The sequence below is a fragment of the Streptomyces sp. NPDC034084 genome, assembly GCF_055575535.1.
Genome location: NZ_JBVISK010000001.1, coordinates 756,383 through 871,725, shown reverse-complemented (window position 1 = coordinate 871,725; position 115,343 = coordinate 756,383). Strand labels below are relative to the sequence as shown.

Genomic DNA, 115,343 nt, shown 5'->3' with positions numbered 1-115,343 from the left:
GAAGGCGAAGACGACGGCCAGCACCCCCGAGACCACCCCCGACCAGCCGTTCGGCAGGAATCCGCCCTGCCCGGTCAGGTTCGCGAGCCCCACCGGGTCCGTGTCGGGCAGCCACCCGGCGATCGCGAGCACACCGAGCACCAGGAAGAGGACGATCGCACCGACCTTGAGCGCCGCGAACCAGAACTCGAACTCGCCGAAGTTCTTCACCGCCGCCAGGTTGGCCAGGGTGAACACGACCATGAAGATCAGCACCCAGCCCCACTGCGGCACCCCCGGCACCCAGCCGTGCGCGATCCGCGCCGCGCCCGTCGCCTCCACGGCGAGGACCACGACGAGCAGGAACCAGTACAGCCAGCCCACCGAGAACCCCGCCCAGCGGCCGAGCGCCCGCTCCGCGTGCACCGAGAACGCGCCCGAGGCGGGCATCGCCGCCGACATCTCCCCGAGCATCCGCATCACCAGCATCGCGAGCGCGCCGGCGATCAGGTACGAGACCACGATGCCGGGCCCCGCGACGGCGATGCCGGCGCCCGAGCCGACGAACAGCCCGGCGCCGATCACCCCGCCGAGCCCCAGCATCGTCAGATGACGCTGCTTCAGGCCGTGGGAGAGGGGCTCCGGTTCGGGAGCGAGGGGGTCGTGCATGTGGGGGCTCGCGCTCTCTGGCGGTTTATGGAGACTCCACAGTCTCTCCAGTGAACGCCCCCTGGCGCAAAAGGGACCTCCGTGCAGGAGTTCCCAGTGACAAGCGTCACGTGGCGCGAGGTGTGATCGGCCGGGTTTGTTCGGTCTCCACGAAGCGCTCGACCGCCGCTTTGTCGGCGGCTGACGGTGATCGGGCGTTCACTCCTGGCATACCGTCAACCTGTCCCTTCCACCCTCACCCTCGCGGAGTACCGATGAGCATCGCCGCCGCCCCCGCCCGCTCCCTCCGGGCGGGCACCGTCCTCGCCGACCTCATCCCGGCGAGTCGCGCCCGCGACATCGCCCTGGTCGTCGGCGGCGCCGCCCTCACCGGCCTCGCCGCCCAGATCTCGGTCCCGGTCCCCGGCTCGCCGGTCCCGGTCTCCGGACAGACCTTCGCCGCCCTGCTCGTCGGCACCGCGTTCGGAGCCCGCCGGGGCTTCCTCGCCCTCGCCCTGTACGCCGTCGCGGGCATGGCGGGCGTCCCGTGGTTCGCCCAGGCCACCTCGGGCTACGGCATGCCGTCCTTCGGCTACATCCTCGGCATGCTCCTCGCCGCGACCGTCGTCGGCGCCCTCGCCCGCCGCGGCGCCGACCGCTCCGTGCTCCGCACCGCCGGCGCCATGGTGCTCGGTTCGGCGATCATCTACGCGGTCGGGGTGCCCTACCTGGCCCTCGCCACCGGCATGACCCTCGGCCAGGCCGTCGCCGCCGGCCTCACCCCGTTCCTCATCGGCGACGCCCTCAAGGCCGCGCTCGCCATGGGCGCCCTGCCGGCCGCCTGGAAGCTCGTCGGCCGCAAGGGCTGATCCCCGTACGCGTACGAGAGGGCCCGCCGCTCCCCGGGGAACGGCGGGCCCTCTCGCGCACGGCCTCAGGGGCTCACCGGCCTTCGAGGGCCTCCGCGGGCCGCTCGGCCTTGCCGAAGCGCTGGCGGACCAGCGAGACCGCGATGACGAACGCGGCGACGAGCAGGGACAGCACGACCTGGTCGCGGTTGCTGCCGCCGTCGTACACCATGTAGCCGAGCACGCCGACGATCATGACGATGGTCGCCCACGTCAGGTACGGGAAGAGCCACATCCGCACCACCAGCTTCTCCGGCGACTCGCGCAGGATGATGCCGCGCATCCGCAGCTGGGTCACACAGATGACCAGCCAGACGAAGAGCGCCACCGCGCCGGAGGAGTTCAGCAGGAAGGCGAAGACCGTGTCCGGCCACTTGTAGTTGAAGAAGACCGCGACGAAGCCGAAGACGACCGAGCCGAGGATCGCGGCCGTCGGCACGCCCCGCTTGTTGACCCGGGCGAACGCCTTCGGCGCCTCACCGCGGCGGCCGAGCGAGAAGGCCATGCGGGAGGCCGTGTAGAGGCCCGAGTTCAGGCAGGACAGCACGGCCGTCAGGACGATCACGTTCATGATCTGGCCGGCGTGCGCGATGCCGATGGAGTCGAGGGCGGCGACGTACGAGCCCTTGTCGACGATCGACTTGTCGTTCCACGGCAGCAGCGTCAGGACGACGAAGATCGAGCCCAGGTAGAAGACGCCGATCCGCCAGATCACGCTGTTGGTGGCCTTGGTGACCGCCTTCTGCGGGTCCTCGGACTCGCCGGCGGCGAGGGTGACGATCTCGCTGCCCATGAAGGAGAAGACGACCATCAGCACACCGGTGAGGACCGCTCCCGCGCCCATCGGGAAGAAGCCGCCGCTGTCGGTGAGGTGCGCGAACCCGGCGCCCGGGTTGTCCGAGCCCGGCAGCACGCCGAAGACCGCGAGCAGGCCGATGACGACGAAGGCGCCGATGGCGACGACCTTGATGCCGGCGAACCAGAACTCGAACTCGCCGTACGAGGCGACGGAGCCCAGGTTGGTCGCGGTCAGCACCACCATCACGATCAGGGCCCAGCCCCACTGCGGCACGGCCGGGACCCAGCTCTCCAGGATCTTGGCGCCCGCGGTCGCCTCGACGGCGAGGACGACCACCCAGAAGAACCAGTACAGCCAGCCGATGCTGAAACCGGCCCAGCGGCCCAGGGCCCGGTCCGCGTAGGCGGAGAAGGAGCCGGAGGACGGCCGGGCGGCGGCCATCTCGCCCAGCATCCGCATCACGAAGACGACCATGGCGCCGACGAGCGCGTACGAGAGAAGGATCGCGGGGCCGGCCGCGGCGATGCCGGAGCCGGAGCCGACGAAGAGACCGGCGCCGATGACGCCGCCGATCGCGATCATCGACAGGTGGCGGTTCTTGAGCCCGGCCTTGAGGCCGTCGGGGGAGTGCGAAGCCCCGGGGGTACCGGTCTCCTCGCCTTCCTTCGTCAGGGGCGGTTGCGTGTTCATCGACGCTTCCTCGTGTGTGGGGGCTGCTCGGATCGCGAGCCCGAGCATTCAACCCCGTGAACAGGGATGATCGGAAGACCTCATTCCGGATTGTTGTACGGGCGACCTCGCGAGAGCCGAAGGTCCGTACCAGGTCGGGTGAAGGTCCCGACCCCGCTGCCTGCTACCCGCGCCCTGGCGTGCCACACTCGGCGTCATGCGCGTCTACATCGGTTCCGACCACGCCGGATTTGAACTCAAGAACCACCTCGTCGAGTGGCTCACGGCACACGGCCACGAGCCCGTCGACTGCGGCCCCCACATCTACGACGCCCTCGACGACTACCCGCCGTTCTGCCTGCGTGCCGCCGAGAAGACGGCCGCGGACCCGGACAGCCTGGGCATCGTCATCGGCGGCTCCGGCAACGGTGAGCAGATCGCCGCGAACAAGGTGAAGGGGGTGCGCGCCGCCCTCGCCTGGAGCGAGCAGACCGCCGCCCTCGGCCGCGAGCACAACAACGCCAACGTGATCTCCGTCGGCGGCCGGATGCACACCCGGGAAGAGGCGACGAAGTTCGTCGAGATCTTCCTGAACACCCCGTACTCGGGTGACGAGCGTCACACCCGCCGCATCGACATGCTCACCGCGTACGAGAACACCGGCGAGCTCCCCCCGATCCCGGCGCACCACCCGCAGGAGCCGACCGCCTGATGCCCGAGGGGCACACCATCCACCGGCTGGCCGCCGACCACCGCGAGCGGTTCGGCGGCCGGCGCGTGCGCGTCTCCAGCCCCCAGGGCAAGTTCGCCGACTCGGCGGCCCTGCTCGACGGCACCGTCCTGGAGACCGCCGAGGCCCACGGCAAGCACCTCTTCCTCGCCTTCGAGGACCGGGAGTGGATCCACATCCACCTGGGCCTCTTCGGCAAGGTGAACTTCGGCGACGCCCCCGCCCCGCCGCCCACGGACACGGTCCGCCTGCGCATCGCCGACGGGGACGGCTACGTGGACCTGCGCGGCCCCACCACCTGCGCCCTGATCACGGACGCCGAGAAGCAGGCGATACACGCCCGGCTCGGCCCGGACCCGCTCCGGGACGGGGACGACCCGGACAGGGCCTGGCGCCGGATCGCGAAGTCCCGCACCACGATCGCCGCGCTCCTCATGGACCAGAAGGTCGTCGCGGGCGTCGGCAACGTCTACCGCGCCGAGGTCCTCTTCCGGCACGGCATCGACCCGTACCGCGCGGGCAAGGACCTCACCGCGCGGGAGTGGGACGCGATGTGGACCGACCTCGTGGCGCTGATGCGCGAGGGCGTCCGCCTCAACCGCATCGACACGGTCCGCCCCGAGCACACCCCGGAGGCGATGGGCCGCCCGGCCCGCGTGGACGACCACGGCGGCGAGGTCTACGTCTACCGCCGCGCGAACCAGCCCTGCCACCTCTGCGCGACGGAGATCCGCACGGCGGCCCTCGCGGCCCGCAACCTCTTCTGGTGCCCGACCTGCCAGCAGAGTCAGGCGCCCTAGAACCCGTGCGGCAGCCAGGGCGCCACCGGGGACCCGAAGGCCACGGACGCCTCCACGAGCGCCCCCTCCCTCAGCTCCCGTACCCGTCCGGCCGAGGCCAGGGACACCAGCGAGGTCCCGCCCAGATAGGCGGCCCCCAACTCCCGTACGGACAGCGCGAGGTCGGCGGGGTCGGAGGTCCGCACACAGCTCGCCCCCTTCTGGTCGCCGGTCAGCCGCCACCGCCCATCGTTCCACGGGCAGAACGCGTCCGCGACCTCCAACACCACGTCCACCGGCGCCTGGTACGTCCGCGCCTCGAGCGCCGCGCCCACCTCCACCAGCCGCACGTGCAGGGCGTCCCGCAGGGTCGGCTCGCACCGCCGCACGTCACCCACCAGGTGCTGCCAGCCGTCGTCCACGGGCCGGCTGTGGATCCGTACCCGTGAGGTCAGGTCCACCGAGCAGAGGAACCGCCACAGCGCCGCCTCGGCCACCGGGTCGAGCCCCATCAACTGGTGGACGTTCACGGACCCGTCGGCCCCCGAGTGCGTCCAGTCCGGCTTGATCGTGTAGTGCGCGAACCCCACGACCTCCCCGCCCCGCTCCGCGAGCACGCACAGCCGCGGCGAAGCCCCCGCCCGGTCGCCCGGCGGGTCGATCAGCGGCAGCCGCTCCCACCCCGGCCGCCGCGCGAGCATGCCGGGACGCGCCGGCACCAGCTTCGCGTAGACCGCCTCGCAGACGGCGGAGGACTCCCGGAGGTCCGCCATGCGCAGGGAGACCCCGTCCGTGCCCTCCGGCACCGTCAGCCGCACCCGGTCCGTGTCGATCGTCGCGCGCACCGCGTACGAGCCGATCCCGTAACCGAAGCGCCCGTAGATCTCCCCCTCCGAGGCCGTCAGCACGGCCAGCGACTCGCCCGCCGCCCGCAGGTCGTCCAGCAGCCGTCGCATCATCGAGGTCAGGACGCCGCGCCGCCGGTGCGTCCCGGCCACGCTCACCATCGTCACCCCGGCCGCCGGGACCGACGCCCCGCCCGGGACCGTGAGCCGGAAGGTGAACGCCCCCGCCGTCCCCACACACAGGTCGCCGTCCCAGGCCCCCAGGAAACGGTCGAATTCGGTCAGGTCGCGCCACAGCTGCCGTTCCTCGGGGGCCTCCGGCACGCCCCCGAACGCAAGTTCGAACACCCCGTACCAGCGGTCCCACTCCGACGGGTCGAGAACCCGCAGCTCAGTCGTCATATGCCATCGATATCAGCGACGCCCGTTCGAGGCGACCCGATTTCAGGCACATTGTCACCGGGGTACCCCTGCAGGATCTCCGGCGGGATGGATAGGGTCCAGGCCAATGGGACAGCGCGCCGGAATGAACACGTACGCGGCCCGGACACGCAGGCGCGTGCGCCGGGCCCGCGTCGCGCTGCGCAGATCCGGCGTCGACTACTTCCGCGGCGACGGCTCGGACTGGCTCGCCTTCGCCGGACTCCTCCTGATGATCCCCGCCATCGCCTGCGCGACCATCGTCGACCCCGTCTGGTTCGCGCCCCCCGCGCTCGTCCTGCCCATCGTGGCCGGCGGCCTGCTGCTGCGGCCCGCCAGCCTCCTCGCCCTGTACGCGGCGGCCGCCGGCGCCCTCATCGTCGAGTCCGTCGTCCTCGGCCCGTACACCCAGGGCCCGGCCAGGGTCACCCCCGGCACCGTCCTGGTCGTCGCCGCCTGCGGACTCTTCGGACTGCTCATCGCCCAGTTCCGCGCCCGGGTCGGCGTGCCCTGGCGGCGCGGCGGCACCATGCTCTTCGACCTGCGCGAACGCATCCGCGTCCAGAGCGCCCTGCCCCGGCTCCCCAAGGGCTGGCACCGCGAGATGGCGCTGCGGCCGGCCGGCGGCCAGTCCTTCTCGGGCGACTTCGTCGTCGCCGCACGCACCCACGGCGGGCGCACCCTGGAGGTCGTCCTCACCGACGTCTCCGGCAAGGGCATGGACGCCGCCTCCCGCTCCCTGCTGCTCTCCGGAGCCTTCGGCGGCCTCCTCGGCTCGCTCCCGCCGCACGGCTTCCTGCCGGCGGCCAACGGCTATCTGCTCCGGCAGAACTGGGACGAGGGCTTCGCCACCTCGATCCACCTCGTGCTCGACCTGGACTCCGGCGACTACGAACTCTTCTCCGCCGGCCACCTGCCCGCCCTCCAGCTCCACGCGGGCAGCGGCCGCTGGGAGGAGAAGGCCGCCGACGGACCCCTCCTCGGCGTCTACGACGGGGCCGAGTTCCACCCGGTCAAGGGCTCGCTGCGCCCCGGCGACGTCCTCATGCTCTTCACCGACGGCCTGGTCGAGGCCGCCGACCGGGACATCGCCGAGGGCATCGACCGCCTCACCGGCGAGGCCGACCGCTGCGTCCCCGAAGGCTTCGAGGGCGTCGCCTGGCACCTGATCGAAGCCGTCGCCAAGGACGTCAACGACGACCGCGCCCTGCTGCTGCTCTCCCGCCCGGTGACGTGATCTTCTCCACGACGATTCGTCACCCGGCAGCGGGGGCAGGGGGGTTGGTGGCACGATGGTGGCAGTGGGGGATGTTCCGAGACAGGGGCTCCCTGGTGGGCAAGGCGGACCGACCTAGGGTGTGATCAGTTGTGGCCATTTCACTGTCTGTCGTGTTGCTCTTGGCAATCATCCTGGTGGTACTGATCCGCGGTGGAAACCTCAAGGGCGGCCCGGCCGTCGTCGCGGTCCTCTTCGGCTTCTTCCTCGCCTCCACCGGCATGGCCGACGACATCCAGCGCTTCCTGGACTCGATAACGCAGACGGTCGCCTCCATCAAGTTCTGAGGCGGCGGCCGAAGACCGGGGGCGAAACGACCGGGGCCCGGTTCGCGTGGTGCGAACCGGGCCCCGGCCTTGTCTGGAGCGGGTGACGGGAATCGAACCCGCGTAGCTAGTTTGGAAGACTAGTGCTCTACCATTGAGCTACACCCGCACAGCATCGCGCCGCAGGTCACGAGGACCGCGGCACGAGGAGCATGGTAGCCGGTCCGGGGGCTTTCGCGCACACCCGGAAAACCGGGGCGCCGCACAGTCCCCGTCCATGTACCCTACGTGTCGCACCGACGGGGTGTGGCGCAGCTTGGTAGCGCGTCCGCTTTGGGAGCGGAAGGCCGTGGGTTCAAATCCCGCCACCCCGACCATGACGATCACGCGCCCACCTCGCCGTTCTTGATCACGTTGTGGGCGTCATCCCGCTTGCGGTTACTATGCAAGCTGCGTGCCCGTGTGTCTTTCTGACCGGGCCGACCCGCCGGTACCGCTGACCGCGGCCCCGGTGGATTCCAGGAATCAGCCACAAGGAGACCGAACCGTGAAGAGCGCCGTGGAGACCCTGAACCCGACCCGGGTTCGGCTCACTGTCGAGGTGCCCTTCGAGGAGCTCAAGGACAGCCTCGACGCGGCGTACAAGAAGATCAACCAGCAGGTCACGGTCAAGGGCTTCCGTAAGGGCAAGATCCCGGCTCGCGTGATCGACCAGCGGTTCGGCCGCGGCGCCGTGCTGGAAGAGGCCGTCAACGACGCGCTCCCGAAGTTCTACACCGAGGCCGTCAACGAGGCCGAGGTCAACCCGCTCGGCCAGCCCGAGGTCGACATCACCGAGCTGAAGGACGGCGAGCTGCTGGCCTTCACCGCCGAGGTCGACATCCGCCCGACGATCGAGATCCCGGACTACTCCGGCATCGAGGTCACCGTCGACGCGGTCGAGGTCACCGACGAGGACGTCGAGAAGTCCGTGGAGCAGCTCCGTGAGCGCTTCGCCTCGACCTCCCCGGTCGAGCGCGCCGCCCAGGAGGGTGACGTCGTCACCATCGACCTGGAGGCCAAGGTCGACGGCGAGGTCCTGCCCGACGGTGTCGCCAGCGACGTCTCGTACACCATCGGCTCCGGCGAGCTGCTCGACGGCATCGACGAGGCCGTCAAGGGCCTGGAGGCCGGCGGCGAGGCCACCTTCACCTCGCAGCTGAAGGGCGGCTCCGCCGAGGGCAAGGACGCGGAGGTCACCGTCAAGGTCACCACCGTCGCCGCCCGTGAGCTCCCCGAGCTCGACGACGAGTTCGCGCAGATGGCGTCGGAGTTCGACACCCTCGACGAGCTCAAGGCCGACAGCCGCAAGCGCCTCGAGAACATGAAGCAGTTCGACCAGGCCACCCAGGCCCAGGAGCGCGTCCTCGACGAGCTCCTCAAGCTGGTCGAGGTCCCGATGCCCGAGAAGCTTCTCGAGGACGAGATCAACACCCGCAAGCACAACCTGGAGCACCACCAGCTCGGCCAGATGGGCCTCGACCTCGCCAAGTACCTGGAGATCCAGGGCAAGACCGAGGAGGAGTTCCTGGCCGAGACCAAGGAGCAGGCCGAGAAGGGCATCAAGACGCAGTTCATCCTCGATGAGCTCGTCAACAAGGAGAAGCTCGACGTCTCCCGCGAGGAGCTCACCGAGCACCTGTTCCGCCGTGCCGCCTCCTCCGGCATGAGCCCCGACCAGTTCGCCCAGGCCGTGGCCCAGGGCGGCCAGGTGCCGATGCTCGTCGGCGAGGTCGCCCGCGGCAAGGCCCTCGCGGTCGTCGTCGAGGCCGCCAAGGTCGTCGACACCAACGGCGAGGTCGTCGACCTCTCCGACGACGAGGACGACGCCGAGACCGCCGCCGAGGCCGTCGAGGCCGCCACCGGCGAGGCCGAGGTCTCCGAGGACAAGTAAGGGCTCCCGCCCCTGGCGGACCCTGCTCCACGGGCCCGTACGCACTGCTGTGCGTACGGGCCCGTGGGCGTACCCGGACCCGCTCACACGCCCCCAACTACCTTGCGCTCCCAGCGAACAGTTCGGGAACCGGGATGGCGTTGTCCGACCTGCGCGTTAGGGTCCATGAATACGAGGGCACTGCCCTCTGAACGAGACGCTGAGACGGCCCGGGGCCGTCGGAGACGAGCAGGTGGATACGTGACGAATCTGAAGCCTTACGCCGCGGGTGAGCCGTCCATCGGTGGCGGCCTCGGCGACCATGTCTACAACCGGCTGCTCGGCGAGCGCATCATCTTCCTCGGCCAGCAGGTCGACGACGAGATCGCCAACAAGATCACCGCGCAGATGCTCCTCCTGGCCGCCGAGCCCGAGAAGGACATCTACCTCTACATCAACAGCCCCGGCGGCTCGGTGACGGCCGGCATGGCGGTCTACGACACCATGCAGTTCATCCCGAACGACGTCGTCACCATCGGCATGGGAATGGCGGCCTCCATGGGCCAGTTCCTGCTCACCGCGGGCACCCCCGGCAAGCGCTTCGCGCTGCCGAACACCGACATCCTGATGCACCAGGGCTCCGCCGGCATCGGCGGCACCGCCTCCGACATCAAGATCCAGGCCGAGTACCTCCTGCGCACCAAGAAGCGCATGGCCGAGATCACCGCGCACCACTCCGGCCAGACCGTCGAGGCGATCATCCGCGACGGCGACCGCGACCGCTGGTTCACCGCGGCGGAGGCCAAGGGGTACGGCCTCATCGACGACATCATCACGCACGCCGCGGGTGTTCCGGGCGGCGGCGGCACGGGCGCCTGACCGCCGGCAGCCCCCCGAAGAGCCCCAGCCCCCCGCCGAACGCCACCAGGACGGTGAACACCCAGATGCAGAACAACCTCTCTCCGAGCGGCCTCTACACCGGCGCGCCGATGGACAACCGGTACGTCGTGCCGCGCTTCGTCGAGCGCACCTCGCAGGGCATCCGCGAGTACGACCCGTACGCGAAGCTCTTCGAGGAGCGCGTGATCTTCCTCGGCGTGCAGATCGACGACGCCTCCGCCAACGACGTCATGGCGCAGCTCCTGTGCCTGGAGTCGATGGACCCGGACCGCGACATCTCGATCTACATCAACAGCCCGGGTGGTTCCTTCACCGCCCTCACGGCCATCTACGACACGATGCAGTTCGTGAAGCCCGACATTCAGACGGTCTGCATGGGCCAGGCGGCCTCCGCCGCGGCCGTGCTGCTCGCCGCCGGCACCCCCGGCAAGCGGATGGCCCTGCCGAACGCCCGCGTGCTGATCCACCAGCCGTCCGGCGGCACCGGCCGTGAGCAGCTCTCCGACCTGGAGATCGCGGCCAACGAGATCCTGCGGATGCGCAACCAGCTGGAAGAGATGCTGGCCAAGCACTCCTCGACCCCGATCGAGAAGATCCGCGACGACATCGAGCGCGACAAGATCCTGACGGCCGAGGACGCCCTGGCGTACGGCCTGATCGACCAGATCGTCTCGACCCGCAAGAGCACGGCCTCCTCGGAGCGCTGACGCCCGACCTTCCCTCGGCACGGTTCTCGGGGCCCTGACGGCCTGTGTGGCCGAATCGCGACCATGTGAACCGTGCCAAGGGGGGCCCGAACGGGGGGCCCGGCAAGGTACCGTCGAATATGAGGCACCAGGAGTCGCTGAACCAAGCGCTCCCAGGCGAAGGGGAAGCACCTCGTGGCACGCATCGGTGATGGCGGCGACCTGCTCAAGTGCTCGTTCTGCGGAAAGAGCCAGAAGCAGGTGAAGAAGCTCATCGCAGGACCCGGTGTGTACATCTGCGACGAGTGCATCGACCTCTGCAACGAGATCATCGAGGAAGAACTCGCGGAGACGAGCGAGGTGCGGTGGGAGGAACTCCCCAAGCCCCGCGAGATCTACGAGTTCCTCGAGGGGTACGTCGTCGGGCAGGAGCCCGCGAAGAAGGCCCTCTCGGTCGCGGTGTACAACCACTACAAGCGCGTTCAGGCCGGCGAGAACGGCGGCGCGCAGGGCCGTGACGACGCCATCGAACTGGCCAAGTCCAACATTCTGCTGCTCGGCCCAACGGGCTCCGGGAAGACGCTGCTCGCGCAGACCCTGGCCCGCATGCTCAACGTCCCCTTCGCCATCGCCGACGCGACGGCGCTGACGGAGGCCGGCTATGTCGGCGAGGACGTCGAGAACATCCTGCTCAAGCTGATCCAGGCCGCGGACTACGACGTCAAGAAGGCCGAGACCGGGATCATCTACATCGACGAGATCGACAAGGTCGCCCGTAAGAGCGAAAACCCGTCGATCACGCGAGACGTGAGCGGCGAGGGCGTGCAGCAGGCCCTCCTGAAGATCCTGGAGGGCACGACGGCCTCCGTTCCTCCGCAGGGCGGCCGGAAGCACCCGCACCAGGAGTTCATCCAGATCGACACGACGAACGTGCTCTTCATCGTGGGCGGCGCCTTCGCCGGCCTGGAGAAGATCATCGAGTCGCGGGCGGGCGCCAAGGGCATCGGCTTCGGGGCGACCATCCGCTCCAAGCGGGAGATCGAGGCGAGCGACCAGTTCCAGGAGGTCATGCCGGAGGACCTGGTGAAGTTCGGGATGATCCCCGAGTTCATCGGCCGTCTCCCCGTCCTCACCTCCGTCCACAACCTGGACCGCGAGGCGCTCCTCCAGATCCTGGTCGAGCCGCGCAACGCGCTGGTGAAGCAGTACCAGCGCCTCTTCGAACTCGACGGTGTGGAGCTGGACTTCGACCGCCCGGCCCTGGAGGCCATCGCCGACCAGGCGATCCTCCGCGGCACCGGCGCGCGCGGCCTGCGCGCCATCATGGAGGAGGTCCTCCAGTCGGTCATGTACGAGGTCCCGTCCCGCAAGGACGTGGCCCGCGTGGTCATCACGGCCGACGTCGTCCGCAACAACGTCAACCCGACGCTGGTCCCGCGGATCGTGAAGAACGACGGCAGGCACGAGAAGTCGGCCTAGCGGTACTGAGAGAACGGAGACGCCCGGGTGGTCAGCTGACCACCCGGGCGTCTCTGCGCTTTGGCTGCGTCCGGGCCATGGAAATGATTGATCAAGCCATTTCCCCGAGCGACCCTTGCTGAAGCAGCGCGCGAATCGAACACTTAAGAGCGTTAGTTCGATTGGACGAGATGTATAGGGGGCGGACGTGCTTCGCTCAAAGGTTCAGAGGGTGTTGGCCGCCGCGTGTGTGGCCGGTGCCGCGGCCATCGCGCCGGTGCTGACTGCCGCACCTGCGCAAGCCTCGATCGTCGAGTGCCAGACGTATCTCCACTACAAGGGGTATATCGTCGGCCCGAAGGTCACACGCGCCTGTGGCTACGAGAGCGATTGGCAGTGGGGCTTCTGCCTGGCGGGGCTCGTCAACGCCGGAGTCAGGCAGAGCGACGCGCACGCGGCCTGCAACCTGGCTTAGCTGAAAGACTCCGTGTGACTCACGGTGATGCCCGGGCGGTTCGTCGAAACGGCCCGGGCATCACCGTGCCCGTCCCGTGAGGGTATTAGGCCTTGGAACGCGAGGCGTTGTACTGCTGCGCGGCCAGCTCGGCGACCTGGTCGAGGGTGAAGCCCTCACCGCCGCTCATCATCGCGGCCGGCTCCATGGCGTTGACGACTCCCAACGTGCTGTAATCGGCCCAGATGCATGTGGGCACCGTGAACGACTTCGGGCCCGGCGTGGTCTCCGTCTTGGTGCTTTCCAGCGTGAGGTTCTGGCACTTCATCAGCGCGCCCTTGAAGCCGGCAGGCGTCTTGCTCTCCGGGCTACCGACCGGGGTCACCTTGATATCTGCGGCCTCGCCGACCTGGTCCTTTTGGTAGTTCGCGAAGGCAGTGTCGAGAGCCTTTTCCGGATCGGCGATCTCACCCCACATGCCGTTCAAACCCATGGATTTGCCCTTGAGGGGGTCGGTGGAGGCACCGGCCTTGTAGGAGGCCTGGACCGCCTTGGGGTTCTTGATCCCCATGGCGTCGGCGCTGGCCTTCTGCTTCGACGTCAGGTCGCCGCTCTTGTCGGAGCCCTCCTTCTTATACTCCCCGACAGTGGCCGCAGGGGTGATCTTGTACCCCTTGGTGTCGTCGGCGACGGCGCCGTTCCCACCGCCCCCGCCCAGCACGAAATACGCGCCGACGCCGATCACCGCGACGACCGCGACCGCGCCGATGATCCAGCCGGCCTTGGACTTCTTCGGGGCCGGCGGGTGGGGGACGTAGCCGCCGGGGCCCTGGGGGGCGCCGTACTGCGGCTGCTGGCCGTAGGGGGCGGGCTGCTGGGGGTAGCCGTAGGGGGGCTGCTGCGGCGGGACGCCCTGCGGGGCCTGCTGGGGGTATCCGTAACCAGGCTGCGGAGCCTGCGGCTGGCCGTAAGGGCCCGGCTGCTGCGGCTGCTGGCCGTACGGGCCCGGCTGGCCGTAAGGGCCGGGCTGCTGGCCGCCGTACGGACCCGGCTGGTTGTAGCTCATGGACAGGTTCCCCTCACAGGATGTTTATGTCTGCCGAACATCCTGGCGGAACCGCCGGCCGGCAAGTGCGGCGGGGGCCACACCGTTACCGAACCAAAGCGTTTCAGGACAGGACCGGGACACCCCTAAACTGGCCCCGTGACCGAGAACACTCAGCAGCAGACAGCGCCCACCACCGAACTGCCGACCACGTACGCGCCGGCCGAGGTAGAGGGGCCGCTGTACGAGCGCTGGGTAGAGCGCGGGTACTTCGAGGCGGACGCGAAGAGCGAGAAGCCGCCGTACACGATCGTCATCCCGCCGCCGAACGTCACGGGTTCGCTCCACCTGGGCCACGCCTTCGAGCACACGCTCATCGACGCCCTCACCCGCCGCAAGCGCATGCAGGGTTTCGAGACGCTGTGGCAGCCCGGCATGGACCACGCCGGTATCGCCACGCAGAACGTCGTCGAGCGCGAGCTCGCCAAGGAGGGCAAGTCCCGCCACGACCTGGGCCGTGAGGCCTTCGTCGAGCGCGTCTGGCAGTGGAAGGCCGAGTCCGGTGGCCAGATCTCCGGCCAGATGAAGCGTCTGGGCGACGGCGTCGCCTGGTCCCGTGAGCGCTTCACCATGGACGAGGGGCTGTCCCAGGCCGTCCAGACCATCTTCAAGAAGCTCTACGACGACGAGCTGATCTACCGCGCCGAGCGCATCATCAACTGGTGCCCGCGCTGCCTGACGGCCATTTCGGACATCGAGGTCGAGTACCAGGACGACGAGGGCGAGCTCGTCTCCATCCGGTACGGCGAGGGCGCCGACTCCCTGGTCGTCGCGACGACCCGCGCCGAGACGATGCTCGGTGACACGGCCGTCGCCGTCCACCCCGACGACGAGCGGTACAAGCACCTGGTCGGCAAGCAGATCAAGCTGCCGCTGACGGACCGTACGATCCCCGTCGTCGCCGACACCCACGTCGACCCCGAGTTCGGCACGGGCGCCGTCAAGGTGACCCCGGCGCACGACCCGAACGACTTCGAGATCGGCCAGCGCCACAACCTGCCGAACCTCGCCGTCATGGACGAGCGCGCGGTCATCACCGTCCACGGTCCCTTCCAGGGTCTGGACCGCCTGGAGGCCCGTTCCGCCATCGTCGCCGCCCTGCGCGCCGAGGGCCGGATCGTCGCCGAGAAGCGTCCGTACGTCCACTCCGTCGGCCACTGCTCGCGCTGCAAGACCACCATCGAGCCGCGCCTGTCGATGCAGTGGTGGGTCAAGGTCGGCCCGCTCGCGCAGGCCGCCGGTGACGCGGTCCGCGACGGCAAGGTCAAGATCCACCCGCAGGAGATGGAGAAGCGGTACTTCGACTGGGTCGACAACCTGCACGACTGGTGCATCTCGCGCCAGCTGTGGTGGGGCCACCGCATCCCGGTCTGGTACGGCCCGAACGGCGAGGTCGTCTGCGTCGGACCGGACGAGCAGCCGCCGGCGGGCGAGGGCTGGCACCAGGACACCGACGTCCTGGACACCTGGTTCTCCTCCGGCCTGTGGCCGTTCTCCACGCTCGGCTGGCCCGAGCGGACCGAGAGCCTCGAGAAGTTCTATCCGAACTCCGTCCTGGTCACCGGCTACGACATCCTCTTCTTCTGGGTCGCCCGGATGATGATGTTCGGTCTGTACGCGATGGACGGCACCCCGCCGTTCCACACCATCGCCCTGCACGGCATGGTCCGTGACCAGAACGGCAAGAAGATGTCGAAGTCCTTCGGCAACGTGGTCAACCCGCTGGACTGGATGGACACCTACGGCTCCGACGCGGTCCGGTTCACCCTGGCCCGCGGCGCGAACCCGGGTGTCGACGTCCCGATCGGCGAGGACTGGGTCCAGGCCTCCAGCAAGTTCGCCAACAAGATCTGGAACGCCACCCGTTTCGCGCTGATGAACGGTGCGACGGTCGAGGGCCCGCTGCCGGACGCCTCGGAGATGTCGGCGACCGACCGCTGGATCCTGTCCCGGCTCAACAAGACGGTCGCCGAGGTCGACGCCTTCTACGACGACTACCAGTTCTCCAAGCTGTCGGACGCCCTGTACCACTTCGCGTGGGACGAGGTCTTCGACTGGTACGTCGAGCTGTCGAAGACGACGTTCTTCGCCGGCGGCGAGGGCGCCCGGGTCTCCGGCCGCGTCCTCGGCGAGGTCCTCGACGTCATGCTGCGGCTGCTGCACCCCGTCGTCCCGTTCGTCACCGAGACGCTGTGGACGACGCTGACCGGCGGCGAGTCCGTGGTGATCGCCGACTGGCCGAAGGACAGTGGCTTCCGCGACGACGCCGCCGAGCGGGAGATCGCGCTGGTCCAGCGGGTCATCACCGAGGTCCGCCGCTTCCGCAAGGAGCAGGGTCTCCAGGACGCCCAGAAGGTGCCCGCCCGACTCGCGCTCGACGACACCCCGCTCGTCGCGCACGAGGCCGCCATCCGCCAGATCCTGCGCCTCCAGCCCGAGGGCGAGGGCTTCGCCGCCACCGCCTCCCTGCCGGTCGCCGGTGCCACCGTGGCGCTCGACCTCTCGGGGACGATCGACGTCGCCGCCGAGCGCAAGCGCCTCGCGAAGGACCTCGCGGCGGCCGAGAAGGAGAAGGCCCAGGCCGAGGCCAAGCTCGGCAACGAGGCCTTCCTCGCCAAGGCCCCGGACAACGTGGTCGACAAGATCCGTACTCGCCTGGCCAAGGCGGACGAGGACATCGCCCGCATCCAGGCCCAGCTGGCGACCCTGCCGCAGGCCTGACCCGTACGGAGGAAGGGGCCCGGAACCGTTCGCACGGTTCCGGGCCCCTTCGCCTTTGTCCGCTTGTGGGTGAGATCACGCGACTTGTGACCGAAGTCCAGGGGACCGGGACGAAAGACCCGGAATGATGGAGGGCATGCCCCGCCTCCCCGCCGTCCCCGCGCTCCGCCGCCGCGTGGACCGGTGGGCGGGCTCGCCCCGCGCCCTCGACGTCGTCGCCGCGCTCAGCGCCCTCGGCCTCATGGTCCTGGACGTGCCGGGCCTCGCACGCGCCGACAACTCCCTCACCGGGGTCACCGCCACCCTGGTCCTCGCGGGCGGCGCGGCCACACTCGTGCTCAGGCGGCGGCTGCCGTGGTTCCCGTACCTCGTCGCCCTCGGCATGATGGGCTGGCTGCACGAGCTGACCATGATTCAGTTCGCGCTGTACTCGATCGGCCGCTACCGGGGACGGCGCGCCGCGATCCTCGCGACCCTGCTGTACGTCGGCGTGGCGTACGGCCTCTTCCTCACGCCCGGCTGGCCCGCCCGGCACGGCGACACCCTCAGCGACTTCCTCAGCCTCGTCGTCCCGATCGGCGTCCTCGCGGCGGGCGTCGGCATCGCCGCGTACCGGCAGGACCTCGTCCGCGCCCTGGAGGTCCAGCGCCGCGAGGCCGCCGCCCGGCAGGCCGTGCAGGAGGAGCGGATCTCCGTCGGCCGGGACGTCCACGACCTGGTCGGCCGCGAGCTCACCGTCCTCGCGGTACGGGCCGAGGTCCTCGCCGTACGGGCCAGGGGCGAAGTCCACCAGAAGGACTTCGAGGAGCTCGCGGACACCGCCCGGCGCGCCCACCTCATGCTCAACGAGACGATCGTGCGCCGCGCCGACCGCGACGACGCCACCCCCGGCCTCGAAGGGCTCGCCGCCCTCGCGGGGGAGAGCGAACGGATGGGCAGCCCCGTCGAGCTGACGGTCGCCGAGGAGGCCAAGGCGCTGTCCCCGCTCCGGCAGGCCGCCGTCCACCGGGTCGTCCGGGAGTGCCTGACGAACGCCGCCAAACACGCGCCCGGCCTCCCGGTGACGGTCACGATCACCGTGGAGGGACCCGATCTGCGGATCGAGGTGCGCAACGCGCTGCCGAAGAGCCCGCCGGACCCGGCGCCCGTCTCCACCGGCACCGGCCTGTTCTCCATGGAGGAGCGGGTCACCAGCATGGGCGGCACGCTCGAGGCCCGGCGCGAGGGCGGCGCCTACCTCGTGACGGCGCTGCTCCCGACCGGCCTCCAGAGGTAGTTCAGCGGACCGTCTCGGCCTTCCCGAGGACCCGCTGGAGCCCGTCGAGGTCCTCCACGCACCGGCCCGAGCCCAGCACCACGCAGTTCAGCGGCTCGTCGGCGACGAAGACCGGGATGCCGGTCGCCGAGGCCATCCGCAGGTCCAGGCCCGGCAGCAGCGCACCGCCGCCCGTCAGGACGATGCCGTGCTCCATCACGTCGCCGGACAGCTCCGGCGGACACTCCTCCAGCGTCACCCGTACGGCCGCGATGATCGCCTCCACCGGCTCGTCGAGCGCGGCCCGCACCTCCGGCACCGTCAGCTCCACCGTCCGGGGCAGTCCGCTGACCCTCTCCCGGCCGCGGGCGCGGAACGTCCGCCGCTCGAACTCCTCCCCGCCCGGCACCGGCCAGGCCGAGCCGATCGCGACCTTCACGTCCTCGGCCGTCCGCTCGCCGATGAACAGCGAGTGCTGCTTGCGGACGTAGTCGGTGAGGGCGGAGTCGAGGCGGTCGCCGCCCACCCGCAGCGACTGGGCCGTGACGATCCCCCCGAGGGAGATCACCGCCACCTCGGTGGTGCCGCCGCCGATGTCCACGACCATCGAGCCGCGCGGCGAGGCGACGGGCAGGCCGGCGCCGATCGCCGCCGCCATCGGCTCCTCGATCAGGTGGACCGCCCGCGCCCCCGAGGAGAGGGCGGCGTGCACGATGGCCCGCCGCTCGACCTGCGTCACCCCGCTCGGCACGCACACCACCATCCGGGTGCGGGGCCGCCGGCGGCCCGGGACGGCCTTGCGCACGAAGTGCCGGATCATCTCCTCGGCCGCCTCGTAGTCGCTGATCACGCCGTCGCGCAGGGGCCGGATCGCGGTGATCGAGCCGGGCGTGCGGCCGATGGTCTCCTTCGCCTCCGTGCCGACCGCGAGTGCCTGCCGGGAGCCCTCCTGGACCGCCACCACGGACGGTTCGTCGAGCACGATGCCCTGGCCGCGGGCGTAGAGGAGCGTGTTGGCCGTGCCGAGGTCGATCCCAATGTCCATGATCGCCAAGTTTGCCGGGCCGGTCCGGCGGACGGTGGACCGAAAGTCCCGAAAGGGGTGGGTCCAAGGTCCTGTCGGTACCGCTCCGTAGACTGAGCCCGTGAGCGAGCCGAGCGACCAGCACGACGACCAGTTCGACGACATCGTCGACACCGAGACAGACCGAGACCCCGACCTCGCGGTGATCGAGGCCGGCAGCCGCACCCTGCGCACGCAGGGCGGCCCGCCCCCGGGCGACCCCGTGCCCGGCCGCCCCGAGGACCCCGAGCTCGACAAGGCGCTGCGCGAGGTCGAGACCGAGCTGTCCACCCGCTGGGGCGAGACCAAGCTGGAGCCCTCCGTCACCCGGATCGCGGCCCTGATGGACGTCCTCGGCGAGCCGCAGCGCGCGTACCCCTCGATCCACATCACCGGCACCAACGGAAAGACGTCGACGGCCCGCATGATCGAGGCCCTGCTCGGCGCCTTCGAGCTGCGCACCGGGCGCTACACCTCGCCGCACGTGCAGACCATCACCGAGCGGATCAGCCTGGACGGCGCCCCGATCTCCGCCGAGCGGTTCGTCGAGACGTACCAGGACATCAAGCCGTACGTGGAGATGGTCGACGCCCGCGAGGAGTACCGGCTCTCCTTCTTCGAGGTCCTCACCGGCATGGCGTACGCCGCCTTCGCCGACGCCCCGGTCGACGTGGCCGTCGTCGAGGTCGGCATGGGCGGCACCTGGGACGCGACGAACGTCATCGACGGCTCCGTCGCCGTCGTCACCCCCATCGACCTCGACCACACCGACCGGCTCGGCGGGACGACCGCCGAGATCGCGGCCGAGAAGTCCGGGATCATCAAGGCGGGCGCGACCGTGGTCCTGGCCCAGCAGCCGGTCGACGCGGCGCAGGTCCTGCTGAAGAAGGCCGTCGAGACGGACGCGACCGTGGCCCGCGAGGGCATGGAGTTCGGCGTCGCCTCCCGCGAGATCGCGGTCGGCGGCCAGCTCCTCACCCTGCGCGGCCTCGGCGGCGAGTACGACAACGTCTTCCTGCCCCTGCACGGCGCCTACCAGGCGCACAACGCCGCGGTGGCGCTCGCGGCGGTCGAGGCCTTCTTCGGGATCGGCGCCGAGCACGCCAGGACCCTGGACGTCGACACCGTCCGCCGGGCCTTCGCCCAGGTGGCCTCGCCGGGCCGCCTGGAGATCGTCCGCTCCTCGCCCACCGTCATCCTGGACGCCGCGCACAACCCGCACGGCGCGCGGGCGACGGCGGAGGGCGTCAGCGAGGCGTTCGGCTTCTCCCGACTCATCGGCGTGGTCTCCACGAGCGGGGACAAGGACGCCAAGGGGCTCCTGGAGGCCTTCGAGCCGATCTTCGCGGAGGTCGTGATCACGGCGAACTCCAACCCGCGGGCCACCGACGTGGACGCGCTCGCCGCGCTCGCGGTCGAGGTCTTCGGCGAGGACCGGGTCGTCGTCGAGCCGCGGCTGCCCGACGCCATCGAGGCGGCCATCACCCTCGCGGAGGAAGAGGCCGAGTACGGCGGCGCGGGTGTCCTCGTGACCGGTTCCATCTTCACGGTCGGCGACGCCCGACTGCTGCTGCGGAGGGGCTGAACCCGAATGCGTACGCTCTGTTCCTCGACGCTCATCGGCGAGTTCTTCGTGATCGGCTTCGCCGGGCTCGTCGCCATGAAGGACGACACCCTCGCGACCTCCACCGTCTGGTGGGTCTGCGGCGCGGGCATGGTCTTCTCGGTGCTGCTGTGCGGGATGATCACCCGGCCGGGCGGGGTGCAGCTCGGCTGGGCCCTGCAGATCGGGCTCATCCTCAGCGGCTTCGCGGTCCCCACCATGTTCTTCCTCGGCGCGGTCTTCGCCGGCCTGTGGTGGGCCTCGGTCCACTACGGACGGCGGATCGACGAGGTCAAGGCCCGCTGGGCCGCGGCGCAGGCCTCGGCAGGGCCTGACGCTGCGTAACCGAGGGGCGTGCGGGCCCTGTAGCCTCGGAGGTCCCGCACACCGCTTTTCCGAAGGAGTTCCCCCGTGAGCCAGCGATCGCTCGTCCTGCTCAAGCCCGACGCCGTCCGCCGTGGTCTGATCGGCGAGATCCTCGGACGCATCGAGCGCAAGGCCGGCTGGACCATCACGGCCCTGGAGCTGCGCGAGCTGGACCAGGACACGCTGGAGCAGCACTACGGCGAGCACAAGGGCAAGCCCTTCTACGAGCCGCTCATGGGCTTCATGCAGTCCGGCCCGGTCGTCGCGCTCGTCGTCGAGGGCGAGCGGGTCATCGAGGGCCTGCGCACGCTCGCCGGCCCGACCGACCCGATCGCCGCGGCGCCGGGGTCCATTCGGGGCGACTTCGGCACGATCGTCCGGGAGAACCTGATCCACGCCTCGGACTCCGAGGAGTCCGCCGCGCGCGAGCTCAAGATCTTCTTCCCGGGTCTCGCCTGAGCCGAACGCTGACTCGGCGTCAGCCGATTGCAGCCACCCTGTGGGGCGACCGAAGGAATTTCGGTCGCCCCCAGGCATATGAACGTCAAACCCGGGAACGGATCGCCGCGTCCTGCCGTCACCTGTACAGAGGTGGACCACCGCGCGCCATCCGCGCGGGCGGCACTACGATGGAAAACTCCACGCCGCACCATCCTCAGCCATGGGAAATCAAGGGGAACTCAATGTCGTTCATCGGCCGTGACATGGCTGTCGACCTCGGGACCGCCAACACGCTGGTGTACGTCAGGGGTCGAGGCATCGTTCTGAACGAGCCGTCCGTCGTCGCCATCAACACCAACACCGGAGGCATCCTCGCTGTCGGCGCAGAGGCGAAGAAGATGATCGGCCGGACCCCTGGCAACATCGTCGCCGTGCGCCCGCTCAAGGACGGTGTGATCGCCGACTTCGAGATCACCGAGCGGATGCTCCGCTACTTCATCCTCAAGATCCACAAGCGCCGCTACCTGGCCCGCCCCCGCGTCGTCGTCTGCGTCCCCTCCGGCATCACCGGGGTGGAGCGCCGCGCCGTGATCGAGGCGTCGACCCAGGCCGGCGCCCGCCAGGTGCACATCATCGAGGAGCCCATGGCGGCGGCCATCGGCTCGGGTCTCCCCGTCCACGAGGCCACCGGCAACATGGTCGTCGACATCGGCGGCGGCACCACCGAGGTCGCCGTCATCTCCCTCGGCGGAATCGTCACGGCACAGTCGATCCGGGTCGCCGGCGACGAGCTGGACAACGCGATCATCCAGCACATCAAGAAGGAGTACTCGCTCCTCCTCGGTGAGCGCACCGCCGAGCAGATCAAGATCACCATCGGCTCCGCGTACGACTTCGGCAAGGACGAGCACACCGAGATCCGCGGCCGCGACCTCGTCTCCGGTCTCCCCAAGACCGTGGTCATCTCCGCGGCCGAGGTCCGCAAGGCGATCGAGGAGCCGGTCAACGCGATCGTCGACGCCGTGAAGACCACCCTGGACAAGTGCCCGCCGGAGCTGTCCGGTGACGTCATGGACCGCGGCATCGTTCTCACGGGTGGCGGCGCCCTGCTCCGCGGACTCGACGAGCGCCTCCGCCGCGAGACCGGCATGCCGATCCACATCGCCGAGGACCCGCTGGACTCGGTGGCGCTCGGCTCCGGCAAGTGCGTGGAGGAGTTCGAGGCCCTCCAGCAGGTCCTGGACGCCCAGCCCCGCCGCTAGCCAAACCGTTTCACCCGTACAGCCGAACAACCGAACCACGAGGAAAGGCACGGCCGCCGCACGTGAGGGACACACGAGAGAGCCGGCTGCTCCTGGTGCTGCTGATCGCCATCGCGTTCGCACTGATCACGGTGGACATCCGCGGCGGTCAGGAGTCACCCGTCGACGGTGCCCGACAGGCCGCAGCGGCGGTCTTCGGGCCGGTCGAGAACGGTGTGGCGGCCGCCGTCGATCCCGTCGGCAACGCCATAGGCGCGGTACGGGACTCCGGCGAGCGGCACACCCGGATCGCCGCCCTGGAGAAGGAGAACGCCGAACTCAAGGCGAAGCTCGGCAGCGACGACCGCAACCGCAACCGGCTGCGCGAACTCGACGCCATGCTCAAGACGGCCGGCGCCGGTCAGTACGGCATCAAGGGCGCCCAGGTCATCGCCATAGGAGCGGCCCAGGGCTTCTCCTGGACCGTCACCATCGACGCAGGCGCCCGCGACGGCATCAAGCGGGACATGACCGTGCTGAACGGCGCCGGGCTCGTCGGCCGTGTCACCACGGTCGGCCCCTCCACCTCCACGGTCCTCCTCGCCAACGACCCCGACTTCACCGTCGGCACCCGCATGGAGAAGAGCGACGAACTCGGCTTCGCCACCGGCCAGGGCGACAGCCCCCTCCTCGTCCAGCTCCTCAACGGCAAGGCGAAGGTCAAGCCCGGCGACCGGCTCGTCACCTTCGGCTCCCGCGCCGACAAGCCCTTCGTGCCCGGCGTGCCGGTCGGCGAGATCGTCCGCGTCGACCCGGCGGGCGGCGGCCTGACCCGTAACGTCTACGTCCGCCCGTACGTCGGCTTCACCAAGCTCGACATCGTCGGCGTCGTCGTCCAGGCCCCCGGCTCCGACCCCCGCGACACGGTGCTGCCGCAGAAGCCCAAGCCCGCGCCGACCGTCACGGTCACGGTCACACCGCCACCACCGGACGGACAGAAGCCGGCTGACGGACAGAAACCGGCCGACGGACAGAAGCCGAACACCGACCAGCCGAACCAGCAGGACCAGGGGGGCGTGACACCGTGAAGTTCAACCGCATCCTCCTCTCCGCCGCCCTGATCGTGGTGGCCCTGGTCGTCCAGGTCTCCGTCCTCGCCCGCCTCCAGCTCCCCGGCGCCGTCCCCGACCTCGTCCTCCTGACCGTCGTCGGACTCGCCCTCGTGTACGGACCCGTCAGCGGCTGCCTCGTCGGCTTCAGCGCCGGCCTCCTCGCCGACCTCGCCCCGCCCGCCGACCACGCCGCCGGCCGCTACGCCCTCGTGCTCTGCGTCATCGGCTACCTCGTCGGCCTCGCCCGGCCGGACAACGGTCGGCTGACCTCCGCGACCGGCCCCATGGCCGTCGTCGTCGCCGCGGCCGTCGGCTCCACGCTCCTGTACGCGGGCGTGGGCGCCCTCGTCGGCGACACCGCCGCCCGCCATGTCGGCCTCGGTTTCCTGCTGTTCACCGCGGCCGTGTACGACCTGCTCCTCGCGCCCTTCACGGTGCCGCTCATCATGGCCCTCGCCCGCCGCGCCGACAACGACCCGCTCGCCGACGCCGGCGGCGGCAACGGCACCGACGTCGCCTCCGGCTGGCTCTCCTCCGGCACCGGCCTCAGGATCGGCAGCCAGCGCGGCGGCCTGCGCGTGAAGGCCGCACGGAGCCGCGCTTCACGCGCCGGACGCATCAAGGGAGTCAAGCGACTGTGACCGAGGGGGCACCGGCAGCATGAGCAACATCCCCGAGACAGGACGGACCCCCCGGGTCCAGATCCGGCTCGTCGTCATCCAGATCCTCGTCTTCTCCCTGCTCCTCACCCTGGGGGGCCGGCTCTGGTACCTCCAGATCCGCAACGGCAAGGAGTACACGGACGAGGCGAAGAACAACCACGTCCAGCAGGTCGTCCAGCCGGCCGTCCGCGGCTCCCTCCTCGACGCCCGCGGCGTCCCGCTCGCCGACAACGAGACCCGGCTCGTGGTCTCAGCGTCCCGCACCGAGCTGATGAAGATGAAGGACGACGGCAAGGCCGTCCTCGGCCGGCTCGCCGACGTCCTCGACATGAAGCCCCAGGACGTCATCAACAAGATCCGGCTCTGCGACTCCAAGACGCCCAAGCCCTGCTGGAACGGCTCGCCCTACCAGCCCATCCCCGTCACCGACGAGGCCACCACCCAGCAGGCCCTCCAGATCCGCGAGCGCGCCGAGGACTTCCCCGGCATCACCGCCGAACCCACCGCCGTCCGCCGGTACCCGGCCCCCGGCAAGGCCCGCACCTCCCAGGTCCTCGGCTACCTCTCGCCCGTCACCGACGCGGAGATCGAGAAGGCCAAGGACACCGACTCGCCGTACCTGCGCTCCGACATGGTGGGCCGCTCCGGCCTCGAGCGCACCTACGACAAGCAGCTGCGCGGCAAGGCCGGCGTCACCCGCTACGAGGTCGACAACCTCGGCCGCGTCATCGGCCAGGCCAAGAACGACCCCGCCGTGCCCGGCGCCAACGTCGTCACCTCCATCGACGCCCGCGTACAGGCGGTCGCCGAGTGGGAGCTGCACAACGCGATGGTGGAGGCCCGCAAGACCTTCGACAAGAACACCAACGAGAACTACAAGGCCGACGCCGGCGCCGTCGTCGTCATGGAGGCCAAGACCGGCCGGATCGTCGCCATGGCCTCGCAGCCCGACTACGACCCCAACGCCTGGGTCGGCGGCATCTCCGCCAAGGACTACGCGGCCCTCACCGGCAAGGGCTCCAACTTCCCGCTGCTCAACCGGGCCATCCAGGGCCAGGCGGCGCCCGGCTCCATCTTCAAGGTCATCTCGACCACCGCGGCCGTCAACGCCGGCTACGACTTCGACGGCCGCTACCCGTGCACCAGCTCGTATTCCATCGGCAACCAGGTCTTCAAGAACTTCGAGTCGCAGAACCACGGACCCATCAGTCTCGGCCGCGCCCTCGAAGTCTCTTGCGACACCGTCTTCTACGCCCTGTCCCACCAGCAGTGGATCAAGGACGGCGGCATGAAGCCGAAGAAGAACCCGGGTGACTGGTTCTACAAGACGGCCCATCAGTTCGGCCTCGGCGCCGAGACCGGCATCGACCTGCCCAACGAGGTCACCGGCCGCGTCCCCGACCGCCAGTGGAAGCAGAAGTTCTGGGAGGCCAACAAGGAGTGGTGGTGCAAGTACGGCAAGAAGGGCGGCACCTACGTCCAGCAGCTGTCGTACGAGAACTGCCTCGAAGGCAACCTGATGCGAGCCGGTGACTCCGTCAACTACTCCATCGGGCAGGGCGACACCCTCGTCACCCCCATCCAGATGGCCACCATCTACGCCGCGATCTCCAACGGCGGCACCCTGTGGAACCCCGGCGTCGGCAAGGCCGTCATCAGCGCCGACGGCAAGAAGGTCACCGAGATCAAGCCGAAGTCCCACGGCCGGCTGCCGTTCAACGCGGAGACCCGCGACTTGATAGACGAAGCCCTCGCGGGAGTCGCCACCCGCGGTACCGCCGCCTGGCGATTCGGCGGCTGGCCGCAGGACAAGATCCCGATGCACGCCAAGACGGGTACCGCCGAGGTCTACGGCAAGCAGACGACCTCCTGGTTCGCCACGTACACCAAGGACTACGCGATCGTCATGACGATCTCCCAGGGTGGTACCGGCTCCGGCGCCTCCGGCCCCGCCGTGCGCAACATCTACGACGCGCTCTACGGACTCGACGACGCCGGCAACCAGGACCTCAAGCGGGCCCTGCTGCCGCAGCCCCAGAAGGCCCTGCCGAGGATCCAGCCCGACGGCTCCATCGACGCGCCGAAGATCAAGCCGTACGACCCCGAGGCACAGAAGGTCGACCCGAACGCGCCTCCGAAGACCCCGGACGGCACGAAAAAGCCGGACGACGACGACCAGGCACTCGCGGGCCCGCCCGCCGGCCGCAACCGAGACTGAGGAGGCGCCCCATGACCGCACCCCACGGCTTCTCCGTCTCCCGGTACGCACCCGAGCGCGGCACCCTGGCCAAGCTGGCCGCCCGCGACTCGGTGCTCCGCCGGCTCGACTGGCCCATACTGCTCTCGTCGCTCGCCCTCTCCGGCATCGGCTCGCTGCTGGTGTGGTCCGCCACCCGCGGCCGCACCGAGCTCAACCAGGGCGACCCGTACTACTTCCTCCTCCGGCACCTGCTCAACACCGGCATCGGCCTCGCCCTGATGGTCGGCACGATCTGGCTCGGCCACCGCACCCTGCGCGGCGCGGTGCCGATCCTCTACGGCCTCTCGATCCTTCTGATCCTCGCCGTCCTCACCCCGCTCGGCGCCACCATCAACGGCGCCCACGCGTGGATCGTCATCGGCGGCGGCTTCTCCCTCCAGCCCAGCGAGTTCGTGAAGATCACGATCATCCTGGTCATGGCGATGCTCCTCGCCGCCAAGGTCGACGCCGGCGACCAGCTCCACCCCGACCACCGCACCGTCGCCAAGGCCCTCGCCCTGGCCGCCCTCCCCATGGGCATCGTCATGCTGATGCCCGACCTCGGCTCGGTCATGGTCATGGCCGTCATCGTGCTCGGCGTCCTGCTCGCCTCCGGCGCCTCCAACCGCTGGGTCCTCGGCCTCATCGGCGCGGGCGTCCTCGGCGCGGTCCTCGTCACCGCCCTCGGCATGCTCGACGAGTACCAGATCAACCGCTTCGCCGCCTTCGCCAACCCCGACCTCGACCCCGCCGGCGTCGGCTACAACACCAACCAGGCCCGCATCGCCATCGGCTCCGGCGGCCTCCTCGGCGCGGGACTCTTCAAGGGCTCGCAGACGACCGGCCAGTTCGTCCCCGAACAGCAGACCGACTTCGTCTTCACGGTCGCCGGCGAGGAACTCGGCTTCGTCGGCGCTGGCCTGATCCTGGTCCTCCTCGGCGTCATCCTCTGGCGCTCCTGCCGGATCGCCCGCGAGACCACCGAGCTCTACGGCACGATCGTCACGGCCGGAATCATCGCCTGGTTCGCCTTCCAGTCCTTCGAGAACATCGGCATGACCCTCGGCATCATGCCCGTCGCCGGCCTGCCCCTGCCCTTCGTCTCGTACGGAGGCTCGTCCATGTTCGCCGTCTGGGTGGCGATCGGACTCCTCCAGTCGATCCGCGTACAGCGCCCGATGACGGCCTGAGCACGGTTAGGCGCGCCATGCGCGGTTAGATTCCGGGTATGGCCGAGACGAAACGCGAGATCGAGCGGAAGTACGAAGCCGACGGCGAGACCTTGGTACCGGACCTCACACGGATCCCGGGGGTCTCGGAGGTCGCGGACCGGGGCGTCATGGAACTCGACGCCGTCTACTACGACACACCCGACCTGCGCCTCGCGGCCGACTCCCTCACCCTGCGCCGCCGCACCGGAGGCGACGACGCCGGCTGGCACCTGAAGTTCCCCGTCGCCGAGGGCGTCCGCGACGAGATCAGAGCTTCGCTCTCGGACACGCTCCCGCGGTCCCTGGCGGGGCTCCTGCGCTCCCGCGTCCGCGACGGCGAGGTCGTCCCCGCCGTCCGCCTCCGCTCCGCACGTGACGTCCGCCACCTCCTCGACGCCGACGGCACCCTCCTCGCCGAACTCTCCGTCGACACCGTCCACGCCGAACGGCTGCCCGGGGGAGCGGAGGCCGCCTGGACCGAGATCGAGGTCGAACTCGCCGACGACGCCGACCCCCGCGTCCTCGACCGGATAGAGAAGCGCCTCACGAAGGCGGGCATCCGCCCCTCGGACGCCCCGTCGAAACTCGCCCGGGCCCTGGCGGAGACCGGGGCGGAGCCCCCGGTTGTGGCCACCCCCGGCGAACCCGGCACCGCCGGAGCCGCCGTCCTCGCCTATGTACGCCGGCAGATCGAGGCGATCGTCACGCTCGACCCCGCCGTACGGCGCGACCTGCCCGACTCCGTGCACCGGATGCGCGTCGCCTGCCGGCGGCTCCGCAGCGCCTTCAAGACGTACCGCGCCGTCCTCGACCGGGACGTCACCGACCCCCTCGGCCGGGAGCTGAAGTGGCTCGCGGGAGAGCTGGGCGTGGCCCGCGACCTGGAGGTCCTCGACGAACGGCTGCGCGCGCACGTCGCCGACCTGCCCGTGACCCTCGTCCTCGGCCCGGTCAAGGCCCGGCTGCGCCGCCGGGACGCAGCCCGTGGCACGAGCGCCCGGCACCAGGTACTCGCCGCGCTCGACTCCGACCGTCACCTCTCCCTCCTGGACGGCCTCGACGCCCTCCTCGCCGACCCGCCCTTCCGCAAGCCCGCCGGACGCGGCGCGGGCAAGGTGCTCGCCCGTGCCGTCCGCAAGGACCACGAGCGGCTCGCCACCCGCGTCGAGCACGCCCTCTCCCTCGCCCCCGGCCACGACCGCGACCTCGCCCTCCACGAGGCCCGCAAGGCCGCCAAACGCGCCCGGTACGCGGCCGACGCCGCCCGTCCGACCCTCGGGAAGCCCGCCAAGCGGCTGGCGAAGCGGGTGAAGGCCGTCCAGTCCCTCCTCGGTGAACACCAGGACGCCGTCGTCGCCCGCGCGGCCCTCCGGGAGATCGGGATCCAGGCCCACGGCTCCGGCGAATCGGCCTTCACCTGGGGACTTCTCTACGGACGCGAGGAGGCCGCGGCCGAGCGGTCCGAGCGGGAGCTGCCCGCGGCCTGGGCGAGGGCCCGGCCCCGGGACTCCGCGCGGCTCTGACCCGCTGAGCACCGGGGTACGCTTGAGAGTCGCCCCCCTGCCAGCTCACGAAGGTTCGAGATGTCTGCTGCCGAGTCTGTCTTCCCGCAGCTCGAAGCTCTGCTCCCGCACGTGCAGAAGCCGATTCAGTACGTCGGTGGAGAGCTGAACTCCACGGTCAAGCCGTGGGAGTCCGCCGACGTCCGGTGGGCGCTGATGTACCCGGACGCGTACGAGGTCGGTCTGCCCAACCAGGGCGTCATGATCCTCTACGAGGTGCTGAACGAGCGCGAGGGCGTCCTCGCCGAGCGCACCTACAGCGTGTGGCCGGACCTCGAGGAGCTGATGCGCGAGCACAAGGTGCCCCAGTTCACGGTCGACAGCCACCGCCCCGTCGGCGCGTTCGACGTGTTCGGCCTGAGCTTCTCCACCGAGCTCGGCTACACCAACATGCTCACCGCCCTCGACCTGGCGGGCATCCCGCTGGAGTCGAAGGACCGGACGGTCGACCACCCGATCGTGCTCGCCGGCGGCCACGCAGCGTTCAACCCCGAGCCGATCGCGGACTTCATCGACGCGGCGATCATCGGCGACGGCGAGCAGGCCGTCCTCGACATGACCGAGATCATCCGCGCGTGGAAGGCCGAGGGCAGGCCGGGCGGCCGCGAGGAGGTCCTCTTCCGCCTCGCCAAGACCGGCGCGGTCTACATCCCGCGCTTCTACGACGTCGAGTACCTCCCGGACGGCCGCATCGGCCGCGTCGTCCCCAACCGCTCCGGCGTCCCGTGGCGCGTGTCCAAGCACACCGTCATGGACCTCGACGAGTGGCCCTACCCCAAGCAGCCGCTCGTCCCGCTCGCGGAGACCGTCCACGAGCGCATGTCCGTCGAGATCTTCCGCGGCTGCACCCGCGGCTGCCGCTTCTGCCAGGCCGGCATGATCACGCGCCCCGTGCGGGAGCGAAGCATCACCGGCATCGGCGAGATGGTCGAGAAGGGCCTCAAGGCGACGGGCTTCGAGGAGGTCGGCCTCCTCTCCCTCTCCTCCGCGGACCACAGCGAGATCGGCGACATCGCGAAGGGCCTGGCGGACCGCTACACCGACGACAAGGTCGGCCTCTCCCTCCCCTCGACCCGCGTCGACGCCTTCAACGTCGACCTGGCGAACGAGCTCACGAGGAACGGCCGCCGCTCCGGCCTCACCTTCGCCCCCGAGGGCGGCTCCGAGCGCATGCGCAAGGTCATCAACAAGATGGTCTCGGAGGAGGACCTCATCCGGACCGTCTCCACCGCGTACGGCAACGGCTGGCGCCAGGTGAAGCTGTACTTCATGTGCGGCCTGCCGACGGAGACCGACGAGGACGTCCTCCAGATCGCCGACATGGCGATGAACGTGATCGCCGAGGGCCGCAAGGTCTCCGGCCAGAACGACATCCGCTGCACCGTCTCCATCGGCGGTTTCGTCCCCAAGCCGCACACCCCCTTCCAGTGGGCCCCGCAGCTCTCGGCCGAGGAGACGGACGAGCGCCTGCGCAAGCTCCGCGACAAGATCCGCGGCGACAAGAAGTACGGCCGCTCGATCGGCTTCCGCTACCACGACGGCAAGCCCGGCATCGTCGAGGGCCTCCTCTCCCGCGGCGACCGCCGCCTCGGCGCGGTCATCCGCGCGGTGTACGAGGACGGCGGCCGCTTCGACGGCTGGCGCGAGCACTTCTCGTACGACCGCTGGATGGCCTGCGCCGAGAAGACCCTCCCCGACTTCGGCGTGGACGTCGCCTGGTACACCACCCGCGAGCGCACCTACGAGGAGGTCCTGCCCTGGGACCACCTGGACTCGGGCCTCGACAAGGACTGGCTCTGGGAGGACTGGCAGGACGCCCTCGACGAGACCGAGGTCGAGGACTGCCGCTGGACCCCGTGCTTCGACTGCGGCGTCTGCCCGCAGATGGACACGCACATCCAGATCGGCCCCACCGGCAAGAAGCTGCTGCCGCTGACGGTCGTGAAGTAGCGCACGCGCGTACGAAGAGGCGCCCCGGACCACATGGTCCGGGGCGCCTCTCGGTGTGTCGGGCTCAGTGGTCCGAGCGGGCCTCGGCCAGGTCGTCGCGGGGGAGGAGCGGGGCGCCCTCGGCGACCTCGGGGGTGGGGGCCGTGGTGCGCTCCTGGACGGGGACGACCGGGGGGCGGAGGCGGTCCTCGCCGAGGAAGACGCGGCGGACGACCCGCTCGGCCGCGAAGCCGTCGTCCCAGGCGCAGAACCGCTCGCGGAAGGCCTGGCGCAGGGAGGCGGCCCGCTCGCCCTGCCAGGCGCCGCTGCGGAAGGCGTCGATCAGCTGGTCCTCGGTGGTCGCGATGACGCCGGGGGTGTCGCCGGGCTCGCCGGAGAGCAGGTCGAAGGTCACACCGCGGCAGGTGCGGTACATCTCCCAGTCGTCCGCGTACGTCACGATCGGCCGGTCGAGGTTGGCGTAGTCGAACATGATCGAGGAGTAGTCCGTGATCAGGGCGTCCGCCGCCAGGCAGAGCTCCTCGACCGAGGGGTGGCGGGACACGTCGACGAGCGCGCCCCGCTCGGCGAGGATCTCCAGCTCCGGGTCGCCGCCGTAGAAGTAGTGGGCGCGGACCAGGAGGACGTAGTCGGGGCCGAGCTCGCGGGCGAAGCGGGCGAGGTCGAGGCGGGAGACGAAGGCGTCCTTCTGGTGGTCGCGCACGGTGGGGGCGTACAGGAGCGCCTTCTTGCCGGGGGCGATGCCGAGCTCGCCGCGGATCCGGCGCACGTCCGCGGCGGTGGCGCGGTAGTAGACGTCGTTGCGGGGATAGCCGGTGTTCAGGGACTGGAAGGCGGCCGGGTAGACCCGCTCCCACTGCTCGGTGGAGTGCTGGTTCGACGAGACGCTGTAGTCCCAGCGGTCGACGCGCTCCAGGAGCTTGTCGAAGTCCATGCTGCGGGCGACGGCCGGGTAGTGCTGCTGGTCGAGGCCCATCCGCTTGAGCGGGGTGCCGTGGTGGGTCTGCAGGTGGATCTGGCCGGGGCGCTTGATCACGGCGTCGGGGAAGTTGACGTTGTTGACCAGGTACTTGGCCCGGGCCATCGCCTTCCAGTAGCCGAACGTGGCCGGGGCGATCCGGGTGAGGCCGGACGGGAGGTCGCGGGCGTACGCCTGGTTCACGACCCAGACGCCGCGGATGCCGGGCGCGAGCTTCTTGGCGGCCTCGTGCACGGCGAGCGGGTTGCAGCCGGGGGTGCGGCCCCAGTACGCCGAGTACACGGCGAGGTTCTCGTCGACGGGGAGCCGGCGCTGCACGGCGTAGTAGGCGCGCAGGGCCTTGCGGCCGCCCCAGCGCTTGGACTTCCCGAGGGCGCCGAAGGCCGTCTCGCGGGTGCCGTTGACCGTCTTGAGGGCCTCGAAGGCGGTGTACGAGCCGGTCCGCAGGACCTTGAACTTCAGGCCGATCATGCCGGGCGGCGGGGTGAAGCCCGCGGGCTCGTTGCGGCGGTAGACCTGGCCGGCCCGCTTCAGGTAGGCGCGACGGTGGCTGCGGGGTATTCGGAAGCCCCGGGCGAAGGTGTACAGGAAGTGGGAGACCATCCGCTCGAAGACGATCTTGCGGTACTCGTCGAGGCCGGGGCGGCCTTCGAGGTAGTCGAAGACCCGCTGGTACTGGTCGAAGATCACGAAGTGCTTGCGCGGGGAGCTGCTGCGCATCGAGCTGCCCTGGCGGCGCTGGCGGTACTCGACGACCACGTACTCCAGGCCGGCGACGCGCTGGGCGGCGGCCATGGTCGTGTAGACCATGAGCGCGTCCTCGTACAGGCCGTCGGTGAAGGCGTAGCCCTCGCCGGTGAAGAAGTCCCGGCGGTAGACGCGGTTCCAGACGACGGCGAAGATCCGGAGCAGTTCGAGGTGGTCGACGGGGCGGACCACCTGGTCGCGGATGGCGGCCAGGTAGGGGCCGGTCTTGCTGGTCTCGACGCTGCCGTCCACGTGGGTGCGGACGTGGTCGAAGATCAGGATCTCGGGGTCCCGGGCCGTGGCGAGCCGGTCGGCCATGGCCTGGAGGGAGCCGGGGCGGATCGAGTCGTCGCCGTCGAGGAAGAGCAGGTAGTCGCCGCGGGCGTGCTCGACGCCGGTGTTGCGGGCGGCGCCGATGCCGCCGTTCTCGGCGCGGTGGACGGCGCGGACCCGCGGGTCGCGGGCGGCGAACTCGTCGATGATGGCACCGCTGCTGTCGAGGGAGCAGTCGTCGACCGCGATGACCTCGAAGTCCCGGTAACTCTGCGAGGTCACCGATTCGAGGCACTCGCGGATGTAGCCCTCGACCCCGTACACAGGGATGATCACGCTGAATCGGGGGTTAGCTGCAGCCGGCATGCCGTGTTTCTCCTCAGTCGAACCGCTCGAACGCAGTATGACAGGAGGCCCAACGGCGATCGAACGCCAGTGGCGCGGATCGTCTATCCTGGAGAGCTGCGGTGGCCGGGGGCCACCGCAGAGTCATGTAGCCAGGTCCCCGTGCTCCGGAGCCGGGGCGGATGAGCCGACAGCTAAGCTGCGGACCGGGTACCGGGAGAAGTACTGCAGTTCGACGGCGGGCGTGCGGCCGTCAGGCGGGTCTTCCTCGGGGGGTGGAGACGTCCTCTGTCGGTCCGCTGGAAAACCGAAAGCACGCCCCGTCACCCTCTCAGGCGCTCGAGCTTGTCGAGCGGGTCTGAAACGGAAAGGAACGCAGAACTTCATGGCACCCCGGCTCAGCGTCATAGTCCCGATCTACAACGTGGAGCAGTACCTTCCGGCCTGCCTCAACTCGCTCGCCGTGCAGACCTTCCAGGACCTGGAAGTGCTGATGATCGACGACGGGTCCACCGACGGGTCCAACGCCATCGCGGCGGAGTTCGCGGCGAAGGACGACCGCTTCCGGCTGATCCGCAAGGAGAACGCCGGCCTGGGTGCCGCCCGCAACACGGGTCTCGACAGCCTGGCGCCGGAGAGCGAGTTCCTGGCCTTCGTCGACAGTGACGACATGATCCCGCCGGACGCCTACCGGCTGATGATCGAGACGCTGGAGGAGACGGGCTCCTCCTTCGCCACGGGCAACGTGGAGCACATCAACTCGACCAAGGTGTGGCAGTCCCCGATGCACCGCTTCCTCTCGCGGGGCGCGGTCAAGAAGACGCACGTCTCCAGGAAGCGGATGCTCCTGACGGACCGGATCGCCTGCAACAAGGTCTTCCGCCGTGACTTCTGGGAGGCGAACTCCCTGCGCTTCCCCGAGGGCGTGCTGTACGAGGACACCCCGGTCATCGTGCCGGCCCAGTACCTCGCCGAGTCCGTCGACATCATCAGCCAGACCACGTACTACTGGCGGCTGCGCGAGGGCGAGGCGAGCCCCTCGATCACGCAGCGCCGCAACGAGCCCAAGGCGGCCCGGGACCGCGCCTCCGCGGTGGAGTCCGTGAGCCGGTTCCTCGCCTCCCGCAAGGAGCCGCTCGCCGACGAGCTGAAGCGCGAGTACGACAGGACCGTCCTCACCGGCGACCTGCGGATCTTCCTCAACGTGCTGCCCGACGGCAACGACGAGTACCGCACCGAGTTCCTCCGCGTGGCCAACAAGTACCTCGACCAGGTCGACCTGAAGACGGTCAAGGCGCTGCCGACGGCGCTGCGCGTCAAGTGGCTGCTCGTCCGCAAGCACGCCCTCAACGAGCTGCTGGACTTCATCGAGGCGGAGCGGCTCGGCGAGCCGGTCGAGCTCGACGGCGCCATCCGCAAGTACGCGAAGTTCCCGGCGCTGGAAGCCGCCGGGGACCTGCTGCCCAAGAAGGTCCTGCGCATGGACCAGGACCTGCAGCTCCGCTCCCCGCTGACGGAGCTGGAGTGGCAGGACGGCAAGCTGCGGCTGGCCGGCAACGCCTGGGTCGACCGGGTCGACCAGAACAGCAAGCGCAGCGTCGTCAAGGTGCTGCAGCTGAAGAAGGACGGCACCCAGCGCCGGATGCTGATCCCGCTCGCCAACATCTTCAACCCCGAGGCCACCACGGCCTCCGGCTACGCGGGCCGCGGCCACAGCTTCGACTGGGCGGGCTGGGAGACGGTCATCGACCCAGCCCGCTTCCGCAAGGGCGGCCAGTGGCAGGAGGGCCTCTGGCACGTGGGCATGCGCGTCATGTCCGGCGGCCTCGTGCGCTCCCGCTCCGTGCACTCGTACGGTTCGGACCGCAAGGCCTACCCTCCGTACCACTGGCTGGACGAGGACTACCGGATGGTCCCGGAGCTCCGCCGGGCGGCGCTGAAGCTGCGCATCGAGAAGGTGCCGTTCGTGGTCACCGGCTTCGAGTCCGAGGGTGACGGGATCGTCATCGACGGCGTGTTCCGCGAGGCGGCCGAGGCGGGCACCGGTTTCACCCTGCGCGTCGTCAACCAGAGCAGCGGCGAGGTGCTCGAGTACCCGGCGGAGGTCACCGGGACCGCCGGTGGCCGGACCTCGCTGCGGGTCCGTGTCCCGCTGCGTGACATAGCCCTGCTGCCGGAGCACCTGGACACCACGGAGACCGGCGGCGCCGACCCGGCGAAGGCGATGCGCCGCAACTGGAGCACGCAGCTCCAGGTCGAGGAGCCGGGCAGGGAGAACCCGCGGAAGGTCCGCGTCGTCGTCAAGGACGGCGTGGCCGACCACCAGGTCGGTCTGCCCGCGTCCTTCGGCGAGGGCGCCGAGCTGAACGAGGTGGCGGTCCTCTCCGGCACCAACGGCTATCTGAAGTTCTCCGGGCGCCCCCTCCGCGCCAAGATCGTGGACATCGCCGTCGAGGACGGGACCTTCACGATCCGGGGCACCGCTCCGGTGACGCTCTCCGGCCACCACCTGGTCGTCAGCGCCAAGAACCGCTTCGACGAGCGGACCGTCCCGCTGACCACCGGCCCGGACGGGACCTTCGAGGCGTCCTTCCGCCCCTCCACCATGTCGGGGACCGGCGGTCGGCTGCCGCTCAAGACCGGCCGCTGGGTGTTCCGCCTGGACGCCGACGGCGACGGCCCGTCGATGCCGCTCGTCGTGGACCGGCTCGCCGTGTCCCAGTTCCCGCTGGAGGGGAAGCACAACGGCCGCGAGTACCAGCTCGAGGTCCACTGGCAGGACCACCCGCAGCTGAACTGCCTGAGCGACCTCACGCCGATGGAGCGGGGCGACAACCGCCAGTACCAGCTGCGGCAGGAGGTGTACGAGGCGGGCCGCGAGCTGCCGCTGCGCGACCAGGTGCTGTACGTCAGCTACAACGGCAAGCAGTACTCCGACAGCCCGCGCGCGGTCCACGAGGAGCTGCTGCGCCGCGGCTCGGACGTGGAGCACCTGTGGGCCGTCAGGGACGGTCAGGTCGAGCTCCCCGACACGGTCAAGGCGGTCCGGTTCCAGGGCACCGAGTGGTACGAGGCGCTGGCGCGGTCGCGCTACATCGTCACCAACGGCCACCTCCCGCACTGGATCAAGCGCCGGGCGGGCCAGGTGATCGTGCAGGCCTGGCACGGCACGATGCTGAAGAAGATCGGCCTGGACATCGACGCGCCGAAGTTCGACCCGAACTACCACGAGCGTCTGGTCCAGGAGGCGGCGAACTGGAACATCCTCGTCTCGTCCAACCGGTTCAGCACGCCCATCCTGAAGCGGGCGATGGGATACGACGGGCTGATCGCCGAGACGGGCTACCCGCGTAACGACTACCTCTACGCCGAGGACCGCGAGGAGCGGGCCAAGGCCGTGCGGGAGCGGCTCGGGCTGCCCGAGGGCAAGAAGGTCGTGCTGTACGCGCCGACCTGGCGGGACGACCTGTCGCACAGCCGCGGCCAGTTCAAGTTCGACCTCCGGGTCGACCTCGAGGACGCGCGCCGCCGGCTGGGGGACGACCACGTCTTCCTCATCCGCCGCCACTCCAACATCGTGGACAGCATCCCCGGTGCCGGTAACGGCTTCGTCTTCGACGCCTCCGACTACCCGGACATCGCGGACCTCTACGTGGCCGCCGACATCATGATCACGGACTACTCCTCGGTCATGTTCGACTACGCCCACCTGCGCCGCCCGATGCTGTTCTTCACGTACGACCTGGAGCACTACCGCGACAAGCTGCGCGGCTTCTACTTCGACTTCGAGAACGACGCCCCGGGGCCGCTGATCAGCACGTCCGACGAGCTGATCACGGCCATCCGTGAGGTGGACGAGGTCGCGGGCGAGTACCAGGAGAAGTACGACAAGTTCCACCACCTGTTCTGCGACCTCGACGACGGCCACGCGTCGGCGAGGCTGGCCGACCTGATGTTCAAGATGGCCGAGGAGGGCGCGCCGCTGTAGGCGACGCCTCCACGCGAGGGAGCCCCGGTCCGCCGCTGCGGACCGGGGCTCCCTCGTTCGTCGTACCGGTTACTTCTTGTCGATGATCTTCAGCGAGAGCTGCCCGTTGCTGGAGAAGTACGGGCGGAGCTCGTGCTTGGGCGGGGCGACGGCGGCGGGCACGGAGGACAGGCGGCCGCGCCAGCCGCTCTTCGGCTTGGGGGCCGCGGCGGCCTGGGCCGGGGCGCCGGACGGCTTGACCACCGGGTACGGGTAGGTGAAGACGTCCATGGGGACGAGCACGTCGGTGGCCAGCTTGCAGACGCGGACGCGGGCGGATTCCTGGTCCGGCAGCAGCCAGAGGTCCCAGACGTCCTCGGCGCCGGCCTGGTGGAGGCGGGCCGCGGAGGCGTTGTCCAGGGTGGCCGTGAAGCGTCCGTCGGCGCCGGGCTTCACCGGGAAGGAGAAGTTCTTGTCGGTCTCCTTGCGGTGGACGGCCTCGATCTTGCTGCCCGTGCCGGGCTCGACGCCCCAGGCCGCGGCCTCGATGACGATCGAGGTGGCGCCGGCCTTCAGGGCCGCGACCTCCACGTGCTGGGCGCGGACCCGGCTCTGCACGCGCAGCGTGCCGTCCGTGTGGGCGTGGGGCAGCAGCAGCGAGAGGGCGGGGCCGTCGGTGCGGGGGAGCTTCAGCGACAGGATCTGGAGGGTGTCGCAGCCGGCCGACCGCAGCGGCATGTCGAAGCCGGCGGAGCGGATCTGCAGCTCCCAGTCGCCCTCGACGAGCGTGCCGAGCGCGGGGATCAGCGTCTCGCCGTCGGTGAAGGGGAGGACGACCTCGTCGGCCTTCTTGCGGGTGTTCTTGCAGACCAGTTCGGCGTCGCCGTCGGCGGGCAGTCCGTCGATCCGCACCCGGACGTCGCCCTGCGGGGTGACCACGGCGGTGGCCGTGCGGGGGATGGCCCGGCGGGCCCGCATGGTCTCCACGAGCCGCTCGAAGCGGGCGACGGTCTCGGCCTCCTGGAAGCGGACCACGTTGGCCACCGCGGCGGCCGCCATCTTCCGGCGCAGGTCCTCGTCGGAGATCAGCTTCTCGATGTGCTCGGCGAGCGCCTTCTTGTCGCCGAGCGGCACGACGTAGCCGTCCTCGCCCTGCGTGATGATGTTGCGCGGGCCGTGCGGGGCGTCGTAGCAGACCGCCGGCAGGCCGGCCGCCATCGCCTCGACGGTGACGTTGCCGAACGCCTCCAGGTGGGAGGGGAGGACGAACACGGAGGCCTTGGCGAACTCCGGGGTGACCGGGGTGGCCGGGCCCATCAGGAAGATCTGGTTGTTGCTGTCCGTCTCGTTGATCTTCTTGCGCAGGTTGGCGCGCTCGGGACCGGAGCCGTAGATCCGCAGGCTCCAGTCCGGGTGGCGCGGCGCCACGGTGGAGAACGCCTCGATGAGGTCGGCGAAGCCCTTGTGGGACTTGAGCAGGCCGGCGGTGACGACGATCTTGTTGTCGCCGGTGGACATCTGGCCCTGGTGGGCGGGGATGCAATTGGGCATCGGGGAGAGCAGGTGGCTCACGGCGGGGACGACCCCGGCGATGGTCCGGCACTCGTCCGGCGTCGGCGCGGTGATCGCGTCCATCTTCGGGTACGCGTCCCGGAAGAGGGCCTCCCGGATGTGCGCGCCGTACCGCGCGGGCCGCGAGTGCTCCATGGCGACCTTCAGGAAGTCGCGGTCCGCGTAGGCCAGCATGATGGTGATCTTGGGGTTGTTGCTGACCACGACGTCCGCGTCGGTCGTGGCCAGGTACTCCATCAGCCGCTTCTCGGCCAGGCGGCTGATCCACGGCTTCTTGTCCGTGGGCTCGTTCGGGTAGATGTGCGGGAAGACCTCGATCTGCGGGTCGTCGCCGTCGTACGTGTGGGAGTGCTTCCGGTAGTCGGAGAGGGCGAGGGTCTTCACCCGGGGGTCGAGCGGGAAGAACGCCTGGTCGCGGTTGCGGCGGAGGGAGACAAGCTCGACCTCGTGGTGGTCCGCGAGTGCCCCGGCCAGGTTGTGGATCGCGCTCACCACGCCGCCGATGTGACAGCGGTCTACCAGGATGAAGGATATTTTCACGCCGAGCCTCGTTGTCTGCGGATTGAGGGGGAACCCCCGAGCTGCGGGGGCGTGCGGGACGTGCGCACGGAAGTGACGCACCTTAGGTTACGGGGCGGGGTCCGGGAAGCGGGGCGGTCCGTACGGCCTCGGGCGGGGCCCGGCGCGTAACGCCTTGGTCTCGGCCGGCCCGGGGGGAAACCCAGCCGGGCGCCCGGCACGTCGTTCCGGGCATGAACACGGAAAACCCGGGCTGCCTCACGGGCGTGGCGCGCGCCGTCGTCCTCGTCGTGGTCCTGCCCGTACGGCTGGTCTGGGACGCTCTGGCCTGGTGCCTGCGCCAGCTGTGGCGCTGGATCCTCGCCCCGGTCGGCCGAGCTGTCGGATGGCTGCTCCACCACCTCCTGGTCGTTCCTCTGCGCTGGTTGTGGCGCTGGATCCTCGCCCCGGTCGGCCGAGCCCTCGGATGGCTGCTCCACCACCTCCTGGTCGTCCCCCTCCTGTGGCTCTGGGAATGGGTCCTCGTCCCGGTCGGCAAGGCCCTCTGGTGGGTCGTCGACCTTCTCCTCGTCACCCCGCTGACCTGGCTCTGGCGGTACGTGCTCGGCCCCGTCTGCCGCTTCGCCGGCGAGGTCCTCGCCTGGGCCTGGCGGATCGCCGGACAGGTCACGCGGGCCCTCGGCCGGGCGCTCCGCTGGGTGCTGTGGAACGCGGTGGGCCGTCCCCTCGCCTGGGTGTACCGCGTGATCCTCACCCCGGTCGGCCACTGGCTGCGCACCTGGGTGTGGGAGCCTCTCGCCGTCGTCGGCCGAGCCGTCCGCACCGCCGCCCGGGAGATGCGGACCGCCCTCTTCGGCGGCCCCCGCTGACCCGCCCGCCGGCCTCCCCGGCACATCTCCGGGGAACCCGAGGTGGCCCGGGCGCGTACTCTGGGTAGTACAAGGAGTGTCCCCGGCGCGGCGCCCGCCCCCGAGATCTCCCCGCGGAAGCGGGGGTGAACCGGGCGGGAGCCCACGGGACGCCCAAGAGCTTCCGGGCGGAGCGCCACCCGCGTCCGCCCCGCACCGAGGAGAAGAACCACTGGGCAAGCGACAGCCCGAAGGCCCGCCGCCCGCACCGGCGGTGCAGCGCATCCGACTGCGCTACACCAAGCGCGGCCGCCTCCGGTTCACCAGCCACCGTGACTTCCAGCGCGCCTTCGAGCGTGCCCTGCGCCGTGCCGAGGTGCCCATGGCGTATTCGGCCGGCTTCACCCCGCACCCCAAGGTGTCGTACGCCAACGCCGCCCCGACGGGTACGGGCTCCGAGGCCGAGTACCTGGAGATCGCGCTCACCGAGGCACGCGACCCGGAGACCCTGCGGGCCCTGCTCGACGAGTCCCTCCCGGCCGGTCTCGACATCACCGACGCCGTCGAGGCCCGCACCTCGGGTCTCGCCGACCGGCTCACCGCCTCCGTGTGGGAGCTGCGCCTGGAGGGCGTCGCCGTCGAGGACGCCGAGAAGGCCGTCGAGGCGTTTCTCGCGGCCGAGACGGTGGAAGTACAGCGCAAGACCAAGAACGGAGTCCGCACCTTCGACGCCCGTTCCGCTGTGACCGAGCTGACGGCCGCCCGTCCCCAGGGCGATCCCCAGGGTGATAGGCCGCTGGACAGCGCCTGTGCGATACTGCGGCTGGTTGTTCGGCACGTGACACCTGCCGTGCGACCCGACGACGTCCTGTCCGGTCTCCGAGCTGTGGCCGACCTGGCGCCGCCGGTCCCCGCTGCGGTGACCAGGCTGGCGCAGGGGCTCTTCGACGAGGAGTCCGGCACGGTGACCGACCCGCTCGCGCCCGACCGCGAGGCAGTCACGGCCGCTTCACCCACGGCCGCCGCGACCGCCTCAGCGACGGCGCCGGGTGCCGGTACCGCGTAGGGAGCGGTCGTCGTAGCGCCGCCCTGGCACTCGGGAGCCACCTGGGTCGGGCAGCGCACTGACCAGAAGACTTTCGCCAGGCCGTCCGCACAGGGCGTACGGAACCGGCGAGCCAGACATAGAGCTCCCGTGCGGCGCCCGCGCCCCGGACGGCGGCACCGCGCCACAGGCGCGACCGTGCCGCCGGACCGGAACCAGGCGCGGCGCCCGGGAGCGTGACGGGAGAACCCCGCATGCTCGAGTCCAACGAAGACACCAACGCCCCCGGTGACAAGCTGCCGCCGCGCCGCAGGCGCCGCGCCGCTTCCCGCCCCGCCGGTCCGCCGGTGACGGGCGCGGCCGCCGAGACCTCCCCCGTGGAGGCCCCGGCCGCCGAGGCCCCCGCCGTGGAGGCCGCCCCGGCCGAGACCGAGGCCGCCCCCGCGCCCCGGACGCGCCGCAGGGCCACCCGCAAGGCCACCGCGCCCGCGGCGGAGACCGTGGCGGAGCCGGTCGCCGAGCCGGTCGCCGAGCCGGTCGTGGAGACCGCCGCGGCCGAGGCCGTCGAGGAGGCCCCCGAGGCCGCCCCCGCCCGCCCGCGCCGCCGTGCCACCCGTAAGGCCACCTCGCCGGTGACCTCCCCGGCCGCCGCCGAGCCGGTCGCGGAGACCGCCGCCCCCGAGCCTGCCGCCGCCGCGTCGGCCGCCGAGGCCGCCGAGGAGGCCGCGCCGCCGGCCCGTACCCGCCGCCGCGCCACCCGCAAGGCCACCGCCCCGGCCGGCGCGCCCGCCGCCGAGGAGAGCGCGGAGACCGTGGTCGCCGCTCCCGCCGCCGAGCCGGTCGCCGAGGCCGTCGAGGCCGTGGAAGAGGCCGCCGCGCCCGCCCCCCGTGCGCGCCGCCGTGCCACCCGTAAGGTCACCTCGCCCGAGGCGACCGCGGAGACGGCCGCCACCGGCGAGTCGCTGCCCCAGGCCGCCGTCGAGCAGATCGCCGCCGACGAGGCCGAGGTCGCCGCCGCCGAGACCGCCGCCACCCGTGGCCGCGGCCGCCGCCGCGCCACCTCCCCGCAGTTCACCTCCGAGCCGGCCCCGATCAGGGAGACGCGCCGCGCCGCGCGCCCCGCCGTCGCCGTCTTCCAGGCCCCGGTCTTCGCGGAGCCCATGTTCCAGACCCCGGAGACCGCCGCCGCGGCCGCCGCCGTCACGGTGGAGCCGGAGGACGAGGAGGAGACGGTCGAGGAGATCGAGGCCGTCGAGCCCGAGGTCGTCGAGACCCCCGAGCCCGCCGAGCGCGCCGAGTCCGGCTCCCGCCGTCGCCGTCGCCGCCGTGGCGAGCCCGTCGCCGTCGAGCCCGTCCCGGTCACCGTCGCCGACGAGCCCGAGGTCGAGACCGTCGCCGACGAGATCGACGAGGCCGAGGAGGCCGAGGAGACGGACGAGTACGAGGACCGCCCGTCCCGTCGCCGCCGCCGTGGCGGCCGCCGTCGCCGTCGCGGCGAGCTCACCGAGGTCGAGGAGACCGAGGAGGGCGAGGAGCCGCACGCCGAGGACGAGACCACCGACGAGGCCGAGGAGGGCGAGGAGGAGCAGGACGAGGCCGAGGGCTACGCCGGCGGCTCCAGCAGCTCCCGTCGCCGTCGCCGTCGCCGCCGTCGCAGCGGGGACGCCTCCGGCGACGTCGAGGCGGGCGAGGAGGACGGCGTCCGTACGGTCGTCAAGGTCCGCGAGCCCCGCCCGGCCCGCGAGAAGGCCGAGCCCGGCACCGGCGCGGACGAGGTCCAGTCCATCAAGGGCTCGACCCGTCTGGAGGCCAAGAAGCAGCGCCGCCGCGAAGGCCGCGAGCAGGGCCGCCGCCGCGTCCCGATCATCACCGAGGCCGAGTTCCTCGCCCGCCGTGAGGCCGTCGAGCGCGTCATGGTCGTCCGCCAGAACGGCGAGCGCACCCAGATCGGCGTCCTCGAGGACAACGTGCTCGTCGAGCACTACGTCAACAAGGAGCAGGCCACCTCGTACGTCGGCAACGTCTACCTGGGCAAGGTCCAGAACGTGCTGCCGTCCATGGAGGCCGCCTTCGTCGACATCGGCAAGGGCCGCAACGCCGTCCTGTACGCCGGCGAGGTCAACTTCGAGTCGCTCGGCATGGGCCACGGCCCGCGCCGCATCGAGTCCGCCCTCAAGTCCGGCCAGTCGGTCCTCGTACAGGTCACGAAGGACCCGATCGGCCACAAGGGCGCCCGTCTGACCAGCCAGGTCTCTCTGCCCGGCCGCTACCTCGTGTACGTCCCCGAGGGCTCGATGACCGGCATCAGCCGCAAGCTCCCGGACACCGAGCGCGCCCGCCTGAAGACCATCCTCAAGAAGATCGTCCCCGAGGACGCGGGCGTCATCGTGCGCACCGCCGCCGAGGGCGCGAGCGAGGACGAGCTGCGCCGTGACGTCGAGCGGCTGCAGGCGCAGTGGGCCGACATCCAGAAGAAGGCCGCCCAGCTCTCGACGTCCGCGCCGAGCCTCCTCTACGGCGAGCCGGACATGACCGTCCGGGTCGTCCGCGACATCTTCAACGAGGACTTCTCCAAGGTCATCGTGAGCGGCGACGACGCGTGGGAGACCATCCACGGGTACGTCTCGCACGTCGCGCCCGACCTGGCCGACCGCCTGTCCAAGTGGACCAGCGAGGTCGACGTCTTCGCGACGTACCGGATCGACGAGCAGCTCATGAAGGCGCTGGACCGCAAGGTCTGGCTGCCGAGCGGCGGCTCGCTGGTGATCGACAAGACCGAGGCGATGATCGTCGTCGACGTCAACACCGGCAAGTTCACCGGCCAGGGCGGCAACCTCGAGGAGACCGTGACGAGGAACAACCTCGAAGCGGCCGAGGAGATCGTGCGCCAGCTGCGCCTGCGCGACCTGGGCGGCATCGTCGTCATCGACTTCATCGACATGGTCCTGGAGTCCAACCGCGACCTGGTCCTCCGCCGCCTCCTGGAGTGCCTGGGCCGGGACCGGACCAAGCACCAGGTGGCCGAGGTCACCTCGCTCGGCCTGGTCCAGATGACCCGCAAGCGGGTCGGCCAGGGCCTCCTGGAGTCCTTCTCCGAGACCTGCGTCCACTGCAACGGCCGCGGTGTCATCGTGCACATGGAGCAGCCGGCCACGGCCGGTGGCGGTGGCGGCGGCAAGCGCTCGAAGAAGCGCGGCCGCGGCGGCGCCGAGCACGCCCACGAGCACGAGCACGAGGCCGTGGAGCCGGAGACCGAGGAGACCGAGACCGAGGCCGAGGTCGCCGCGGAGCTGGCAGCCCCGGTGGCCCTGCCGGAGCCGATCGCCCCGGACGAGGAGCTGTACGGTTCCGTCGCCGAGGCGGAGGCCGCCGCCACGCGCGGCCGTGGCCGCCGTCGCGCCACCCGCCGGGTGTCCGCGCCGGTCGTCTCGACTCCGGCACCGGTCGTGGAGACCGAGGCCGTCGACTTCGAGCCGGCGCCCGCCGCCGAGCCGGTCGCCGAGGCGCAGCCCGTCGTGGAGCCCGAGCCGGTGGTCGAGGAGACCGCGGCCCCGGCCCCGCGCGGCCGTCGCCGTGCCACCCGCCGGGTGACGTCCCCGGTCGTCTCGACCACGGACGAGGCCGCCGAGGTCGTCACCGAGCCGGCCGCCGCGCCCGCTCCGGCGCCGGAGCCGGCCGTGGCGCCGGAGCCGGTGGCCGAGCCCGCCGCCGAGGCCGTCGTGGAGCCCGCCGCCGAGGATGCCCCCGTGGCAGCCCCGCCGCGCGCCCGCCGCCGGGTGGTCCGCAAGGCCACCGCTCCCGCCGGTTCGCCCTCGGGCGCCGAGGAGGCGGCCGTCGTCGTGGTGACCACGGCCCCGGCCGGGACCGCCGAGACCGCCGAGGCGCCCGCCGAGGCCGAGTCCGAGGCGGAGGCCGCGCCGGCGAAGAAGACGGCCGCGCGCAAGACCGCGAAGAAGGCCACGGCCAAGAAGGCCGCCACCAAGAAGACGGCGGCGACCAAGAAGACGGCGGCGAAGAAGACCACCGCCAAGAAGGCCACGGCCAAGAAGGCGGCGGAGAAGACCGCCGCCCCGGCTCAGGACTGACCTGTCAGTGCGGGCCGCCTCCCCCGAGCGGAGGGGCGGCCCGCGCCGGACGGGCGAATTTGACCCCCTGTGGCAGCCGCCCGTAACCTAGACCGTCGGCGTGTCTATCGATGCGCCGCGCCTCTGAGCACCTCCCTCCCGCTCGTCGGGAGAGGCCGCTCGTCCGATTCCGGAACGCCGCGGGCCCCCGGGCCCGTGTGAGCGGCTGGCTTCAGAGGTTCCACCCCGAGTGAGAGAGAGATCCGCGTGTACGCCATCGTGCGCAGCGGTGGTCGCCAGCACAAGGTTGCTGTCGGCGACATCGTTGAGGTTGACAAGATTTCCACTGCCAAGGTTGGCGACACGGTCGAGCTCTCGACCCTGCTCGTTGTCGACGGCGACGCCGTGACCAGCGACCCGTGGGTCCTGGCCGGTATCAAGGTCACGGCCGAGGTCGTGGACCACCACAAGGGCGCCAAGATCGACATCCTGCGCTACAAGAACAAGACCGGCTACCGCCGTCGCCAGGGTCACCGTCAGCAGTACACGGCGATCAAGGTCACCGGTATCCCCGCGGCTGCGAAGTAAGAGGGACTGAGACATGGCACACAAGAAGGGCGCATCGTCCACCCGGAACGGGCGCGACTCCAATGCCCAGCGGCTCGGCGTGAAGCGCTTCGGCGGTCAGGTCGTCAACGCGGGTGAGATCCTGGTCCGCCAGCGTGGCACGCACTTCCACCCGGGCGCGGGCGTCGGCCGTGGCGGCGACGACACGCTGTTCGCCCTGCAGGCCGGTTCGGTGCAGTTCGGCACCCACCGTGGCCGCAAGGTCGTGAACATCGTTCCGGTCGCCTGATCGGATCTTTGCGGAGGCGGACCTCACTTCCCGGAAGGGAAGAGGGTCCGCCTTTCGCGTGTTACTAGATAGACATTCCACCCGTAATTCTCTGGAGGCACAGAACCATGACCACCTTCGTGGACCGCGTCGAGCTGCACGTCGCCGCGGGTAACGGAGGCCACGGCTGCGCCTCCGTTCACCGGGAGAAGTTCAAGCCGCTCGGCGGCCCCGACGGCGGCAACGGCGGCCGTGGCGGCGATGTGACCCTGGTCGTCGACCAGTCCGTCACCACCCTCCTCGAGTACCACCACTCGCCGCACCGCAAGGCGACCAACGGTCAGCCCGGTGCCGGCGACAACCGCTCCGGCAAGGACGGCCAGGACCTGGTCCTGACCGTGCCCGACGGCACCGTCGTCCTCGACAAGCAGGGCAACGTCCTCGCCGACCTGGTCGGCCAGGGCACCACCTTCGTCGCCGGCCAGGGCGGCCGCGGCGGGCTCGGCAACGCCGCACTGTCCTCGGCCCGCCGCAAGGCCCCCGGCTTCGCGCTCCTCGGCGAGCCCGGCGAGGCGCGGGACATCGTCCTGGAGCTCAAGACCGTCGCCGACGTGGCGCTCGTGGGCTACCCGAGCGCGGGCAAGTCCTCGCTCATCTCCGTCCTGTCGGCCGCCAAGCCGAAGATCGCGGACTACCCCTTCACCACGCTCGTCCCGAACCTCGGCGTGGTCACGGCCGGCTCGACCGTCTACACGATCGCCGACGTGCCGGGCCTGATCCCGGGCGCCAGCCAGGGCCGCGGCCTCGGTCTGGAGTTCCTCCGCCACGTGGAGCGCTGCTCCGTCCTCGTCCACGTCCTCGACACGGCGACGCTGGAGTCCGAGCGCGACCCGGTCACCGACCTCGACGTGATCGAGGAGGAGCTCAAGCAGTACGGCGGCCTGGAGGACCGGCCCCGGATCGTCGTCCTCAACAAGATCGACATCCCTGACGGCAAGGACCTCGCCGACATGATCCGCCCGGACCTGGAGGAGCGCGGATACCAGGTGTTCGAGGTCTCCGCCGTCGCCCGTACGGGTCTGAAGGAGCTCTCCTTCGCCCTCGCCGGCATCGTCGCCGAGGCACGCGCGGCCAAGCCGAAGGAGGAGGCGACCCGGATCGTCATCCGCCCGAAGGCCGTCGACGACGCGGGCTTCACCGTCACGTACGACGAGCAGGAAGACGTCTACCGGGTGCGCGGCGAGAAGCCGGAGCGCTGGGTCCGCCAGACCGACTTCAGCAACGACGAGGCCGTGGGCTACCTGGCCGACCGCCTCAACCGCCTCGGCGTCGAGGACGCGCTGATGAAGGCCGGTGCCCGTGCGGGCGACGGTGTCGCGATCGGTTCCGAGGACAACGCGGTCGTCTTCGACTGGGAGCCCACCATGATGGCCGGTGCCGAGATGCTCGGCCGCCGCGGTGAGGACCACCGTCTGGAGGCCCCGCGGCCGGCGGCCCAGCGCCGTCGTGACCGGGAGGCCGAGCGCGACGACCCGCAGCGCGAGTACGACGAGTTCGACCCGTTCTAGGAGGTCTCCTCCCCGGGTGAGGGAAGGCGGGGCGGCCCTGGGCCGTCCCGCCTTCCGTGCTTTCGGCGGCGGGCCGGAAGGGGGCCGATCGGGTGGCCGGGTCCCGTACCATCCTCGGCGTGACTAGTATCACTTCCCCTCAGGTGGCAGGAAAGCTCGGCGTTGTGGTAATCGCACACAATGACGAGGGCTTGGTCGGTGAGGCGATCCGGTCCGTGCTCGACCAGGGCCCCGTGGTCGCGGAGGTCGTCGCCGTCGACGACGGATCGAGCGACGGCACGGCCCGGGTCCTGGACGAACTGGCCGCCGTCCACCCCCGGCTGCGCGTCGTGCACCGCGCGGAGAACAGCGGTGGCTGCGGCACCCCCCGCAACGACGGCGTGCGGGCCGTCACCGCCCCCATCGTGATATTCCTCGACAGCGACGACGTCCTGCCCGAGGGCGCGGCCGAGGCCCTGGTGGCGGCGGCCGAGCGGCACGGAGCCCCCGTCGCGGTCGGCGCCTGCGTCCGGCGGGAGCTGCCCGAGGGCCGCGATGTGCGCTGGCAGCCCGCGCTCTACCACGAGCCGGCCCTCCTGGAGACGGCGTCCGACCTCGTGCCGCTGGTGCACGACACCCTCTGCGTCAACAAGGTGTACGACCGGGCCTTCCTCTCCGAGAACGGCATCCGGTTCCCCGACGGCCGCTGCGTCTACGAGGACTTCCTCTTCACCGCCCGCGTCCTGGCCGCCGCGCCGCGCGTCGCGGTCGTCCCCGACACCGTCTACATCTGGCACGTGCGCCGGGACACGGCGCGGCCCTCGATCTCCCTGGACCGCGACGGCATCGCCAACTGGCGGGCGCGGATCGCCGCCCACCGCATGGCCGTGGAGACCTTCGAGGAGGCCGGCCGCAAGGAACTGGCCGCCGCCTGCCGCACCAAGTTCCTCGAACACGACCTGCGCCTGTACGCCCGCGAGCTGAGGCTCCGTGACGCCGCGTACCGGACGGAATGGTGGGCGCTGGCCCGGGAGCACATCGGCACCTTCGGCGAGAGCGCGATCGCCGCCGCGGCCGCGCCCGCCCGCTGGGCCGCCCGGCTCGTCCTCGCCGCCGAGGAGCCCCGGGACCTGGAGCGGCTCGCCCGGCTCGCCGCCGAGCCCGCCCGGCTGCTCCCGCCCTTCGCCCGCAGCGGGGGAGCGGCCGTCTGGTCCGAGGACCTTCCCGTGGAGCTGGACGGCGTGGAGGGCCTGCCGCTCGCCGGGCTTCCGCTGCTCGTCGACGGCGAGCTGCGCGCCGGGGTGGCCGGCGGGGAACTGCGGTTCACGGTCCGGGACCTGTACGGACGGCTGCGCGCCGCCCTTCCCCGTACCGCCACGATCGATTTCCTGCCCAGAGGCGCCGACACGCCCGTCCTCACCGAGCGGGCCGAACTCTCGGAGGTGACCGGCGGCTGGTCCGGCCGCGTCCGGGCCGAACTCACGGGCCTGGCCCGGGAGGGCCGCCGCCGCGGGCTCCGGGGCGTGCAGCTCTGGGACGTCCGGGCGACGGTGACCTGCGCCGACGGCGGCACCTTCACGACGGCGCTGCGGTTGCCGGAGGAGCGGCAGCGACGTTCGGTCGTGCCGAGCAGCCGGTACGGTGTACTGCTGGTGCGGCAGTACACGACGGCGAACGGCTCGCTGGCGGTACGGCTCGCACCCGGTGCCCGCGACGGGCTCCAGGCGGTCGGAGCCAAGCTCCACAGGCTCGCCCGTAGATCACAGCGAAAGGGGTTTGGGGCATGACTTACCTGATCACCGGTGGTGCCGGTTACATCGGCTCCCATGTGGTCCGTGCCATGACGCAGGCGGGCGAGCGGGTCGTCGTCCTCGACGACCTGTCCACGGGGTACGAGGCGCGGGTGCCCGAGGGCGTGCCCCTGGTCGTCGGCTCCACCCTCGACCGCGAGGTCCTGGACCGGACGATCGCCGAGCACGGTGTGACGGGCGTCGTCCACCTCGCGGCGAAGAAGCAGGTCGGCGAGTCCGTCGAGCTGCCGCTGCACTACTACCGCGAGAACATCGTCGGCCTCACCGTCCTCCTGGAGGCCGTCGCCGCCGCCGGTGTGCGCAACTTCCTCTTCTCCTCCTCCGCCGCCGTCTACGGCATGCCGGACGTCGACCTCGTCACCGAGGAGACCCCCTGCCTGCCGCTGAGCCCGTACGGCGAGACCAAGCTGGCGGGCGAGTGGCTGGTGCGCGCCGCCGGCGCCGCGCACGGCATCTCGACGGCCTGCCTGCGCTACTTCAACGTGGCCGGCGCGGCCACCCCCGAGCTGGCCGACACCGGGGTCTTCAACCTGGTCCCGATGGTCTTCGAGCGCCTCGACGCCGGCGAGTCCCCGCGGATCTTCGGCGACGACTACGACACGCCCGACGGCACCTGCATCCGTGACTACATCCACGTCGAGGACCTGGCCGACGCGCACCTCGTCGCCGCCCGGAAGCTCGCGGAGTGGGCCGCGGCGGGCGAGCCGCGTGACCTGACCGTCAACATCGGCCGTGGCGAGGGCGTCTCCGTCACCGAGATGGTCCGGCTGATCAACGAGATCACCGGCCACTCCGCCGAGCCCCTGGTCACCCCGCGCCGCCCCGGCGACCCCGCCCGGGTCGTCGCCGCCGCCGACCGCATCGCCTCGGAGCTGGGCTGGAAGGCCCGTCACGACGTCCGCGACATGATCGAGTCGGCCTGGGCCGGCTGGGTCTCCCGCCGCGGCGCGACCGTCTGACCGCGGAGCATGTGGGGAAGGGCCGGGGAGTGCGAGACTCCCCGGCCCTTCCGTCGTCCCGGTGAACCCTCAGCGCTCCAGGAAGGCGAAGAGCGCCTCCCAGCGGTCGGTGATCTCGTCGGCGGCGTACCGCTTCACGTTCACGAAGGCGGCGTCGCCCATCCGGTCCCGCAGCTCTTTGTCGGTGATGAGCGTGCTGATGTGGCCGCCGAGCTCGGTGGTGTTCCCGAGCCGGGCGAGCAGCCCGTCCTCGCCGTCCCGGATGATCTCCCTGACCCCCGGCGCGCAGTCGAACGCGGCGCAGGGCAGTCCGGTGGCCATCGCTTCGAGCAGGGTGATCGGGAAGCCTTCGGCGCGCGAGGCCTGGGCGAAGACCGAGGCCTCGGAGAGCGCCCCGAGGACGTCGTTGGTGCGGCCCTTCCACTCCACGGACCCGTCGAGGCCCAGCTCGGTCGTCCGGGCGCGCAGCCGCTGTTCCTCGTCCCCGGTGCCATAGATCCGCAGCGTCCAGTCGGGGTGGCGGGGGGCGATCTCGGCCCAGCTGTCGAGCAGCATGTCCACGCCCTTCTCGTGCGAGAGGCGGCCGATGGAGACGACGACCTTCTCGCTGCGGGGGGCGGGGACCGCGGGCATGAAGGGCAGGGCGTTGGGCATGTGGCCGACGTTGTCCATGCCGGCCCGGATCCAGTGGTCCGCGTCGCCCGGGGTGAGGATGAGCAGCCGGTCGACGTCCCTGTAGTGCCGCTTCACCCGGGTGAGGCGGGAGGTGGCGGCGCTGGCGGCGTACGACTCGTGGCTCATGCCGATGACGAGGAGCCCCTTGGTGTCGGCGAGGGACACCCACTCCATCGCCCACACCTGGGTCACGATCAGGACGGCGCCGGGCCGGGCGCGGGCGAACAGCGCGGTCATCCGGTCGGCCCGCTCGCGCATGCCGGCGGCGCGGGCCGCGTGCCGCCGGCGCTCGACGGCGTTGAGCCTGCCCTTGACGCCGCGCAGCGGCCGCAGCTGCGGTGGATGCGCGTCGTACAGGGTGGTCGTGGCGTACGGGAGCGGTTCGGGGAACTCGTGCTCCCGTCCCGCGGGGGCGGGCTTGATCCCGATGACGTGGACCCGGTGGCCCCGGTCGGTGAACTCCCGGGCCATCTGGTGCGTCCAGGTGGTCACGCCGCCCATCTCGTCCACGCTGTTGGAGACGATGAAGATGTCACGGCCACCGGAGACGGTGCTCTGCTCGGTCACTTCCCGCTCCTCGTGAAGCAGCTCGGTCACTTCCCGCCCCCGGTCTTTCCGCCCGCGGTGAAGAACGTGGTGACGATCCGGCGGGCGGCGTCGCCCCGGTCGTACTCGCTGAACTCGGCGTTGAACCGCTGGCGGGCAGCCGCGTACTTGATGTCGGCCTCGTCCCCGAAGTTGGCGATCACTCCGAAGAACTCCTCCTCCGTGGTCACGACGGGACCGGGGGCACGCTCCTTCAGGTCGAAGTAGGTGCCCCTGTTCTCCTTCGCGTACTCCTCGTAGTCGTACGTGAGGAAGACCATCGGGCGGTCGAGGAGCCCGTAGTCGAACATTACGGAGGAGTAGTCGGTGATCAGCCCGTCCGCGAGGGCGAGGAGCGGGGTGACGTCGTGGCGGCGGGAGACGTCGACGACCCGGCCCTGGACCGACGGCGGGAGCGACACGCTGTTCAGATAGTGCGTCCTGATCAGCAGTGTGTGGGTGTCGCCGAAGCGCTCGGCGAACTCCTCGACGTCGAAGGGGAGCTGGAAGGAGCGCACCTTGCCGCCGGGGGTGGCGCGGAAGGTCGGCGCGTACAGCAGCACGGTCTTCCCCGGGTCGAGGCCCAGCTCGTCCGCGAGCGGACCGCGCTCCCGCCTGCCGGTCTCGGCCTCCCGCCGGTGCGCCGCGACGAGTTCGTCGTTGCGCGGGTAGCCGACGGGCAGCAGCACCTCGTCGCGGAGCCGGAAGGCCTTGGCGAGGGTGCGCCGGTCGTGCTCGCCGCGGATCAGGAAGTGGTCGAAGCGGTCCAGCGCCTTCTGGAAGGTCTCCTGGGCCGCCAGACCCCGGGACTTGGTGTGCGGCTCGTCGAAGCCCATGCGCTTGAGTGCCGTGCCGTGCCAGGTCTGGATGTAGGTGGTGCCGGGACGTTTGGCGAGGCGCAGCGGGAAGCCCTGGTTGTCGATCCAGAACTCGGCCTGGGCCAGCGCCCGGAGGTACTGCCGGCTCCAGCGCTTCACGAGGACGGCGTCCTCCGGGAACCCGGTGGGCCGGGCGCCCGCGTAGGACCAGACGCCCTCGAAGGCGATGCCCCGGCGGCGCATCTCCTCGTAGATCGCCTTGGGGCTGTCGCTGTACTGCTTGCCGAGGTGGCTCTCGAAGACGACGAGCCCCTTGCGGATCGGCAGCTTGCTGTAGAGCCGGTGGTAGAGGCGGAGTTTGGTCTCGCCCGAGTTCAGGTTGCGCTTCGCGTGGAGCAGTCGCTTCAGGCCGGTCTTCGCGAGGCGCGCCGCCCGCCCGTGCATGGCGCCCTCGATCAACGCCGAGGTGCGCACGGCCGCCCTGCCCTCGGCCGCGAGGACGTACGACAGGTTGCCCTTCCTCGTGACCTCGGGGACGAAGCGGTCGGAGACCAGCTGGGTCAGCCGGGGGCGGATACGGACGGCGGCGGCTTCGTCGATGGGGGTGCCGCCGACGGAGACCCGGGTCCTGAGCTTCCGGCCGTCGACCGTGAGGATCAGGCGGACGTCCCAGACGGCGTCGATGATGCCGAGCGGACGGACCGTACGGGCGATGTCCACCCGGGCGTCCCACTCGATCCGGTCGCCGGCGTGGCGGACCGAGGTGACGGGGACGTGCGCGGCCCTGCCGCTGACGCCGCGGCGGGCCGAGATCTCCAGGACGGCGCCGAGGTCCGCGTCCGGGGTGATCCGGCCCAGCGGATTGACGACGCGTCCGGCGAGTTCGACGACACCGCCGGAGCCCGCGTACGAGGTCAGCCGGTTGCCGAGGGCGAGCGAGGTCAGCGGGCGGGTGTCGTAGCCGGCGGCGGTGACGTCCAGGATGCGGCGGCCCTGCTCGGTGTCCAGGTGCTCGGCGCACCAGTAGACGCGTCCGTCCCGCTCGGCGAGCGCGGTGGTGAGGCGGCCGGGGTTGGCGAGCGCCTCGGTGGCGCGCAGGAGGTTGTCCCAGTCCTCCTTGCTCAGGAGATAGGCGCAGATGGCGTGCAGCGGCTGCACCTCCTCGTACGCCCGGGGGTCGATCTCGGCGAGGTAGCCGTTGGCCAGCTCGGCGAACTCGCGCCGGTAGTCCTCGTCGAGCAGTGCCAGGTCACGGAAGTGGAGGACGAGGTCGTGCTTGAGGAACTTGATGTCCTTGCGGTACTTGAGCTCGTCGTAGCCCTTGCTCTCCAGGAGCGCGTCCACGCGGCGGTGGATCTCCATGCGGTGGACGAAGTTGGCGATCTCGTGGCGCCGGTTGCTGATCGACTTGGCGGAGGCTCTCTCCTGCACGTTCCAGTAGTAGACGCGGTTCGGGATGAGGGTGATGCGGCTCGCGGCGACATAGGCCTGGGCCGAGAAGAGCAGGTCCTCGTAGTGGATGCCGACGGGGAACTCCAGCCCCTGATCCAGGAGGAACGCGCGCCGGTAGCACTTGTTCGTCGACAGCGTGTCGAAGACCAGCAGGTCGGACAGTTCGGTGATCGAGTCGATCGTCCGGGTCCGGGAGTAGAGCCAGGGGTACCACTCGGTGGTCTTCCGGTTGCGGGTGTCCAGGTGGACGCGGACGCAGAGGCCGGAGACGAGGTCGGCGCCGGTGCTCTCGGCGGCGCCGAGCATGTTGCGGCAGGCGTTGCGCTCCAGGACGTCGTCGCTGTCGAGGAACATGACGTACGTGCCGGCGGCCTGCTGGATGCCGAAGTTGCGCGGCGCGCCGCAGCCGCCGCTGTTGCGCGGCAGCTGGAAGGCCCTGACCCGGTCCGGGTGTTCGGCGGCCAGGGCCTGGGCGACCGCGAAGGTGTCGTCCTTGCTGCAGTCGTCGACGATCACCACTTCGACGCCGTGCAGTGTCTGCTCCAGGACCGACCGTACGGCCGTCGGCAGACGCTCTGCGTCGTTGTAGGCGATGACGACCACGGAGACGTCAGGCACGTGCACCTCGATTCACTTGTCTTTGCTGCACCCGCAACTCAAACTCCCTGGCGTTCACCATCCGTTACGGCCTGTCACCCTTCGCAGGAATGTGCGAATCAGGGGCGGGTCAGGCGCTCCACCCCGTAGTACGTGGCGGCGCACTGCGCGGCCCAGTCCCGCGCGTACACCGTCGTGAAGAAGGGCTCCGCGAGGCCGCCGACGAGCAGGGGGCGGTACGCCACCTCCCTGCGGCCAGCCGCCGCCTCCGCGCGGATCCTGGCGTCCTGCCGGTCCCAGGCCAGGCCGCGCGCCACCGTGTTGGTGGTCAGGGTCCGCGTCGGCAGCACCAGGGCGGCCGTACCCGCCAGGGCGACGGCTCCCGCGACGCCCGCGGCGGCCGCGGCCAGGGCGGGCCGGGCGCCGAGCCCGCGCCCGATCCGGTGGCCGAGCCAGACGCCGTAACCGCAGAGCGCGATGAGGAAGGGCACGAGGAAGCTGGTCCACGCGCGCGCGTACGTCCAGCCGGTCGCCCCGTAACCGCCGCGCAGACCGTACGTGGCGACAAGGCTGCCGAGCGCGATCAGGGGCACCGGCAGGACGGCGACGACGAGCACCGTGCCGCGCGCAGCCCGGGGGCCCCGCTCCGCGCCGTCCTGGGAGGTCCCGGGGGTGCGGCGGCGGCCCGGGAGCGCCAGGGCCAGGCCGAGGAGCATCCCCGCGGCGAGGGCGCCCGTGTACGCCCACTGGCCGCCGATCGTCTCCCAGACGCGCCCCCAGTCCTGGAGGGTCGCCCCGAGCTCCGACAGGGACAGCGGTCGCTCCGGCTGCTGGGCGCGCCGCCAGCGGGCGCCGGGGGACGTCGAGAGCAGCACCGTGCCGATCAGCAGACCCAGGCACCAGGCGGCGCACCACATCGACGCGAACCGGTCGTGGGTGAGACGCAGCCGGGGGAGGCAGAGCACGCCGGCCGTCACGGCGATCAGCCCGGACATGGCGACGAAGGGTTCGCTGAGGGTGCCGATCGCCGTGCCGAGCAGGACCGCCGAGCCGACGGCGACGGGCCGGGCCCAGGGCCGCCGGCCGCGGGCCGCCCACACCGCGGAGAGCGCCGCCCAGACGCCGATGACGCTCGGGAGCGTGTGGGAGAGGGTGGCCGGCGCCCAGAGCAGCACCTGGTACGAGCGGGTCCCCGCCAGGAACAGCAGCGCTTCGAGCACCAGGACCGCCGTCGCTGTCGCCACCGGCGGGAACGGCAGGCGCAGCACCCGCAGCACCTCCCGGGCGAGGAGGAACAGGCCCACGCCCAGCGTGAGAATCAGGAAGGCGGGCAGCAGCTTCGGCCCGCGCATGCCGTCGGAGTAGAGGAGGCCGGTCAGGAAGGCGTTGGTGACGCGCCCGTTCTGGGTGCGGTAGAAGTCCGAGGTGATGCCCAGGACGCCCATGTCGCGGGCCTTCCAGAGGGCGCACCAGTCGTCCGACGTGGGGCGGACGTAGACGCCGAGGAAGGCGCCGACCGAGAGCAGCGCCCCTGCGCCTGCGGCGACGACGAGCGCGACCCAGGACAGTACCCGGGCGGGGCCCTCCGGGCCTCCGGCCGCCTCTCCCTTCTTCCCGGCGCCGGTGTCCTCGCCGAGGTCCGGTCCGTCGTTCGGCATCGGTGCGTCACCGTGCTCCGAGATGGTCGTCCTGCTCAACGGTCATCGCTCCCGTAACCCAAGTCCGTGGCATGTCGCTCCTACGAGTGACAAATGGGTGAAATGCCACGTACACCAATATCTTTCCCCGCATGCTTTGCTCCATGGACGACATGCCGACCAGGGGCGGTCACGCTGACGACGCCCGGCGGTCACCGCCGCGCCGTACCGTGGCCGCCCTGCTCGAAGGAGAGTCCGGTGGCGGTCCTTCCAGCCCTGTCGGTGCTGCCAGACCTGCCAGATCTGCCAGTCCTTTCGGACGTCCTCTCGCCCATCCCTCTGGAGTGACCGTTCCATGACCAGGCTTTCCGTCGTCGTCCCCTGCTTCAACGAGGAAGACGTCATTGAGCGGTTCGATACGCGGATGCGACATGTGCTCGACGCGCTCCCCGTGGGATACGAGATCTGTTACGTCGACGACGGGAGCTCCGACGGAACGCTGGGCAAGCTGCGCGAGATCGCCGCCCGGCACCCGCAGCGCACCCAGTACGCCTCCTTCAGCCGCAACTTCGGCAAGGAGGCCGCGATGCTCGCCGGCCTGCGCAAATCCACCGGCGACGCCGTGGTCATCATGGACGCCGACCTCCAGCACCCGCCCGAGCTGCTCGCACGCATGCTCGACCTCTATCACCAGGGTCACGACCAGGTGATGGCGCGGCGCACCCGCGAGGGGGACAAGAAGGTCCGTACGGCGCTCAGTCGTGTGTACTACCGGGCCGTCAACCGCTGGGTCGACGTCGAACTCACCGACGGCGTCGGCGACTTCCGTCTGCTCTCCCGGCCCGCCGTCGACGCCCTGCTGTCGCTCCCCGAGTACAACCGCTTCTCCAAGGGCCTCTTCTCCTGGATCGGCTTCGACGCCGTCACCTTCGACTACCAGAACGCCGCGCGCGAGGGCGGCGAGACGAAGTGGAAGTTCAGCTCCCTGCTCAACTACGGCATGGACGGGCTGATCTCCTTCAACAACCGTCCGCTGCGCATCGCCCTCTGGCTCGGCATGATGCTCACCGGCCTCGCCGCTCTCTACGCCCTCTGGGTGACCGTCACCGCGATCACCCAGGGCGTCACCGCCCCCGGCTACGTCACGCTGGTCGCGATCATCGTGGGGCTCGGGGGAGTGCAGATGGTGATGCTGGGGCTGATCGGCGAGTACATCGGACGCATCTACTACGAGACCAAGCGGCGGCCCCACTTCCTCGTGAAGGAGACCCACCGCTCCTTCGGCCGCGCGGCCGCCGAGCGCGCCGCAGCCGAGCGCATCCGCGTCGTGACCGCCGAGCGGGAGCGCTGATGGAGGCCGGCGCCGCTTCCGGGGGGCGCCGGGCGCGGCTCGCGGAGATCTTCCGCTTCGCCCTGGTCGGCGGCGTCAACACGGGGACCTTCTTCGGCTGTTACCTGCTCCTGCACCCCTGGATGCCGTACTTCGCCGCGTACTCCCTCGCCTTCCTCCTCAGCATGATCGGCTCCTTCTTCCTCAACACCTACTTCACCTACCGCACCCGGCCGACGTGGAAGAAGTTCGCCCTCTTCCCGCTCACCAACGTCACCAACTACCTCGTGCAGAGCGTCGGCCTCTACGCCCTCGTCACCTGGGCCGGAATGGACGACAGGATCGCGCCACTCGTGGCGGCCGTCGTCGCGATCCCCTTCACCTACCTGATCTCCCAGCGGATCCTGGTGCCCCGCGGCACCGGCCGGCCCCCCGCCTCCGGTCCAGGGAGCGAAACGGACGAGCGGCGGCCCTCCCGGCTCGCGTAGATTGCCAGGCAGCCGCGGCGGGGAGTGCGCGGCGCGTGGGACAGCCGAGTGAGGACGACGCAGGTGGCGACGCAGGTGACGGGACAGACGGACGTGACGAGGCAGTACGTGACGGAGGCCCGCAGGATCGTCGTCAAGGTCGGCTCCTCCTCGCTCACCACCGCCTCCGGAGGCCTCGACGCCGACCGCGTCGACGCCCTCGTCGACGTCCTCTCCAAGGTCCGCAGCGGCGGCGAGAAGGAGATCGTCCTCGTCTCCTCCGGCGCCATCGCCGCGGGACTCGCACCGCTCGGCCTCACCCGCCGCCCCAAGGACCTCGCCCGCCAGCAGGCCGCGGCCAGCGTCGGCCAGGGCCTCCTCGTCGCCCGCTACACCGCCTCCTTCGCCCGCTACGGCGTCCGCGTCGGCCAGGTCCTCCTCACCACCGACGACACCAGCCGGCGCGCCCACTACCGCAACGCGTACCGCACCCTGGACCAGCTCCTCGCCATGGGCGCGCTGCCCGTCGTCAACGAGAACGACACCGTCGCCACGGACGAGATCCGCTTCGGCGACAACGACCGGCTCGCCGCCCTCGTCGCCCACCTCGTCCGCGCCGACCTGCTCGTGCTGCTCTCCGACGTCGACGGGCTCTACGACGGAGACCCGTCCAAGCCCGGCACGTCGAGGATCGCGCAGGTCGCCGCCCCCTCGGACATCGCGCACGTCGAGATCGGCTCGGCCGGCAAGGCGGGCGTCGGCACCGGAGGCATGGTCACCAAGGTCGAGGCGGCCCGGATCGCCGCAGCCGCCGGCATCCCCGTCGTCCTCACCTCCGCGAGCCGCGCCGCCGACGCCCTCGCCGGCCGGGACACCGGCACGTACTTCCACCGCACCGGCCGCCGCTCCGCCGACCGGCTGCTCTGGCTCGCTCACGCCTCCACCCCGCAGGGCTCCCTCAGCCTCGACGACGGAGCCGTACAGGCCGTCGTCGAGGGCAAGAAGTCCCTGCTCGCCGCCGGTGTCGCGGCCGTCGAGGGCGACTTCGTGGCCGGTGACCCCGTCGAACTCCGCGACTCCTCCGGCCGGGCCGTCGCCCGCGGCCTCGTCAACTTCGACGCCAAGGAGCTGCCCCGGATGCTCGGCCGCTCCACCCGCGAGCTCGCCAAGGACCTCGGACCCGAGTACGAGCGAGAGGTCGTCCACCGCGACGACCTGGTCGTCATCCGCTGACGCGGCCGACGCCGAAACGGCTGAAAGTCTGGCCATCCGGAAGGGACGTTTACCAAAACCGCCCCATGTGCCGCCGCGGGCTGGTCAACTTTGTCCCGGGGGTAAGACAAGGCGGGGTACAGCACCACACGCATCACACAGGAGGCCGCCGGTGAGACGAGCGCGCCCAGGGGCACCGCCCCGTGGGACTGCCGAACGCGCCCTGACCAGTGTCGAGGCCGGAGCCGACTTCGACGAGGCACGGGACAGGTCCACGGACAGGAAGACCGAGACCACCACCGAGACACGGGAGGAACGGCCGGTGTCCAGGCTCTGGCACATCACTCTCAGTGTGTCGGGCGTGGAGTCACCGCTGAAGGAGGTCCGACGCGGGCTCGAACAGCTGGCCCACGACCACCCCTTCCTGCTGACCAGCCGCTACGCCAACGACCACGCCGAGATCCGGTACTGGGAGGAGGCCCGCGACCTGCACGACGCGGCGGCCGTCGCCCTGCGCCTGTGGGGCGAGCACCGGCAGACCGCCAAGCTGCCGCCCTGGGAGATCGTGGGGCTCGAGGTCATCGACCGCGAGACCTACCACCAGCGGATCGCGGAGGGCTACGGCCCGCCGCCCGCCGCCCCGGTCGGCGTCCACCCCTACTGAGCGGCGGGATGACGTCTCGGAGTGCGGGATACGTGAGGGATGTCCGCAGAGGTGCCAGTACCCTGCGGACATGACCTCGCTCACGCCCCTCGACAACCTCTCCCCGGTCACCCGGGCCGCCTACCGGGCCCGTGGCGCCGCCGCCGAAATCGCGCCACTCCCGCGCGCGGCCAAGGACGACGCGCTCCTCGCGATCGCGGACGCCCTGGAAGTCCGCACCGCCGAGATCGTCGAAGCCAACGCCGTGGACATCGCCAAGGCCCGCGAAGCCGGGACCAGCGAGGCCATCATCGACCGTCTGACCCTCACCCCGGAGCGCGTCCGGGCCATCGCCGCCGACGTCCGGGACGTCGCCGCGCTGCCCGACCCCGTCGGCGAGGTCGTCCGCGGCTCGACCCTCCCCAACGGCATCGACCTGCGCCAGGTGCGTGTCCCGCTCGGCGTCGTCGGCATCATCTACGAGGCCCGCCCCAACGTCACGGTCGACGCCGCCGCCCTCTGCCTCAAGTCCGGCAACGCCGTCCTGCTCCGCGGCTCCTCCTCCGCGTACGCCTCCAACACCGCCCTGGTGACCGTCCTGCGCGACGCCGTCGGCGGCGCCGGACTGCCCGCCGACGCGATCCAGCTCGTCCCCGGCGAGTCCCGCGAGTCGGTCCGCGAGCTGATGCGCGCCCGCGGCCTCGTCGACGTCCTCATCCCGCGCGGCGGCGCCTCCCTCATCCGCACCGTCGTCGAGGAGTCCACCGTCCCGGTCATCGAGACCGGCACCGGCAACTGCCACGTCTACGTGGACGCCCAGACCGACCTCGACATGGCCGTCGACATCCTGATCAACTCCAAGGCCCACCGGGTCAGCGTCTGCAACGCCGCCGAGACCCTCCTGGTCCACCAGGACATCGCCGAGGCCTTCCTCCCCAAGGCCCTCGCCGCCCTCGCCGAGGCCGGCGTCACCGTCCACGCCGACGAGCGGGTCCTCGCCCTCGCCGAGGGCTCCAAGGCCACCGTCGTCCCGGCCACGCCGGAGGACTGGGAGACCGAGTACCTCTCGTACGACATCGCCGCCGCCGTCGTCTCCTCCCTCGACAAGGCGGTCGAGCACATCCGGATGTGGTCCTCCGGTCACACCGAGGCGATCGTCACCACCTCGCAGGCCGCGGCCCGCCGCTTCACCCAGCTGGTCGACTCCACCACGGTCGCCGTGAACGCCTCCACCCGGTTCACGGACGGCGGCCAGTTCGGCTTCGGCGCGGAGATCGGCATCTCCACCCAGAAGCTGCACGCCCGGGGCCCCATGGGCCTTCCCGAGCTGACCTCGACCAAGTACATCGTCACCGGTGACGGTCACGTGCGGTAACACCTCCTTTCGGTACGGGCGGGAAGGGCCGGGAGGGTTCGCCCTCTCCCTGCCCAAAACCACCTCGCGGGTCTACTCTGAATCCGTGCCGGACGACGTGGGGGGCAAGCCGTTCCAGGACGGCGGGGACCCCGAGGACTCTGTCGACCGCGGAGGCGCCGACGAGGTCTACGCCGACGTGGTGTTCGACGAGGACTTCGTACGGGCCGCCACCATCCACGAGCCCACCGCGGTCGAGCGGCTCCTCGCCGCCGCCCAGGCCCGAGCCGAGGCAGAGGCCGCACGCGCCCTCGCCGGCGTCGGATCGGCAGAGGACGACCCCTACGACGACGGCCCCGACGTCTTCGGCCTCACCTACGAGCCCGACGACATCGGCGACGACGCCAGCCCCTACGGCCGCCACGGCGGAGCCCTGCGCCCCTACCGGGGCCGGGCCCGCTGGTACCGGCCCGTCGCCTGGATCCTCGCCCTCGTCATGGGCGTCGGCATGGTCGCCCTCGCCTTCAGCGCCGTCTACCGGGGCGCGGCCGCCAACCACGACGACCAGGTCCCGCCGCCGGCCACCACCGGCGTCGACACACCGAAACCGAACCCGGCCCCACCGGCGGCCCACGCTCCCGCCCCCGCGGCCCGGTCGGCGTCACCCCGCTAGGGCCTGTCCGGCGGACAGGGCCGGACAGGCCCCGCCGCGCCGCGCGCCCCGGTCCACCCAGACGGCGGAATTCTTCCGAACTTGTCGTGTACCTGGGCGTTTACCGAAGCCCCCGCGGACCTACCCTGAAGGTATGGCAGGGCGTGGCGACCCGCCTGAGGGGACACCCGAGGGATTCCCCGGCGGTGGTGAGGACGAGTACCGATCCGTCGTCTTCGACGAGGCGTTCATCCGTGCTGCCCACCTCCAGGAGTTCTCGGCCCAGGAGCGGATGGGCGAGCACGCCCAGGCCGTCCGCAGCCGCTCCTCCTGGGAGGCCCGGACCGGCTCCCGCCAGGCCGTCCTGCTGGTGCTGCTGATCCTCCTCGCCTTCGGCACCGCCATCTACCTCGGTGTCCGCAACCCGTACCTGCCCCCCGTCGACCAGCGGGCCGAACCCCTGCGGACCACCGTCGTCCCGCTCGCCCCCCTGAACCCTGTCCCGGGCGGCACACCCGCTCAGCTCTTCGCCCACAGCCCGGCCGCCGAGTACCGCACCGGGGCCGCCGGCATCAACCTGCCCGTCGCCGGCCGCACCTCCCACTTCGCCGAGAGCCAGGTCGTCACCGGCCTCAGCATCGCCAAGGAGTACCTGGTGGCCTCCGCCCTGGAGCCCGACGTCCTGTCCGGGGCGACCGTCCGGCCCGCGCGCCTGCTGCTCGATCCGGACCAGCTCGGACAGTTCGACCGGAGCGTCGAGTCCCCCTCCGACGACGGCCGGCACGCCCTCGCGGGCTGGCTCGTCCGCTTCGACCCCCGGCAGGTGGCCCTCGCGGACCCCGCCGTCCGCGTGCAGGGCACCCTCCGCTTCGAGGAGACCGGACCCGACACCCTGGACGTCACCGCGGACCACACGTACACCTACGCCCTCCGTCCGGCCGTCCACGGCACGGGGCCGGCCGCCGCGGCCTCCCTCTTCACGGTCCACCGCGTGGTGCATTTCCGCTTCGACCGCGAGGACCTGCGCATGCACCGAGCCGAGCTGCTGACCAGCACCGTTGAGGCCGGTCCGCAGGCATGCGGCGTCGATGCCACGGGCTCCCTGAAGCCGCTCCTGGCGGGAGCGCGGGCCTCCGACGCGGGCGGCGGCCCGGCGGTCACCGACCCCTACGCCACCGCCCGGCCCGCCGCCCCCGCACTCTGCGGGACGCTGGCGCCGAGCGCTCAGCCGTCGCTCTGACCGTCCCCGGCGCCGTCGGCCTTCCGGTTCCCGGCCTCGCCTCCGGCGCCCGTGCCGTCCCCGGCCGGCCCGCCGTCGGCCTTCGGGCCGCCCTGGCCGCCGCCGAACCGGTTGCGCAGCCGTCCGCCGAGGTCGCCCGCCAGGTCACCGGCGCCGCCGGCTATGTCCCCGACCAGCTTCATCAGCGGATCCTTGCTGGTCCGCACCGTGTCGGCGTAGTGCCCGGCCGACTCGCGGAAGGAGTCCGTGACCGAGGTGTCCTTGTCCTCCGAGCGCTTCGGGTAGTGACCGTCCATGATCCGCTGGAAGTCGCGGCTCTCCGCCCACTTCTTCAGCTCCCCCGCCCGGACGGTGGTGAAGGGGTGCGAACGCGGCAGTACGTTGAGGATCTTCAGGACCGAGTCCCGCAGGTCCCCGGCCTTCTCGTACTCGTCGGCCTGGGCGAGGAACGCGTCCACGTTCATCTCGTGCAGGTGGTTGCCGCCGGCGATCTTCATCAGCCCGCGCATCGACGCCTGCACGTCCTGGCCGACGAGGAGCCCCGCCCGGTCGGCGGAGAGCTCCGACTTGCGGAACCACTCGCGCAGCGCCATCACGATGGCCGTGATCGCGACCGTCCCCAGCGGGATCCAGGCGATCTTGAGCGCGAGGCTGGTGAGGAAGAGCAGGACCGTGCGGTACACGGAGTGTCCGGAGAGCGCGTGCCCGACCTCGTGGCCGACGACCGCCCGCATCTCCTCGTCGTCGAGGAGCTCCACCAGACCGGTGGTGACCACGATGATCGGCTCGTCCATGCCGATGCACATGGCGTTGGGCCTCGGGTCCTGCGTGACGTACATCGGCGGGACCTTCTCCAGGTCCAGGATGTAACAGGCGTCCCTCAACATGTCGTTGAGGTGGACGAACTGCGCGTCGCTCACCCGGACGGAGTCCGAGAGGTAGAGGAGCCGCAGGCTGCGCTCCGGCAGCAGTCCGCTGAGCGCCTTGAAGGCCGTGTCGAAGCCGCTGAGCTTCCGCAGCGCCACGAGGGCGGAGCGGTCGGCCGGATGTTCGTAGGCGCGCGAGGAGATGCCGGGGAACCGCTTCCGCTGCCTGCTCGGCACGTTCCCCAGGTCGTTCTCGGTCATGGATGCCCCCTGTTCGTACGAGTCGATGCTCGTCCCCCTGACTGAGCCCAGCGTAGGCGCTGGCGCTACCGTGTGGGCGGGGCCTGTGGATAACTGGGGCACCGAGGACGACCGAAGGACACGACCGACATGCCGGACACCGCAGACGCCGCAGCCGTCCTGCTCGCGGCCGCCGCACAGCAGGGGCCGGGTGGCACGCTCCGCATCGTGCTGCTCGTCTCGATCGTGGGCGTGGCCCTGCTCGCCTGGTTCCTGCTGCGCGGATACCGCACCGACGGCACGACGGAAGCGGCCGACACCCGCGACACGGCCGGCAGCAGCGACGCGGCGGCCATCCGCGACCAGGAAGGCACCCGCGCGGGCGCCGGCACCCCCGACGGCGGCGGCACGGACCGTGACGCCAACGCCTGAGTCGGCGTGAGCACGCCGGGACCGCCCGCATACGATGTGCGCGAAGTCTCCGCTCCCATCCCCGATCGATAGGTCTGCCGAAGATGAGCCTCCACAGCACCGCCGCCAACCTGGTCACCCTCGCCGAGGGTGCCGAGCACGGCGGCAACCACGAAAGCCTCAGCCCCTACCTCACCGGCTTCGGCGCCTTCGGTGCCCTGCTTCTGCTGCTGTGGATCACCACCCGCTTCAACCGCGACCGCTGAACCGGAGACCGCTGATCCGGCGTCTGCCGCCGTGCCAGTAGGCTCTGCACGCATGGGAGAGCAGGAAGTGCCTACTGGCGGGCGCGGCAAGCGCCGACTCGGCGTGATGGGTGGAACCTTCGACCCGATCCACCACGGACACCTGGTGGCGGCCAGCGAGGTCGCCGCCCTGTTCCACCTCGACGAGGTGGTGTTCGTGCCGACCGGGGAGCCGTGGCAGAAGAACCACAAGGTCGTCTCGGCGGCCGAGGACCGCTACCTGATGACGGTCATCGCCACGGCGTCCAATCCGCAGTTCTCGGTGAGCCGGATCGACATCGACCGCGGCGGCGCGACCTACACCATCGACACCCTGCGGGACCTGCGGTCTCTCAACAGCGACGCGGACCTCTTCTTCATCACCGGAGCCGACGCGCTGGCGCAGATCCTCACCTGGCGCGACGCCGAGGAGCTCTTCTCGCTCGCCCACTTCATCGGCGTCACCCGGCCGGGCCACGACCTCACCGACGACGGACTGCCCAAGGGCGGGGTCTCGCTCGTCGAGATCCCCGCGCTCGCCATCTCCTCCACCGACTGCAGGGCGAGGGTCGCGAAGGGCGACCCCGTCTGGTATCTGGTCCCGGACGGCGTGGTGCGCTACATCGACAAGCGCCAGTTGTACCGCGGCGAGTGAGCTTCGGGGAGGGCCACCGGTGAACGATCAGCAGCACCCGTACGACCCGTACTATCCGCAGCCGCAGCTCATCGGCTACGACGAGTACGGGCAGCCGGTGTACCAGCAGCCGCAGGCACAGCAGCCGCAGGCACAGCACTACGACCCGTACGACGGGCAGCAGCAGCCCCCGCAGACGTACGGCTACGACCCGTACGCCCAGGAGCCTCCCGCGCAGCAGTCGTACGCCCAGCAGCCACCCGCCCAGGAGCCGGGGCCGTCCCCGCAGTACGACCCCTACGCGCACCAGGGCTACGCCTACCCGTCCTACGACACCGGACAGCAGTGGGCCGCCCAGGCCGAGCCCGCGCCCGCACCCGTACAGGCCCCCGTGCAGCCGGCGCCGGCCGCCCCGGTCGCGGCGCCCGCCGGCGTCCCCGGCCAGCGTCCCGCGTCCGAGCGGTCCGCCCCGGCGCGGCAGGACGAGGACGACCGCGCGTACCGCACCGAACAGTTCTCGTTCATCGAGGAGCCCGACGAGGACTCCGAGGACGTCATCGACTGGCTCAAGTTCACCGAGAGCCGTTCGGAGCGGCGCGAGGAGGCCAGACGGCGCGGCCGCAACCGGGTCGTCGCGCTCGTCGTCGTCCTCGTCCTCGCCGTCGCGGGCGGCCTCGGCTACCTCTGGTCGGCAGGCCTGCTGCCCGGTTCGTCCGACCCGGACGGCAAGGGCGGGAGCACCGCGTCGGGCCCGCAGCAGCGCGACACGATCGTCGTCCACCTCCACGACCTCAAGAACGGCACCACCTCCACCGCCCTGCTCGTGGACAACACGACCACCCGCCAGGGCACCACGGTCCTCCTCCCCAACTCCGTCGTCGTCGCCGACGCAGAGGGCGCCGGGACCACCCTCGGGAAGTCCGTCGAGGACGACGGTTCCAGTGGCACCCGGGAGGCCATCGGCAACCTGCTCGGGACGGAGATCACCGGCACCTGGCGGCTGGACACCCCGTACCTGGAGAACCTCGTCGAGTCCGTCAGCGGCATCGAGATCGACACCGACACGACCGTCCCCGACACCAAGAAGGGCGCCGAACCGCTGGTCAGGCAGGGCGAGAAGCAGACCCTGAACGGCCGCGCCGCCGTCGCCTACGCCACGTACAGGGCGCCCGGCGAGGCCGAGGCCAAGCAGCTCCAGCGTTTCGGCCAGGTCATGTACGGAGTGCTGCGGAAGTTCTCCAGCGACCCCGAGGCGGCCACGGTCACCATCGAGACCCTCCAGCAGATCCTCGACCCCTCGCTCCCCGAGAAGGACCTCGCCGCCTCCCTGGCCAAGCTCGCCGAGCACGCCAAGATCGGCGACTACAAGACGGCCCTGCTGCCCGTGGGGCAGGACGGCGCGCTGACCGAGAGCGCGAGCGACAGTGTGGTGAAGGACATCCTGGGCGGCAAGGTCACCGCGCCCGAGGCGGGCGAGGTGCCCCGGGTCTCGGTGCGGGACGGTTCCGGCAAGAAGGCGGCTGAGGCGGCCCGGATCGTCCTGATCAACGGCGGCTTCACGTTCGTGGGCGGCGCCGAGGCGCCGACCCGGGAGGAATCGCAGGTCCTCTACGGCGACGACGCCCAGAAGGCCACGGCGGCCGAGGTGGCCAAGACGCTGGGGCTGCCCGCCGGCTCGGTCGAGAAGGGCAAGCCCTCGGGAACGATCGCGGTCACCGTGATCCTGGGGCAGGACTACAAGGTCCCGGCGGCCCGGTAAGGGGCACCCCCGAAAAGGCCGACGGGACCGTCGGCGGTCCGTGAGACCCTGGAGGGGTACTGGACCGCCGACGAAAGCCTGCTTGTGACCGCTACGGACCGTTCCATCGAGCTCGTCAAGACCGCCGCCCAGGCGGCAGCCGACCGGCTCGCGCACGACATCATCGCGTACGACGTCAGCGACGTGCTGTCGATCACCGACGCCTTCCTGCTCGCCTCCGCGCCCAACGACCGCCAGGTCAAGTCGATCGTCGACGAGATCGAGGAGCGGCTGCTCAAGGAGCTCGGCGCCAAGCCGGTCCGCCGTGAGGGCGACCGCGACGCGCGCTGGATCCTGCTGGACTACGTCGACATCGTCGTCCACGTCCAGCACAGCGAGGAGCGGGTCTTCTACGCCCTGGAGCGGCTGTGGAAGGACTGCCCCGAGCTCGACCTGCCCGAGGACGCCCTGAAGACCCGCGGCAAGGCCGCCGAGCACGCCGCTCTGACCGGCGCCGACATCGAGGCCGGGTCCGGCCTTCCCGAGGGACCGGACGGTGAGCTGAGCTGAGCACCACCAAGGGCGGCAGCGGCCGCCGCATCGTCCTCTGGCGTCACGGCCAGACCTCGTGGAACCTGGAGCGCCGCTTCCAGGGCTCGACGGACATCGAGCTGACGGAGACCGGCGTCTCCCAGGCGCGCCGCGCCGCACGTCTGCTCGCCGCGCTCAAGCCGGACGCCATCGTGGCCTCCGACCTGAAGCGGGCGGCGGCCACCGCCGCCGAGCTGGCCGCGCTCACCGGCCACACCGTCGCCCACGACTCCGCCCTGCGCGAGACGTACGCGGGGGAGTGGCAGGGACTGACCCACGAGGAGATCGTGGGGCGGTACGGCGAGCAGTACGCCGCGTGGAAGCGCGGCGAGCCCGTGCGCCGGGGCGGCGGTGAGCTCGAGACCGAGGTGGCCGACCGGGCCGCCCCGGTGGTCCTGGAGCACGCCGACAAGCTCCCCGAGGACGGCACGCTCGTCGTGGTCAGCCACGGCGGCACCATCCGCACCACCATCGGCCGGCTCCTGGGCCTGGAGGCCCGGCACTGGGAGAGCCTGGGCGGGCTCTCCAACTGCTGCTGGTCGGTGCTCGGTGAGGGCGCCCGCGGCTGGCGTCTGATGGAGCACAACGCGGGCACGCTGCCCGAGCCGGTCCTCGGCGACGACGACTGAGCCCCACGACCGGGCCTGCCGGACCCGGATTTCACTTTCCGGCAGGTCACAGGCTAGAGTTCTTCTTGTTCGCAGCGCGGAGCGCGAAGAACACGAGGGGCTATAGCTCAGTTGGTAGAGCGCCTGCATGGCATGCAGGAGGTCAGGAGTTCAATTCTCCTTAGCTCCACAGTCACCGAATCCCGCCCCCATCAGGGGGCGGGATTCGTCGTTTTCGTCATATGGTCCGAAGGATCTCGATCCCCCGGCGGCTCTCCTCGTCGCTCGGCGTGTACGTCACGATCCGGCACTCCGGCATCCCGTTGACCGACAGGGAGACCGAGGTCAACCGGACCTCGCCCACCTGCTCGTGCCGGAAGGTCTTCACCCTCGTCCCCGGCGGTACCACGTCACCGCTGCGCCAGAGCCGGGCGAACTCCGGGCTGGCCTCCGCGAGACGGCGTACGAACTCCTCCCAGCCGGGCTCGCCCACGTGGCGGCCGTACGCACCGCGCAGCTGGGCCACCATCAGCGGCAGCTCCCGCTTCCTGTCGACCACCGGGCACGTTGGCCCCGGCACGCTGAAGAGCGCCCAGAGCACGTTGCGTATGCCGAACGGGCCGGTGTCCAGGCCCTGTCCGTTCTGCATCAGGAGCCGCTCGTACAGGACGTTGGTCGCGAGCACGTCGTACCGGGCGTTGTAGAGCACTGCCGGGAGCGGGTCCAGAGCGTCGAGGATGCCCTGGATCTCCGGGCTGACCTCCTCGGCGTCCGAGGCCGACCGGTCCGGTGCGTACGGCACCTCGGCCAGGTGGTAGAGGTGCTCGCGTTCCGGCCGGTCGAGGCGGAGGGTGCGGGCCACCGCGTCGAGGACCTGCCCGGAGGCGTTGATCGGCCGACCCTGCTCCAGCCAGGTGTACCAGGTCACGCCCACGCCGGAGAGCTGGGCGACCTCCTCGCGGCGCAGCCCTGGCGTGCGCCGGCGGAGTCCCGGCGGCATGCCCACGTCCTCCGGGGTCACCCTGGCCCGGCGGCTGCGCAGGAACGCGGCCAGTTCCGGTCGTCGCCGTCGCTGCGTCGGTACCGCTGCCACAATCGTCACACCCCCATGGTCGAGGCCCCCTGCCGCCGCTGCCAGGTGGTGTCAGTACCAGCATCGGCGGGCTCTCGTCACCCGTATCCGATCGCGGTCACGCTCGTCGCATGACCTCGACCACGACACGTCCCGTACTCAGTAAAGACGGTGCCACCGACAGCCGCCCCGGACTGCTGCTCGCAGTGGTGCTCGCCGCCCAGTTCATGGCACTCCTCGACGTCTTCATCGTCAACGTCGCCGCCCCCACCCTCCGGACCGAACTCTCCGCGTCCGGAGGCGCGCTCCAGCTCGTCATCGCCGGATACACCATCACCTACGCGGTGTTGCTGATCACCGGGGCCCGCCTCGGTGACCTGGTCGGCCACCGCCGCGCGTACCTCGGCGGACTCGCCCTCTTCACCGCGGCCTCGCTCGCCTGCGGACTCGCCGCGGACGCGAACCAGTTGATCGCCTTCCGGCTGGTGCAGGGCGCGGGATCCGCCCTGATGATCCCTCAGGTCCTGAGTCTCATCCAGCGCAACTTCTCGGGCGCGCCCCGGGCCCGGGCCCTCAGCGCGTACTCCGCGGTCCTGGCCACCGGCGCGGCCGCCGGGCAGGTCGCCGGCGGTGTCCTGGTGAGCGCCGACCTCTTCGGCACCGGCTGGCGACCGGTCTTCCTGGTCAACGTCCCCATCGGGATCGCCCTGCTCGTCCTCGGCGCCCGGATGCTGCCCCGGGACGCACACGCGGGGCCCACGCGCGCGCGTGCCCTCGACCTGCCGGGTCTGCTCCTGCTCGCCGCCGCCGTGTCCCTCCTGACCGTCCCCCTGGTCCTCGGCCAGGAGCAGGACTGGCCACTGTGGTCCTGGCTCTCTCTCGGCGGCTCCCTGGTGCTCGCCACTGTCTTCGGCGTGTACGAGTCCCGGCTCGCCCGGCGGGGCGGCGCCCCGCTGATCGCCCCCCGCGTGCTGCGCGTCCCCGGGATGGGGCGGGCCGTGGTCTCGATCGCCGTGGCGATGAGCGTCAACGCCGGCTTCCTGTTCACCCTCACCCTGCACCTGCAGGGCGGCCTCGGCCACAGCGCCCTGCGCGCCGGACTCACCTTCGGCCCCGCTGCCGTCGTCTTCGGCACCGTCGGCCTGACCTGGCGGCGCCGGCCGGCCCGGCTGCACCGCGCTCTGGTCCCCGCCGGATTCCTGCTCGCGGCCGCGGGGGCCCTCGGTGTCGGAGGACTGCTCGGGGACGGCGGCACCGGAGGCTGGGGGCTGTACCCGGCCCTGGGCGCGTTCGGCGCGGGGATCTCACTGGCCTTCAGCCCCGCCCTGACCGGGGCGCTGGCCACCGTACGCCCCGAGGACGCGGCCGACGCCAGCGGACTGCTCGCCACCGTCACCCAGCTCGGACAGCTCGTCGGCGTCGCCGCCTTCGGCACGCTCTTCCTCGGCCGGTACGCGGATTCCGGAGCCCTGGAGTCAGCCGACGCCCTGTGGACGACCGCCCTGGCCCTGGCCGCCGCCTGCTTCCTGGGCGCCACGGCGGGACTGCCGCGACGATCACGCTGACCCTCTTGCGGTGCCATGGCAGAATCGGACGGCCGGAGGGGGACGACGATCCGGACGGGAGGGTGACCCAAGTGCTCGGCGACAACGGCAGGGTGTCCTATGGGTGCACGGCCTGCGGCCACAGCTGGAGCTGACTGATGGGTGCACACAGGCGGAAGTGCGACTGGTGCGGCAGCGGCACGCCCATCGTGCGTGACATGGACCCCGTCAACCCCGGATTCCAGTACTGGTGCGAGGAGTGCGCGCGGGCGCTGATCATAAAAGGCGACCCCATCGAGACCTACCGCGAGCTGGAGGGGGAGCCGATCTACGGCCGGCTCCTCGACGAGCACTGCACCCTCAAGCGGTTCTACTCCTTCGCCACGGCCTGACGCCGCAGCGTCAGCGCGTAGCCCACGAGCAGCGCCGTCGCCGTCAGCGGATAGACCGCGGACAGCAGCATCTGCCCGGCGTTCTGGTCCAGTTCCGGGCGGCCCGGGTCGTGCGGCACCCACCACAGCGCGAACGAGGCGAAGACCAGCGCCACCGCCCCCGTCACCGGCCACGCGCGCGTGGCGCGGTCCGCGAGCAGGATCAGCAGGGGCACGCACCAGACCCAGTGATGGGACCACGAGATGGGGCTGATCATCAGCGCCGTGAACGCGCAGACGACCACGGCCACCGCCTTGTCGCCGCGCACCGCCGCCCGTACCGCGAGCAGCATCGCCGCGCCGCCCAGGACGGCCGCGGTCACCGCCCACCACATACCCGGGTCGTCCGTGTGCATCAGCCGGGCCAGGACCCCGCGGATCGACTGGTTGGCGGTCTCCTCGGCGAAGCCGACCCGGCCCGTCTCGAACAGGGTCCGTGTCCAGAACCGCTTCGAGTCCGCCGGCAGGGCGAGTGCCACGGCCAGCGTCGTCCCGAGGAACACCCCGGTCGCCGTCAGCGCCGTGCGCAGCCACTGGTTCATGCCCCGGTCCCGGCGCCACAGCAGCAGACCCGCCGCGAGCAGCAGCACCACGAAGAGCCCCGGAGTGAGCTTCACCGCGGTCGCCAGGCCGATGCCCAGGCCGGCCCAGCGGCTGCCCTCGCGGCGGGTGAGGTCCCAGAGCACCGCCACCGCTATGAGCAGGTTGATCTGGCCGTACCGCAGGGTCGTCCACACCGGCTCGCACCAGACCGCGACGGCGGCGACCCACAGCGCCGTGCGCCACAGGTCCGTACGGGAGAGGGAGGGCCGGACCAGCTGGAGGGACAGCCGTACCAGGGCGATCACCAGGAGCAGGTTCCCCGCCGTGGTCAGCGTCCGCATCAGCGGGACGCCCACCAGGGTCAGCGGGACGAACAGCAGCGCCGCGAACGGCGGATAGGTCATCCCGAGGTTCGCCGAGGTCGCGCGCATCGCGTACAGGTCCCCGCCGGCCCGGACCGTCTCGCCCTCGGCCCGGTAGACCATCACGTCGAGCATGTTCACGTGGGCGAGGCGTTGCGCCACCCAGAAGGCCGCGAACGAGAGCAGGCAGACCGCCGCGGCGGTGGCCATGGGCCACGGCCGGGCGCGGGCTTTGGAGAGCACGGAGACGGACACAGTCGGCGACCCTACCCGGCAGGTCAGAGGGGCTCCGAGAATCGATTTGGAGATCTGCCGGGGAGCCGGTTAATGTTCTGTCTGTCGCCGCGAGGGAAACCGAAACGGAGACGGAAAACAGCAAGGGGCTATAGCTCAGTTGGTAGAGCGCCTGCATGGCATGCAGGAGGTCAGGAGTTCAATTCTCCTTAGCTCCACAGAAAAGAAGCGGGCCACCCGGATCGGGTGGCCCGCTTCTTCATTGGCACCCGTCGTCGCCGCTCCGTGGAACGCCGGTGCGGCCCGCTCGGGCCCTGCGGTACCCTGGCGCCATGCGTGCCGTACGCCTCCTGCTTACCGAGCCGCGCTGACCAGTCCCGACGGGTGACAGACATCCCCTCGGAGTCGGCGCGGCATCCCCTCCTGTGCGAGGGGATTTTTCATTTCGGGCAGTTCGTGGCAGTGGGCAGAGACGATCGATGGAGCATCAAGGACCATGACCGAGATCACTTCGGCCGCCGAGACGGCGGCCCCTCATCGCTACACGGCAGCCATGGCCGCCGACATCGAGGCACGCTGGCAGGACTTCTGGGACGCCGAGGGAACCTACGAGGCGCCGAACCCCACCGGTGACCTGGCGGGCGACCCCGCCGTCGCCGCCCTGCCCAAGAAGTTCATCATGGACATGTTCCCGTACCCCTCGGGTGCGGGCCTGCACGTCGGCCACCCGCTGGGCTACATCGCCACGGACGTCTTCGCCCGCCACGCGCGCATGACCGGCCACAACGTGCTGCACACCCTGGGCTTCGACGCCTTCGGCCTGCCGGCCGAGCAGTACGCCGTGCAGACGGGCACGCACCCGCGCGTGTCCACCGAGGCCAACATGGAGAACATGAAGGTCCAGCTGCGCCGGCTGGGCCTGGGCCACGACAAGCGCCGGTCGTTCGCCACGATCGACCCGGAGTACTACAAGTGGACCCAGTGGATCTTCCTGCAGATCTTCAACTCCTGGTACGACGACGAGGCCAAGAAGGCCCGGCCCATCGCCGAGCTGATCGAGCAGTTCGAGAACGGCACGCGTGAGGTCCCCGGCACGCGCGCGTGGAGCGAGCTGAGCGCCGCCGAGCGCTCCGACCTCCTGGGCGAGTACCGCCTGGCGTACGCCTCCGACGCGCCCGTCAACTGGTGTCCCGGCCTGGGCACCGTCCTGGCCAACGAGGAGGTCACCGCCGACGGCCGCTCCGAGCGCGGCAACTTCCCCGTCTTCAAGGCCAAGCTCCGCCAGTGGAACATGCGGATCACCGCCTACGCGGACCGCCTGCTGGACGACCTGGACGCGCTGGACTGGCCCGAGGCCATCAAGCTGCAGCAGCGGAACTGGATCGGCCGCTCCGAGGGCGCCCGCGTCGACTTCCAGGTCGGCGGCACCGGAGCCATCACCGTCTTCACCACCCGCCAGGACACCCTGTTCGGCGCCACCTACATGGTCCTGGCCCCCGAGCACGACCTGGTCGAGAAGATCGTCCCGGCCGCCTGGCCCGAGGGCACCCACGAGGTGTGGACCGGCGGTCACGCCACCCCCTCCGAGGCCGTCGACGCCTACCGCAAGCAGGCCGCCTCGAAGTCCGACGTCGAGCGCCAGGCCGAGGCCAAGGACAAGACCGGCGTCTTCACCGGCGCGTACGCGACCAACCCGGTCAGCGGTCAGCAGGTCCCGGTCTTCATCGCCGACTACGTCCTGATGGGCTACGGCACCGGCGCGATCATGGCCGTCCCGGCGCACGACAGCCGAGACTTCGCCTTCGCGCGCGCCTTCGAGCTGCCGATGCGCTGCGTCGTCGAGCCCTCGGACGACCGCGGCACCGACCCCTCGACCTGGGACGACGCCTTCTCCTCGTACGAGGCGAAGCTGGTCAACTCCGCCAACGACGAGATCTCCCTGGACGGCCTGGGCGTCGTCGACGCCAAGGCGAAGATCACCGCCTGGCTGGCCGACCGCGGCATCGGCGAGGGCACCGTCAACTTCCGTCTCCGCGACTGGCTGTTCAGCCGCCAGCGGTACTGGGGCGAGCCCTTCCCGATCGTCTACGACGAGGACGGCGTCGCCCACGCGCTGCCCGAGTCGATGCTGCCCCTGGAGCTGCCGGAGGTCGAGGACTACTCGCCGCGCACCTTCGACCCCGACGACGCCGACACCCAGCCGGAGACCCCGCTCTCCCGCAACGAGGACTGGGTCAACGTCACCCTGGACCTGGGCGACGGCTCCGGCCCGCGCCGCTACCGGCGCGAGACCAACACCATGCCGAACTGGGCCGGATCCTGCTGGTACGAGATGCGCTACCTCGACCCGCACAACTCCGAGAAGCTGGTCGACCCCGCCGTCGAGCAGTACTGGATGGGTCCCCGCGAGGGCATGCCCACCGGCGGCGTCGACCTGTACGTCGGCGGCGCCGAGCACGCCGTGCTGCACCTGCTGTACGCGCGCTTCTGGTCCAAGGTGCTGTTCGACCTGGGCCACGTCTCCTCGGCCGAGCCGTTCCACAAGCTGTACAACCAGGGCATGATCCAGGCCTTCGTCTACAGGGACGCGCGGGGCATCGCCGTTCCGGCGGCCGAGGTCGAGGAGCGGGACGGCGGCTTCTGGTACCAGGGCGAGAAGGTCAGCCGCGTCCTGGGCAAGATGGGCAAGTCCCTGAAGAACGCCGTCACGCCGGACGAGATCTGCTCCGAGTACGGCGCCGACACCCTGCGCCTGTACGAGATGGCGATGGGCCCGCTGGACGTGTCCCGCCCGTGGGACACGCGCGCGGTGGTCGGCCAGTACCGGCTGCTGCAGCGGCTTTGGCGCAACATCGTCGACGAGGCGACCGGTGAGGTCACCGTCGTCGACACCGCGCCCGACGAGGACACGCTGCGCGCCCTGCACAAGGCGATCGACGGCGTCGCGCAGGACATGGCCGCGATGCGCTTCAACACCGCCATCGCCAAGATCACCGAGCTGAACAACCACCTGACCAAGTCCGGTGGCGCGGTCTCCCGGCCGGTCGCCGAGCAGCTGGTGCTGCTGGTCGCCCCGCTGGCCCCGCACATCGCCGAGGAGCTGTGGCGCAAGCTGGGCCACACCGACTCGGTCGTCCACCAGGACTTCCCGGTCGCCGACCCGGCGTACGTCGTCGACGAGACCGTGACCTGCGTCGTGCAGATCAAGGGCAAGGTCAAGGCCCGCCTGGAGGTCTCCCCGTCGATCACGGACGCGGAGCTGGAGACGCTGGCGCTCGCCGACCCGCACGTGGTCGCGGCGCTGGGCGGCGCGCAGATCCGCAAGGTGATCGTCCGCGCGCCGAAGCTGGTCAACATCGTCGCCGGCTAGAGACACGGCTAGCGACACATAGGGGTTTCCCCTACGGGCAGGTTGGGGGTTCCGATGGAACCCCTGGCCTGCCCCTTCCGTTTACGGTGGAGGAACCACAGCCGTGGGGATTCGACGGACGCCGGAGGGGCGCACATGGAAGCCACGATTATCACGATCATGGCGCTGCTCTTCTTGTCCTTCGTGGCGCTCGGGGTGTACGTCACCGTGAAGGCCGCGAAGGCAGCCAAGCGAGGGGTGGACCGCACCATCGACCAGGCCCGGCGCACGGTCGAGGACACCACACTGCGGGCCAAGAGCTTCGGCGCGGCCGGGACGGCGAGCGAGCTGGCCCGGCTTCGGCTCTCGCTGCGCACCTCGATGCGCGCCACCCAGGAGGCACTGCGGGCGGGGGTCGGCGAGGACGCCTCGCTGAAGGAGTCCCTCGACCTGTTCCACCGGCTCAGCACCCACGGGCTCGAACTCGACACGGACCTCAAGCGTCTGGAGCGGGAGCCCGACAAGGCGTGGGTGGCCGGCCAGCTCCCCGAACTCGCCGCGCGGACCGAGCGGATCACCGGCTCGGCAGACGCGCTGCGGCGCGCCGCCCGGGAGCGGGCGCTGAAGTTCGCGGAGGACGACCTGTCGACGCTCAGCGCGCAGATCGACATCGAGGCGGGTGCCCTGCGCCACTGGGCGGCTCCCGAGACCGGGCGGGGGGCGGCCGGGGCAGCCGGTCCCGGGGCGGCGACCGGGGCCGCGGACGCGGAGGCGGCCGACGGATGGGGACAGCCCGCCCACCCCGCAGACCGGACGGGTCCGGGGGCCGACGGAGAGCGGTCCGCGATCACGGCGCCCGATCCCCGACGGGCGGCCTACCCCTGGGAGAAGTCGGCCCGCCCGGAGACCACCACCTGACGGAACGGCCCTGGAGCCGGCCGGGACGGGGCGGCGGACGGCGTCCGGTGGGGGGCGGGCTGCCGCGCGACAGCTTCGGCGGGTAACCTCCCGCTCATGTCCCGGCATGTCGCGATCGTCACCGATTCCACGGCCTACCTGCCACGCCAGACGAGGGAGCGGCACGCCATCACCACGGTCCCGCTGACCGTCGTCATCGGCGACCGTGCCCACGAGGAGGGCACCGAGATCTCGGCGAAAGCCCTTGTCGAGGCCTTGCAGAAGCGCCGGTCCGTCACCACGTCCCGGCCGAGCCCCGAGGTCTTCGCCGAGGCCTACCGCCAGGCCGCCGAGGCGGGGGCGCAGGGCGTCCTCTCCCTCCATCTGTCCGCGGAGGTCTCCGGGACCTACGACGCCGCCGTGCTCGCGGCCAAGGACGCCCCCGTGCCCGTACGGGTGGTGGACACCCGCATGGTCGGCATGGCGCTGGGCTTCTGCGCCCTCGCCGCGGCGCAGGTCGTGGAGACCGGTGGTTCCCTCGACGAGGCGGCCGCGGCGGCCGAGAAGTGTGCCGCGGAGACCTCCGCCTACTTCTACGTCGACACCCTGGACTATCTGCGCAGGGGCGGGCGCATCGGCGCCGCTCAGGCGCTGCTCGGCTCGGCGCTGGCGGTGAAGCCGCTCCTCGAACTCGACGGCGGGCGGATCGAACTGAGGGAGAAGGTGAGGACGGCCTCGAAGGCCATCGCGCGCCTGGAGGAGATCGCCGTGGAGCGGGCCGGCTCCGGCTCCGTCGACATCGCCGTGCACCACCTCTCCGCACCGGAGCGAGCCGCCGTGCTCGCGGACCGGCTCCGAGAGCGGGTCCCCGGAATCGAGGACCTCCATGTCAGCGAGGTGGGTGCGGTCATCGGCGCCCACACGGGCCCCGGCCTCCTCGCGGTCGTCGTCTCGCCGCGCTGAGACCGTCCGTCCTTGGCGACGGTCTCGTTCCGGGCGTCCTCGGGGGTCTTCGGGCGTCCTCGGGTGTCCCTCACCAGGGGGACGGAGTTTTCCACAGTGGAGTGCCTGTCCACGGAAGACGGCTGAGCTCCGCACGGGTCGTCCGTGATCTCTACCGTCACGGACATGACTCTTCGTACACGTATCGCATCGACCACCTCCTCCAGGATCTCCCCTTCGGGAGGTGCTCCGACGAGCGGGCCCGGACGGGCGCCCGGTTCGGACGGACGCAGCCGCCCCGGAGGGCGCGGCTCGCCCGCTGGGCCGGCCCGGAGGCGCGTCCGGGCCGGCCGGGCCCCCGCCGTGCCAGGAGGGGTGGTGCGGCGGCGGGGGGACGCGCTGTTCTTGACCGTGACACCGCCGGTGCCGGTGGCTGGACCGCCACCGCCTCCCCTGCGTGCTCCGGAGGTGCCGGAGGCGCCGGAGCGTGGTTCCCCGCCAGGGGTACGCGAGCGGGTGGCCGCGCTCCTCCGCGACCGGACCCCGGTGTGGGTGCAGACCAGGTGCGGGCTCGAGCCGAGGGCGCTGGGCGCGCTGACGGTGGTTCTGCTGGTGGCCGCGGGCCTCGCGGGCGGGTACTTCTGGACCGGGCGGCCCGAGCCGGTGCGCGCTCCCGAACTCGTCCGCGCCGCGTCCCCCGTGGCCGCCGCGCCCGCGCCGAAGGTGAGTGCGGGAGAGGGGATGGGGGAGGCGCCGGGAGCCGGATCGGGGCCCGGGGCGGGATCGGGTCCGGGAGCGGTGCCGGGGGCTGTGGCTTCCGGGGGGCGGGTCGTCGTCGACGTCGGCGGCAAGGTGCGCAGGCCCGGGGTGCTGACCCTGCCGGCCGGCTCGCGTGTGGCGGATGCCCTGCGGGCGGCGGGGGGTGCGGAGCCCGGCGCGGACCTCACGGGGGTCAATCGGGCCCGCGTCCTGTTCGACGGCGAGCAGGTCCTGGTCGGTCTGCCCGGGGCCCCGGGGGCCGGGCCGGGGCCGGGCGGCGGCTCCGGTCGCGGGGCCGGTGCGCCGGCGGGGGTGCCGCTGAGCCTCAACACGGCCACGGCGGAACAGCTCGACGGCCTTCCGGGTGTGGGGCCCGTGCTCGCCCAGCACATCGTCGACCACCGGACGGAACACGGTGGCTTCCAGTCGGTCGCGGAACTGCGGGAGGTCAACGGCATCGGTGAGCGCCGTTTCGCCGACCTCGAACCGCTGGTCCGGCCATGAGTCGCGACGAGGTGAGCGGTGAGGAGCGCGGCGGGCGGGAGCCGTCGTGGCGCGAGGGGCCGACCGATCTCCGGCTCGTTCCCCTCGCGCTGGCGGCCTGGGCGGCGGCGGCCTGGGCCGTGGGCACCACCGGGTGGTGGACGGTGGCCGGCGTCATGGTCTGTCTGGCGGGCGCGCTGGTCCTGCTGATGCGGGGCCTTGTGAGGCGGCGCGGGGGTCCGAAAGGTGGCCGTCGAGCCGTCGTACCGGGGACCACGCCCGGGTGGCGCCTACGGGCGACCGCCTGGGCCGGCGTTCTGCTCTGCGCGGCGGCCGGAGCCACCTCCGCGGGGCTGCACACGGCGGATCTCCACCGGGGTCCGGTGCCGGAGCTGGCGCGGGAGTACGCACGGGCCCGGCTGGAGGTGGCGGTGACCTCCGATCCGCGGCTCACCCGGCCCAAGGTCCGGGGCAACGCGATGGCGCCGGTCTCGATCGTCCTGGACGGCGAGGTGACCCGGGTCGAGCGGCCGGACGGTTCGGTCCACCGGACACGGACGCCGGTTCTGCTGATCGTGCCGTCGGGGAAGGGACGCGAGGAGTGGCTGCGGCTCCTTCCCACCACCCGGCTGCGGGTCGGTGCACGGCTCGCGGCACCGCTGCGGTCCGGGGAGCCCTTCGCGGCGGTGCTCAAGGTCGACGGAGCCGGGCCACCGCTGATCGTCGGGCCGCCGAGCGCCCTGCAACGGACGGCGGGGGACCTGCGCGCCGGGCTGCGGAGGGCGACCGAGAAGCTGGACCCGGACGCGAGGGCCCTGCTGCCCGGACTGGTCGTCGGGGACACCTCCAGGATCGGCCAGGAGCTGCGGGACGCGTTCGAGGCGACCGATCTCACCCACCTCCTGGCGGTGTCCGGCAGCAATCTCACCGTCGTGCTGCTCCTGCTCATCGGGCGGCCCGGGCGGGCGCACCAGGTGGAGCGGGGCGGGCTCGCGCCACGGATCGGGTTGTCGCTGCGGGTCACGGCGCTGGGCGGGGGAGGGCTGACGCTCGCCTTCGTGATCGTCTGCCGTCCGGACCCGAGCGTGCTGCGTGCCGCGGCCTGCGGGCTCGTCGCGTTGCTGGCGATCGGTACCGGGCGCCGGAGATCGCTGATTCCCGCGCTGGCCGCGGCTGTCCTGATCCTGGTGCTCTACGACCCCTGGCTCGCGCGGAGTTACGGCTTCCTGCTCTCGGTCCTGGCGACCGGGGCGCTGTTGACGATCGCGCCGCGCTGGAGCGAGGCGCTGCGGCGGCGCCGGGTGCCGGGGCGGTTGGCGGAGGCGCTGGGTGCGGCCCTGGCGGCGCAGGCGGTGTGTGCGCCGGTCGTGGTGGTGTTCGCCGCGCGGGTGAGTCTGGTCGCCATCCCGGCGAACCTCTTCGCGGAATTCGCGGTGGCGCCTGCGACGGTGTGCGGGTTCGCCACGCTCGCCCTGGCGGCGGTCTGGATGCCGGCCGCGGAGGGCGTGGCATGGGTGGCGGGATGGCCGGCCGGATGGATCGCGCGGGTGGCCCGTACGGGCGCCGCACTCCCGGGGGCCGAGCTGGCCTGGCCCGGCGGGTGGTGGGGCGGCCTCGGCCTCGCGATGCTCACGGCGCTGGTGGTCCTGGGGGCGCGGAGACTGCCGTACCGGGGGGTGGTCGGCGCGACGGTCGCCGCGCTGCTGTTGCTCGTGGTGGTGCGGCCGGCGCCGCTGGCCCGTTGGGTGACGGGGTGGCCGCCGCCGGGCTGGGTGTTCGCGATGTGCCAGGTGGGACAGGGGGACGCGACGGTGCTCGCGGCGGGTGGGGACTCCGCCGTCGTGGTGGACGCGGGTCCCGACCCCGTACCGGTGGATCGCTGTCTGCGCCAACTCGGTGTGCGGAGAGTGCCGTTGCTGGTGCTCACCCACTTCCACGCCGACCACGTGGCCGGACTTCCCGGGGTGCTGCGGGGGAGGGCGGTGGGCGCGATCCAGACCACGGAGCTCGAAGAGCCACCGGGTCAGGCGGCGTTCGTGCGGAGGACGGCGGCCGCCGCCGGGGTGCCGCTGATCCGTGCGGGGCCGGGCGAGCGGCGGAGGCTCGGGTCCCTGGAGTGGCGGGTGCTGTGGCCGGGGGCCGGTGCCGGGAAGGCCGGGGCGTCCGAGGGAGGGCCCAACGATGCCAGTGTCACGCTGCTCGTCCGTACCGCCGGAGGGCTGAGCCTGCTGCTCCTCGGTGACCTCGAACCGCCGGCCCAGCGGGCGCTGACGCGGGCTCATCCGGATCTGGGGCCGGTGGACGTGCTCAAGGTCGCCCACCACGGTTCCGCGCACCAGGACCCCGGTCTGATGCGAGCGGTGCGGCCGCGGCTCGCGCTCGTGTCCACGGGGAGCGACAACCCGTACGGCCACCCTTCGCCCCGGACGCTGGAGGCGTTGCGGGCGGGCGGGGCGCGAGTGCTGCGGACCGATCGGGACGGGGCCATCGCGGTGGTGGGGGCCGGGCGCGGGCTTGTGGCGGTACCGGGAGGGGGGTGAGACGTGGAATGCGCTGCGAACCCCAGATTGTAAAGGAACGCTTGTAAAGAAGTCTTTCTAAGGATACCTTTTCATCATGCCGGAGATCGCTGAACAGCAGCCCGGGGACGAGCAGCCCCGCAGTATCCGACTCACCGACCCGCGCGCCCTGCGGGCCTACGCCCACCCGCTGCGGCTGTCGCTGGTGGGACTGCTGCGCACCAGTGGGCCCTTCACCGCCACCCGGGCGGCCGAGCTGACCGGCGAATCCGTGGCCAACTGCTCCTATCACCTGCGGATACTCGCCAAGTACGGGCTCGTCGAGGAAGCACCCGGCGGGCGGGGCCGGGAGAAGCCCTGGCGGGCCACGGCCCGGTACACGGAGTGGCCGGGGCACAGCGAGGACGCCACGGTCGCCGAGGCGGCCGACGCGCTGAGCGCCGCCGTCGCGGAGAACTACTTCGCGCGGGTCACCCGGGCCGTGGAGAACCGGCACCGGCTGCCGAGGAAGTGGCGGGAGGCCGAGCAGTTCGGCGACTCCGTGCTCCACCTCACCGCCGAGGAGCTGACCGGCCTCGGAGAGCGGATCGAGGAGCTGCTCCGCCCCTACGAGGAGCGCGCGTCCGATCCGTCCCTCAGGCCCGAGGGTGCCCGGCCCGTCAGCATCCTGCGCATCGCGTACCTGGACCAGTCCGTCCCCGGCAGCGAAGAGGAGTGACGAGATGGCCCTCGTGAAACGCGTGCCGGCGCTGCTGCGCGAGCGGACCTTCCGCCGCTACTGGACGGGGCAGACCGTCTCCCTCGTCGGAGACCAGGTCTCGCTCATCGCCATCCCGCTCGCGGCCGTCCTGATCCTGGGCGCCGACGCCACCGCGATGGGCCTGCTCAAGACCGCCGAACTTCTCCCCGCCCTCCTGCTCAACCTGCCGCTCGGCGCCTGGGCCGACCGGCAGGCCCGCCGCAGGCGCGCCATGATCGCGGCCGACCTGGGGCGGGCGGCGCTGGTCCTGACCCTCCCCGTGGCCTACGCGCTCGACGCGCTGACGCTCGGCCAGCTGTACGCGGTGGCCTTCGGGATCGGTGCGCTCACCGTGCTCTTCGAGGTCTGCAACGTCACGCTGTTCGTCGCACTCGTCCCCACCGAGCGGTACGTCCAGGCGAACTCGCTGGTCAACGGCAGCCGTTCGATGGCCTGGCTCGCCGGGCCCGGGATCGGAGGACTGCTCGTGCAGTTCCTCACCGCTCCCTTCGCCCTTGTCGCGGACGCCCTCACCTACCTGCTGTCGGCCGGGTACCTGGCCCGGATCAAGCCGGTCGAACCCGCGCCGGCGCCCGTGGCCAAGGGACACTTCACCGAGGGGCTGCGCTGGGTGGTACGGGAGCCCTCCATGCGCGCGCTGTTCGCGGCGTCCGGCACGATCCAGTTCTTCAACTACATGTTCCACACCCTCTTCGTGCTCTACGCCTCCACCGAACTCGGCATCGGGGCGGGCCTGCTCGGCCTCGTGCTCGCCGCCGGAGCCGTGGGCGGACTTCTCGGGGCGGTGTGGAGCGGTGCCGTCGTCCGGCGGATCGGCCTCGGCGCCTCACTCGTCGCCGGCTTCCTCGGATTCACCCTGCCCCTGCTCCTGATACCCCTGGCGGACGGGCCGCTGCCCGTGGTGGCGGGCCTGGTGTTCGTCGCGGAGTTCCTCTCCTGCCTGGGGGTGATGCTCGCCGACATCGCCGCGGGATCGTTCCAGATGGCGCTGATACCCGACGCCGTACGGGCCAGGGTCATGGGCGCGTATCGGACGCTCAACCACGGCTTCCGTCCGCTCGGCGCACTCGTCGGCGGCCTGCTCGGCGCCGCGATCGGGCTGCGCCCCACGCTGTGGATCGCCACCGCCGGGGCCGTCCTCGCCGTGCTCTGGCTGCTGCCCTCGCCGCTGCCGCGGATGCGCGAACTGCCCCTGCGGGAAGGGGAATCACTGCCCGTCGGCTAGCGGGGTGGATCATGGGGCGGGCAGACTGCCGGTATGCCGACACACGAACCAGCCCTGATCGCCGCCTACCTGCGCCGCATCGGCGCGGAGCGGCCGCGGCGCGCGGACGCAGCCGCCCTGCGCGAGCTGCATCTGTACCACCTGCGGACCGTGCCCTTCGAGAACCTCTCGATCCACCTCGGCGAGCCCGTCGTCCTGGACGAGAAGGCACTCCTCGACAAGGTGGTCGGAGCCCGCAGGGGCGGGTTCTGCTACGAGGTCAACACGGCGTTCGCCGTCCTGCTGCGGGAGCTCGGATACGAGGTCGCGCTGCTCCAGGGACGGGTCATCGGGCCGGACGGGGCGCCGGGCATCCCGTACGACCACATGGCGCTGCTGGTGGAGACGGCGGAGGGCGAGCGCTGGCTGGCCGATGTCGGCTTCGGCGACCACAGCCACTTCCCGCTGGCCTTCGACGCCCGCGACGACCAGCGGGACCCGGGCGGGACCTTCCGGATCGTGGAGACCGCGGACGGCGACCTGGATGTGCTGCGGGACGGGAAGCCGCAGTACCGGCTGGAGCGGCGACCGCGGGAGCTCGTCGACTTCATGGCCGGCGCCTGGTACCACCAGACCTCGCCCGACTCGCACTTTCCCCGGTCCCTCATCTGCTCCCGCCTCACCGAGGACGGCCGGATCACGCTCAGCGCGCCGAAGCTGATCACCAGAGTCGGAGGGGAGCGCGAGGAGCGGATCCTCGACGGCGACGAGGAGGTGAGGAGCGCGTACCGGGAGCTGTTCGGCATCGAGCTCGACGTGCTGCCGACCGTACGTAGCGAAACCCTCAATTCGGACCCTCGGTAACACTTGCCCCGGGCGGCGGGAGCCGCGCGCGGCTCCCGTTCGCGGGTGTCGTTGTCCCCTCCTCGGCAGCGCCGTCGTCACCCAGGGCGAGCACCACGGCCTCGGCGACGTCCTGCTCCAGGTCGCGCCCCGGCCCCAGCTCCCTGAGCCGGGTGACTGGGAGATCGACCCCGCCCACTCGCAGATCGGCTTCACGGCGCGCATCGGCCTCGCCCCCGGATCCACGGACGGTTCAACAGCTTCGTGGGCGCGGTGCGGATCGCCGAGCGCATGGAGCACTCGGCGATGCACGTCGTCATCGACGCGGCCTCCATCGACACCGGGGTCCAGATGCGCGACGACCACCTGCGCTCCGGTGACTTCCTCGACGTCGGCGTCCACACGACGCTGGAGTTCTTCAGCGAGCGCTTCGTCCACCGGGGCGGCAGCCGCCGGGCCGTCACCGGAGCGCCCACCCTCCACGGGGTGAGCCGCACGGTGACCCTGGACGCCCGGTACCTGGGCCTCGGGAGCGGACTGGAAGGTGAGGCGCGGGGCGCCTGCCGGGCCACCACCGAGCTGCACCGGGAGGACTTCACCCTCATCTGGCAGACGCTGCTCGCGCGGGGATCGCGGCCGTCGGATCGAGTATCGGCATCGGCCTCGACATCCAGATCGTTCCCAGAAGGGCTGACGGATGGCGGGGCGCCGCCGGCCGTACGGAGGCGCGGCGGGCCCCTGCCCTACGGGGCCTCCAGCCAGCCCTCGTACTCGGCGGCCAGGGCGTCCAGGGCCGCCGGGTCGAGGCGGGCGTCCGGGTCCTCGACGACCACCAGCCACTGCGCGTCCTCGGCGTCGTCCTCCCCGGCCAGGGCGTCCCGCACGAGCTGCGGTTCCTCGGCCACGCCGAAACGGTCGGGGAGTTCCCCGGCGACCTCCTCGGCGGCGTCGCGGTCGGGGAGTACCAGTACGTGTCGTTCGCTCACCCCGCCATTCTCGTCCTCTTCCCGGGCGGGGCTGTCAGTGGCCCGTGCGATGCTGGACGGCGATGGCCACCAGAAAGACTTCCCCCGACGACCTCCTCGGCCCCGTGACGCTCGCCGTGGGTCAGGAGGACCTGCTCCTCGACCGCGTCGTCCAGGAGGTGGTGGCGGCCGCGCGGGCCGCCGACGCCGACACGGACGTGCGCGACCTCGCCCCCGACCAGCTCCAGCCCGGGGCGCTGGCGGAGCTCACCAGCCCCTCGCTCTTCGCCGAGCGGAAGGTGCTGGTCGTGCGGAACGCGCAGGACCTCTCCGCCGACACGATCAAGGACGTCAAGGCGTATCTGGACGACCCGATCGAGGACATCTCGCTCGTCCTGCTCCACGCCGGCGGCGCCAAGGGCAAGGGGCTGCTCGACGCGGCGCGCAAGGCGGGCGCCCGGGAGGTCGCCTGCCCCAAGACGACGAAGCCGGCGGAGCGGCTGACGTTCGTCCGGCAGGAGTTCCGGAGACTCGGGCGGTCGGCCACGCCCGAGGCCTGCCAGGCGCTGGTCGACTCGATCGGCAGTGATCTGCGGGAACTCGCGTCCGCGGTCGCGCAGCTCACGTCCGATGTGGACGGGACGATCGACGAGGCCGTCGTCGGGCGGTACTACACGGGCCGAGCCGAGGCCTCCTCCTTCAACGTCGCCGACCGCGCCGTCGAGGGGCGGGCGGCCGAGGCGCTGGAGGCCCTGCGCTGGTCGCTCTCGACCGGGGTCGCGCCGGTGCTCATCACCAGCGCGCTGGCCCAGGGGGTACGGGCGATCGGCAAGCTCTCCTCGGCGCGGGGCGGCCGGCCGGCCGACCTGGCGCGGGAGCTGGGCATGCCGCCCTGGAAGATCGACCGCGTGCGGCAGCAGATGCGCGGCTGGACCCCGGACGGGGTGTCCCTGGCCCTGCGGGCGATCGCGGACGCGGACGCGGGGGTGAAGGGCGGGGGCGACGACCCGGGCTACGCGCTGGAGAAGGCGGTCGTGGCGGTGGCGCGGGCGGCGAGGATGCGGCGGGGGTGAGCCGGGGGCCGCGGGCCGTGCGGTCTGCCGTGCGGCGCGGGCGGCTCGTCGTCGATGCGGAGTCGGGCGGTGCCGTCCGGGAGGTCCCCCACCCCGCCCCTTCCCGAAACCCCGCCGGGGGCTGGTGGTGGGGGGGAGGTGCGTTTCTCCGGGGGCTCCGCCCCCGGCCCCCTGGTAGGGCGGGGGCTTCGCCCCGCCCGTCCTGCGCCCCGTAGCTCGGCGGGGGCTCGCCCGTCTTGCGCCCCCGTAGCTCGGCGGGGGCTCGCCCGGCCTGCGGCCGGTCCAAGGGGCGGTCCGTCCGGGCCCGCCACTGGGTCCCGAGGCTGCGTCGTGCGCGCCGCTCGTTCCGGGCCCCCTACGTTGCCCCCGCCCCGCGCCACCCCCTTCGGCTCCGCGTACGGCGAAGGCCCCCCTGCTCCTGGGGAAGGAGGCAGGGGGGCCTTCGGCGTTGTAGATGGTGGGCTCGCGCCCGCGTGGCGAACGCGTCCGCGCGCGAGTCCGGGGTGGCCGGGTGGGAGCGGGAGAGAGGGCCCGCTGGGTCCCGTACGGCCGGTTACATCAGAGCTCAGCCCTGGAGAGCGGCAACCTTGATCGCCAGCGCCGACTTCTTGTTGGCGGCGGCGTTCTTGTGGATGACACCCTTCGAGACAGCCTTGTCGAGCTGACGCGAGGCGGCACGAGTGGCGACGGTGGCCTTCTCGAGGTCGCCGGCGGCGACAGCCTCACGGGCCTTGCGGATCGCGGTCTTGAGCGAGGACTTGACGGCCTTGTTGCGCAGGCGCGCCTTCTCGTTCGTCTTGTTCCGCTTGATCTGGGACTTGATGTTCGCCACGAAAAGAGCCTTTACAGGTTCGGTGTTCCTTCTGGATGCGCCTCGCAGCTGAGAGGGCATACGAGACACAGCTGTCCACAGTATCAGTCACCTTCTGGGCCGCCCAAACCGGGCGCCGGGCGACGGGCATGGGACCATGGTGTCGACGTATCCGTTCTGAACATCGCCCGAGACGAGATCCCTGCGTGCCCGCGACTCCTACCAACGTGCCCGAGCCGAGCCGTACCGACCCGGCTCTGATCCGCAACTTCTGCATCATCGCGCACATCGACCACGGCAAGTCCACGCTCGCCGACCGGATGCTCCAGCTGACCGGTGTGGTCGACCAGCGGCAGATGCGTGCTCAGTACCTCGACCGGATGGACATCGAGCGGGAGCGCGGCATCACGATCAAGTCCCAGGCGGTGCGGCTGCCCTGGGCGCCGACCGAGGGGCCGGCTCAGGGCAGTACGCACATCCTGAACATGATCGACACTCCCGGGCACGTCGACTTCACCTACGAGGTCTCGCGCTCGCTGGCCGCCTGTGAGGGCACGATTCTGCTCGTGGATGCCGCGCAGGGCATCGAGGCGCAGACTCTCGCGAACCTCTATCTCGCGATGGAGAACGACCTCACGATCGTTCCCGTGCTCAACAAGATCGACCTGCCCGCCGCCCAGCCGGAGAAGTTCTCCGAGGAGCTCGCCAACCTCATCGGCTGCCAGCCGGAGGACGTCCTCAAGGTCTCCGCGAAGACCGGCATGGGCGTCGAGGCGCTGCTCGACCGTGTCGTACGGGACGTCCCGGCCCCGGTCGGTGTCGCCGACGCCCCCGCCCGCGCGATGATCTTCGACTCCGTGTACGACTCCTACCGGGGCGTCGTCACGTACGTCCGTGTCGTCGACGGGCAGCTCAACAAGCGCGAGCGCATCCGGATGATGTCCACCGGCGCCACGCACGAGCTGCTGGAGATCGGCGTCTCGTCCCCCGAGATGACGTCCTCGGACGGTCTCGGCGTCGGCGAGGTCGGTTACATCATCACCGGTGTGAAGGACGTCCGTCAGTCCAAGGTCGGTGACACGATCACCTCCCTGCACCAGGGCGCCACCGAGGCGCTCGGCGGTTACAAGGACCCGAAGCCGATGGTCTTCTCGGGCCTCTACCCGCTGGACGGCTCCGAGTACCCGGACCTCCGCGAGGCCCTCGACAAGCTGCAGCTCAACGACGCCGCGCTCGTCTACGAGCCGGAGACCTCCGCCGCGCTCGGCTTCGGCTTCCGCGTCGGTTTCCTCGGTCTCCTCCACCTCGACGTGATCCGTGAGCGGCTGGAGCGCGAGTTCGGGCTCGACCTGATCGCCACCGCGCCGAACGTGGTCTACCGCGTCGTGATGGAGGACGGCAGCGAGCACACCGTCACCAACCCGAGCGAGTTCCCCGAGGGCAAGATCAACGACGTGTACGAGCCCGTCGTGCGCGCCACGATCCTCGCCCCGAGCGAGTTCATCGGCGCGATCATGGAGCTCTGCCAGACCCGTCGCGGCACCCTGATCGGCATGGACTACCTCTCCGAGGACCGGGTCGAGATCCGCTACACCCTGCCCCTCGCCGAGATCGTCTTCGACTTCTTCGACCAGCTGAAGTCCAAGACGCGCGGTTACGCCTCCCTCGACTACGAGCCCACCGGCGAGCAGGCCTCCAGCCTCGTCAAGGTCGACATCCTGCTGCACGGCGACAAGGTGGACGCCTTCTCGGCCGTCACCCACAAGGACGCCGCGTACGCCTACGGTGTCCGGCTCGTCGCCAAGCTGCGCGAGCTCATCCCGCGGCAGGCCTTCGAGGTGCCCATCCAGGCGGCCATCGGCTCCCGGGTCATCGCCCGCGAGACCATCCGTGCCATCCGGAAGGACGTCCTCGCCAAGTGCTACGGCGGTGACATCTCCCGTAAGCGGAAGCTGCTGGAGAAGCAGAAGGAAGGCAAGAAGCGCATGAAGATGGTCGGCTCGGTGGAGGTGCCCCAGGAGGCCTTCATCGCCGTCCTCTCCAGCGACGAGTCCTCCGGCAAGAAGAAGTAGCCGGGCGGGCGAGGAAATAGCTGTCCTGTGCAGCCAACGGGTCCACGTGCCGCGTGCGCGTGGGCCCGTTCGTTATGAAGCGACGCCCTGTAAGGCCTTACGCGCCGGTCCTCGGGCCCTTACTCTGATCCCGGCTCGAAGGTTACTCGCCAGTTAGTTACGAACCACCAGAAGGCACCGCCGCCGCCCGGAGGACGTCGTGAGCGACACACAGACCCAGATCGAGAACCGGCCGCCCTCCGTGGCGAGCCTCTTCCTTGAGCGCGTCGAGCGGACCCCGGACGCGGAGGCCTACCGCTACCCGGTCCCCGCCGCCTCCGGCGCCGGCCCGGACGAATGGAAGTCGCTCAGCTGGGGTCAGGCCGCCGAGCGGGTCTACGCGATCGCCGCCGGTCTCGTCGACCTCGGTGTCCAGGCCGAGGAGCGCGTCGCCCTCGCCTCCTCCACCCGGGTCGAGTGGATCCTCGCCGACCTCGGTGTCATGTGCGCCGGCGCCGCGACCACCACGGTCTACCCGCAGACCAACGCCGAGGAGTCGGCGTTCATCCTCTCCGACTCCGAGTCGAGGGTCCTCATCGCCGAGGACGCGGCCCAGCTGGCCAAGGCCGTCGAGCGCCGCGCCGACCTGCCGGAACTCCACCACGTGGTCGTCATCGACGCCACCGGCGTCGAGAGCGACGGCGAGTTCGTCCTCTCCCTCGCCGAGCTGGAGGCGCGCGGCAGGGCGTACCTGGAGAAGCACCCCGAGGCCGTCAAGGAGCGGGTCGCCGCGATCACCCCCACGCAGCTCGCCACCCTCATCTACACCTCCGGCACCACCGGCCGCCCCAAGGGCGTCCGCCTCCCGCACGACAACTGGTCGTACATGGCCAAGGCCATCGCCGCCACCGGCCTCGTCACCCACGACGACGTCCAGTACCTCTGGCTGCCGCTCGCCCACGTCTTCGGCAAGGTCCTCACCTCCGGCCACATCGAGGTCGGTCACGTCACCGCCGTCGACGGCCGTGTCGACAAGATCATCGAGAACCTGCCGGTGGTCCAGCCGACCTACATGGCGGCCGTGCCCCGCATCTTCGAGAAGGTCTACAACGGGGTCGCCGCCAAGGCCCGCGCCGGTGGCGGCGCCAAGTACAAGATCTTCCAGTGGGCGGCCGAGGTCGCACGCGAGTACGCCAAGGCCACCCAGGACAACTTCCGCCGCACCGGCACCGCCTCCGCGCCCTTCGGCCTCTCGGCGAAGCACAAGGTCGCCGACGCCCTCGTCTACGGCAAGATCCGCGAGGCCTTCGGCGGCAACCTGCGCGCCTGCGTCTCCGGCTCCGCCGCGCTCGCCCCCGAGATCGGCTACTTCTTCGCCGGCGCCGGCATCCACATCCTGGAGGGGTACGGCCTCACGGAGTCCTCCGCCGCCTCCTTCGTCAACCCGGGCGAGGCCTACCGCACCGGCACCGTCGGCAAGCCGCTCCCCGGCACCGAGGTCCGGATCGCCGACGACGGCGAGATCCTGCTGCGCGGCCCCGGCATCATGGAGGGCTACCACGGCCTGCCCGAGAAGACCGCCGAGGTCCTCGAGTCCGACGGCTGGTTCCACACCGGCGACATCGGTGAGCTGTCCGCCGACGGCTACCTCAAGATCACCGACCGGAAGAAGGACCTGATCAAGACGTCCGGCGGCAAGTACATCGCGCCGGCCGAGGTCGAGGGCCAGTTCAAGGCCGTCTGCCCGTTCGTCTCGAACATCCTGGTCCACGGCGCCGACCGGAACTTCTGCACCGCTCTCATCGCCCTCGACGAGCCCTCCCTCCTCGGCTGGGCGGCCGAGCACGGGCTCGGCGGCAAGTCGTACGCGGAGGTCGTCGCCGCCCCGGAGACCGTCAAGCTCATCCAGGGCTACGTCGACCGCCTCAACGAGGGCCTCCAGCGCTGGCAGACGATCAAGAAGTTCCGCCTGCTGCCGCGCGACCTCGACATCGAGCACGGCGAGCTCACCCCGTCCCTGAAGCTGAAGCGTCCGGTGGTCGAGCGCGAGTACAAGAACCTCATCGAGGAGATGTACGCGGGCTCCCGCGAGTCCTGATCCCGCGCGGACCCCGCTCACCCGGGCAGTACGGGACAATGGGGCTCATGCCTTCCGTACTGCCCGATGGTGAGACCGTTCCCGACGACGGGGCGCTGCCCCCGCGCGCCCTCGAAGGGGCCGGGGAGCGGCCGCTCGGGTTCTACCTGCACGTGCCGTACTGCGCGACGCGCTGCGGCTACTGCGACTTCAACACGTACACGGCGAGCGAGCTGCGCGGTACGGGCGGGGTGCTCGCCTCCCGTGACAACTACGCCGAGCAGGTCGTCGAGGAGATCCGGCTCGCCCGGAAGGTCCTCGGGGACGACCCGCGGCCCGTGCGGACCGTCTTCGTCGGCGGCGGCACGCCGACGCTCCTCGCCGCCGGGGACCTCGTACGGATGCTGGGGGCCGTCCGGGACGAGTTCGGGCTCGCGGACGACGCCGAGGTGACGACGGAGGCCAATCCGGACTCCGTGAACCCGGCCTACCTCGCCGAGCTGCGCGCCGGCGGCTTCAACCGGATCTCCTTCGGGATGCAGAGCGCCCGGCAGCACGTCCTGAAGATCCTCGACCGCACGCACACGCCGGGGCGGCCCGAGGCCTGCGTGGGCGAGGCGCGTGCCGCCGGGTTCGACCACGTCAACCTCGACCTCATCTACGGCACGCCCGGCGAGTCCGACGACGACTGGCGGGCCTCCCTGGAGGCGGCCATCGGGGCCGGGCCGGACCACGTCAGCGCCTACGCCCTGATCGTCGAGGAGGGCACGCAGCTCGCCCGGCGCATCCGGCGGGGTGAGGTGCCCATGACCGACGACGACGTGCACGCCGACCGCTATCTGATCGCGGACTCCGTCCTCGCCGAGGCCGGTTTCGAGTGGTACGAGGTGTCCAACTGGGCCACCTCCGAGGCCGGGCGCTGCCTCCACAACGAGCTGTACTGGCGCGGGGCCGACTGGTGGGGGGCCGGGCCCGGCGCCCACTCGCACGTCGGTGGCGTCCGCTGGTGGAACGTGAAGCATCCCGGCGCGTACGCCGCGGCGCTCGCGGGGGGCCGGTCGCCCGGCGCCGGGCGGGAGCTGCTGTCGGACGAGGACCGGCGGGTGGAGCGGGTCCTCCTCGAGCTGCGGCTGCGGGAGGGGTGCCCGCTGGACATCCTGCGTCCGCGGGGCCTCGCGGCGGCGGAGCGCGCCCTGGCCGACGGACTCCTCGCGGCGGAGCCGTACGCGTCGGGGCGGGCGGTCCTCACGCTGCGGGGACGGCTGCTGGCCGACGCGGTGGTGCGGGACCTGGTGGACTGAGGCGGGCCCGCTCGCGCGGGGCGGTTCGGCCGGGCCGGCGCGCCCGGTGCGGGCAGTCGGTCCGCTGTCGACGACACACCCGGACCAACGAACGACAGTTTCCGACGAACTCGTCCGACCTTTCGCCGTGGGGCAGTTGGGCTACCCTCCTTCCTCGTGGACCAGTTGACCGCTGAAGACCCGCACCACATAGGCCCCTACCGTCTCATCGCCCGCCTGGGCGCCGGCGGCATGGGCCGGGTCTACCTCGCCCGCTCCGAAGGCGGGCGCACTGTCGCGGTCAAGATGGTGCAGACCGAGTTCGCCCGACACGCCGAGTTCCGCTCACGGTTCGCACGCGAGGTCACCGCGGCGAAGCGGGTCGGTGGGGGCTGGACCGCGGCCGTGCTCGACGCGGACACGGACGCGGAGAGACCCTGGGTCGCGACGCAGTACATTCCCGGGCCCGATCTGCACGCCGTCGTGGCCGAGCAGCACGGGCCGTTGCCCGAGCGGTCGGTGCGCGTCCTGGCCAACCGGCTCGCGCTCGCCCTGCGGGCCATCCACGAGGCGGGCCTCGTCCACCGCGACCTCAAGCCGTCCAACGTCCTGGTCACCGTGGACGGGCCCCGGGTCATCGACTTCGGTATCGCCCGCGCGCTGGACAGCATCAGCGGCGACAGTCTGCAGACCCGTACGGGCATGGTGATCGGCTCGCCCGGTTTCATGTCCCCGGAGCAGGTGCGGGGGGTCCACGTCACCCCCGCCTCCGATGTGTTCTGCCTGGGTTCGGTCCTCGCCTACGCCGCCACGGGGCGCCAGCCCTTCGGGGCGACCGGCAACGGGCTGCACGCCCAGTTGTTCCGGGTCGCCGAGGAGGAGCCGGACCTGGACGGGCTGCCGGAGGCGCTCCTCGGACTCGTACGGGAATGCCTGCAGAAGGACCCGGCACGACGCCCCACGCCGGAACAGGTCGCCGCCCGCACCGCCACAGAAGACGCCGACGAATGGCTGCCAGGCGCGTTGCTCGGCCGACTGGGGCGACACGCCGCACAGTTGCTGGACTTCGACCCGCTGCGCCCGCACACGGCCCTCGTGCCGGCCCAGGGCCCCGTTCCGCCGGTATTGGCCCGGCCCGCGCCCGCGCCCCGGCCCGTTCAAGCGCCCGCATCACCCCAGCCCGTCCGAGCGCCTGAGGCATCCCCGCCGGACGCGCTCGCGTACGCGCCCACGGTCGGGCCGGGACACGACGAAACGGCAGGCTCCCACGGCCCGACGCAGCCCCCGGACCCGCCGGGTCGCCCGGCCGTCGTGGCGGGGGTGGCAGTCGTCGTGGTACTCGTCGCCATCGGCGGACTGCTCGCGCTCCGCCCGTGGCTGGACGGCCGGCGCGGGACGGGGGAATCACCGTCGCTGAGCGCTCCGAAGACGTTGCAGGGGAGCTGGGAGGCGACCCTCGACAGGGAAAGCGGCGGCCTCCCCATAGAGGGGCTGACCGCACGCCTGCTCGTCGACGCGAAGGGCACCGTCGAGTACTCCCTGCTGAGCAGGGACCGGCTGTGTGTCTGGGACAGCACCATCACCGACTCCAGAAGCGACGCGATCAAGCTCGGCACGAGTCGGCTGAAGAGCGCGAGCCCCAAGTCGGAGGCGGATCGTTGCGAGGACAACAGCGAGGACTACGGTTCTTCCACCCAGGACGGCACGGGGGCGTTCGTGGCCTCGTGGAACGGGACGTACGAGTGGGAGGACGACCCGGGGTACTACGACTACGGCAACGACGGGAAGACCTCCTACCAACCTGACACGTTCACGAAGGCATCGTCCGCCAAGGGCGCGCTGCCGGAGAACTATCGGGGTTCGTGGGGCGGCCGGGGGCAGGACGGCACCTACCGCTTCGAAGTCACGATCGGCGAAGGGGCGACGAAACGCGACATCCGCCTCGTGTCCACCAGCGTGATGGGGGAGAGGTGCGCGTACAAGGCGCAGGTGTTCTCCCAGGAGTCGGCCCGGCTCCGCACCGCGCCCGCGGAGCTCGCGGACAGCAAGCAACCGACCGGCTGCGCCGATAGCGCCCCCTCGTTGACCTTCTGGGAGAGCGAGGAGAAGGGGAAACGGAAGCTGTCGTACGAGCCCATCGGCGGCGCGGACACCCCCCTCTTCGAAGCCGGGCACTGGGTGGGACAGCTGACCCCCCGGGGCACCTAGGGGCTGCCGCCGCGCCGCTCCCGGGGCGTGCGTGCCCACGCGCGGGCGGCTCAGGGGGCCGTGACGAAGTCGATCAGTTCCTCCACTCGGCCCAGGAGCTCCGGTTCCAGGTCCTTGTAGGACGTCACGCGTTCGAGGATCGCCTGCCAGACCGCGCCCGTGTTGTCCGGCGGCCAGCCCAGGGCGCGGCAGACGCCCGTTTTCCAGTCCTGGCCGCGCGGGACCGCCGGCCAGGCCGGGATGCCCAGGGCGGAGGGCTTCACGGCCTCCCAGACGTCGATGTACGGGTGGCCGACGACCAGGACGTCCGGGGAGGTCACCTGCGCGGCGATCCGCGACTCCTTGGAGCCCGGGACCAGGTGGTCCACCAGGACGCCGAGGCGGGCGTCCGGCGCCGGGCCGAACTCCGCGACGATCGCCGGCAGGTCGTCGACGCCGTCCAGGTACTCCACGACCACGCCCTCGACGCGCAGGTCGTCGCCCCAGACCCGTTCCACGAGCTCCGCGTCGTGGCGGCCCTCGACGTAGATGCGGCCCGCCCGCGCCACGCGCGCGCGTGCGCCCGGGACGGCGACCGAGCCGGAGGCCGTACGGGTGGGGCGCGCCGGACCGCCCGACACCGGCCGTACCAGGGTCACGACCTTGCCCTCCAGGAGGAAGCCGCGCGGTTCCAGCGGGAAGACCCGGTGCTTGCCGAAGCGGTCCTCCAGGGTCACCGTGCCCGCCTCGCAGCGGATCACCGCCCCGCAGAAGCCCGTGGTGACCTCCTCGACGACCAGGTCGGGGTCCGCCGGGACCTGCGGGACGGGCGCCGACTTCTTCCAAGGGGGCGTCAGATCCGGGTTGTAGCTGCGCATTCGGGCGACGTTATGACACCGAGAAGCGGCGTGCCAGTTCATCGCGCTGTGCCCGTACGAACGTGGCGTCCACCACCGCCCCGTGCCCCGGCACGTACGCCGCGTCCTCGCCGCCCAGGGCGAGCAGCCGGTCCAGGGCGTCCGGCCAGCGCGACGGGATCGCGTCCGGGCCCGCCTGCGGTTCGCCCGACTCCTCCACCAGGTCCCCGCAGAAGACGACCTCGCGCGTGCCCGGGACGCAGAGCGCCAGGTCGTGGCCCGAGTGTCCGGGGCCCACGTTCGCCAGGAGCACCTGGCGGTCGCCCAGGTCGAGCGTCCACTCGCCCGAGACCACGTGCCCCGGCGCCACCAGGACGTCGGCCGCCGCCTCCGCCTCCGCCGCGTCCAGACCCTGCCGTACCGCGTCCCCGCGCAGCTCCTCCCGGGCCCGGGCGCCGCCCAGGAGGTCGTCCGAGCCCACCGCGCCGAAGACCTCCGCGCCCGCGAAGACCGCCGTGCCGAGGACGTGGTCGAAGTGGGGGTGGCTGAGTGCGATGTGTGTCACCTTCCGGCCGCCCGTGAGCTCCGCCACCTGCGCCCGCAGCGCGGCGCCCTCCGCGAGCGAGGACCCCGTGTCGTACAGCAGCACCGCCCGTGTGCCCAGGACCAGGCCCACCGTGGCGTCCCACCGGGGCAGCCGTCGCCGGCCCACTCCGTCCGCGAGCCGCTCCCACCCGTACGCTTCCCAATCGATGTCCATGGGGCGACGCTAACCGGTGGGGACGCCGCCTCCTTGCCAGGAGCGACGCCCGCCGCCGTACACTGGCCGGGGATCGCTGGCACTCGGACTGGGCGAGTGCCAAAAGCGGAGCAACCGGAACGTCGACGACAGCTGGAGGTGCGCACGATGCTCAGCGAACGCAGACTCGAGGTTCTGCGCGCCATCGTCCAGGACTACGTCGGTACGGAGGAGCCCGTCGGCTCCAAGGCGCTCACGGAGCGCCACAAGCTCGGCGTGTCGCCCGCCACCGTGCGCAACGACATGGCCGTGCTCGAGGAGGAGGGGTACATCGCCCAGCCTCATACGAGCGCCGGGCGCATCCCCACCGACAAGGGCTACCGGCTCTTCGTCGACCGGCTCGCCGGCGTCAAGCCGCTGTCGACGCCGGAGCGCCGCGCGATCCACAACTTCCTCGACGGAGCCGTCGACCTCGACGACGTCGTCGGGCGTACGGTACGGCTGCTGGCCCAGCTGACCCGCCAGGTCGCCGTCGTGCAGTACCCCTCGCTGACCCGCTCGACCGTCCGGCACGTGGAGCTGCTCTCGCTGGCCCCCGCCCGCCTGATGCTCGTCCTCATCACGGACACCGGCCGGGTGGAGCAGCGCGTCGTCGACTGCCCCGCGCCCTTCGGCGAGACCTCGCTCGCCGACCTCCGGGCCCGGCTCAACAGCCGGGTCGTCGGCCGCCGGTTCGCCGACGTGCCGCAGCTGGTGCAGGACCTTCCCGAGTCCTTCGAGGAGGCCGAGGACCGCGCCACGGTCTCGACCGTGCTCGCGACCCTCCTCGAAACGCTCGTCGAGGAGCACGAGGAGCGGCTGATGATCGGCGGCACCGCCAATCTCGCCCGCTTCGGACAAGACTTCCCCCTGATGATCAGGCCCGTCCTGGAGGCTCTGGAGGAGCAGGTCGTGCTCCTCAAGCTGCTCGGCGAGGCCAAGGAATCGGGCATGACCGTACGAATCGGGCATGAGAACGCCCACGAGGGGCTGAGCTCCACGTCCGTCGTCTCGGTCGGCTACGGTTCGGGCGGCGAGGCAGTCGCCAAACTCGGCGTGGTCGGACCGACCCGCATGGACTACCCCGGAACGATGGGAGCGGTACGCGCAGTGGCACGTTACGTCGGACAGATCCTGGCGGAGTCGTAAGTGGCCACGGACTACTACGCCGTACTCGGCGTGCGCCGCGACGCTTCCCAGGACGAGATCAAGAAGGCGTTCCGGAGGCTCGCGCGCGAGCTGCACCCGGACGTCAATCCCGATCCGAAGACGCAGGAACGCTTCAAGGAGATCAACGCCGCCTACGAGGTCCTGTCGGACCCGCAGAAGAAGCAGGTCTACGACCTCGGCGGCGACCCGCTGTCGGCCTCCGGCGGCGGTGGCGCGGGCGGCGGCTTCGGAGCCGGTGGCTTCGGCAACTTCTCCGACATCATGGACGCCTTCTTCGGCACGGCCTCGCAGCGCGGCCCGCGCTCGCGCACCCGCCGGGGCCAGGACGCCATGATCCGCCTGGAGATCGACCTCAACGAGGCGGCCTTCGGCACGACCAAGGACATCCAGGTCGACACGGCGGTCGTCTGTACGACCTGCTCGGGCGAGGGCGCCGCACCCGGCACCTCCGCGCAGACCTGTGACATGTGCCGCGGCCGCGGCGAGGTCTCGCAGGTCACCCGGTCCTTCCTGGGCCAGGTCATGACCTCCCGCCCCTGCCCGCAGTGCCAGGGCTTCGGCACCGTCGTCCCGACCCCGTGCCCCGAGTGCGCGGGCGACGGCCGGGTCCGCTCCCGCCGCACGCTCACGGTCAAGATCCCGGCCGGTGTCGACAACGGCACCCGGATCCAGCTCGCGGGCGAGGGCGAGGTCGGCCCCGGCGGCGGCCCCGCCGGCGACCTGTACGTCGAGATCCACGAGACCCCGCACGAGACCTTCCAGCGGCGCGGCGACGACCTGCACTGCACGGTCACCATCCCGATGACGGCGGGCGCGCTCGGCACCAAGGTGCCGCTGCAGACCCTCGACGGCGTCGAGGAGATCGACATCCGGCCGGGCACGCAGTCCGGCCAGTCGATCCCGCTGCACGGGCGCGGCGTCACGCACCTGCGGGGCAACGGCCGGGGCGACCTGATCGTGCACGTCGAGGTGACCACCCCGAGCAAGCTCGACGCCGAGCAGGAACGGCTCGTGCGCGAGCTGGCCAAGCTGCGCGGCGAGGAACGGCCCACGGGGCAGTTCCAGCCGGGGCAGCAGGGGTTGTTCTCGCGGCTCAAGGACGCGTTCAACGGGCGGTAGGCGCTCGGCTGGGGGTCCGGGGGTCGTCCCCCCGGGTCATCAGCACGGTCGGCCGGGGCAGCAGGGGTTGTTCTCGCGGTTCAAGGACGCGTTCAACAGGTGCTGATGTACGGGACCGGAAAAGGGGCGGCGCTTCGGCGCCGCCCCTTTTCCGTGCCCTCCCGGCGGCATGACACGATGCCCATATGTCCACCACCGCACTGAACGATCTCTCTCGTTTTCCGATCGTGCAGGCCCCCATGGCGGGTGGCGCCTCCTCTCCCGAGCTCGTCGGAGCCGTCTGCGAGGCCGGGGCGCTCGGCTTCCTCGCCGGGGGGTACAAGACGGCCGGCGGCCTCTACCAGGAGATCAAGCGGGTGCGCGGGCTCACCGCACGCCCCTTCGGTGTCAACCTCTTCCTGCCGCAGGACGGGCGGCCCGCCGACCCCGCCGCCGTCGAGGTCTACCGTCACCAGCTCGCGGGCGAGGCCACCTGGTACGACACCCCGCTCGGCGAGACCGACGACTCCCGTGACGACGCCTACGACGCCAAGCTGGCGATCCTCCTGGAGGACCCGGTCCCCGTCGTCTCCTTCACCTTCGGCTGCCCCCCGCGCGAGACGTTCTACGCCTTCGACCGCGTCGGCACGTACACGATCGTCACCGTCACCTCCGCCGACGAGGCCCTCGCCGCGCAGCGGGCCGGCGCCGACGCCGTCTGCGTCCAGGGCGTCGAGGCCGGCGGCCACCAGGGCACGTTCCGCGACGACCCGGCCGAGGACGGCGCCCCCGGCACCGGGCTCCTCGCCCTCGTCACCCAGGTCCGTGAGGCCGTCGCGCTGCCGATCGTCGCCGCCGGAGGGATCATGCGCGGCGCCCAGATCGCCGCGGTCCTCGCCGCCGGCGCCGAGGCCGCCCAGCTCGGCACCGCCTTCCTGTGCTGCCCCGAGTCGGGCGCCCACCCGCTGCACAAGCGGGCCCTGACGGACCCGCTGTTCACCCGGACCGCCCTCACCCGGGCCTTCTCCGGGCGCCCGGCGCGCGGCCTCGTCAACCGCTTCATGCGCGAGCACGGGCCGTACGCCCCCGCCGCGTACCCCGAGATCCACCACCTCACCGCCCCGCTCCGCAAGGCCGCCGCCACCGCCGGCGACGCCCAGGGCATGGCCCTGTGGGCCGGCCAGGGCCACCGTCTCGCCCGCGAACTCCCCGCCGGGCAGCTGGTCGAGGTGCTGGCCGCCGAACTCGACACCGCCCTCTCCGGGCTCGCCCACAGGAGCGCCTCATGACCGCACCCGTCTTCGTCGTCGCCACCGTCCCCGGGGCCGGGAGTTTCCTCCTGGACGGGCCCGAGGGGCGGCACGCCGTCTCCGTGAAGCGGCTGCGGGCCGGGGAGGCGCTCGTGCTCGCCGACGGGCGGGGCCGCTGGGCCGAGTGCGTGGTGGTCTCCGCCGAGGGCAAGGACGAGCTGACCGTGCGCGTCGACGAGGTCCACGAGGACCCCGAGGAGGAGCCGCGGATCACCGTGGTCCAGGCGCTCCCCAAGGGCGACCGGGGCGAACTCGCCGTCGAGACCATGACGGAGACCGGCGCGGACGCGATCGTGCCCTGGGCGGCCTCCCGCTGCATCACCCAGTGGAAGGGCGACCGGGGCCTCAAGGCGCTCGCCAAGTGGCGGTCCACCGCGCGCGAGGCCGGCAAGCAGTCGCGCCGCACCCGCTTCCCCGAGGTGACCGACCTCATGACGACCAAGCAGGTCGCCGCCCTCCTCGCGGGCGCCGACTTCGCCGCCGTCCTCCACGAGGACCGCGGCCACCCCAGCGGGGCGCTCGCCACCGCCGAACTCCCCGCCAAGGGCTCGATCGTCCTCGTCGTCGGCCCCGAGGGCGGGGTCTCCCCGGACGAGCTCGCCGCCTTCGAGGCCGCCGGCGCGAAGCCGTACCGCCTCGGCCGCAGCGTCCTGCGCACCTCGACGGCCGGGACGGCGGCGACGGCCCTGGTCCTGGGACGCACGGGCCGCTGGAGCTAAGCCGTCCCCGTCCCCGTCAGGGTGTCGTAGAGGGGCCAGGCGTCCTCCTCGCGGACGCCGTGGGCGGTGGGAAGGAGGCCGCGGGCCCCGGCCTCCTCCAGGAACCGGCGTACGACACCGGGCTCGTTCAGGTTCAGGATGTCGCCGCCGGCCGAGGCCACGTCGCCCAGGCCGAAGGGATACCCGGCCACGATGCGGCCTGGGCCGCCCCGGAAGACCAGCCGGAGCTGCGCGTGGCGGTGCTCCGCGCGGCGCAGCGAGAGCACCGTCCGGCAGTCGGGGTGACGGTGCCGGACGTTCCACAGCCACACCGTGCCGTCCACGCTCAGCCTGCGCGGCGCGCCTTCCCGTCTCATGCCGCGCACCCTACGCCCCGCGCCCTGCCGCACCCGGTGGACAGCGGCCCCCAGGTGCTCCTTAGGCTGACCGCATGGCCGACGAGTCCCCTCTGATCCGCAGTCTGCGCGCCGCCGTGGCCGCCGCCCCGGGTGACGTACCCCTGCGCCTCCACTTCGCCGAACTCCTCCTCGCCGAGGGGCTGGGCGAGCAGGCCGTCGCGGAGGCGGCCGTCGCGCTCCAGCACGCGCCCGGCGACGCGGACGCCCGCGCGCTGATGGTCCGCGCGATGGGCCTGCCCCCGGCCGCCGCGCCGGCTCCGGAGCCCCCGGCCGCTCCCCGGCCCGCGGAGACGGAGAGGCCGGCACCGGTTGCCGAGGAGCCCGCCGAACCCGTCCCGGCTCCTGAAGAGCCCGCCGCGCCTTCCCCCTCCTTCGACTGGGACGCCGCCGAACAGCAGGTCCAGGACCTCGTCGGGCCCCGGTTCCTGGAGGAACCGCAGGCCGACGGCGGGGAGGGCACCGCAGGGGACGCCGACGCCTGGGACGTCGACGCCCCCGGCACCGTACGCCTCGCCGACGTCGGCGGCATGGACGAGGTCAAGGAACGCCTGGAAGCCGCCTTCCTCGCCCCCATGCGCAACCCCGAACTGCGCAGGCTCTACGGCAAGTCGCTCCGCGGCGGCCTGCTCCTCTACGGCCCGCCCGGCTGCGGCAAGACCTTCATCGCGCGGGCCGTCGCGGGCGAACTCGGCGCCAACTTCCTCACCGTCTCGCTCTCCGACGTCCTCGACATGTGGATCGGCGCCTCCGAGAAGAACATCCACGACATCTTCGAGACCGCCCGCCGCCAGGCGCCCTGCGTCGTCTTCCTCGACGAGCTGGACGCCCTCGGCGCCAAGCGCTCGCGCACCCACCACAGCGGACTGCGCAACGTCGTCAACCAGCTCCTCACCGAGCTCGACGGCATCGCGAGCGGCGCCGGCAACGAGGGCGTCTTCGTGCTCGCCGCGACCAACGTGCCCTGGGACGTGGACATCGCGCTGCGCCGCCCGGGACGCCTCGACCGCACCCTGCTCGTGCTGCCGCCGGACGCCGCCGCCCGCGAGTCGATCCTCCGCTACCACCTGCGGGAACGCCCCATCGAGGCCGTCGACCTCGGCAAGCTCGTCAAGGCCACCGAGGACTTCTCCGGCGCGGACCTCGCCCACGTCTGCGAGACGGCCGCCGAGGCCGCGCTCCTCGACTCCGCCCGCACCGGCTCCGTACGTCTGATCACCACCAAGGACCTGCTCGGGGCGGCCAAGCAGATCAAACCGTCCACGGAGCCGTGGTTCGCCGCCGCCCGGAACGTCGCCATGTTCGCCAACGAGGGCGGCCTGTACGACGACCTCCTCGCCCACCTCAAGCGGAAGCGCAAGCTGTGAGCCCGGCCGGCCCGTCCAGCTCGTCCACCGCGCTCGCCCGCGCCGAAGCGCTCTACGAGACCGGCCGTTACGCGCAGGCCGGCGAACTCGTCGCCCGGCACCTGGCGACCGACCCCGAGGACGCCGAGGCGCTCGTCCTGCTCGCCCGCTGCCATCACCGGGCCGGCGACCGGGCCGCCGCACTGGCCGCCGCCGACCAGGCGCTGCGGGCCGAACCCGAGCTGCTCGGCGGCTGGCTGATGCGCGTCCACATCCTCCTCGCCGACCGGCGGTTCCAGGAGGCGGAGGCCACCGCCCGGCACGCCGTCGCACTCGCCCCGAACCACTGGGGCACCCACTACGCGCTCGGCACCGTCCTCGCCGAGCACGCCGAACACACCCGCACGCGCGCGCGGACCGTCGAGGCGTACGAAGCGGCGCGGACCGCCGTCAGCCTCGCCCCCGAGGAGGACGCCGCCCACTTCCTGGTCGGCCTCACCGCCCAGCGGCGCGGCGACCACGCCACCGCGCAGCGGGCGTACGAGACGACCCTGCGCCTCAACCCGCAGAGCAGCGAGGCCCACAACAACCTCTCGCTGCTGCGGCTGCGCCGCCGCTGGTTCCGGCGCGGGGCCTGGACCCAGGCCGCCGAGGGCTTCGTCGCCTCCGCCGCGCTCGACCTCCAGGACCGCAAGGCCCGCTACAACCTGGAGGCCATGGCCTGGAACACCGCCGCGGGGGCACGCTGGGTCGCCCTCCTCGGCTTCCTCGCCTCCGCCGTCGCCATCGCCGCGATCCCCGGCCGCGCGACCTGGGCCGACGCGGCCGTCCCGCTCCTGGTCGGCGCCGCCGTGCTCCTCGGCGCCTGGACCGGATGGGCGGTGTGGATGGCCCGCCGGGTGCCGCCCCGGCTGCGCCGGCCCCTGCTCCTCGTGGCGCGGGGCTGCCGGCCCGTGCTGTTCATGGCGGGGGCCGTCGGGCTCCTCGGCCTCTACTCGCTCGCCTCGCTCGCCCTGTGGTCCTTCGACCCCGGGGTGGTGAGCGGATTCGGCACGCCCCTGTTCTGGGGCGTGGTCGTCACGTACTGGGTGAGCCGCTCGGCGCTCAACCGCCGCGCGCCGAAGGACTGAGGCGTGCCGGTCCCCTGTCGGAGGCGGCGGATAGCATGAGCGCGTAGTGATCGTCAGTGATCGGCATCAGACCGAGGAGGTCCGGGACATGGCCGGAGAGCCGCAGAGCGACTGCCTGTTCTGCAAGATCGCGGAAGGGGACGTGCCCGCGACGATCGTGCGCGAGACGGAGACCACCGTCGCCTTCCGCGACATCAACCCGCAGGCACCCACACACGTCCTCGTGATCCCGCGCGTCCACTACCCCGACGCCGCCTCCCTGGCCGCCGCCGCGCCGACCGTCGCCGCCGACATACTGCGCGAGGCGGGCGAGGTCGCCGCGCAGGAGAAGATCGACGGCAGCGGCTTCCGGATCGTCTTCAACACCGGCGCGGGCGCCGGCCAGACCGTCTTCCACGCCCACGCGCACGTGCTGGGCGGCCGCGGTCTCAACTGGCCCCCCGGATAGCCCGTGTCCGTCCGCGAACTGGTCGTCCTCGGAACCGCCAGCCAGGTCCCCACCCGGCACCGCAACCACAACGGCTACGTGCTGCGCTGGGACGGCCGGGGCATCCTCTTCGACCCCGGCGAGGGCACCCAGCGGCAGATGCTGCGGGCCGGGGTCGCCGCGCACGACCTCGACCGGATCTGCGTCACGCACTTCCACGGCGACCACTCGCTCGGCCTCGCAGGGGTGATCCAGCGGATCAACCTCGACCAGGTCCCGCACCCGGTCACCGCCCACTACCCGGCGAGCGGGCAGCACTTCTTCGAGCGGCTGCGGTACGCCACGGCCTACCGCGAGACCGTCCGGCTGACCGAGTCGCCCGTCGCCGCCGACGGGCCGCTCGCCGTCACCGACGACTTCACCCTGGACGCCCGCCGGCTCTCCCACCCCGTCGAGTCCTACGGCTACCGGATCACCGAGCCCGACGGGCGCCGCCTGCTGCCCGAGAGGCTCGCCGCGCACGGCATCGAGGGCCCCGACGTCGGCCGGATCCAGCGCGAGGGCAGCCTGAACGGCGTCACCCTCGACGACGTCAGCGAGGTCCGGCGCGGGCAGCGGTTCGCCTTCGTCATGGACACCCGGCTCTGCGAGGGAGTGCACGCCCTCGCCGAAGGCGCCGACATGCTCGTCATCGAGTCGACCTTCCTCGACGAGGACGTCCGGCTCGCCACCGACCACGGCCATCTGACGGCCGGCCAGGCCGCCGCCGTCGCACGCGACGCGGGCGTACGGCACCTGGTCCTCACCCACTTCTCGCAGCGCTACTCCGACCCCGCCGCATTCGAACGCCAGGCGCGGACCGCCGGGTTCGACGGCGAGCTGAGCATCGCCCAGGACCTCATGAGGGTCCCCGTACCGAAACGAACGTGACCATGCCCGTACCCAAGGCCGAACTGCACCTCCACATCGAAGGCACCCTCGAACCCGAGCTGGCCTTCGCGCTCGCCGCCCGCAACGGCGTCACCCTGCCGTACGCGGACACCGCCGCCCTCCGCGAGGCCTACCGCTTCAGCGACCTCCAGTCCTTCCTGGACCTCTACTACGGCCTGATGGCCGTCCTGCGCACCGCCGAGGACTTCACCGAGCTCGCCGACGCCTACCTGGCGCGGGCCGCGGCCCAGGGCGTCCGGCACGCCGAGATCTTCTTCGACCCGCAGGCGCACACCGCCCGCGGCGTACCGATCGGCACGGTGATCGAGGGCCTCGGCGCCTCCCTCGACCGCGCCGAGGAGCGGTACGGGATCTCCACCCGGCTCATCCTGTGCTTCCTGCGCGACGAGTCGGCCGAGTCCGCGCTCGCGACCCTGGAGGCCGCGAAGCCGTACCTGCACCGGATCACCGGAGTCGGCCTGGACTCCGCGGAGGTCGGCCACCCGCCGGCCAAGTTCCGCGAGGTGTACGAGGAAGCCGCCCGGCTCGGCCTCCGCCGCGTCGCCCACGCGGGCGAGGAGGGCCCCGCCGCCTATGTGCGCGAAGCCCTGGACGTGCTCGGCGTGGAGCGGATCGACCACGGCCTCCGCTGCATGGAGGACCCGGAGCTCGTCGACCGGCTGGCCCGCGAGCGGGTGCCGCTCACGGTCTGCCCCCTGTCGAACGTCCGGCTCCGCGTCATCGACACCCTCGCCGACCATCCGCTCCGGGCCATGATGTCGTCGGGTCTGCTCGTGACCGTCAACTCGGACGACCCGGCGTACTTCGGGGGGTACGCGGGGGACAACTTCGACGGGGTGCGGGACGCGCTGGGCCTGACGCCGGACCAGCTCCGCGAGCTGGCGCGGAACTCGTTCGAGGCGTCGTTCCTGGAGGACGACGAGCCGCGCAGGACGCGGTACCTGGCCGAGGTGGAGGCGTACGAGTTCGGCGCGGAGTAGCCGGGTCCGGGTCACGGGAGGGGACGGGGGAGGACCCTCACCCCCGGTCCGACGGCCTCGCCAGACCGAACGCCGACCGTGTCGGCCGGCGGCCGGACGACCGGACCCGGATCGGCGTCACCGTGAAGCCCGCCGCGGGGGCGTTCGCCTGGCGGGCGACCGCCGTCATGGGGGCCGCGACGAGCAGGAGCAGGGCGCAGAGGACCAGGCCCATGCCCGGGTAGCCCGCGTGCTCGGAGAGCAGGGAGCCGGTCACCGGGCCGCAGGCCACGCCGAGGGAGGAGGCCGAGCCGACCATGACCGCCCAGCGGCCGCGCGGATCCAAGGAGGCGGCCAGGCCCAGGAGGTAGGACAGGACGACCGGGTAGACGGCGTTCCACAGGATCTCGCCGGTCGCGAAGGTGGTGAGGTTCCCGGCGGACGAGCTCAGCCACACGCAGCCCGCGATGATCACCGTGCCCATGCCGATGGGGACCGCCCGGCCCAGTCGTGAACCGAGCGCGCCCGCCGCCGTGACACCGGCGAGGCCCGCGCCGAGCGCCGCCGCGAAGACCGCGCCGACGGTGACCTCGGAGAGGCCGGCCTGGGTGAGGCCGATCCGGCCGCTGACGCCCCAGAGGGCGTTCTGCGCGAGGGACCAGCACAGGATGCCCCCGGCGAGCACGGCACCGGTCCGCCGGTGCGGCAGGGGGCCGGAGGCGCCCGTGGCCTCCCGGACGGGGTGCGCCGTGGCGGGCAGCCGGCCCGTGACCGGCCACACCAGGACCGCCGCGCAGGCGATCGCCACGAGCGGCGGAGCATGGCCGGAGCCCAGGCGCGGAAGGGTCAGGTAGAGGGCGCCGGCCACCGCCGAGACCGTGAGCAGACCGAGGGTGGACGCGCGGTGCGGGTCGCGCCGCCCGGCGATCCCGGTCACGGCCACGGCCGTCGCCGTCCCCGAGCCGAGGCCCCCGAGGACCGCGCCCGCGACCACCAGCGGCACGAGGCCGGTCGCGGCGGCGGAGCCGTACCCGACGGCCATCGCGAGCAGGCCCGCGCGGGCGGCCCGGCGCGGCCCGGTCCGCCCCCCGCGCGCGGCGAGCGTGAAACCGGCGGCCGAGGAGCCGAGGAGGAGGGCGGAGCCGACCAGGCCCGCCTGGGCGGGGGTGAGGCCGAGTCCGGCGGAGAGGCGGCCGACGACGGTCGGCAGCAGGTACGGCGCGAGGTAGCCGGCCGCGAAGAGCGAGACGAGGGCGACGAGGGCGGCGGGGGCGACAGGGCCCCCCGCGCCACGAGTCCGCGAGGACATGGGCGTTCCCGGGAACAGAAGGGGAGGGGTGGAGCGCCCGGTGGTGTGCGCGGGGACACGGGGTCGCGGGATCATGTGTATCAAGCGGGAGACCGGCACGAGAAGACGGTTTCCACCGGTGGGAGCCGTGATCTGAGTCACTATGGGTTTGCCGGATGGTTTCGCGGGTATGCAAGGCGCCTTCTTGTGCGCCCCGCCCGTCACTCCACCCCCATCGGGCACACTGATCTGATCCGCACACGACCGGGGAGCCTGCCGTGACCACAGCAAGGGGAGAGCAGCCGCAACACGACGCCGGGGTCGACCCGTTGGTGTGCCTGCGCGAGCCCACCGACCCGGCGTGCGACGTCTTCCTGACCGGCACCGTCTTCCTCGACATCATCTTCACCGGACTCGACTCCGCACCCGTGCGCGGCACCGAGTCCTGGGCCCGGGGGATGGGGTCGAGCCCCGGCGGGGTCGCCAACATGGCCACCGCCCTCGCCCGGCTGGGCCTGCGGACCTCACTCGCCGCCGCGTTCGGCGACGACCACTACGGCGAGTACTGCTGGGACGCCCTGGAGCAGGGCGAGGGCATCGACCTGTCGCTCTCCCGCACCGTCCCCGGCTGGCACTCCCCGGTCACCGTCTCCATGGCCTACGAGGGCGAACGCACGATGGTCTCCCACGGCCACGAGGCCCCGCCGCTCGACGGCGCCCTGCCCGCCTACCCGCCGCACGCGCGCGCGGCCGTCGCCTCCCTCGTGCCCGGCCGCTCCGAGGCGTGGGTCGCCCAGGCCGCCCGCGGCGGCGCCAAGGTCTTCGCCGACGTCGGCTGGGACGACACCGGCCGCTGGGACCTGGCCGGTCTCACAGACCTCCAGCACTGCGAGGCCTTCCTGCCCAACGCCGCCGAGGCGATGCGCTACACCCGCACCGACTGCCCCAGGGCCGCCGCCCGAGCCCTCGCCGACAAGGTGCGCTACGCCGTCGTCACGCTCGGTTCCGAGGGCGCCTACGCCGTCGACGGTGCCACCGGCGAGACCGCCGAGGTCCCCGCGATCCAGGTCTCCGCCCTCGACCCCACCGGCGCCGGGGACGTCTTCGTCGCCGGCTTCGTCACCGGCACCCTCGCCGACTGGCCGCTCGCCGACCGGCTCGCCTTCGCCGGCCTGACCGCCGCGCTGTCCGTGCAGGAGTTCGGGGGGTCGCTCTCCGCCCCGACCTGGGGTGAGATCGCCGCCTGGTGGCAGCACGTCCAGGGCCACGCCCGGCAGGACCCCGAGGCGCTGCGCGGCCGCTACGCCTTCCTGGAACGGCTCCTGCCCGCCCCCGCCCGCGCCTGGCCGCTGCGCAGGGCGGTGCCGACCATCGGCTTCCGCGCGGGCGCCTCGTAAACCGCTACGGCCTTGTCCGACCCGAGTCGTAGGCTTGGTAACCCAGAGGCCGTCGAGCGGCGACGGCCCTGCAACGGGAGGTGTGTGCAGGCCACAGTGCCGGCCCATGACTCAGACACCCACATCCCAGAACGGCGCGCCCGGCGAAGCCCGAGCCCACTTCACCGTCCCGGCCAAACACCCGATGGTGACCCTGCTCGGTTCCGGCGACGCGCTGCTCCGCGTGATCGAGCGGTCCTTCCCGCAGACGGACATCCACGTCCGGGGCAACCAGGTCAGCGCGGTCGGCGACGCGGTGGAAGTCGCCCTGATCCAGCGACTGTTCGACGAGATGATGCTGGTGCTCCGCACCGGTCAGCCGATGACGGAGGACGCAGTGGAACGCTCGATCGCCATGCTCAGGGCGAGCGAGAACGGAACGGCGGAGGGCGGCGACGAGACCCCCGCCGAGGTGCTCACACAGAACATCCTCTCCAGCCGGGGACGCACCATCCGTCCCAAGACGCTCAACCAGAAGCGGTACGTCGACGCGATCGACAAGCACACGATCGTCTTCGGCATCGGCCCCGCCGGCACCGGCAAGACGTATCTCGCCATGGCGAAGGCGGTCCAGGCCCTGCAGTCCAAGCAGGTCAACCGGATCATCCTGACCCGGCCCGCCGTCGAGGCGGGCGAGCGGCTCGGCTTCCTGCCCGGCACGCTCTACGAGAAGATCGACCCGTACCTGCGGCCGCTCTACGACGCCCTGCACGACATGCTCGACCCCGACTCGATCCCCAAGCTCATGGCGAGCGGAACGATCGAGGTCGCGCCGCTGGCGTACATGAGGGGTCGCACCCTTAATGACGCCTTCATCATCCTCGACGAGGCGCAGAACACGAACCCCGAGCAGATGAAGATGTTCCTCACCCGCCTCGGCTTCGACTCGAAGATCGTCATCACCGGTGACGTGACCCAGGTCGACCTGCCGAACGGGACGAAGAGCGGTCTGCGGCAGGTCCGGGACATCCTGGACGGCGTCCAGGACGTGCACTTCTCGACGCTCACGTCGCAGGATGTCGTCCGGCACAAGCTCGTCGGCCGTATCGTCGACGCGTACGAGCAGTACGACAGCCGCAACGGGAAGTAGTACAAAAGCACCATGTCGATCGACGTCAACAACGAGTCCGGTACCGAGGTCGACGAGCAGGCGATCCTCGACATCGCCCGCTACGCGCTCGCGCGTATGCGCATCCACCCGCTCTCCGAGCTCTCGGTGATCGTCGTGGACGCGGAGGCGATGGAGCAGCTCCACATCCAGTGGATGGACCTGCCCGGACCCACGGACGTGATGTCCTTCCCCATGGACGAGCTGCGCCCGCCGGCGAAGGACGACGAAGAGCCCCCGCAGGGGCTCCTCGGCGACATCGTGCTCTGCCCCGAGGTCGCCACCCAGCAGGGCAAGGACGCGCCGACGCAGCACTCCATGGACGAGGAGCTCCAGCTCCTCACCGTCCACGGGGTGCTGCACCTGCTCGGGTACGACCACGAGGAGCCGGACGAGAAGGCCGAGATGTTCGGGCTCCAGGCGGCGATCGTCGACGGCTGGCGCGCGGAGAGGGGCCTCACCGGCCCGTCCCCGGCGCCCACCGTCTCCTGATCGCCGATGGACCCCTCGCTGATCTTCGGCGCGGTCGCGCTGGTCGTCGTCGCCTGGCTCGCCGCCTGCGCCGAGGCCGGTCTCGCCCGCGTCACCAGCTTCCGCGCCGCCGAGGCCGTCCGGTCCGGGCGGCGCGGGGCGGAGAAGCTCGCCCAGATCGCCTCCGACCCGACCCGCTATCTCAACGTGGCGCTGCTCGTCCGCGTCGCCTGTGAGATGGCGGCCGGCGTCCTCGTCACGTACGCCTGCCTGGAGGCGTTCCCGCAGACCTGGGAGGCCCTCCTCGTCGCGATGGCCGTCATGGTCCTCGTCTCGTACGTGGCCGTCGGCGTCTCGCCGCGCACCATCGGCCGCCAGCACCCGCTGAACACGGCGACCGCCGCCGCGTACGTGCTGCTGCCGCTGGCCCGGATCATGGGCCCGATCCCGCAGCTGCTCATCCTCATCGGCAACGCGCTGACCCCGGGCAAGGGCTTCCGCAAGGGCCCCTTCGCCTCCGAGGCCGAGCTGCGGGCCATGGTCGACCTGGCCGAGCAGGAGTCGCTGATCGAGGACGAGGAGCGCCGGATGGTGCACTCCGTCTTCGAGCTGGGCGACACCCTCGTCCGCGAGGTGATGGTGCCCCGGACCGACCTGGTCTGCATCGAGCGGTACAAGACGATCCGTCAGGCCCTCACCCTCGCGCTGCGCTCCGGCTTCTCCCGGATCCCGGTCACCGGGGAGAACGAGGACGACATCGTCGGCATCGTCTACCTGAAGGACCTGGTCCGCAGGACCCACGTCAACCGGGACTCCGAGGCCGACCTGGTGTCCACCGCGATGCGGCCCGCCGCCTTCGTGCCCGACACCAAGAACGCCGGTGACCTCCTGCGCGAGATGCAGCAGGAGCGCAACCACGTCGCCGTCGTCATCGACGAGTACGGCGGCACGGCCGGCATCGTCACCATCGAGGACATCCTCGAGGAGATCGTCGGCGAGATCACCGACGAGTACGACCGGGAGCTGCCGCCCGTCGAGAAGCTCGGCGACGACCGCTACCGGGTGACCGCCCGCCTCGACATCGGCGACCTCGGCGAGCTGTACGGCTTCGGCCCCGACGAGTACGACGACGAGGACGTCGAGACCGTCGGCGGTCTCCTCGCCAAGGCGCTCGGCCGGGTCCCGATCTCGGGCGCCAAGGCGGTCGTGGAGCTGCCGGACGGGCGCTCGCTGCGGCTGACCGCCGAATCGTCCGCCGGCCGGCGGAACAAGATCGTCACCGTGCTCGTGGAACCGCTGGAACCCGAGGAGTAGCCGGAATGACCCCCGACGAGCTGCGCGCCTTCTGCCTGGACTTCAACGACGCGGCGGAGGATTTCCCCTTCGGCCCGGACACCTCCGTCTTCAAGGTCGCCGGGAAGATGTTCGCGCTGTCGTGGCTCGGCGGCGACCCGCTGCGGGTCAACCTCAAGTGCGACCCGGACGAGGCGGTACGGCTCCGCGAGGAGCACCCGGCGATCGCCCCGGGGTATCACATGAACAAGCGGCACTGGAACACCGTGACCGTCGGAGAGCTCCCGGACCGGCTGGTCCGGGAGCTCGTCGAGGACTCGTACGACCTGGTGGTCGCGGGTCTGCCGAAGGCCGTACGGCTCCGCCTCGACCGGCCGTAGTCCAGGACCGGCGCCGCAGGCCGAGGGCGACAGTTCAGGACCGGCGCCGCAGGCCGAGGGCGACCACGACCGCCGCGCCCACCACGATCGCCGCGTCGAGGGCGATGACCGTACGCACCCCGGCGAACAGGTCGGAGCCGGTGGTGGCGAGGACGCCGAGCAGCGGGATCCCGACGGTGAGACCGACCTGCTGGGTGGTGGTGACCAGACCGGTCGTGAGCCCCTGCTCCTCGTCGCGTACGCCGGAGGTGACGGTCACGCCGTAGGCGATGATCGCGCCGAGGTGCAGCATCGACGCCAGGGAGACGACCACGGTCGCCAGGACCGCGCCGGACTCCCGGCCGATGCCGAGCAGCGCGGCGGTGAGCAGGCCCTGTCCCGCGAGCGAGACCACCAGGGTGCGGTGGGCGCCGAACCGGCCGATCACCTTCGGGGTGACCATGCCGGCGAGGACCGAGAACGCCCCCTGGACGCCGAAGACGATGCCGGAGGCGAAGGCCGAGAGGCCGAGGGTCTCCTGCAGGTACAGGGTCAGCACGAAGACGATCGTCGACATCATCGAGAAGGTGACCAGACCGCCCACGTTGCCGAAGGCGACGGTACGGCGGCGCAGCACCGGCAGCGAGACCAGCGGGGCCGGGTGCCGGGACTCGATCACGCCGAAGGCCACGAGCAGCAGCACACCGAGGGCGAGGGCGACCGGGACGTCCACGCCGCCGAAGCCGCGCTCGGCCGCCGTCGTGAGGGCGTAGATCAGCGCGAGCAGGCCGCCGGTGACGGTCAGCGCGCCGGGCACGTCGAGGCGGGGCCGCTCGGGGGTGCGGGACTCGGGCAGCAGGCCCGGGGCGAGCGGCAGCACGATCAGGGTGAAGACGGCGAGCAGGCCCATCGTGGAGCGCCAGCCGAGGGTGTCGGTCATGACACCGCCGAGCACCATGCCGATGGTGAAGCCGAGGGACATCAGGGTGCCGGAGATGCCGAGCGCCCGGGCCCGCAGCGGGCCCTCGGGGAAGGCGGTGGTGAGCAGCGCCATGCCGGTCGGCACGATCGCCGCCGCGCCGAGGCCCTGGAGGGCGCGGCCGGCGAGGAAGGCGCCGGGGCTCCAGGCGAACGTGGCGAGCAGGGAGGCCGCGCCGAAGAGCGCCAGGCCGGAGAGGAAGAGCTTCTTGCGGCCGAAGAGGTCGCCGATCCGGCCGAAGAGGAGGAGGAAACCGCCGGAGGGCAGTGCGAAGGCGGTGACCGCCCACTGGAGGGCGGACGGGTCGAAGCGGAGGTCGGCGCCGAGGACGGGCAGGGCGACGTTCAGGACGGAGAAGTCGAGCGCCACCATGAACTGGGCGGCGCACAGCACGAAGAGGACGAGCCGGTCGCGGCCGGTGAGGGCCGGGGGAGCGGCCGGGGTGGCGGCGGGGGCGGTGGGGAGAGTGGTCGTCGTTGCCATGCGTCCACCTTCGGCGGGCGGGAACAAGGCTGGGGAGCGGGAACTTATCCTGTTGGTCGCACCACCAGGCACCGCACCAGGCGCCAGCAGGCACCGCACCAGGCGCCAGCAGGCACCGCGCCAGGTGCCGCACCCGGCATCCACCATGCGTCCAGGGGGAGGAAGCACACGTGGCCACCGCTCTCGAGAGCACCAGCGCGAAGCAGCACCGACTCGGCGAACTGCGCGAGTTCCTGATGAGCCGTCGGGCCCGGGTGAGCCCGGCCGAGGCGGGGCTCCCGGACGGCGGCGCGCGCCGCCGCACCCCGGGCCTGCGCCGGGAGGAGGTCGCCGTCCTCGCGGGCGTCGGGGTCTCCTGGTACCAGTGGCTGGAGCAGGGCCGGGACATCACGGTCTCCCCGCAGGTCCTCGACTCGGTCGCGCGGGTGCTGCGGCTGAGCCCGGCAGAGCGGCGCCATCTGTACGTCCTGGCGGCGCTGAACCCGCCGGCGCTCGAACCGGCCCCCGAGGACCGGGACATGTGCGACGGGCTGCGGCGGCTCATCGACGCGTGGATGCCGTTCCCGGCGCACATCATGGACCAGTACTGGAACACGGTGATGTGGAACGACGCGGCGGCGATCGTGCTCGGCATGCGCCAGGAGATCGTGCAGAACTGCCTGATCGCCTTCTTCACGGACCCGCTGTACCGCTCGCGGTCGACCCGCTGGGAGGAGCTGGCGCCGAAGGTCGTCGCGCAGTTCCGCTCGGCGTGCTCGGAGTGCCCGGACGACGAGGGTTTCCAGGCGGTGGTCGAGGCGGCCACGGAGGCGAGCCCGGAGTTCGCGGAGCTGTGGAGGCGGCGGGACATCCTGCCGGGCGGCCAGAACCGCAAGGAGATGGAGCACCCGCTGGTCGGCACGCTGGTCGTGGAGGCCACCCAGCTCAGGGTCCCGGCCCGCCCGGACCTGGTCATCGTGATGCACACGCCGCTCCCGGAGGCGGACACGGCCGAGAAGCTGGAGTGGCTGGTGTCGCCGGAGGGGCGCCGCGGGGCGATGTACCCGGTCGCGGGCTGATCATCCTCACGGATCTATGCTCGGCCCATGACACTCAGCAGCGAGCACGGCGACCTCGGCGCCGAGGACCTCAAGATCATCACCCTTGCGCGGAGCGCCCGCGCCCGGAACGGCGTGCCCGAGGGCGCGGCCGTCCGTGACGAGACGGGCCGCACCTATGTGGCCGGCACCGTGGAGCTGGAGTCGCTCAAGCTGAGCGCGCTGCGGACCGCGGTCGCGATGGCGGTGGCCAGCGGGGCCCAGTCGCTGGAGGCGGCGGCCGTGGTGTCGAACGCCGAGGCCGCCTCGGACGAGGACCGCGCGGCCGTACGGGACCTGGGCGGGCCGGAGACCCCGGTGCTGCTCGCGGGTCCGGACGGGCAGCTGCGGGCGGCCGTCACCGCGGGCTGATGAACGGATCAGGGCGGCGGGGGGGGGAGAGGGGGGCGGGGACACCCCACCCCGATCCCCTTTCGCCTCCCTTCTTTCTTTTTGGCCCTCCCCCCACCCCCTCTCTCCCTTCCCCCCAGGTTCCCCTTCCCGGAAAGCATGGCTCCC

General features: G+C 71.6%; 94 protein-coding genes, 4 tRNA genes and 2 pseudogenes (1 of these 100 cut by a window edge). 79 read left to right on the top strand and 21 right to left on the bottom strand.

All coding sequences use genetic code 11. The features are described 5' to 3' along the window. Positions 1-648 carry the start of an amino acid permease gene (locus tag ACZ51I_RS04020; protein ID WP_468871324.1) on the bottom strand. It extends 726 nt beyond the left edge of the window, so 648 of the gene's 1,374 nt are visible here — the first part of the coding sequence; the start codon lies at positions 646-648; the stop codon falls past the left edge of the window. Positions 649-902: 254 nt separating this feature from the next. Between ACZ51I_RS04020 and ACZ51I_RS04015 the strand changes: the two genes are divergently transcribed. Then, the gene (locus tag ACZ51I_RS04015; protein ID WP_468871322.1) at positions 903-1,496 is read left to right on the top strand and encodes a biotin transporter BioY; all 594 of its coding nucleotides are present in this window, start codon (positions 903-905) and stop codon (positions 1,494-1,496) included. 73 nt (positions 1,497-1,569) lie between these two features. On the opposite strand, the gene ACZ51I_RS04010 is transcribed toward ACZ51I_RS04015, so the two are convergent. Continuing rightward, entirely contained in the window at positions 1,570-3,024 is a 1,455-nt protein-coding gene (locus ACZ51I_RS04010; RefSeq protein WP_468871321.1) for an amino acid permease, read from the bottom strand. Between the two features lie 196 nt (positions 3,025-3,220). Between ACZ51I_RS04010 and ACZ51I_RS04005 the strand changes: the two genes are divergently transcribed. Next, positions 3,221-3,715: a ribose-5-phosphate isomerase gene (locus ACZ51I_RS04005; protein WP_015033614.1), complete on the top strand. Its 495-nt coding sequence runs from the start codon at positions 3,221-3,223 to the stop codon at positions 3,713-3,715. Beyond that, positions 3,715-4,533 carry an Fpg/Nei family DNA glycosylase gene (locus tag ACZ51I_RS04000; RefSeq protein ID WP_468871319.1) on the top strand — a complete coding sequence of 273 codons (819 nt, stop codon included), beginning with the start codon at positions 3,715-3,717 and terminating at the stop codon, positions 4,531-4,533. The genes ACZ51I_RS04005 and ACZ51I_RS04000 overlap by 1 nt, the downstream gene beginning before the upstream one ends. On the opposite strand, the gene ACZ51I_RS03995 is transcribed toward ACZ51I_RS04000, so the two are convergent. Continuing rightward, entirely contained in the window at positions 4,530-5,759 is a 1,230-nt protein-coding gene (locus ACZ51I_RS03995) for a GNAT family N-acetyltransferase (protein WP_468871317.1), read from the bottom strand. The genes ACZ51I_RS04000 and ACZ51I_RS03995 overlap by 4 nt on opposite strands. Positions 5,760-5,865: 106 nt before the next feature. On the opposite strand from ACZ51I_RS03995, the gene ACZ51I_RS03990 reads away from it, so the two are divergent. Beyond that, entirely contained in the window at positions 5,866-7,014 is a 1,149-nt protein-coding gene (locus ACZ51I_RS03990; RefSeq protein ID WP_468871316.1) for a PP2C family protein-serine/threonine phosphatase, read from the top strand. A 131-nt stretch (positions 7,015-7,145) separates the two neighbouring features. Then, a complete protein-coding gene (locus ACZ51I_RS03985) occupies positions 7,146-7,340 on the top strand; it encodes a hypothetical protein (RefSeq protein WP_015033610.1) in 195 nt (64 codons plus the stop codon). Between the two features lie 74 nt (positions 7,341-7,414). Here the strand turns inward: ACZ51I_RS03985 and ACZ51I_RS03980 are convergent. Then, positions 7,415-7,488, bottom strand: a tRNA-Gly gene (locus tag ACZ51I_RS03980). Positions 7,489-7,619: 131 nt separating this feature from the next. Between ACZ51I_RS03980 and ACZ51I_RS03975 the strand changes: the two genes are divergently transcribed. The 6 genes from ACZ51I_RS03975 to ACZ51I_RS03950 all read left to right on the top strand — a co-directional run bounded on the left by ACZ51I_RS03975 (position 7,620) and on the right by ACZ51I_RS03950 (position 12,750). After that, positions 7,620-7,696 (top strand) — tRNA-Pro (locus ACZ51I_RS03975). A gap of 170 nt (positions 7,697-7,866) precedes the next feature. Further along, positions 7,867-9,252 (top strand): trigger factor, encoded by a 1,386-nt coding sequence (gene tig, locus ACZ51I_RS03970; protein ID WP_468871314.1) that lies wholly within the window; start codon positions 7,867-7,869, stop codon positions 9,250-9,252. Between the two features lie 240 nt (positions 9,253-9,492). Further along, positions 9,493-10,110 carry an ATP-dependent Clp protease proteolytic subunit gene (locus ACZ51I_RS03965; protein WP_468871313.1) on the top strand — a complete coding sequence of 206 codons (618 nt, stop codon included), beginning with the start codon at positions 9,493-9,495 and terminating at the stop codon, positions 10,108-10,110. A 65-nt stretch (positions 10,111-10,175) separates the two neighbouring features. Beyond that, the gene (locus ACZ51I_RS03960; RefSeq protein ID WP_468871312.1) at positions 10,176-10,838 is read left to right on the top strand and encodes an ATP-dependent Clp protease proteolytic subunit; all 663 of its coding nucleotides are present in this window, start codon (positions 10,176-10,178) and stop codon (positions 10,836-10,838) included. A gap of 174 nt (positions 10,839-11,012) precedes the next feature. Beyond that, a complete protein-coding gene (clpX, locus tag ACZ51I_RS03955; protein ID WP_015033605.1) occupies positions 11,013-12,296 on the top strand; it encodes an ATP-dependent Clp protease ATP-binding subunit ClpX in 1,284 nt (427 codons plus the stop codon). A 211-nt stretch (positions 12,297-12,507) separates the two neighbouring features. Beyond that, positions 12,508-12,750: a hypothetical protein gene (locus ACZ51I_RS03950; protein ID WP_468871310.1), complete on the top strand. Its 243-nt coding sequence runs from the start codon at positions 12,508-12,510 to the stop codon at positions 12,748-12,750. 85 nt (positions 12,751-12,835) lie between these two features. Here the strand turns inward: ACZ51I_RS03950 and ACZ51I_RS03945 are convergent, their stop codons facing one another. Continuing rightward, on the bottom strand, positions 12,836-13,795 hold the full coding sequence (locus tag ACZ51I_RS03945; protein WP_468871308.1) for a hypothetical protein: 960 nt from the start codon (positions 13,793-13,795) through the stop codon (positions 12,836-12,838). 138 nt (positions 13,796-13,933) lie between these two features. Between ACZ51I_RS03945 and ACZ51I_RS03940 the strand changes: the two genes are divergently transcribed. Then, on the top strand, positions 13,934-16,555 hold the full coding sequence (locus tag ACZ51I_RS03940; RefSeq protein ID WP_468871307.1) for a valine--tRNA ligase: 2,622 nt from the start codon (positions 13,934-13,936) through the stop codon (positions 16,553-16,555). Positions 16,556-16,691: 136 nt separating this feature from the next. Next, positions 16,692-17,831: a sensor histidine kinase gene (locus ACZ51I_RS03935; protein WP_468871305.1), complete on the top strand. Its 1,140-nt coding sequence runs from the start codon at positions 16,692-16,694 to the stop codon at positions 17,829-17,831. Between the two features lies 1 nt (position 17,832). Here the strand turns inward: ACZ51I_RS03935 and ACZ51I_RS03930 are convergent, their stop codons facing one another. Next, positions 17,833-18,855, bottom strand: a complete 1,023-nt coding sequence (locus tag ACZ51I_RS03930; protein WP_468871304.1) for a rod shape-determining protein — start codon at positions 18,853-18,855, stop codon at positions 17,833-17,835. Between the two features lie 100 nt (positions 18,856-18,955). Here ACZ51I_RS03930 and folC point away from each other — a divergent pair, with 100 nt between their 5' ends. The 10 genes and pseudogenes from folC to ACZ51I_RS03880 all read left to right on the top strand — a co-directional run bounded on the left by folC (position 18,956) and on the right by ACZ51I_RS03880 (position 31,260). Further along, the gene (gene folC, locus ACZ51I_RS03925) at positions 18,956-20,458 is read left to right on the top strand and encodes a bifunctional tetrahydrofolate synthase/dihydrofolate synthase (protein WP_468871302.1); all 1,503 of its coding nucleotides are present in this window, start codon (positions 18,956-18,958) and stop codon (positions 20,456-20,458) included. A 6-nt stretch (positions 20,459-20,464) separates the two neighbouring features. Next, entirely contained in the window at positions 20,465-20,821 is a 357-nt protein-coding gene (locus tag ACZ51I_RS03920; protein ID WP_468871301.1) for a DUF4233 domain-containing protein, read from the top strand. 66 nt (positions 20,822-20,887) lie between these two features. Further along, positions 20,888-21,301, top strand: a complete 414-nt coding sequence (gene ndk / locus ACZ51I_RS03915) for a nucleoside-diphosphate kinase (RefSeq protein WP_468871300.1) — start codon at positions 20,888-20,890, stop codon at positions 21,299-21,301. 224 nt (positions 21,302-21,525) lie between these two features. Continuing rightward, positions 21,526-22,545, top strand: coding sequence for a rod shape-determining protein (locus tag ACZ51I_RS03910; protein WP_468871299.1), 1,020 nt, complete (start codon positions 21,526-21,528; stop codon positions 22,543-22,545). A 62-nt stretch (positions 22,546-22,607) separates the two neighbouring features. Then, positions 22,608-23,612 (top strand): rod shape-determining protein MreC, encoded by a 1,005-nt coding sequence (mreC, locus tag ACZ51I_RS03905; protein WP_468871298.1) that lies wholly within the window; start codon positions 22,608-22,610, stop codon positions 23,610-23,612. Beyond that, positions 23,609-24,277 (top strand): rod shape-determining protein MreD, encoded by a 669-nt coding sequence (gene mreD / locus ACZ51I_RS03900; RefSeq protein WP_468871296.1) that lies wholly within the window; start codon positions 23,609-23,611, stop codon positions 24,275-24,277. The genes mreC and mreD overlap by 4 nt, the downstream gene beginning before the upstream one ends. Before the next feature lie 19 nt (positions 24,278-24,296). After that, positions 24,297-26,516 carry a penicillin-binding protein 2 gene (mrdA, locus tag ACZ51I_RS03895; protein WP_468871295.1) on the top strand — a complete coding sequence of 740 codons (2,220 nt, stop codon included), beginning with the start codon at positions 24,297-24,299 and terminating at the stop codon, positions 26,514-26,516. Between the two features lie 11 nt (positions 26,517-26,527). Beyond that, complete coding sequence (gene rodA / locus ACZ51I_RS03890) at positions 26,528-27,727, top strand: rod shape-determining protein RodA (protein WP_468871294.1); 1,200 nt, start codon at positions 26,528-26,530, stop codon at positions 27,725-27,727. 38 nt (positions 27,728-27,765) lie between these two features. Further along, positions 27,766-29,279, top strand: a pseudogene (locus ACZ51I_RS03885) (CYTH and CHAD domain-containing protein). A gap of 52 nt (positions 29,280-29,331) precedes the next feature. Next, on the top strand, positions 29,332-31,260 hold the full coding sequence (locus ACZ51I_RS03880) for a TIGR03960 family B12-binding radical SAM protein (RefSeq protein WP_468871293.1): 1,929 nt from the start codon (positions 29,332-29,334) through the stop codon (positions 31,258-31,260). Positions 31,261-31,324: 64 nt separating this feature from the next. On the opposite strand, the gene ACZ51I_RS03875 is transcribed toward ACZ51I_RS03880, so the two are convergent. After that, positions 31,325-33,625: a bifunctional glycosyltransferase/CDP-glycerol:glycerophosphate glycerophosphotransferase gene (locus tag ACZ51I_RS03875; RefSeq protein ID WP_468871292.1), complete on the bottom strand. Its 2,301-nt coding sequence runs from the start codon at positions 33,623-33,625 to the stop codon at positions 31,325-31,327. Between the two features lie 364 nt (positions 33,626-33,989). Between ACZ51I_RS03875 and ACZ51I_RS03870 the strand changes: the two genes are divergently transcribed. After that, complete coding sequence (locus ACZ51I_RS03870; RefSeq protein ID WP_468871291.1) at positions 33,990-37,592, top strand: bifunctional glycosyltransferase/CDP-glycerol:glycerophosphate glycerophosphotransferase; 3,603 nt, start codon at positions 33,990-33,992, stop codon at positions 37,590-37,592. A 69-nt stretch (positions 37,593-37,661) separates the two neighbouring features. Here the strand turns inward: ACZ51I_RS03870 and ACZ51I_RS03865 are convergent, their stop codons facing one another. Continuing rightward, positions 37,662-39,638 (bottom strand): glycosyltransferase, encoded by a 1,977-nt coding sequence (locus ACZ51I_RS03865; protein WP_468871290.1) that lies wholly within the window; start codon positions 39,636-39,638, stop codon positions 37,662-37,664. A 257-nt stretch (positions 39,639-39,895) separates the two neighbouring features. On the opposite strand from ACZ51I_RS03865, the gene ACZ51I_RS03860 reads away from it, so the two are divergent. The 8 genes from ACZ51I_RS03860 (at position 39,896) to galE (ending at position 50,771) form a co-directional block, all read left to right on the top strand. Then, positions 39,896-40,531: a hypothetical protein gene (locus ACZ51I_RS03860; RefSeq protein WP_468871288.1), complete on the top strand. Its 636-nt coding sequence runs from the start codon at positions 39,896-39,898 to the stop codon at positions 40,529-40,531. A 253-nt stretch (positions 40,532-40,784) separates the two neighbouring features. Next, the gene (locus ACZ51I_RS03855; RefSeq protein WP_468871287.1) at positions 40,785-41,576 is read left to right on the top strand and encodes a TIGR03936 family radical SAM-associated protein; all 792 of its coding nucleotides are present in this window, start codon (positions 40,785-40,787) and stop codon (positions 41,574-41,576) included. A gap of 233 nt (positions 41,577-41,809) precedes the next feature. After that, entirely contained in the window at positions 41,810-45,640 is a 3,831-nt protein-coding gene (locus ACZ51I_RS03850; RefSeq protein ID WP_468871286.1) for an Rne/Rng family ribonuclease, read from the top strand. A 246-nt stretch (positions 45,641-45,886) separates the two neighbouring features. Next, positions 45,887-46,207: a 50S ribosomal protein L21 gene (gene rplU, locus ACZ51I_RS03845; protein ID WP_015033583.1), complete on the top strand. Its 321-nt coding sequence runs from the start codon at positions 45,887-45,889 to the stop codon at positions 46,205-46,207. A gap of 13 nt (positions 46,208-46,220) precedes the next feature. After that, entirely contained in the window at positions 46,221-46,475 is a 255-nt protein-coding gene (rpmA, locus tag ACZ51I_RS03840; protein ID WP_010041940.1) for a 50S ribosomal protein L27, read from the top strand. Between the two features lie 107 nt (positions 46,476-46,582). Further along, positions 46,583-48,022: a GTPase ObgE gene (gene obgE, locus ACZ51I_RS03835; RefSeq protein ID WP_468871285.1), complete on the top strand. Its 1,440-nt coding sequence runs from the start codon at positions 46,583-46,585 to the stop codon at positions 48,020-48,022. Between the two features lie 92 nt (positions 48,023-48,114). Continuing rightward, positions 48,115-49,788: a glycosyltransferase family 2 protein gene (locus tag ACZ51I_RS03830; protein ID WP_468871284.1), complete on the top strand. Its 1,674-nt coding sequence runs from the start codon at positions 48,115-48,117 to the stop codon at positions 49,786-49,788. Further along, a complete protein-coding gene (galE, locus tag ACZ51I_RS03825; RefSeq protein ID WP_468871283.1) occupies positions 49,785-50,771 on the top strand; it encodes a UDP-glucose 4-epimerase GalE in 987 nt (328 codons plus the stop codon). The genes ACZ51I_RS03830 and galE overlap by 4 nt, the downstream gene beginning before the upstream one ends. Before the next feature lie 69 nt (positions 50,772-50,840). Here galE and ACZ51I_RS03820 read toward each other — a convergent pair whose 3' ends face one another. The 3 genes from ACZ51I_RS03820 to ACZ51I_RS03810 form a co-directional block, all read right to left on the bottom strand. Further along, entirely contained in the window at positions 50,841-51,947 is a 1,107-nt protein-coding gene (locus tag ACZ51I_RS03820) for a glycosyltransferase (protein ID WP_468871689.1), read from the bottom strand. A 92-nt stretch (positions 51,948-52,039) separates the two neighbouring features. Next, positions 52,040-54,925 (bottom strand): bifunctional glycosyltransferase/CDP-glycerol:glycerophosphate glycerophosphotransferase, encoded by a 2,886-nt coding sequence (locus ACZ51I_RS03815; protein ID WP_468871282.1) that lies wholly within the window; start codon positions 54,923-54,925, stop codon positions 52,040-52,042. Between the two features lie 92 nt (positions 54,926-55,017). Beyond that, on the bottom strand, positions 55,018-56,556 hold the full coding sequence (locus ACZ51I_RS03810; protein WP_468871281.1) for a hypothetical protein: 1,539 nt from the start codon (positions 56,554-56,556) through the stop codon (positions 55,018-55,020). A gap of 334 nt (positions 56,557-56,890) precedes the next feature. Here ACZ51I_RS03810 and ACZ51I_RS03805 point away from each other — a divergent pair, with 334 nt between their 5' ends. From ACZ51I_RS03805 to ACZ51I_RS03775, 7 genes are all read left to right on the top strand, one after another. Next, a complete protein-coding gene (locus ACZ51I_RS03805; RefSeq protein ID WP_468871280.1) occupies positions 56,891-57,886 on the top strand; it encodes a glycosyltransferase family 2 protein in 996 nt (331 codons plus the stop codon). After that, positions 57,886-58,353: a GtrA family protein gene (locus ACZ51I_RS03800; protein WP_468871279.1), complete on the top strand. Its 468-nt coding sequence runs from the start codon at positions 57,886-57,888 to the stop codon at positions 58,351-58,353. Before ACZ51I_RS03805 ends, ACZ51I_RS03800 begins: the two co-directional genes overlap by 1 nt. A gap of 108 nt (positions 58,354-58,461) precedes the next feature. Then, the gene (gene proB, locus ACZ51I_RS03795; RefSeq protein ID WP_468871687.1) at positions 58,462-59,565 is read left to right on the top strand and encodes a glutamate 5-kinase; all 1,104 of its coding nucleotides are present in this window, start codon (positions 58,462-58,464) and stop codon (positions 59,563-59,565) included. 151 nt (positions 59,566-59,716) lie between these two features. Then, entirely contained in the window at positions 59,717-60,208 is a 492-nt protein-coding gene (locus tag ACZ51I_RS03790) for a hypothetical protein (protein ID WP_468871278.1), read from the top strand. A gap of 70 nt (positions 60,209-60,278) precedes the next feature. Further along, positions 60,279-61,562, top strand: a complete 1,284-nt coding sequence (locus ACZ51I_RS03785) for a glutamate-5-semialdehyde dehydrogenase (protein ID WP_468871276.1) — start codon at positions 60,279-60,281, stop codon at positions 61,560-61,562. A gap of 85 nt (positions 61,563-61,647) precedes the next feature. Then, positions 61,648-62,214: an SCO2584 family spore wall biosynthesis protein gene (locus ACZ51I_RS03780; protein WP_468871275.1), complete on the top strand. Its 567-nt coding sequence runs from the start codon at positions 61,648-61,650 to the stop codon at positions 62,212-62,214. Between the two features lie 133 nt (positions 62,215-62,347). Next, entirely contained in the window at positions 62,348-63,433 is a 1,086-nt protein-coding gene (locus ACZ51I_RS03775) for an SCO2583 family membrane protein (protein ID WP_468871273.1), read from the top strand. Here ACZ51I_RS03775 and ACZ51I_RS03770 read toward each other — a convergent pair. Beyond that, on the bottom strand, positions 63,418-64,560 hold the full coding sequence (locus ACZ51I_RS03770; RefSeq protein WP_468871272.1) for a M48 family metallopeptidase: 1,143 nt from the start codon (positions 64,558-64,560) through the stop codon (positions 63,418-63,420). The genes ACZ51I_RS03775 and ACZ51I_RS03770 overlap by 16 nt on opposite strands. A 129-nt stretch (positions 64,561-64,689) precedes the next feature. On the opposite strand from ACZ51I_RS03770, the gene ACZ51I_RS03765 reads away from it, so the two are divergent. The 7 genes from ACZ51I_RS03765 to ACZ51I_RS03735 all read left to right on the top strand — a co-directional run bounded on the left by ACZ51I_RS03765 (position 64,690) and on the right by ACZ51I_RS03735 (position 68,995). Next, positions 64,690-64,971 (top strand): hypothetical protein, encoded by a 282-nt coding sequence (locus ACZ51I_RS03765; RefSeq protein ID WP_468871705.1) that lies wholly within the window; start codon positions 64,690-64,692, stop codon positions 64,969-64,971. An 83-nt stretch (positions 64,972-65,054) separates the two neighbouring features. Continuing rightward, entirely contained in the window at positions 65,055-65,216 is a 162-nt protein-coding gene (locus tag ACZ51I_RS03760; RefSeq protein ID WP_187282665.1) for a hypothetical protein, read from the top strand. A 52-nt stretch (positions 65,217-65,268) separates the two neighbouring features. Beyond that, positions 65,269-65,889 (top strand): nicotinate-nucleotide adenylyltransferase, encoded by a 621-nt coding sequence (gene nadD / locus ACZ51I_RS03755; protein WP_468871271.1) that lies wholly within the window; start codon positions 65,269-65,271, stop codon positions 65,887-65,889. A 19-nt stretch (positions 65,890-65,908) separates the two neighbouring features. Beyond that, a complete protein-coding gene (locus ACZ51I_RS03750) occupies positions 65,909-67,627 on the top strand; it encodes an LCP family protein (protein ID WP_468871269.1) in 1,719 nt (572 codons plus the stop codon). Positions 67,628-67,711: 84 nt separating this feature from the next. Then, positions 67,712-68,176 carry a ribosome silencing factor gene (gene rsfS / locus ACZ51I_RS03745; RefSeq protein WP_366035795.1) on the top strand — a complete coding sequence of 155 codons (465 nt, stop codon included), beginning with the start codon at positions 67,712-67,714 and terminating at the stop codon, positions 68,174-68,176. Continuing rightward, positions 68,173-68,826, top strand: a complete 654-nt coding sequence (locus ACZ51I_RS03740) for a histidine phosphatase family protein (protein ID WP_468871686.1) — start codon at positions 68,173-68,175, stop codon at positions 68,824-68,826. Before rsfS ends, ACZ51I_RS03740 begins: the two co-directional genes overlap by 4 nt. A gap of 96 nt (positions 68,827-68,922) precedes the next feature. After that, positions 68,923-68,995: transfer RNA gene (locus ACZ51I_RS03735), tRNA-Ala, on the top strand. Positions 68,996-69,043: 48 nt separating this feature from the next. On the opposite strand, the gene ACZ51I_RS03730 is transcribed toward ACZ51I_RS03735, so the two are convergent. After that, positions 69,044-69,907: a helix-turn-helix transcriptional regulator gene (locus tag ACZ51I_RS03730; protein WP_468871268.1), complete on the bottom strand. Its 864-nt coding sequence runs from the start codon at positions 69,905-69,907 to the stop codon at positions 69,044-69,046. A gap of 101 nt (positions 69,908-70,008) precedes the next feature. Here ACZ51I_RS03730 and ACZ51I_RS03725 point away from each other — a divergent pair, with 101 nt between their 5' ends. Together ACZ51I_RS03725 and ACZ51I_RS03720 are read left to right on the top strand one after the other, a co-directional pair. Beyond that, the gene (locus ACZ51I_RS03725; protein ID WP_468871267.1) at positions 70,009-71,442 is read left to right on the top strand and encodes an MFS transporter; all 1,434 of its coding nucleotides are present in this window, start codon (positions 70,009-70,011) and stop codon (positions 71,440-71,442) included. Between the two features lie 137 nt (positions 71,443-71,579). Then, positions 71,580-71,813, top strand: coding sequence for a hypothetical protein (locus ACZ51I_RS03720; protein WP_015033559.1), 234 nt, complete (start codon positions 71,580-71,582; stop codon positions 71,811-71,813). Here the strand turns inward: ACZ51I_RS03720 and ACZ51I_RS03715 are convergent. Beyond that, on the bottom strand, positions 71,792-73,012 hold the full coding sequence (locus ACZ51I_RS03715) for a glycosyltransferase 87 family protein (RefSeq protein ID WP_468871266.1): 1,221 nt from the start codon (positions 73,010-73,012) through the stop codon (positions 71,792-71,794). The genes ACZ51I_RS03720 and ACZ51I_RS03715 overlap by 22 nt on opposite strands. Positions 73,013-73,136: 124 nt before the next feature. Here ACZ51I_RS03715 and ACZ51I_RS03710 point away from each other — a divergent pair. From ACZ51I_RS03710 to ACZ51I_RS03665, 10 genes and pseudogenes are all read left to right on the top strand, one after another. Then, positions 73,137-73,209, top strand: a tRNA-Ala gene (locus ACZ51I_RS03710). A 278-nt stretch (positions 73,210-73,487) separates the two neighbouring features. Further along, entirely contained in the window at positions 73,488-76,361 is a 2,874-nt protein-coding gene (gene leuS, locus ACZ51I_RS03705; RefSeq protein ID WP_468871265.1) for a leucine--tRNA ligase, read from the top strand. A gap of 135 nt (positions 76,362-76,496) precedes the next feature. Then, a complete protein-coding gene (locus ACZ51I_RS03700; protein ID WP_468871264.1) occupies positions 76,497-77,258 on the top strand; it encodes a hypothetical protein in 762 nt (253 codons plus the stop codon). A 96-nt stretch (positions 77,259-77,354) separates the two neighbouring features. After that, positions 77,355-78,200, top strand: a complete 846-nt coding sequence (locus ACZ51I_RS03695) for a DegV family protein (protein WP_468871263.1) — start codon at positions 77,355-77,357, stop codon at positions 78,198-78,200. A gap of 495 nt (positions 78,201-78,695) precedes the next feature. Next, positions 78,696-79,442, top strand: a complete 747-nt coding sequence (locus ACZ51I_RS03690) for a ComEA family DNA-binding protein (RefSeq protein ID WP_468871262.1) — start codon at positions 78,696-78,698, stop codon at positions 79,440-79,442. Further along, positions 79,439-81,961: a ComEC/Rec2 family competence protein gene (locus tag ACZ51I_RS03685; RefSeq protein WP_468871261.1), complete on the top strand. Its 2,523-nt coding sequence runs from the start codon at positions 79,439-79,441 to the stop codon at positions 81,959-81,961. The genes ACZ51I_RS03690 and ACZ51I_RS03685 overlap by 4 nt, the downstream gene beginning before the upstream one ends. A 76-nt stretch (positions 81,962-82,037) precedes the next feature. Continuing rightward, positions 82,038-82,658 carry a winged helix-turn-helix domain-containing protein gene (locus tag ACZ51I_RS03680; protein ID WP_468871260.1) on the top strand — a complete coding sequence of 207 codons (621 nt, stop codon included), beginning with the start codon at positions 82,038-82,040 and terminating at the stop codon, positions 82,656-82,658. 4 nt (positions 82,659-82,662) lie between these two features. Then, positions 82,663-83,925: an MFS transporter gene (locus tag ACZ51I_RS03675; protein WP_468871259.1), complete on the top strand. Its 1,263-nt coding sequence runs from the start codon at positions 82,663-82,665 to the stop codon at positions 83,923-83,925. 33 nt (positions 83,926-83,958) lie between these two features. After that, the gene (locus ACZ51I_RS03670; protein WP_468871258.1) at positions 83,959-84,768 is read left to right on the top strand and encodes an arylamine N-acetyltransferase family protein; all 810 of its coding nucleotides are present in this window, start codon (positions 83,959-83,961) and stop codon (positions 84,766-84,768) included. 55 nt (positions 84,769-84,823) lie between these two features. After that, positions 84,824-85,436 (top strand): annotated as a pseudogene (locus ACZ51I_RS03665) (YceI family protein); the annotation flags it as partial. A 54-nt stretch (positions 85,437-85,490) separates the two neighbouring features. On the opposite strand, the gene ACZ51I_RS03660 reads toward ACZ51I_RS03665, so the two are convergent. Then, positions 85,491-85,733 (bottom strand): hypothetical protein, encoded by a 243-nt coding sequence (locus ACZ51I_RS03660; protein WP_030684879.1) that lies wholly within the window; start codon positions 85,731-85,733, stop codon positions 85,491-85,493. A 62-nt stretch (positions 85,734-85,795) separates the two neighbouring features. Here ACZ51I_RS03660 and holA point away from each other — a divergent pair, with 62 nt between their 5' ends. Beyond that, complete coding sequence (holA, locus tag ACZ51I_RS03655; RefSeq protein ID WP_468871257.1) at positions 85,796-86,785, top strand: DNA polymerase III subunit delta; 990 nt, start codon at positions 85,796-85,798, stop codon at positions 86,783-86,785. 565 nt (positions 86,786-87,350) lie between these two features. On the opposite strand, the gene rpsT is transcribed toward holA, so the two are convergent. After that, complete coding sequence (gene rpsT / locus ACZ51I_RS03650) at positions 87,351-87,617, bottom strand: 30S ribosomal protein S20 (RefSeq protein ID WP_468871256.1); 267 nt, start codon at positions 87,615-87,617, stop codon at positions 87,351-87,353. 185 nt (positions 87,618-87,802) lie between these two features. On the opposite strand from rpsT, the gene lepA reads away from it, so the two are divergent. The 4 genes from lepA to ACZ51I_RS03630 all read left to right on the top strand — a co-directional run bounded on the left by lepA (position 87,803) and on the right by ACZ51I_RS03630 (position 95,212). Then, on the top strand, positions 87,803-89,668 hold the full coding sequence (gene lepA / locus ACZ51I_RS03645; RefSeq protein ID WP_030684875.1) for a translation elongation factor 4: 1,866 nt from the start codon (positions 87,803-87,805) through the stop codon (positions 89,666-89,668). Between the two features lie 199 nt (positions 89,669-89,867). Further along, positions 89,868-91,745, top strand: coding sequence for an AMP-dependent synthetase/ligase (locus ACZ51I_RS03640; RefSeq protein ID WP_468871254.1), 1,878 nt, complete (start codon positions 89,868-89,870; stop codon positions 91,743-91,745). A 38-nt stretch (positions 91,746-91,783) separates the two neighbouring features. Further along, entirely contained in the window at positions 91,784-93,025 is a 1,242-nt protein-coding gene (gene hemW, locus ACZ51I_RS03635) for a radical SAM family heme chaperone HemW (protein WP_468871253.1), read from the top strand. 156 nt (positions 93,026-93,181) lie between these two features. Continuing rightward, positions 93,182-95,212 carry a serine/threonine-protein kinase gene (locus ACZ51I_RS03630; RefSeq protein ID WP_468871252.1) on the top strand — a complete coding sequence of 677 codons (2,031 nt, stop codon included), beginning with the start codon at positions 93,182-93,184 and terminating at the stop codon, positions 95,210-95,212. A 50-nt stretch (positions 95,213-95,262) separates the two neighbouring features. Here ACZ51I_RS03630 and ACZ51I_RS03625 read toward each other — a convergent pair whose 3' ends face one another. Together ACZ51I_RS03625 and ACZ51I_RS03620 are read right to left on the bottom strand one after the other, a co-directional pair. Beyond that, positions 95,263-96,069: a DUF3097 domain-containing protein gene (locus tag ACZ51I_RS03625; RefSeq protein WP_468871251.1), complete on the bottom strand. Its 807-nt coding sequence runs from the start codon at positions 96,067-96,069 to the stop codon at positions 95,263-95,265. Between the two features lie 10 nt (positions 96,070-96,079). Then, on the bottom strand, positions 96,080-96,808 hold the full coding sequence (locus ACZ51I_RS03620; protein ID WP_468871249.1) for an MBL fold metallo-hydrolase: 729 nt from the start codon (positions 96,806-96,808) through the stop codon (positions 96,080-96,082). Between the two features lie 147 nt (positions 96,809-96,955). On the opposite strand from ACZ51I_RS03620, the gene hrcA reads away from it, so the two are divergent. The 4 genes from hrcA (at position 96,956) to ACZ51I_RS03600 (ending at position 101,123) form a co-directional block, all read left to right on the top strand. Continuing rightward, positions 96,956-97,975: a heat-inducible transcriptional repressor HrcA gene (hrcA, locus tag ACZ51I_RS03615; protein ID WP_468871247.1), complete on the top strand. Its 1,020-nt coding sequence runs from the start codon at positions 96,956-96,958 to the stop codon at positions 97,973-97,975. Next, the gene (dnaJ, locus tag ACZ51I_RS03610) at positions 97,976-99,115 is read left to right on the top strand and encodes a molecular chaperone DnaJ (protein ID WP_468871246.1); all 1,140 of its coding nucleotides are present in this window, start codon (positions 97,976-97,978) and stop codon (positions 99,113-99,115) included. It begins immediately after the preceding gene. Between the two features lie 185 nt (positions 99,116-99,300). Continuing rightward, positions 99,301-100,383, top strand: coding sequence for a nitronate monooxygenase (locus ACZ51I_RS03605; RefSeq protein ID WP_468871245.1), 1,083 nt, complete (start codon positions 99,301-99,303; stop codon positions 100,381-100,383). Then, positions 100,380-101,123 carry a 16S rRNA (uracil(1498)-N(3))-methyltransferase gene (locus tag ACZ51I_RS03600; RefSeq protein ID WP_468871244.1) on the top strand — a complete coding sequence of 248 codons (744 nt, stop codon included), beginning with the start codon at positions 100,380-100,382 and terminating at the stop codon, positions 101,121-101,123. The genes ACZ51I_RS03605 and ACZ51I_RS03600 overlap by 4 nt, the downstream gene beginning before the upstream one ends. On the opposite strand, the gene ACZ51I_RS03595 is transcribed toward ACZ51I_RS03600, so the two are convergent. Then, the gene (locus tag ACZ51I_RS03595; protein ID WP_468871243.1) at positions 101,120-101,479 is read right to left on the bottom strand and encodes a hypothetical protein; all 360 of its coding nucleotides are present in this window, start codon (positions 101,477-101,479) and stop codon (positions 101,120-101,122) included. The two genes, ACZ51I_RS03600 and ACZ51I_RS03595, sit on opposite strands and share 4 nt — an antisense overlap. 74 nt (positions 101,480-101,553) lie before the next feature. Here ACZ51I_RS03595 and ACZ51I_RS03590 point away from each other — a divergent pair, with 74 nt between their 5' ends. The 5 genes from ACZ51I_RS03590 (at position 101,554) to ACZ51I_RS03570 (ending at position 106,352) form a co-directional block, all read left to right on the top strand. Further along, entirely contained in the window at positions 101,554-102,885 is a 1,332-nt protein-coding gene (locus ACZ51I_RS03590) for an ATP-binding protein (RefSeq protein WP_468871242.1), read from the top strand. Next, positions 102,882-103,994: a tetratricopeptide repeat protein gene (locus tag ACZ51I_RS03585; protein ID WP_468871240.1), complete on the top strand. Its 1,113-nt coding sequence runs from the start codon at positions 102,882-102,884 to the stop codon at positions 103,992-103,994. Before ACZ51I_RS03590 ends, ACZ51I_RS03585 begins: the two co-directional genes overlap by 4 nt. A gap of 88 nt (positions 103,995-104,082) precedes the next feature. After that, a complete protein-coding gene (locus tag ACZ51I_RS03580) occupies positions 104,083-104,442 on the top strand; it encodes a histidine triad nucleotide-binding protein (RefSeq protein WP_468871239.1) in 360 nt (119 codons plus the stop codon). Positions 104,443-104,445: 3 nt separating this feature from the next. Next, positions 104,446-105,351, top strand: a complete 906-nt coding sequence (locus tag ACZ51I_RS03575) for a ribonuclease Z (protein WP_468871238.1) — start codon at positions 104,446-104,448, stop codon at positions 105,349-105,351. Positions 105,352-105,353: 2 nt separating this feature from the next. Next, positions 105,354-106,352, top strand: coding sequence for an adenosine deaminase (locus tag ACZ51I_RS03570; protein ID WP_468871237.1), 999 nt, complete (start codon positions 105,354-105,356; stop codon positions 106,350-106,352). Positions 106,353-106,389: 37 nt separating this feature from the next. Here the strand turns inward: ACZ51I_RS03570 and ACZ51I_RS03565 are convergent, their stop codons facing one another. Further along, the gene (locus ACZ51I_RS03565) at positions 106,390-107,640 is read right to left on the bottom strand and encodes an MFS transporter (RefSeq protein WP_468871235.1); all 1,251 of its coding nucleotides are present in this window, start codon (positions 107,638-107,640) and stop codon (positions 106,390-106,392) included. 257 nt (positions 107,641-107,897) lie between these two features. Here ACZ51I_RS03565 and ACZ51I_RS03560 point away from each other — a divergent pair, with 257 nt between their 5' ends. The 5 genes from ACZ51I_RS03560 (at position 107,898) to ACZ51I_RS03540 (ending at position 112,307) form a co-directional block, all read left to right on the top strand. Then, on the top strand, positions 107,898-109,016 hold the full coding sequence (locus tag ACZ51I_RS03560; RefSeq protein ID WP_468871234.1) for a carbohydrate kinase family protein: 1,119 nt from the start codon (positions 107,898-107,900) through the stop codon (positions 109,014-109,016). 106 nt (positions 109,017-109,122) lie between these two features. After that, a complete protein-coding gene (locus tag ACZ51I_RS03555; protein ID WP_468871233.1) occupies positions 109,123-110,145 on the top strand; it encodes a PhoH family protein in 1,023 nt (340 codons plus the stop codon). 12 nt (positions 110,146-110,157) lie between these two features. Then, on the top strand, positions 110,158-110,655 hold the full coding sequence (gene ybeY, locus ACZ51I_RS03550; RefSeq protein ID WP_468871231.1) for an rRNA maturation RNase YbeY: 498 nt from the start codon (positions 110,158-110,160) through the stop codon (positions 110,653-110,655). Positions 110,656-110,661: 6 nt separating this feature from the next. After that, complete coding sequence (locus ACZ51I_RS03545; protein WP_468871230.1) at positions 110,662-111,948, top strand: hemolysin family protein; 1,287 nt, start codon at positions 110,662-110,664, stop codon at positions 111,946-111,948. 5 nt (positions 111,949-111,953) lie between these two features. Continuing rightward, positions 111,954-112,307 (top strand): MmcQ/YjbR family DNA-binding protein, encoded by a 354-nt coding sequence (locus ACZ51I_RS03540; protein ID WP_468871229.1) that lies wholly within the window; start codon positions 111,954-111,956, stop codon positions 112,305-112,307. Positions 112,308-112,341: 34 nt separating this feature from the next. Here ACZ51I_RS03540 and ACZ51I_RS03535 read toward each other — a convergent pair whose 3' ends face one another. After that, a complete protein-coding gene (locus tag ACZ51I_RS03535) occupies positions 112,342-113,748 on the bottom strand; it encodes an MFS transporter (RefSeq protein WP_468871228.1) in 1,407 nt (468 codons plus the stop codon). A 236-nt stretch (positions 113,749-113,984) separates the two neighbouring features. Between ACZ51I_RS03535 and ACZ51I_RS03530 the strand changes: the two genes are divergently transcribed. Together ACZ51I_RS03530 and ACZ51I_RS03525 are read left to right on the top strand one after the other, a co-directional pair. After that, positions 113,985-114,806: a helix-turn-helix transcriptional regulator gene (locus ACZ51I_RS03530; protein WP_468871684.1), complete on the top strand. Its 822-nt coding sequence runs from the start codon at positions 113,985-113,987 to the stop codon at positions 114,804-114,806. 27 nt (positions 114,807-114,833) lie between these two features. After that, positions 114,834-115,196 carry a cytidine deaminase gene (locus ACZ51I_RS03525; RefSeq protein ID WP_468871227.1) on the top strand — a complete coding sequence of 121 codons (363 nt, stop codon included), beginning with the start codon at positions 114,834-114,836 and terminating at the stop codon, positions 115,194-115,196. Positions 115,197-115,343 lie beyond the last annotated feature (147 nt).

Excerpts from the sequence above, each read along its gene's own strand:
- ACZ51I_RS03670 (WP_468871258.1), top strand. The coding sequence starts at position 83,959 with ATGCCGACACACGAACCAGCCCTGATCGCCGCCTACCTGCGCCGCATC.
- ACZ51I_RS04000 (WP_468871319.1), top strand. The coding sequence starts at position 3,715 with ATGCCCGAGGGGCACACCATCCACCGGCTGGCCGCCGACCACCGCGAG.
- ACZ51I_RS03720 (WP_015033559.1), top strand. The coding sequence starts at position 71,580 with ATGGGTGCACACAGGCGGAAGTGCGACTGGTGCGGCAGCGGCACGCCC.
- ACZ51I_RS03935 (WP_468871305.1), top strand. The coding sequence starts at position 16,692 with ATGCCCCGCCTCCCCGCCGTCCCCGCGCTCCGCCGCCGCGTGGACCGG.
- ACZ51I_RS03700 (WP_468871264.1), top strand. The coding sequence starts at position 76,497 with ATGGAAGCCACGATTATCACGATCATGGCGCTGCTCTTCTTGTCCTTC.
- ACZ51I_RS03990 (WP_468871316.1), top strand. The coding sequence starts at position 5,866 with ATGGGACAGCGCGCCGGAATGAACACGTACGCGGCCCGGACACGCAGG.
- ACZ51I_RS03850 (WP_468871286.1), top strand. The coding sequence starts at position 41,810 with ATGCTCGAGTCCAACGAAGACACCAACGCCCCCGGTGACAAGCTGCCG.
- ACZ51I_RS03765 (WP_468871705.1), top strand. The coding sequence starts at position 64,690 with ATGCCGGACACCGCAGACGCCGCAGCCGTCCTGCTCGCGGCCGCCGCA.
- ACZ51I_RS03800 (WP_468871279.1), top strand. The coding sequence starts at position 57,886 with ATGGAGGCCGGCGCCGCTTCCGGGGGGCGCCGGGCGCGGCTCGCGGAG.
- ACZ51I_RS03580 (WP_468871239.1), top strand. The coding sequence starts at position 104,083 with ATGGCCGGAGAGCCGCAGAGCGACTGCCTGTTCTGCAAGATCGCGGAA.
- ACZ51I_RS03695 (WP_468871263.1), top strand. The coding sequence starts at position 77,355 with ATGTCCCGGCATGTCGCGATCGTCACCGATTCCACGGCCTACCTGCCA.
- ACZ51I_RS03785 (WP_468871276.1), top strand. The coding sequence starts at position 60,279 with ATGACCTCGCTCACGCCCCTCGACAACCTCTCCCCGGTCACCCGGGCC.
- ACZ51I_RS03810 (WP_468871281.1), bottom strand. The coding sequence starts at position 56,556 with ATGCCGAACGACGGACCGGACCTCGGCGAGGACACCGGCGCCGGGAAG.
- galE (WP_468871283.1), top strand. The coding sequence starts at position 49,785 with ATGACTTACCTGATCACCGGTGGTGCCGGTTACATCGGCTCCCATGTG.
- ACZ51I_RS03995 (WP_468871317.1), bottom strand. The coding sequence starts at position 5,759 with ATGACGACTGAGCTGCGGGTTCTCGACCCGTCGGAGTGGGACCGCTGG.
- ACZ51I_RS03870 (WP_468871291.1), top strand. The coding sequence starts at position 33,990 with ATGGCACCCCGGCTCAGCGTCATAGTCCCGATCTACAACGTGGAGCAG.
- mrdA (WP_468871295.1), top strand. The coding sequence starts at position 24,297 with ATGAGCAACATCCCCGAGACAGGACGGACCCCCCGGGTCCAGATCCGG.
- ACZ51I_RS03600 (WP_468871244.1), top strand. The coding sequence starts at position 100,380 with ATGACCGCACCCGTCTTCGTCGTCGCCACCGTCCCCGGGGCCGGGAGT.
- ACZ51I_RS03595 (WP_468871243.1), bottom strand. The coding sequence starts at position 101,479 with ATGAGACGGGAAGGCGCGCCGCGCAGGCTGAGCGTGGACGGCACGGTG.
- ACZ51I_RS03910 (WP_468871299.1), top strand. The coding sequence starts at position 21,526 with ATGTCGTTCATCGGCCGTGACATGGCTGTCGACCTCGGGACCGCCAAC.
- ACZ51I_RS03620 (WP_468871249.1), bottom strand. The coding sequence starts at position 96,808 with ATGGACATCGATTGGGAAGCGTACGGGTGGGAGCGGCTCGCGGACGGA.
- rpmA (WP_010041940.1), top strand. The coding sequence starts at position 46,221 with ATGGCACACAAGAAGGGCGCATCGTCCACCCGGAACGGGCGCGACTCC.
- ACZ51I_RS03565 (WP_468871235.1), bottom strand. The coding sequence starts at position 107,640 with ATGTCCTCGCGGACTCGTGGCGCGGGGGGCCCTGTCGCCCCCGCCGCC.
- ACZ51I_RS03860 (WP_468871288.1), top strand. The coding sequence starts at position 39,896 with ATGAACACGGAAAACCCGGGCTGCCTCACGGGCGTGGCGCGCGCCGTC.
- ACZ51I_RS03545 (WP_468871230.1), top strand. The coding sequence starts at position 110,662 with ATGGACCCCTCGCTGATCTTCGGCGCGGTCGCGCTGGTCGTCGTCGCC.
- ACZ51I_RS03590 (WP_468871242.1), top strand. The coding sequence starts at position 101,554 with ATGGCCGACGAGTCCCCTCTGATCCGCAGTCTGCGCGCCGCCGTGGCC.
- nadD (WP_468871271.1), top strand. The coding sequence starts at position 65,269 with ATGGGAGAGCAGGAAGTGCCTACTGGCGGGCGCGGCAAGCGCCGACTC.
- ACZ51I_RS03880 (WP_468871293.1), top strand. The coding sequence starts at position 29,332 with ATGTCTGCTGCCGAGTCTGTCTTCCCGCAGCTCGAAGCTCTGCTCCCG.
- ACZ51I_RS03525 (WP_468871227.1), top strand. The coding sequence starts at position 114,834 with ATGACACTCAGCAGCGAGCACGGCGACCTCGGCGCCGAGGACCTCAAG.
- ACZ51I_RS03820 (WP_468871689.1), bottom strand. The coding sequence starts at position 51,947 with ATGGGCGGCGTGACCACCTGGACGCACCAGATGGCCCGGGAGTTCACC.
- ACZ51I_RS03555 (WP_468871233.1), top strand. The coding sequence starts at position 109,123 with ATGACTCAGACACCCACATCCCAGAACGGCGCGCCCGGCGAAGCCCGA.
- ACZ51I_RS04015 (WP_468871322.1), top strand. The coding sequence starts at position 903 with ATGAGCATCGCCGCCGCCCCCGCCCGCTCCCTCCGGGCGGGCACCGTC.
- obgE (WP_468871285.1), top strand. The coding sequence starts at position 46,583 with ATGACCACCTTCGTGGACCGCGTCGAGCTGCACGTCGCCGCGGGTAAC.
- ACZ51I_RS03770 (WP_468871272.1), bottom strand. The coding sequence starts at position 64,560 with ATGACCGAGAACGACCTGGGGAACGTGCCGAGCAGGCAGCGGAAGCGG.
- ACZ51I_RS03535 (WP_468871228.1), bottom strand. The coding sequence starts at position 113,748 with ATGGCAACGACGACCACTCTCCCCACCGCCCCCGCCGCCACCCCGGCC.
- ACZ51I_RS03685 (WP_468871261.1), top strand. The coding sequence starts at position 79,439 with ATGAGTCGCGACGAGGTGAGCGGTGAGGAGCGCGGCGGGCGGGAGCCG.
- holA (WP_468871257.1), top strand. The coding sequence starts at position 85,796 with ATGGCCACCAGAAAGACTTCCCCCGACGACCTCCTCGGCCCCGTGACG.
- ACZ51I_RS03540 (WP_468871229.1), top strand. The coding sequence starts at position 111,954 with ATGACCCCCGACGAGCTGCGCGCCTTCTGCCTGGACTTCAACGACGCG.
- ACZ51I_RS03605 (WP_468871245.1), top strand. The coding sequence starts at position 99,301 with ATGTCCACCACCGCACTGAACGATCTCTCTCGTTTTCCGATCGTGCAG.
- ACZ51I_RS03675 (WP_468871259.1), top strand. The coding sequence starts at position 82,663 with ATGGCCCTCGTGAAACGCGTGCCGGCGCTGCTGCGCGAGCGGACCTTC.
- ACZ51I_RS03930 (WP_468871304.1), bottom strand. The coding sequence starts at position 18,855 with ATGGACATTGGGATCGACCTCGGCACGGCCAACACGCTCCTCTACGCC.
- ACZ51I_RS03760 (WP_187282665.1), top strand. The coding sequence starts at position 65,055 with ATGAGCCTCCACAGCACCGCCGCCAACCTGGTCACCCTCGCCGAGGGT.
- hrcA (WP_468871247.1), top strand. The coding sequence starts at position 96,956 with ATGCTCAGCGAACGCAGACTCGAGGTTCTGCGCGCCATCGTCCAGGAC.
- ACZ51I_RS03725 (WP_468871267.1), top strand. The coding sequence starts at position 70,009 with ATGACCTCGACCACGACACGTCCCGTACTCAGTAAAGACGGTGCCACC.
- ACZ51I_RS03945 (WP_468871308.1), bottom strand. The coding sequence starts at position 13,795 with ATGAGCTACAACCAGCCGGGTCCGTACGGCGGCCAGCAGCCCGGCCCT.
- ybeY (WP_468871231.1), top strand. The coding sequence starts at position 110,158 with ATGTCGATCGACGTCAACAACGAGTCCGGTACCGAGGTCGACGAGCAG.
- ACZ51I_RS04010 (WP_468871321.1), bottom strand. The coding sequence starts at position 3,024 with ATGAACACGCAACCGCCCCTGACGAAGGAAGGCGAGGAGACCGGTACC.
- hemW (WP_468871253.1), top strand. The coding sequence starts at position 91,784 with ATGGGGCTCATGCCTTCCGTACTGCCCGATGGTGAGACCGTTCCCGAC.
- ACZ51I_RS03960 (WP_468871312.1), top strand. The coding sequence starts at position 10,176 with ATGCAGAACAACCTCTCTCCGAGCGGCCTCTACACCGGCGCGCCGATG.
- ACZ51I_RS03680 (WP_468871260.1), top strand. The coding sequence starts at position 82,038 with ATGCCGGAGATCGCTGAACAGCAGCCCGGGGACGAGCAGCCCCGCAGT.
- ACZ51I_RS04005 (WP_015033614.1), top strand. The coding sequence starts at position 3,221 with ATGCGCGTCTACATCGGTTCCGACCACGCCGGATTTGAACTCAAGAAC.
- ACZ51I_RS03625 (WP_468871251.1), bottom strand. The coding sequence starts at position 96,069 with ATGCGCAGCTACAACCCGGATCTGACGCCCCCTTGGAAGAAGTCGGCG.
- rodA (WP_468871294.1), top strand. The coding sequence starts at position 26,528 with ATGACCGCACCCCACGGCTTCTCCGTCTCCCGGTACGCACCCGAGCGC.
- ACZ51I_RS03920 (WP_468871301.1), top strand. The coding sequence starts at position 20,465 with ATGCGTACGCTCTGTTCCTCGACGCTCATCGGCGAGTTCTTCGTGATC.
- ACZ51I_RS03875 (WP_468871292.1), bottom strand. The coding sequence starts at position 33,625 with ATGCCGGCTGCAGCTAACCCCCGATTCAGCGTGATCATCCCTGTGTAC.
- ACZ51I_RS03570 (WP_468871237.1), top strand. The coding sequence starts at position 105,354 with ATGCCCGTACCCAAGGCCGAACTGCACCTCCACATCGAAGGCACCCTC.
- leuS (WP_468871265.1), top strand. The coding sequence starts at position 73,488 with ATGACCGAGATCACTTCGGCCGCCGAGACGGCGGCCCCTCATCGCTAC.
- ACZ51I_RS03530 (WP_468871684.1), top strand. The coding sequence starts at position 113,985 with ATGAGCCGTCGGGCCCGGGTGAGCCCGGCCGAGGCGGGGCTCCCGGAC.
- ACZ51I_RS03775 (WP_468871273.1), top strand. The coding sequence starts at position 62,348 with ATGGCAGGGCGTGGCGACCCGCCTGAGGGGACACCCGAGGGATTCCCC.
- ACZ51I_RS03805 (WP_468871280.1), top strand. The coding sequence starts at position 56,891 with ATGACCAGGCTTTCCGTCGTCGTCCCCTGCTTCAACGAGGAAGACGTC.